This window comes from Candidatus Saccharimonadales bacterium, assembly GCA_039928925.1.
Taxonomy (GTDB): domain Bacteria; phylum Patescibacteriota; class Saccharimonadia; order Saccharimonadales; family Saccharimonadaceae; genus UBA6022.
The window spans coordinates 57,672-173,014 of the sequence record JBDSSF010000004.1; the positions used below are offsets into that span (position 1 = coordinate 57,672).

The following is a 115,343-nucleotide window of genomic DNA, read 5'->3' on the forward strand; positions in this document are numbered from 1 at the left end:
GTGAGACAAAATCATCACTACTGTCTTGCGGCAATGCTGCGCTTTTGTCCTGTATATCGTCAATTTTCAACGATGTCGGCAATGCACTGTACATTTGAATCGGGATATCAAGCGTCGATGAGTAATTATCTTTCGACACGAGTAGGCTCTTAACATACTCATCAATACCCTTTGTGTAGTCGACATATGACTGGGCATATTTGATGCCAACAATCTGGAATGTAATCAGGCGATGCTGTGGCGCTATGTATGTACCAAGTTTTTTCTGATTAGTTTGAGTATTACGGTCAGCCTGTTTTTCACCAATAGTGCGTGTATCCTGTTTGATAACAACATCACCACAGGCTGTCGTTGGATAATCATAAATAAGGCTTGGTTTTATGTAACTTGCATTGCTTTTGTTATTTTCCATGTCAGCATAGTCACTTTGAATTTTTTGAAGTAGTGCTTGCTCCGTAGAGTTACGATGGCAAACTTGATAGGTCTGGCCATTCAATTTTGTCTGTATGGACTTCAACCATGAACGCTTATCACTAGCAGTATCAGGTTCTTTGCCGATACCAACCTTTGTACCAAACATCGAAGCAGCTTCCTGGGCGGAAACGACCACCGGTATGCCCTTTAAGGTTGTTGTATTCGATGTGAGTACATAGCGACTAAGCAGATTTTGGTCCGTGAAAGCGTAATAACCATTGTGGATAGCATTGATATAATAGCCATAGGGTGTTGAATCTCCAGATTTTTGATCCGAATCGCCAAAATTTTCTTTGCCATTTTGTACAAGGCGAAGATCAGGTAGTGACGCAAGGAGAGCTGTCTTATCAACAATGTAGTAGCCGCTTGCTCCATACTTGCTCCCCGCTTTTTTTAGGTCGCTAAATTTGTTAGTAGCTGTTTTTGCATATGCATCAAATTTCTGAGCGTTAAGTGCCGTGATGACTGGCGATGAGAAATTGATCCTAACTCGCTGTTCCTCTGGAAGCGTCTTTGACGCTGTAGCATCAGGAGTAAGGGCTGAGATTTCGATCGATGCGTCATATGTGAGGCCAAGCGACTTGTATTTATCACGTAGGGTCTGATAATACTGTTGCTCGAACTCTTTTATTTCACGAATATTTTCCAGACTTGGTGGGTTTGAATAGTTTACGTCTGTAAATGGTATATTTGGAGAAACATTGACAAGATAGCGGTCATTGCCAGCCCTTTTTACAAATTCAGAAGCACTTTTTTCTGCACCAGTAAAGACGATGACTACTGTAATAAGTGCAGCAAATAGAAGACTGGCGACAATAATGGAGGTAATTAGTACTGCACGTTTGGAGCGGAGTTTTGTTTGGGCGAGCTTCAATGAATATGATGGTCGAATCATACAATAGTCCCATCCCTGAGCTCAATTACTCGATCAGCCTGACGAGCGATACTTGCGTCGTGCGTCACAACGATGATGGTCGTGCCAAGGCTATCACGAATACTACGAAACAACTCAATAATAGAATTACCATTGGCAGAATCAAGATTACCAGTAGGCTCGTCTGCCAAAATAATACGAGGGTTATTGATAAGCGCGCGTGCAATAGCAGCACGTTGAATCTGGCCACCCGAGAGTTCTTTTGGGAAATGATTAGCGCGTTCGGATAATCCAACCTGTTCTAGGAGAAGCTTTACCTTGCTGTTGATATCTTTCTTATTTTTATTCGTGAACATGGCAGGAACTGCAAGATTATCTTTTAAGCGCAAGAACGGCTGTAAGTAAAACGACTGAAAGATAAAACCTATAGCCTTCTGCCGCAGCTCACTGAGTGCGTTATCGCCAAGATTAGTTGTTTCTTTTGATTCAACTCTCACGATTCCGTGTGAAGGTTTTTCTAAGCAGCCAATTATTTGCAAAAGTGTACTTTTACCACTTCCACTAGAACCTGTAATAGCAACAAATTCGCCTTTGCCTATCGAAAAAGTGACATCCTTGAGTGCATCAACAGTATTTCTTCCAAGTTTGTATCGTTTTGAAACACCCTGAACTGAAATGATTTCTTCTAAGACTGAGCTATTGGACACACCATTATTATGACTAACTCTCTTTTGCCGTTGAGCTGCGTATATAAAAAGTGCCGAACTAGCCTCAGAAGCGTCACCACTAAACAGTGAGAGAAACTCTTCTATTTTATTGTCTTGAATATTTGTCATGCTCTTTGCGTGCTTCATAGCTAAACGTTCTTATGGCTATTATAGCAGACGGATATATAGCCTAAGTCGATATGCTGTCCGTAATACCAACTATTAACATCGTATAATTTGGGATGTCTGGAGAAAATCTTCAGACATTCTTAGTAGAAAGGGCTCGTCATGAGTCTTAAGAAAAGGTTTGCAACTGGCCTTTCGGTCACTGCACTCGTGATTAGTGGACTGTTCCTGGCACCTGCTGCCGCGAACGCCACACTCAATCCACACCAGCTCGACCAAGGAGACTTCACGGCCTCCTGCATGGCACAGTACGGACAAGCTGGTTGGGCAGCCAAGCTGAAAGGTAACACGCCCTACAACGCCTACAGCTGGAAGTGCGTCTACAACAACTCCACGAACAGCGCTTCGTGGAGAAGCGTCGATGTCAACTCCTACTGCCAGGCGCACTGGAGCGTTTACGCTGCTACGCGCAGCTCGAGCGACCCCAACTCCTGGTACTGCCAGGGCTACTAGGAATAACCCCCGGTTCTCTTCGTGAGGGCAGGGGGATTTCCATATCTAAGCCTCTCCATCTAGCTAATCTCAATAATTTTGATGTAAAAAAAGAAAGCTCGTGTTTTCTCGTAAGAAGCATGAGCCTTCCGAGTTGATTATACCAGATGCTATCTAGTGAGCAGGTTATCTATAATATGATCCACCATTTCAACCACAGTTGCGTCTAAAGGATATGGAGCCTGAACTGTCGTGAATATTCCGGTTGATAAATCAGAATAGATTAGTTGCAATCATAACGGTGAGCGTGGCTTTGGTTCACTGAAGTTCGAGGGGTAGAAGATCTTATGGAAGATCGACTACCGTGACCAAGATCTTAAGTAATAGCGTGATCCGCTCGACAAAGCGTGCGGCCGGGCACTAATGGTGGTGTTGAGGAGTATTTGGCTTCTCTGTCCTGAGTAGGACGAAAAACTGCTCACAAATATAACCTACTATGAAAAATCAACTGGAACACTATATAAAAATCATGTCTATAATGGCGTGATTTCTTTTATTTTAGTTATATCACCTAGCGCATATCAACGGTTTCGTACTCACCTATCTTCATATCACCAAGTGAATAACTACCAAAATTAGTCCTGTGGAGTTTCACAACATCATAGCCAAGGCTACCAAATGTGCGGCGAATTTGACGATTGCGACCTTCATGCATTGTCACGCGCCATCGCTTACTATCTCCCTCTATCATACGTTCAAGAGACAGCTTACTCGGTCCGTCTTCTAGTGTTACCCCATAATCACTGATCATTTGTTGGTGAAGCGCAGCAAGCGCAGGATCAATCTCGCACTCATAGACTTTTGTCTTTATGAATTTAGGATGAGTCATTTGATACGCAAAGTCACCATCGTTTGTTAACAGAATTAGACCTGAGCTTTTTCGGTCGAGGCGACCAACTGGCTTTAGAGTACGGTACTCATCAGGTAGAATATCGTAAATGGTTGGACTATCTCCCTGCTGCCGGCGAGAACATACATAGTTAATAGGTTTATTAAAGGCAATGTACTGAAATTTAGTATTTTTGCCAAGAAGTTTATGGTCCACAAAGATGTTATCGTCATCTTTAAAACGCGCACCAAGCGTTGCCATGACATCCCCTATGTGTACGTGTCCATCATCAATAAGGTTATCTGCTTCACGTCGAGAAATTCCTAATTCGAGAGCGAGGTGTTTATTAAGTCTATTTGTTGCAGGGTTATCTTGATTCATATCCCTACAAGTATAGCATTATTGCTGAGGTGGCTGAGCACCGAAAGGACTTGGGATAGTAGGTGGAGTCGGACGAGGGGTTTCCTCGAACTGTATACCTGGTAATTGAGGCGTTTGCGCTACTGCTGCTGGAGCAGCGGATACAGGCTGAGGAGAAGGCTGTTGCTGGACTGGTTGTTGCATCTGAGGTGGTGCTACTGGTGTTGGTTGACTCACTGGTGAGAAAGTTGGCGCAGGTGCTGGAGCTGCAGCAACTGGTTGTGGAGTAGGTGTAGCATTATTAAGTTCCTGTGAAATGAGGGCAGCCATATCCTGAACAGCAACGTCTGGAGTGATAGGATGGATGACTCTTTCACCAAGATTAGCAGGCCTCGCAGTTGAAAATGGAGCAGTTGGCTGAGGTAAACTATTTACGACGGGTGTTGGTTGACTCACTGGTGAGAAAGTTGGCGCAGGTGCTGGAGCTGCAGCAACTGGTTGTGGAGTTGGCGCAGGTGCAAATTGCTGTACAGGCTGAGGTGAAACTGGCGCAGGCTGTGGGGCTTGGGTAGTTGCTGGAGCAGGTGCGGGACGCATAGCAGTTGGAGCTGGCGCAGCACCAAATGCTTGAGCCGAAGGATGGCTTATTGGTGCATCACCGAGTACATCATGAACAGTACGAACAACATCCTCTATACCAACTTGGGATTTTACAAGGTATCTATCTGCACCGAGTGCTTCACCTCGTGCTCGTTGATCTTCGGAGCTAAGAGCAGTCATCATAATAACTTTGATATCTTTTGTTTCAGTTGTTGAACGAAGGATATCCAGCATATCGAAGCCGCTAATTTTCGGCATCATAACATCGCTAACAATTAATTGTGGTCGTTCTTTTATCGCCATTGCAAGTGCTGCTTCACCGTCACCGGCTGATACGATGTCATAACCCTCTGCGAGGAGTCGAACACCATATATCTCGCGCAGACTCTTGTCATCTTCTACCAGGAGTATTTTGGTCATATTATCCTCTATTGTACTAGGCACTTGTTAAAATTACTATAGCTCTTACGTTTAATTAGGTGGATTGTTCCCATTTCGTACAGGAATACTTATACCACTTGTTCTAGCGGCCTGTTGATACTGTTCAGGATGTTGCTCGATACTGTTAATTGAGATATTAGGCCTAGTGTATATAACTTGCTGCGGCTCAGGCTGTTGGACTGGTGCTGGAGCAATTTGCTGAGGGTATTGAACAGGAGGTACGGCTATTTGGACGGGCGTAACCATAGGCACTGGTTGTGGTGCGACTGGAGGTGCTACCTGTTCAGGCTCAGCGTGTACTGGAGCAGCGATAGGCTGAGCTATCGATGCTTGTCGTGCTGCTTCTGCATTCTCGGCCATCTCTCTCGCTTTTTCTGTCGCAGCTTCATCAGCTAGCCGTGCAGCCTCAACATTATCTAGACGAGGTAGTTCAAGATAGAACGTACTCCCCTTCTTATATTCGCTCTCTAGCCATATACGACCGTTCATGGCCTCTGCAAGCCGTCGACATAAATAGAGTCCTAGACCTGTACCGCCAATTTCACGAGTATCACTGTTGTCGACACGATAGAACTTTTGGAATAAATGAGAAATATCTTCTTTTGGTATACCAATTCCACTGTCGGCGACACTTACGGTAACATGTTCAGCATCGCCACTCACATCGACAATTACTTCTCCGACGAGTGTATATTTAATCGCGTTTTCTAAAAGATTAGCAATTACTTCACGAAGATGATCGTTGTCGACGTATGTATAAAATACAGGGTTAAGGCGACGCTCTGTTGTCTTAAGTCCAGCCGCTGCAAATGGTTTGTATGTAACAGTTAGCCCTTTTTCATCTGCTTTAGGGCGAAGTCCTTCAATAATGTCGCCAGTAAACGTAACAAGATCAACAACCTTCGGATTATTCGCTAGTCGTCCATCATCTGCTTTTGTGACATCCAATAAGTCCTGGAACAATCTTCCAAGGTGCTGGGCTGATTCATGGGCTTTTGTGATGAAGTCACGTGCTTTAGCATCTATTGTTGCTGTCGCAGGATTGAGAGTGAGGCCTAAATAACCTTCTATAGATGCGACTGGTGTGCGCATTTCATGGCTAGCTGTACTGATAAACTCTGCCTGCTCACGCTCTTCGGCTTTTTCTTTAGTAATATCACGAAACACAATAATAACACCCGAGCCTATTGATCCAGCAGGAGAAACGACAATAGAAACAAGTAATTTTTTATCAGAATGAGTTAACAGGGATAATTCATTTGTACTAATTTGTTGATTTGTATTAAGAGCTTGAAGGATTGGGTCATTCCCCGGATCAAGGGTTTTATCTTTACTGTCAGTAAGCCGCATGACAGACTGGTAATTTAACGCTAAAGCATCTTGCTTCCCCCACCCTATCATTCGCTGTGCTGCAGGATTAATAAGTTCAACAACTCCCTGGCTATTGAGGGCAACAACGCCATCAGCGATAGCGTTAATGACGACTTCCGAAGTGCCTGCAACTTGACTCAGTTCATTTGCAAGATCCTTATATGCTTTATCGTCTCCCGATTCTGCCTTTGCTTTTACGTGCCAGATAAAAAAACTAATAATGAGAGGTAGTTCACCAGCAAGTGCCGTCGTTATTACTCCCTCACGAGTCAGCGTATGGTCAATAAATGACATAACCATATACCCAGTTGTTGCTATAAGTAGAGGTAGGACTCCGTATATTCCGAATACACCAGCAAATATAGCAATAACCATCCACAGTGCGACGAATGGAGACACAACCCCGCCTGTACTAAAAATAAGCGTTGCAGCAGTTGCAGCTAGAATAAGATACGCAGATAAGCTTAAGGCAAAGATGTATTTGCGGGGTGCGAAAAGATACGATATAAAGCCCATACAAAATGAGGCCACTGCAAGAATGGCCGCCATATCACTAATAAGTAAAGAGGCACTTAAGGATTTGACACTTGAATCAAAAAAAGCCCAGCAATAAAGCCCAATGATAGTAAGCGCAATTAACATTATCGCTTCGCATATGCGGCGATGCCAAAATCGGTTAAGCACTATTGGCTTGATACTAACTGCCCCCCTATGAGTACGTAAAATGCTTGAGGTAAGTATGACTGATAAAACTCATTTAGGCAAGGTCTTTTGTGGTACCATAATGGGAGCATAGGAGGTGCTTATTTTATGACAGACTTTATTATTAGATTTCTCATTGCAGGTGGCGTCATGGGTGTATTCGACGCTTTTTGGCTTACTGTTGTTGCAAACAAGTTTTATAAAAGTCAGATAGGTACTCTTCTTCTTGAAAAGCCAAACATGACGGCTGCTATATTGTTCTATATTATTTATGTTGTTGGAGTTGTTGTGTTTGTTATTAGTCCTGCTCTTGAGAAAGGTTCGTGGCTTTATGCACTTACCTACGGTGCTTTATTCGGGCTAGTTGCCTATGCAACCTATGACCTTACGAATCTTTCGACAATTAAGGGCTTTACCGTCAAGTTAGTAGTTGTTGACTTACTCTGGGGTGCATTTCTCACCGCTGGAGTGTCTGTCATTACCTATGCAATTATTAGGCAGTTCTTTTCATGAGACAACAAGTAACAGTTTTTGGGGCTAACGGTAAAGTAGGTAGTTTAATTGTTGAGGAATTATTAGGTCGTGACTATAAAGTAGTCGCATTCGTCCATAATCAATCGGCGCTCAAACAATCCGATCAACTTAGTATTGTTCAGGGTGATATCTACCAAGCAATTGACGTCGAGAAAGCCCTTGATGGATCTGAGATGGTTATTAGCGCACTTGGAAGTTGGGGTACGCCAAAAAAGGACATACTTGCAACAGGCATGAGCTTTATTATTCCAGGCATGAAAAAAAGAAACATAACAAAGATTATTTCGTTAACTGGGGCCGATGCAAGAGCTAAGGGTGATAAACTGAGCCTCCTCCACCGTATTTCACATATTGGTATATCGATTATTGGCCATAAAGTTCTTTTTGACGGCGAAAAGCATATTCGTCTTCTTGAAGAAAGCAAGCTTGACTGGACTGTCGTTCGTTCGCCAATTATGTCGTCATCAGCACCTGTCACTGATATGTATAATCTAGGAGATAGGCGCCCTGCCCCATGGAAAACAATTAGTAGACAGCTTGTTGTCCTATCGATGGTTGACCTGCTAGAAAATCATACCTGGACCCGAAGGTCGCCTTTTCTTGGAGAAGATATAGATACATAACACTATCTATTTATGATCAGTCCTAAGTTACTATAGGTCTATTATTTCTTGTCAGTACGAGAGAGTTTTGAGGGCCACCATATGATCTTTCCTAGATCATACGCAACTGATGGAACGAGAAGTGACCGAACGATAATTGTGTCAAGTAGCACTCCGAATGCAACAATAAAGGCAATCTGAGCCAGGAATAGAATTGGTATGATGCCAAGTGCAGCAAAGGTAGCAGCAAGCACAACTCCTGCTGAGGTAATGACGCTACCAGTCTTACCGAGTCCACGGATGACACCACGTCTGGTTCCGATAATTTGTGATTCTTCTCGGACGCGTGTCATAAGGAAAATATTATAATCAACGCCAAGTGCTACAAGGAAAATAAATCCAAATAGCGGCACAGAAGCATCCGCTCCTGCAAACCCAAAGATATAGTTGAAAACAAGTGCCGAAACGCCAATTGCAGCAACGTAACTGATCAAGACACTCACTATGAGAAGTAGTGGTGCAACAATTGCTCGAAGTAATAGTATGAGAATGACGAGAATGACAACGAGGACTATTGGAATGATTTTGTATAGGTCATTACGAGCTGTTTCGTTTGTATCAAGTGATGTTGCGGTCGCTCCCCCCACTAATACACTTGAATCAATTGCCGGGAGTTGGGCACGAGATAGTGTAACGACTGATTCTGCCTGTGCTGAATCTGATTCAGTGGCGCTTAGAGTGACATTGATAAGTACTTTACCATCAACAATTTTTGGTAGTCCGGGGGCTGCTCCTGGCCGCTCACTTCCTCCGGTGTAGACAGTAACTTGACTCACACCTTCAAATGATTGTAGTTTACTTACAACCAGATTAACTTTATTCTGATCTGCAATCACCACCATCGGTGTACCGATTGCTGCATTAAAGTGTTTTGCAATGACTGCTTGACCATCAACTGCCTGCGATTTGGATAGAATGAGTGCCGTTTGAGGTACGCCACTCGCCCTTAACTGCAGGATACCAAGTCCAGCGACAAGTAGTACGACAAGCGATACCATCCAAGTCAGGCGAGGCTTTGATGAAATGAGCTTTCCAACGCCCCGCCATAGCTTGCCTATATCACTGTTATTCTTCGTATTTTCAATATGTTGTTCTGGCATAAACCTTGGACGTACAGGCCAAAATGATCCACGACCGAGTACGACAAGTAGCGCAGGTAAAAATGTTATTGTTGAAAGAAATGAAAGTGCTATGCCGGTTGCTGCCACTGGTCCGAGGCTTCTGTTTGAGTTTAAATCTGAAAATAATAAACAGAGTAATGCCAGTACGACGGTTGCAGCGGATGCGGCAATTGGCTCAAATGATACTTTCATCGCTCGCCATATTGCAATCCATTTTGATTCAATGTGAGCAAGGGCTTCACGGTATCGCGCTACGAGAAGTAAAGAATAATCAGTTGCTGCACCGATAACAAGGATGGATAATATACCTTGACTCTGACCATTTAGTTGAATCCAGTTCTCTTTAGCCATGAAATAAACGACTAGAATAGATGCACACAGTGCGAACATCGCGTTTAGCAGTACGATAAATGGTAGCGCAACCGATCTGTAGACAAGTAGTAAAATGAAGAACACAACGCCAAGCGCGACAAGTAGTAAAATTCCATCTATACCCCCAAATGCCTTGACAAGATCAGCGCTTAAACCTGCTGGACCAGCTACATATGCCGTTTGACCTTTAGGAGTCGTATCATTAACAGTACTTCTTAAATCAGCAACAACTTTGCTGACATTTTTAGTCTCAGCAATCGGAACAATAAACTCCACTGATAAATTATCTGATGAAGGAATTGGGCCGATTACCGTGACTGGTTGATTTGCAGTGGTTTGTTTGACACCCTTGACACCAGAAACACTTTCTATAAGAGGTTTGTAAAGCTGGAAATCTTGAGGCGAGATTTTTTGTTCTGACTCAATAACAATAATTGCGGGAATAGAAGTTGAATCTTGAAATTTACTTTGAAGCGCTTGTACTTTAGTTGACTGGGCACTTGCAGGTAAAAATGAGGATTGGTCATTAGATGAGACTGATGACAATTTGCCAAACGTAGGGCCACCTATACCAGCAACAATAAACCAGAGGATTATAATAATAATAGGCAAAGAGATGCGCAGCCAGGTATGATTTTTAATGTATTGTAATATGCTTGCTAAAGGATTGTTACCCATATTCTTTCATTATAGCAACTAAGTTATACATTTATGATAGATTTTATAATAATATCTGACCTATATTTAAGCAAAATAGTCTAAAATAGGACTAGATGAAAAAATATTCTTTGATAATCATACTAGTTATAGTAATAGCGCTAGGATTCCTGACAGTTAAATTGTTCAGTAAAGATAACAAAGTTCAGACAGTCGTGCAGACTAATGGGACATATATCGCACTGGGCGATTCTGTTGCTGCAGGCATCGGGCTTGGAGATTATACTGACTCAAGTGCGTGTGATAGGACAATACATGCATATCCAAATGCTGTCGCGACTGCACTAAACTATAAATTACAAAGTGTCGCGTGTAGCGGTGCGACGACACAAAATGGACTTATCGGTACACAGGTTGTCAATAAATTAGCTATTGAACCACAGCTAAATTCTTTACTTTCGGGGACTAAGCCTAATTTAATCTCAATGACAATAGGTGCTAACGATGCAAATTGGACCTCCTTTATACAAAAATGCTACACGGGTAACTGTGGCTCAGATGCTGATACAAATGCCGTCAATGCAGGTGTTGCAGCCGCAACTACTAATTTAATCAATGTCTTTTCTCAAATTCAGTCTACCTATCCAACAGAAACACCAAGGGTAGTTATCACGGGTTATTACAAGCTGTTCCCTGCTAGTCCAAAGGCAAACTGCACAGAGCTTGTGGGTATTGATCAGCAAGAGCTTAAATGGATTACTACCCTACAAAATACAATTGATGAATCACTCAAATCTGCAGCATCAGCATATGATTTCGTAACCTATGTGCCAATTGACTTTAGCGGTCATGAGCTCTGCACAGCAAGTCCATGGATACAAGGGCTTAGCGACAAAGCTCCATATCATCCAACACTTGACGGCCAGGCTGCCATTGCTAATCAAATTGTCACAGCGCTTAAAACGAATGGAGCCATTAAATGATCACTGTTGAAAAATTAGTCAAAAAGTACGGTAAAAATGAAAATGAATTTATTGCACTTGATACCGTTTCTTTAAAGATCAAAAGCGGGAGTACACTTGCAATCATAGGTAAGAGTGGCTCAGGCAAATCAACTCTCATGCACATCATGAGCGGGCTTGATCGTCCAACGAGTGGAAAGATAGTAATAGATGATGTTGATTTGTTTAGTATGAAATCACGTGAGATGGACAATTTCAGAACAAGCAAGATGAGTTTTATTTTTCAAGCGTTCTTCATTCAAGCAAATCAAACTGTCTATCAAAATGTAATGTTGCCTCTTCAGATTGCAAAAGTTCCTCGTGCTAAAAGAAAAGAACTCGTGATGGAAGCATTGAAGTCCGTAGAGCTAGAGACAAAGGTAGATAATTTAGCTAATAACCTCTCTGGTGGACAAAAACAACGACTTGCAATTGCAAGAGCAATTGTTAACAAGCCGCATATTCTCTTTGCTGATGAGCCTACGGGTAATTTGGATAGCGTCACCGGTGACCGTATTATGAAACTCCTCTTTGATCTGAATAAGCAAATTGGATGTACTATTATTCTCGTCACGCATGATCCCGATTTAGCCAACCAGTGTCAGGCGCAAATTCAACTTAAAGACGGAAAGATTACAGCATAATGTTTTTACTCGATATCGTACAGCGTTCGGTCCGAAGTCTCCTTAGCGCAAAGGCTCGAACACTACTGACTGCATTCGCTATGGCGGTCGGTGCTTTTGCACTCAGTCTTACACTTGCTGCGAGTAATGGTGCAACAAACTATGCGGATAATATTGTTAAAAGTAACTTTGATCCAAGTGAACTTATTGTTAGTGCAAGCAAACTGTTATTTAGCTCTACAGATACAAGTAAACCACAAGAGTATAACCAGAATTTTAGTAGCGTTCTCACGCCAGGTGGAACATCTACCCAGGTTGAGAATTTGAGTGATAGCGATATCACACGGCTAAAAGCGATTGATGGTGTAGAATCGATTCGTACGACAAATACGGTCAGCCTTCAGTACGTCACACGTGACGGACAGCGGAAATATTCCGGAACTGTTCAAGCGTACAGTAGCTATAAGTCGCCTGAACTGCTTGCTGGATCCGTTAGCGGAAGCCTAGCTAGTAAGACTGTTATTTTACCAGAAGGATTTCTTAGCTCCCTTGGATTTAGCTCAGCAAGCGATGCTGTTGGAAAGAAAATTAGACTTGGCGTACAGGAACAGGTTGACCAGTCGTCACTTATAACTTCATTTCTACAAAACGGAAGTGCAAGCACCGATGCATTAGCTCAGAATACAACAACAGAAACTGATTTCAAGATTGTTGCGGTAAGTAAAACGCCAGCAGTTCTTCTTCAGCCGAGTGCAGGCCTCTACCTGACAGCAAACGAAGATGACTTAAATACTCTTAAGGATATCTCGGTTAAAGGCACTACTAGCTACCACAAGTATCTGTCGGTCTATATTAAAGTAAAAGACGGTACGGATATTAATAAGCTCACTGCCGTCCAGGATCAAGTTAAAAAGTTAGGCTACGGTGCACAGAGTGTTCTCGACACCCAAAAGACAATTACTCAGGTAATTACGGTGCTACAAAGTATCGTGTTGGTGTTTGGGCTTATTGCCGTCGTCGCATCGGTGTTTGGAGTAGTAAATACAATGTACATAAGTGTCCTCCAACGCACGCAGGAAATTGGGCTCATGAAGGCGCTTGGTATGCATAAATACAATATTAATCAGCTGTTCCTGTTTGAGGCAGCACTCATAGGCCTTCTTGGTGGACTTATTGGATCGGCTATTGCTGTTGGTGCTGGTACGCTTTTGAATCCTTCGATATCTAAATTACTCAATACAGGCGACGTAAGGATCTTAGATTTCCATATTGACCAGATAGTCATGCTTGTTTTGGCACTTACTGTCGTTGCCATGGTTGCAGGTTTTCTACCAGCTAGAAAAGCTGCTCGCCTTGACCCAATAGACGCGCTTAGAACTGAATAGTAAGCAAGGATATATAGATTTAGATTGTTACGCTTGAAATTCATGCGGATGGAGGTTTATTATGACCTACAAGCTTGATATCGCATCAGTCACTATAATCTTCATTTCATCTTCGTCAATAAAACCATTATCAATTAAAAACTCAATATATTTTTCAATATTCTTCTTGAGGTTTTTATTTTTTGTAAGAAATATAATACATGGGTATCCCTCATGTGGCCACTCCCCGCTTTCATAATGTTCTATACATTGATTAATTTGCTTCTTGATAATGAAAAACAAGTTATTGCCAGCTAGTTCAATAAAGTATTCGTGTGGTTTTGTAATATCTGATTCGTTCCTGCGAATAAACAACTTAGGTAAAGGACGTGGGAAATGGCTGTAATTAGCCAACTCGTACTCACTAAAAATTGTGAATATGTTTGGGTATAGTGAACGTATGCGTACGGCTGTCTCAAACGCTTCAAGCGCGCTTAATACAAATTGTTCGGTCGAAGTACTATCTTTGTACCTGGAATGTAACACGCCTTCATTCAGTTCTATCTGCTCTCTAAGATATTTTATTGACTTACTCGTAAGATGATAGCGAGCGCCTTGTCCTATTAATTTATAGCTTGAATTATAACGACGTCCTAAATAGCCATTTTTATGGAGCTTTGAAAGTAATTCATAGGATGCATTTTTATAAGTAGATCGATAAGAAGCGATAAGGTCAGCAGTAACGAATCGGAATTTGTAGGTAATTTTAAGGATGGTAAGTTGGGTAGAAGTAAGTGGTTTTGGAGTTGTTGCCATTGGTAGTCTCGTAGTGATAGTAGGTTATTGGAGCTAATGAGTATGAGTGTTTCTCTCCTATACGAAGTATATATAGAAGGAGAATAAATACAAGCTTATCAATCTGTTATACTATCAATTTTACTTGGTCATCGACAACCATATAAAAAGAATTAAAATTATAATACATTACGGTTCCTTATAGATGCAAAAATAGCTCAGATACAACAGGTAAATGAGCTTTTCCACGTTTATTAATCTTTGAATTAATTCTTGGTAACCCTGATTGAATCGAATTGGAACGATATACTTGTGGAGTTTACTCGATTCGCGTTTCTTATGAGGGGTTTATCTCTGGCGTAGAACATTCGCTTTAGGAGTGAAAATAGGACTACTTATGATGGTATTCGTGTGTAAGAGCATGCCCCTTACCTCTCTTTAGCAAATAAACGTTAACTGGGAATGCAACAATAAATGCTGCCATAAGCGACACTATGCGACTTAGCCAGTAGATGGGATGCGTCAAATCTTTATCCATTGCCCCAGGAATAAGGAGCATCATCAAATTATCCATGATAGTCATCGTTAAAATCGAGAGCGTGTCGGCGGCAAAGACAAGTTGAAGTGCTTTTTTGAATGGTATATTAGCCTTAATAAGTGGCCATGTTGAAACGGTATATCCGGATAAGAACGAAAGTATCGAAGCTAGGATGATAGTACTATGAGGTGCAAAACCTAAGTGCGTACCAATTGTTACTCCTATCATTTCTCCAATCGCACATCCCAACAGACAATGCAGCGTGGCATTGGCCGCCATCATTTTTGATGACATTTGAAGATAGTGTTCGTGGTGATTGTGATGATGCGTAGAATCCACCATTATTTGCTTCTATTGTTGTTTAGTTCATATAAATTCAAGAGTTCTTCGAGTGCTTTTTCCTGGCTACTTTCTACGCCAGAAGACATAGCATCCGCAACGTGCGTTCGGAGATGGTTCTCGAGCACAAGCTTATTAAGGGACGCAAGTGATTTTTGAATCGCTAAGCTTTGCACGAGAATATCCATACAATATGCATCTTCATCGATTTTTTTCTCAAGACCTTTCATTTGGCCTTCAATAATTTTTGCTCGGTGGAGTGCTCTCTTTTTTATAGAATCAATCATATACACATTCTAATACCCCCTAGGGGTATTAGTCAAGCAAGAATTATAAACACCATCTCCTTTACATAGAGCTTATGGGAATCGAACGAGTTAACAGATAAAAAATAGAGACCTATCCATTGACAGTTATTCTTTAAAGTGTCAAAATACTACCAACCCATTCCAACAACCACAGGAGCCACAATGGGAGCCCTTCTTGCACCAGAAGTATTTGGACCGGCTGTTGTCGGCTTACTCATTGCCACGAAGATATCCTCTGGCGAAGAAACGACACTCTCGCATGTCTGGAGTATTGTGAGCGACCTTCGGAGCGAGAGTCTAGTGCCCCCCTTTTTTTTGTCCAACCAGACGAAAGAGTTATGAGAGCTGTACAAGACTCGATTCCTGCATTCGGACTAGCAGAGCGGGCACTCCCAAATGGTGGTTACTCTGACTATGTCCTGATTCGGCGCCTACAAGTCAGCTGATATCAAGCCCTAAAGATCGTGTACACCTCGCTACTATTTATCGTCATTCGGCGGAGGTAGTAGCGAGTCATTTTTGATTGTTTCAGAAATATATTGCTTACTACCATCGTATTTGAACGATTATTGCTAGTGCCGTGATGCTAAATGTAATCTATCAGAAAACTAGAAACGACATTGATACGCCGTTGCTACCGCTGCCACTACCACCACTCGAGCCACCCATGATGACATACGTCTTCGTAATCCATGGCGATGTCACTGATACTGGCTTGGTGTTGAATGAATATGAAGAGAGTGGACCGTTCGAATCGAACATCACGATACGTCCTCCGCTATTATTGTCTACGACGGATGTGGCACTGGTCGGTGCGGTCGGCGTACCACCGAGAACCTTACCGACATAATCAAGTCCCACCCAGTCTACGCCAGGATCTGGGTACGTAGTGACACCGGAATATGAAGCGGTAGTGCTCGAGCCTGCCTGCCCGAGTACATTTGTAATCTGAGTCGCTGCATCGATTCCCGAGTATACGATATAGCCTAAATGCGTTACACCCGAGAAAGTAGGGAAGCTCTCGCTACCAGTAGAGACTTTCCTCACTACGCGCATCGAAAAAGCGTTAGTACTGTCTGACGCCGAGCCGGTGTCGATGTAGCCAGCAGGCAACAAAGGTGTTGTCGAACCCGAAAAATTAACCAGCACCAAGCGGATAAGGTCACCGCTATAGTTCGTACCGAGTGTGGTCGTACCGACGGAGCCGCCGCCAGAAGAGCTCCTCAGCATGTCACACTCACCGCGGAAAAGTTAAGATGTGTAATACACCAGAGTTCACTCTCTTGATTTTCTTCCAAAAGGCGAGCGATCATAGTAGTCTCAATTGGCTCTCTCCGATTAATTACGTTATGGTTTAATTCTAGGGCTATTTCTACACCGGGTCAATGGGTGCAAATGTCAGCATCACCACAACAACAAATGGTGTTACTGGTCAGCGCCTGACAATAGAGTATATACAAGATGCATCTGGTAACAGAACGTATTGGTGTGAAATTTCTCGTGCCATTGCAGTACGATAAGTAGTTATAGTGATTTCTTAGTACCGACACATACTGCTCAAAAATGCTTCTTGGCCTCTGTAATCAGTTTCGTAAAATTGCCTTCTTTGGAGCAATTTTCAATAACGTCCCAACCTACGTGCAAATAGATTTGAGAACCCACAAAAAAAGCTCACTACCAAAGATAAATGAGCTATTTCAGATACGAACTTCATGCCAATCGATTTATGGTGATCTCACCGGGAATCGAACCCGGATTGCCAGGATGAGAACCTGGCGTCCTAACCGTTAGACGATGAGACCATTTTTACTCTGATAACTGTAGCAAAGATACGCTTCCCTGTCTAGGCGGCGGCATCTAATGCTTGGATGACAGAAAGTAGTTTTTTTGGTGTAATTTCTGCCTTAATAAGATATGCATCGGCGTTGTGTTGCATTGCTGCTCGTGACTCTTCGTCTTGATCGAAGTTTGTCATGACTATAATCTTTGTGTTTGGGATTAGGTCTGTTTCACCACCTCTAAGAATTCCAAGAATCTCATTTCCACGTCGCTCCGGAAGCATGACATCGAGTAACATTAGATCGTAGGGCTTATTACGAGCAGCTACCAGCCCATCATTACCATCAACCATCCAGTCAACGTCATAGCCGGCTTTTTTGAGGCTACGTACATACATTTCACCTATAAAGCGGTCGTCTTCAATACATAGAATTGTTTTAATGGCCATGGTTATCCCCTAAACATCGAATGATTTTTGATCCAGCCACTGCCGTGTTCGATGAGTCCTTCATTACTATTATTGTTGAGTTTAAGTTTTTCTGCAACTGTACTATAAATCGGGAGCGTAAAGCTAAAAGTTGAACCCTGCCCTTCGATACTCCTAACGCTAATGGTGCCTCCATGAGATTCGATAATTGCTTTTGTAATATAAAGACCAATACCCGTACCTGCAACCGTTTCCCTTGATCGGTGTGAACGATAGAATTTATGGAAAAGATTACTAACAACGTTACTCGGCATACCAATACCAAAATCTTCGACCGAAACTTCTACCATTCCACCATTGACCCTTGCGGTGACATTGATTTGCCCACCTTCATTACTGTATTTGAGTGCATTATCGATTAGATTACCAAGAACTTCACCGACACTCGCGGCATCTGCGGCAACCGTTGGAAGATCAATCGGTAGTTGAACGGTTAAGAAGCGATTTTGAGCCATAGCACGAAGGTTCATATCGTCTTTGATTGTGTCATAGATATTACTAATTGTATCTTCGTGGAGATGTATCTTAAGGTGACGTCTGTCGTAGCGTGAGGCATTTAAGATGTTATTAACATAGCTGCTTAAGCGATTAGCTGATACGACGAGCCTATTAAGCAGTTCGACTTGATCTGCTGCAAGTACTGGCTGCAGTTCATCGCCAAACACATCCAAATAGCCTCGTATAACCGTTATTGGACCACGAAGTTCATGTGCAGCAAAGGCGATGAAGTCTAGGTCGTCGTCTTCCGGCTGATAGACGCTTGTACGCTCGAATAGTGTTATTACTACTTCTGCTTCACTACCCTTTTGATATGAGGCGGTTATATCATAGATATGACGGTTCTCTTCACCGGGAATTTTATCTGAAACACGTTGCCAGACTTTTTCAGCGTGAACTGCATGCTCTTCACACTCGTCAAGCCAGTCTCCTAATGTGTGACCATTTTCAAATAAGAGGTCTATAATAATTGCACCATCTGGATCTGTATGAATTGGTGCTTTTGGATTTGCATAAATAACACGACGATTTTTATCAAGCATCATAAACCCAACCGAAGCGTCACTTAACGCAGTTTCGAGATTGGCATGAACAACTGCTACCTCTTTTGTACCTAGTGGCGTGATTTCTTTTCTTCCAGTCGCTAGCTCATAGATAGTTTGCAGTAGCGGTCCAAGACCATTTTTTTGGAATTCCTCTTTATTTGGATTGGGTGGAGTGGTGATTGATGGCTCTCCTGAAATTTCAGTAAGTGCATCAGATAAATGTCTCAATGGCTTCATAATATAAGCGGCTACGGATATATTAATACTGAATAAAAAGAATGCTAGTCCAGCGAGTGTTACCCAGAAAAAAGGATCTGTTGCTGAAGACGGTCGAACATACAGCAGTAGTACACCGAATAATAATGTTATGAGGACCTGCGTTGCAGTAACAAAGAAAATTGTTTTTGCATGATATTTTGGCCAAAAATCACGGACCATTGGAGGTGCACTGACTTGTTTTGTCTTCTCTACTGCCATGACACACTCCCTGTACCATTTGGAACTGCGCTGATCCATGTTTGCCCCCTGTTGAGCGGTACATCTTTACCAAGATCATCGGTAAAAGTTATCTGTGAGAGGCGGTCCTTTTTAGTCCATGTAACCTTTTGTGCAGTTCCATTTTGAAAGATGACCGCAGTTCCAGTACCTATCGTCGTAATGCTTTCACGATATCCATCTTCCATGACGAGCGACATATCAACATTCATATCTATAACGACGCTTGGCGTAATCTGGCCACCTTCTCTGTCAAGATGTGGAGCGCCAGCGAGGTTTCTATTATATCGGTTATTAACTTTATCGTAAGTATAGCTCGTATTATAAAGTGGTCCACTTATATTTATTGCTATAGACGTTGCATCTGGTTTATCTGCAGGCTTACCATCCTTACGCGTGAATCCTGTAAATTTTGACGTCGTATAGCCCTTAGATGCATTAAGTGTATCGAGTTTTGCAAAGCTCGTATAGACGTTATGAGGCGCATAACGGTCGGTAGCACGCCAGTATGAGCCACCATTAAAGAACTGATCAATGTCACGGTAATTACCATTTCTTACTTCCTCAAGTGCAGCTGCACTACCTCCAACGTGTGCAACACTGGCATTAAATGCAGCCAACCAATCTACGTAATACATGCGGACACTGCGTACAGGACCGATGATTTGCGGTTTATCTTCTTGGTGAAGAGTTAGAAATCGCGTGATGCCGCCCTCTGCGACCGCTTCAAATACAACACCTGCATCTTTTAGTCCTGACTGTGGACGAGCGTCGGGGCTATTTTCGATCATAATAGCCGTAACAGCCTGTGTGGTGGCGGCTTCAGTGTCTACCTTTATGCCTGTAAGGGGTGAATAAAATATCGGAGCTGGTTTTGGCTTGGGTGCTGTAGTAACAGATTTTATCGTTTGAGCGACAGGCTGTTTATTAAAAATAACCAGCGCAACCGTGCCCGTAATGACTATTAAAATAGCTCCTATGATGCCATATGACATCGCCCGATGAGTACGAACCCATCTAGAGAGTTTACTCAAAAAAGGTGTTTTTTTAATACCTTCGACAGGTTGGTTATCTTGGTTCATAGCTTAAGCGTTATTATAGCAGATGACGAAACTGAGTACGACACTAGACACTCGGTAATATTATACGTACTAAAGTTGAGCTTTGGTCAGTCGAGCAATGACTACATCTTTACCTAGCACGGATAGTGTTTCGTTTAGTGCTGGACTAAAAGGTGCCCAAGACACAGCAAGACGAATCAGACTAAAAAGAATACCTGGCTTTTGCCCTGTTGTTTCAAGGAGATTATTGAGGGTATCTTGAATCGATTGAGGATCAAAATCACTATCTTGTAGTGCACTTTTAGCAGACTCTAAAAGAGTAGTAAGTTCATCGTGACTAAATTTTGCAAGCTGTTTATTGTTTTCAATCATTGCCCAGTCGGGTGTTGGTTCTTCGAAAAAGTAGCTAGTTAATGTTGGTAAATCTTTCAATGTCTTAAGACGATCTTGAACAAGCCTAAGTAGTTCTGTCCGTCGATAATCGTCGACCGATCCGCTATTTGCAGGCCAGAATTCAGACACACGGCCATAGAGATCATCTATTGATAGTTGGCGTATGTGTTGCCCATTAAGCCATAGTAAACGCTGCTCGTCGAAACGCGCCCCACTTCGCTGTACGCGGCTTAGGCTAAACTTACTAATAAGTTCTTCTCGGCTGAATACTTCCTGTTCAGTTCCATCGTTCCACCCCATACTTGCAATGAAGTTTACGAGTGCTTCTGGTATGTATCCATCTTTGAGGTAATCGAGCACGTCCTTGGCACCATCTCGTTTTCCAAGTTTTTTGTTACCAGATTCTGCCATGATATGTGGCATGGTTGCGAAAATTGGCGGTATAACACCCAGTGCCTCGTATAAATTCAAGTAATTTGGTTGGCTTGAAATAAATTCTTGTCCACGAATTATGTGACTAATTTCCATTTCAGCGTCATCAACAATATGCGCAAAATTGTATGTAGGATATCCATCGGATTTAATAAGAATAAAATCATCAATAACATCAGGTCCTGTATGTAGGTCACCCATGACCTCATCGTGCCATGAATACGCTTTAGGATCAGACTTAAATCGTAATGGCATCGTACCGTCCCAAGTAGGTGGGTTTTCCGGCCGATGATGTCTGTATAAAAAGGCCTGCTTATTCATCTTAGCTTCGTCGCGAAATGCCTGCAATTCATCGGTAGTATACGGGTCGGCATAGGCTCTGCCACTATCGATGAGTTTTTGTGCCCACTGTTTATATATTTCTAAACGGTCACTTTGACGGTAGGGCCCATACTTACCTCCGATATCAGGGCCTTCGTCATAGGTGATACCAAGTGCCTTTAGGCTTGTCATCAGATGCTCGGCAGATCCTTCCACTTCCCTTTTCTTATCAGTATCTTCAAGGCGAAGAATGAACTGACCACCAGCTTGGCGCGCAACGAGCCATGCAAAAAGTGCTGTACGCACGCCGCCTACATGCAAAAAACCTGTTGGGCTGGGAGCAAAACGAGTACGAGTAATTGTCATACTGTTATTTTAACAGATTAGCAGCTACGGTGCTTGATATTGAATAGCGTAGCTGCTGAGTACGCCCCTATCGGTGTCATTGATTATAATTGATTTAACTTTTTTCCATGTTGGTGATGGTGAAAATCCAATATCATTTTTATCTTCACCAAGAATCCACACGTACGAAAATTTTTTAATGAAAGTTGAAATATCTTTAATACCTCGCTCATTTGGCATATCGTATAACCCTCTTGTGACACCGGAGTTTTTTAAACTTTCAGTGTAAAGATAGTAGATGGGGTGAGTTTTTGTCTCGTAAACCATAGATGCATAGTACGTATATGGCGATTTGATGATAATTGGTTCGATGGTGCTTACTTGAGAGTCAATCTGGGCCACCGCATCACCAACAGTACTTTTGCCACCAGTATCAAGATTACGATTTCCTTGATGGATAAAATTAAACATGCCTATGACCAAAATAATAAGCAGAAACATGCCGATACATATTTTTTTCGCAAGCTGATGTTTCTTAAAGCTGATAATTGCAAGACTGACGCCGATTAGGAGCATAGACATGAATACTCCAGCGAGAACATAGCGATATGTATAGGCTGGCCGAAATGGTGGCAGCGAGAGCAGCCCGAGTAAAATTATTGGACCTATGCTCATAATGATAACAAGTCGGTATAGTGGTTTTTTTGTCGGTATTATTTCTTTGTAAGTTCGTGTCACGAGCCATGTTGCGACACCTATCCATCCCACAATACCTATGACAAGCCAGCTTGTTATACTACTTGCTGGTCTTAGTAGCGTCATAGTAGTTATTGTTGAAGAAATAGTATCAATAGAGATTGGTTTGATCCAAAATCCATTATCTTGAATATCTTTGTAGCGTGTAATTAGGGATGGGAGCCAGGGTATATATAGTAGTACTGCCATTGCTATAGCGGACAACCACCCTTTAGGTAGTATGAACTTACCTTCCTTATTACGTAATATGTATCGCTCTGATATAACCCAAAGACCATGGCATATCCAAATCAGAGCTGTAAAGTAATTCGTCCACATACCACCCGCAACAAAAACTCCGTAAATAATCCAAAGTACCGTACGCTTTTTACGCTCAACGGTGCCCTGAAGCCGCACGAGTATGTAAGTTGCTGCTAAGCAAAATGCTAAAGCCATAGTATACATTCTAGCTGTTTCACTGTACCTTAAAAAAAGTGGTGAAAAAGTAATGAACGGTAATATGATCCACGCAGCTATTCGACCAAATGCTCTTCTGACAAGAAAAAATGCTAAGGCTATACATATTGCTGCCCATACGACGCTCATCATTCGTAATACAAAAATGGAGGAATCAAAAACCATTTGCCAAAAGTGAAGAGCAATGTAATAGAGAGGCGGATGGACGTCAAGCGATGTATAGTAGACAGCACTCGGAATATTTAAATGAGCTAAGTAAACACTGTAGCCTTCGTCAAAATACGTACTGTCACTACTCAGCATCGGAGTGATAATGATATAAAAAATTGCTATAGATAAAGCAAGAATAATAATATCAACCCAGGCTGGCAATGACCGGTCTATTCTTTTTTTGTGTCGTACTAAAGGTAACTGAGCCATAGGTCTAATTACATGCTTGTAGCGATATGACGTATTTGCTCAGTCGAAAGAGGTGCATCGCCCTTGATAGTGTAGAGTATGCCCCTATTTACCCATGTTGCGTTCGTTCCGTCTATGTAAATTGTTAGTCCACGCTCGGTATATGTAGTTGGAGCAATTCCCTTATTCTCACGAGTATAGTTGTCAAGAACAGCGCTCGAGTCCCAACTACTTTTTGATTGGCGAATCGTATAATCGCTTGAGCCACTGTTCGAGGCGAATTTCATACTGACTTCACCTTGCGTGTATGCAACAGCGCCATTCAAACTGTAGCCGTCTGGCTTATATTCAGGATAGCTCGCAGCAATGCCAGCTTGTGAACTTGCAACTCGAACTGATAGATTAGGCATATTAATATACGTGAAGTAGCCAGCTAAAAGAAGAAGAGCTAAGCTCGCAGATGCAACACTGAAAAAACGTGAACGTCGCTTTGGTTGCTGTTTGTGTGATGAGGTATCTTTTGCCCCGGTATTTTTTAAGGCGTTGGTGATAGCTTCATTTTTAATAGCCTGGGCAGGTTTTGATACTGCGACGACGTTCTTCTTAACTGCTACAGCTGAATTTACTTTGTGTTGCAGTGGATGTGTCACAGGACCAATATCAGAATGAGTAGGTTTTCGTGCAATACGTGCGCCGGCAGGATGAGGAGCAAATTTTGTGATTAAGGGGCTTTTAGTGACGATCGCAGGGTGGCGTCGTACCATGCCATCTATATTATGTGGGGAACTTTTTTTCACAGTACTTCGATTGAGTGTCTTTGATCGCTGTGTACTTGTATGGACCGTTTGAGAGGTTGTGGCATGTTTAACAGGATTAACATGATGAGTACTTACCTTACTCGCTTCAACTAAGGGCAGGCCTGTGTGAGCGTCGTACAATGTCCCGTTAATTGCTACTGTTTTTTGACTCATGTTTTTCTATTCCCCTTTGGCCCATGGTAACTCCTTGAGCTCGTTTGTTACTTATAATAGTAGGGAAAGCGAAAGGATTATGCAAGTGGTATCGTTAAAAAAACTGACAAAATTGCTATACTAGTATATAGGTATGTATCATCCACCCAGCAAACGTAAGCAGCTCGTTCGTCAAGTTGCTGTATACACCGCCATGTCGGTAACTATTATTGTCGCAGTCACTGCGCTCGTATTTATAATGCTTGGATATGATTTTAACAAAAAAGATGGACGTATTGAACAAGGTGGGCTTTTACAATTTGTTACCTCTCCTTCTGGAGCTGAAGTTACTGTCGACGGCAACATGCTCGGTAGCCAGACTCCTTCAAAGTCAACGGCGTTTACCGGTTCTCATTACGTTACGATGAGTAAAACAGGTTATAAGACATGGCAAAAGTCTATTGATGTACTACCTGGTAGTATTTTATGGCTTAACTACGCTCGTCTTATTCCAACAACTCTTACTCAAAAAACAGTAGCTGATTTCACGACCGTGTCGTCGACTGCTTCTTCCTCAGACAATAAATGGCTTGCGGTTAAAGAAGATCCTACGACTCCCGCTATTAAGCTTGTAAATATTAATAGTGATGCGACACCAGTCACTACGCTAAACCTACCTGCTACGACTTACACGCCCCCTACTACCGATAAAGGTCAATCGTTTTTTATTGAGAATTGGGATCAAGCAAGTCGATATATTATTGTTAAACACGTATATGACACGTCAAAAATTGAATGGCTTGTCGTTGACAGCCAAGATGTAACAAAAACAAAAAATATAACACTTCTCCTTGGTATTGATGCTTCTAAGGTAGTATTTAGTAAATTAAATAACCGGGTTGTGTTTGCTCAAATAGGTGCAGATGTTCGCCAAATTGATCTTGACGCTGAGACATTATCGCGGCCTCTCATTTCAAATGTTGCAGAGTTTAGCCTATCCGATTCATCAACAATTACATATGTGACTAATTATGATACTGAGAAGAAGATTCGTAGTGTGGGTTACTATCAGATTGGAGCGGATAAGCCATATATACTTAGAAACTTTAATGAAGGTGTTCTTCCACTCCACGTTGCAATCGCTAGTTATTTTAATGAAAATTATATAACTATTACCTATGGTGATTCGGTAGATATTTTTAAAGGTTCTCTTCCAAAAGTAGCAATTGAATCCTCTGATCTTAGTACTGTCGCATCATTTAAATTAGAAGGTGGTGCCCAGTGGTTAAAGATAGAGAATAGTGGTCGATTTGTGGTTATGCAGAATGGTGGTGTGTATAGTGTCTATGATCTTGAACTCAACAAGTTAACTACGACCACTGTAAAGAGTGACACTGCCATTTCAAAAGAGCTCCCTTGGCTTGATGGCTATACAGTTTGGAATGATACAAATGGAACAGTTCGCCTATATGAGTTTGATGGGTCAAACCAACAAGACATCATGTCTGTAGTCCCTGGCTTAAGCGTGACATTAAATCCAAACGGTAGTTACGTGTATGGTTTTAACAAAAATGCAGCTGGTGCGTACGAGCTGCAACGCACGAAATTAATTCTTTAGTTTTCAGTTGCACCAAGTATACGCTGGACAAATGTAGGTGAGTTACCAGGTATTGTCTGCGTTGACGGTGTGCCACTATTTGTCGGTGCTGCAGCTGCCGCACTTGGGCTTGGGCTTATTTGTTCAGCGGTTACGAGCAAGCGGTTTTGCGATGTCCCAAGTGGCGTACACGTAATAAGTGTTAGTACGGGCTTGTCAGTAGGATAGACGAGTTTAGCAACATCGGTTGGCTTGACTACTTCTGTTTTAGTAACAGTGTAAATATATCGTTTACCTTGATAGTTAACATAAATCGTGTCACCGGTACCAAGTTTTTCAAGTAAGGCAAAAATAAACTTATAGTCACCACTATCAAGAAAATCATTACTAGAATGGCCTGATAAAACCGTATTGCCTACTTGGCCCGGCTTACTGTTAGCCCCCGGTATACCAAAGTACGCTACTCCACTTTCCATTGCTTTCATTTGTGATGTGTAATCTGGTTGTGTGTCATAGATGACAGGAACATCAACATTAATTTTTGGAATGATCAATTTAGGGTCTTGGCTAACGACAACATCCGTATTTGGATCAACAATGATATTTTGAGGATCAATACTTCCAGGGCTGACATATGCTTGAACATTTGCAAAAAGAACTCGGTTATACTGTAGAAAAAGGAAAATAACCATCACAAGACTAGCCGCGGTAATAGGGATAAAATGGCGACTTTTACGTACCTTCTTTGCTGATGTCTGAACGGAATCTAGAAGCTTAGAGCGGAGCTCGTAAAGTGCTTCTTTTTTATCAAGACTCTCGGTAGCATTGGGCACTTCATCCGATTTTTGTAATGTAGCGACTACTGGCTGTGTTTGATGAACATGGTCTTCAAGAACTGTCCTAGCTTTATGTACCTGTCCAATGTAGTAGCGTTCATAATATTTTTGGTAATAGTCCTGCCATGCACTATGGTATTGTTGCCACTGGTTTTGTTCTACTTGTGGTGAATCAGCGTTTGCAAGGGTTCTATCATACGGATTTTCAGCTTCTGTCACATTGCCCGATTCCTGCTCTATTGCTGTGTGCGTAGGATCGTTCGTATAAATTGTATCAATGCGATCCCTAACGACGTTACTTGCCGCCTCTTGGCTGGCTATACGGGTACGCTCAGCAACACGGGATGCAAGATCTCGTGGTGGAACATAGGGTGTGGCAGGTCTGTTGTCATCTGGTCGCATATGTAGACTTCTCTTCTTCACTAGTATACAATACTCTATGAGTTTTCTCACGTGCCGCGGTGGTGGAATTGGTAGACACGCCGGACTCAAAATCCTGTGAGCGCAAGCTCGTGCCGGTTCAATTCCGGCTCGCGGTACCATTCTAAAGTAACGACTATTCGGTCGTTACTTTATTTATTATGCAGCTATTGCACCAGGATATGTACGCAGTCTTTCGGCTACTATTTCCATAAAGTTTCCATGAATAGCATCTAGATTTACAGAATCTTTGGTGGTTGCTGTTCCGTTTAGCTCACGTAAGATTAACCTAGCTGCTCTAAAATTGTTATTAAAATTACCCAAATCTATACCGGAAACGACGAACCCATTTTTTGGTGCTTCTTGATCAAGATTATACTTATCTGATGATTTAACCTGGATATTCGAGACGTATGTTTTACGATCATTGGGAATATATAAATAATTTATGTCAGTTTTAAGCAAAAAATCTGCACTTGTAGACGCGGGTACTGCTAATTTATTGCAATTTTGAGTACGATTTAGCAACGCGAGTGCTGTCTGCTCGTTTAAGACCCCTCTTATTTCGTTACTTCCCAAATCATCAATATCTGGCGTATCTGCAATTAAAAGTGCATCTTCGATAAGTCCCATGCTCAGACCATATACTCCGTTATTTAGTTGACGACGTGCAGCATAATCACCATGTCGACGAAATAATAGAGGACCTAAAATTGTTTGATCTAAAAACGTTAGTTGTGTCCGAGCACGAAATAAGTCCACGAGTGTCGTGCTTGGTTGATGTTGAGCTGTTTCAATCGCCTCTTCGAGTTGTTTTGTAATTTCTGGAAAAAGGTTTGTAGTAGTGGAAATGTCACTTGATTCTGTTCGTTTATAGTACGACTGTATATTACGTACGGTTGCTCCAAGTGCTAATGTTGCGAGAGTAAGAGCAGCTTCCGGATCACTATAGAGATGTTCAAAAAGCCCTCGTTCGCTAGCGCTGAGGGATGGGGTTTTAAGTGAAAAAGTTTCCACAGACATACTTAAATTATAACATATTTATCAATTTTTAACAACTTATATTATTAAGCTAAAAGACTCGTTGTAATTGCCTCAAGCTGTCTTCCTGGATGCCACATTTGATACACCGCGGCTTTTGAAGCAGTGTTCCCTCTCCAAATTGCCATCGGATTTTCCCAAGCAGTTGATGTGACCATTCCGTTGTTTGCGACAAGAAGGTGATCTTTATGAAGTACGGTAATTGTCACTGGATATGAGAGTGTAAATTTATGAATTGCTTCAACGAAGTTGCTAAGCTGCATGCTAAAAGTAAGAATTTTAGTATAGTAAACTGCTTGAAATAGTTTTTGGAGCTGCGCAAAAGATACGACTAATTGTGTGTTTGGCCGTTCGAATAATAGTTGTGAACTATTCTTAACTAAATCAACCGCGTCACGCGTTATAGTAAGTGGGCCTGTATAATCACGAATAAAATCTTCGTATGCAATTGCAGTTTCCGCATTACGACCGGCATCACCTATGAGTAATATTCCACTCGCCCATTGTCCGAGCGTGTGCATTTCTGTGGTTGCAACTCTCGCAAGGCTCCCTGAAGGGTTTGATGCACCAAAAATAGCATCAGTAATGGCAGCTGGAATGGTTTTTCTGAGTACGTCAGGAAGTAAGACACGAACTTCCCCTACTCCAGCTGCACATGCAACTGTATACGCCTCGCCAACTCCTGCGAACCCAAGCTTATTGCCACCTATTATTCCCAGGCGTCCAGCCATGGACCTTTGTTCAGGCTTTGCCCATTCGATGTCAGGATATAGAGCAGATCCAGTGGTTTGTTGTTTCCAATATGGAAAATCATTCATCATTTTTAATCCTCTTCAAATTTCCGAGCAGCGGAATCGGTTTTAGGCCTTTTAGTTCATCTAATAGTGGCGATACGGCAGGGATATTATTTATTAAATATATTGGTATATGATCTGCGAATGCTATCGCCATTTCAATAAGAACATTGGGTCCAATATAATCTGGTATATTATGCTTTTCATCATTGATAACAAGTATGGCATCTGCCCGGCGCACCTCATCAATATGCTTACGCATCGCCTGAGTTTTTGCATCAGAATTATCAGTCATATTTAAAGTGCTCAGTGGATCAAGACTGAATACTCCAGATTTTTTCATGAGGACAGCAGTCTCAGGAATAATAACTTCCCACCCAAGAGATTCTAACTCTTCTTGGACCTGACAAACATGTTCGTAGAAGCTAAAACTTGCGCATAGCGTAATAATTGATTTCCTGCTTGTTTCTCCATGCATCTATTATTAGTATACAGCTAACAAAAACGAATAGGTACGAAGAATGTTACAATTCAATTTCAATACTTACTGGACAATGGTCTGACCCCATTACGTCTGGATGAATTGCAGCACCAATTATTTTATTAGAAATCGTTGCACTTGCAAGCCAGTAATCAATTCGCCAGCCAACATTTCGCTGACGAGCACCACCCCAATGTGCCCACCATGTATACGCATCTTTTTCTTCAGGATGGAGTGTACGAAATGTATCGATAAATCCTGCGCTGATCATGTTATCCATTCCTTCACGCTCTTCGGCTGTAAAACCGGCATTTTTGAGGTTATCTTTTGGTCTTGCGATGTCGATTTCAGTATGAGCAACGTTAAGATCGCCACTAAATAGGACTGGTTTAGTTTTTTCAAGAAGCTTCACATAAGCGAGAAATCCCTTATCCCAATGATCATGTCGTAGACTCAGGCGTGTTAGATCTCGTTTGCTATTAGGTGTATAGACTGTTACGATCCAGAAATTATCGAACTCTGCAGCAATAACTCTCCCCTCTTTGTTTGGGTCACCATATGTGTCACCTTGAACGTCGTATGTTTTTACGATACTTTCCGGGAATCCATCGACCACTTGGAGCGGTTTTGTTTTACTGAAAATTGCAGTGCCAGAATAGCCTTTTTTTGCTGCGCTAAAAAAATGTTCATTATACTGGGGAAAATCAATTTCGAATTGACCGCGATCTGCCTTAGTTTCCTGGAGACAGAGTATATCTGGGTCATGCGTACTAATAAGCTCCTGCAGCGCACCCTTGTTTAGAACTGCACGTATGCCATTAACATTCCAAGAATAGAGTTTCATAAAAATAGTATAACAGGGCCTATCTGTGTCCGCCACTCTGAGGTATGAAAAATACCGACTATTTCTAATCGGTATTAATCATTTTTCTATTTGAATTATCGGTTAAGCATTGCTGAAAGTAGGCTGCGTCGGCTTGCGACGTAATAGCCAGTACTTGCTACGATGGCAGATAGGCCAATGACTGCACCAATACCGTCACCTGCGCCTGTGTGAGGTAGTTCAGGTGGAGTTACAGGAGGAACAACACACTCAGGGCTGTCTTTTGGAAGTGTTTCTTTACCTGGAACTGTACAGTTTTCAACACAGTTAGGACTGTTTGCAGGGAATGTCTCTTTACCTGGAACTGCACAGACTTCTACGTCAATTGCAATTTCGGTTTTACAGCTATTCGATGTTCGGTCACCAAGGCTAGTTTTTGCTGTTACCTGTGCAGTATATGCGCCAGGAGTAAGGTCGCCTGAAGTCATTGTAGTTGTGCTGTTAACATTTGATACTACTTTGCCAGCGCTATCTTTGATAACAAACTGGTAGCTAGTAATTTTTGCACCACCAGAAGCACTTGCAAGCGCATTAAGTGTGTAGTGGGTACGATTTGAAATCGTTGCAGTCAACTGTTTACATTCAGCAATTGGCTGGGGGCTAATTGTGAAACCTGCAGTACATGCACTACTGTTTCGATCGCCAAGACTTGTTTTCGCAGTTACTGTCGCTGTGTATGTACCGTCTTGGAGTGATCCAGTAAGTACTGGGCTACTTTGAGTCGTTGTCTTAACGACTTTACCACTCTTGTCTTTGATGACAAATGTGTAAGCGCTTACAGTAGCACCGCCGGATACGCTAGATGTCGCAGTGAGCTTGTAATCATTACGGTTACTAATTGTTGCGATGAGACTTTTACATTCTGCTAGTGGCTGAGGAGGAATTGTAAAAGATGTACTACAAGTGCTAGCAGTTCTATCCCCAAGTGTTGTTTTAACAGTTACTTTAGCTGTATATTTACCAGGTTGAGCATAAACATGGTCGGTCATATTCGCACTAGTAGTGGCAGATTTACCATCACCAAAGTCAAATACATAACCAGTAACTTTTGCACCGTTCGTAACAGTTGCAGTAGTCGTTAGGTGGACTTTGTTACGGTTAGAGATTGTTGGTGTAATGCTTACGCAAGCTGCTGTTTGAACAGGTTTTGGTTTAGGAGGTACTGGGATTGCCTTAACTGCGTTAGCACATGATTTAAGGATTGCTCCTGTGAAATTACCATCTTTATCAAAGAATACAAATGCAGATATACTGTCAGATGCAAAGCTTGTTGATGTAGCTCGTTCATAGAATGTAGTACTACCAACTTTAAATGAAGTACTACCTGGCATATTCTGGCGACCAACGCTGCGTGCGTTTGTTGCAACTACTTTACCATCAACGATAACACGACCGTCTTTAGTAGTAATTCCATCTTTAGCGGAACTAATAGCAGTAGGATTGATACCATAATGAGCATATAGCCCAGGAAGATCACCTGTTTTGTTCTGGTTATACTTTTGAGTAAACTCACTAGCTGTTAATGCACCACAGTAAATAACTGAGTTTGTATCACAGTCACGACCTTGTGCGTGTAGCTGTGTTGCACCAACTGTCGCTATAGCGGCAATTGATAATAAGATTGCTAACAATTTTTTCATGTAACTCACCTCCTCAAGTGAAAACTATACTTCATACACTAACACAAAATATTTAAAAAGTCAACACATTTTAAACTAAAATTGTCAAATAAAGTAATTTGTTTTAAACATAAGTACAATGGCTTATTACTATTGGAGTGATTTAGCTGTTTTTTATTGCACGTGACGCATCACGTTCTTGATCACGACGTTTCAGGGTTTCACGCTTGTCATAATTCTTTTTACCCTTACCTAGCGCAATAACAATTTTTATGTGTCTACTTGTTGTGATAAGTTTTGTCGGTACTATTGTCATGCCCTGTTTACGGCGGATTGCAAGATCAGTAATCTGTTTACGGTGTGCAAGCAGCTTACGGGGGCTCGTATCGATACTTCGACTGGTAGGGTCACCTTTTTTTTGTAGCATAATGCTAAAACTAGTATTATTAAGCCATAATTCGTTGTCGCGAATTGTCACAAAAGAACCTTTGAGTTGTACATGTCCATCTCGAGCAGCTCGAACCTCAGGCCCTGTAAGCGCTAGGCCGACCACAAGATCTTCGCCAAGTTCATAATCAAACCGAGCCCGACGATTGACGACGGCTCCAGGTTTAGTCACGACTTTCTTTTTTTGTGCCATAATTACACTCTATTGTAACAGATACGTTATGAGCATTTGTGGTTTGTTATACTAAGATGCATGTATAAACGTATTCTTTTAAAACTATCAGGCGAACAACTTCAAGGCGAATTCGAGGGTGGGTTTGATGCAAAACGTGCAGCTTGGATCGCAGCCGAAGTTAAAAAGGTTACAGATTCAGAGGTCGTCATTATGATCGGTGGCGGCAATTATGCACGTGGGGCGCAGCTAACTGGTGGTGGCGTTCAGCGTGTCAGCGCCGATAATATCGGCATGATGGCCACAATGATGAATGCGGTCGCACTGACAGATGTATTTAACAATGAAGGACTTCCCGCTAGTGCTGTCAGCAATATTAAAGCGGATCAGATTATTGATCAGTTTACTCATCGTCGTGCCCTCTCGCACCTTAAAAAAGGTCGTGTTGTTATAGTTGCGGGTGGTATAGGTCGCCCATATCTCACAACTGACACTGCTGCAGTTAGTTTGGCGCTCGAGTTAGAGTGCGACGTCATCTTGAAAGCCACAAAAGTTGATGGTGTCTATGACAGTGATCCTCATAAAAATCCTGCTGCACAAAAATATGAAAAGATTAGTCTACAGCAAGCAGTTGAGCAACCGGATATTCAAATAATGGATAAGGCAGCAATTGCGCTTGCCGCCGACCATAACCAATCAATTATTGTTTTTGAACTTTTAGTTGAAGATAATATCGCTAAAGTTGCTCGGGGTGAACTGGTCGGGACAACTATCAGTAGCTAGCCTTGAAGTTCATATTGTTTTAATTTTTTAGCAGCTTTTTCTGTATTATTTTGCTGGAGTTCGAGTAGCTGAGAATAGATGCCACCACTTGAAGCTAGCTGTTCAGGTGAGCCGCATTCATCAACCTTACCATTTTGAAGCGTGACGATCGTATCAACCGATTGGATTGTACTAAGACGGTGCGCAATAATGAGAGTTGTTCGTCCTTTCATTAAACGCTCTAATGCCTCTTGTACTTTTCTCTCGCTACGTGTATCAAGGCTGCTCGTTGCTTCATCAAGTATGAGTATGGGAGCATCTTTTAAAAGCGCTCTTGCAATAGCGATACGTTGTTTTTGGCCACCTGATAGTTTCAACCCACGCTCGCCAATTTCAGTACTATATTGATTCTCGAATTTACTAATAAATTCATGTGCATTTGCAGAAATTGCAGCTGCTTTAACTTCCTCGTCAGTCGCATTCGGTCGGGCATATGCAATGTTCTCGCGGATTGTTCCGCTGAATAATGCAGAGTCTTGAAATACAACTGCAATATTTCGACGAAGGCTTTCCTGGGTAACATCATTAATATTTTGATCATCAATAGTGATCGAACCACTCGTTACATCGTAAAGACGCAGAAGAAGGCTTGTTATTGTCGTTTTGCCTTGACCACTCTCTCCTACGAGTGCAATTTTACTATCTGCAGGAACATCAAAACTTAAATCTTTTAACACGGGAGACTTCGCATCATATCCAAATGTGACATTTTTAAATACAACCGCACCACGTACAACGTCTAGTTTTTTTGCATTTTCCTGATCTGTGATCTCAGGTTTTTCGTCCATGACTGTGAAATAGTCTTTGCTATTTGCAATCGCACGTTGAGTCTGGCCAACAAGGTAGCTGATACTAAATAAAGGTATACGCATTAACTGTGTATACTGAATCAATAACACCATAGTACCAATACTGTATTTACCATTTGCTGCTTCAATAAATATGAATGCATATAGTGCAAATGTCATTGACGCCAGGACGCTGCGACGAATTGCATCGTGTTTCTGCCAGTAGATGCTCTGGGGACTTGTTGTTTTGACTAATGAGTTCATTAATTTACCAAATATTTGAAGCTCATGCTTTTCTTGGGCAAAACTCTTGACCACGCGGACTTGACCGACACTTTCTGCAAATCGTCCACTGGCTACGTCGCTTTTTTGGTTGATTTCTTTTTGCCAGACAAGCCACTTTTCGCTCGTAAGTGCGGTAAGCCATATGAAAATTGGGTACATGGCGAGTAGTATAAGTGCGATTGGCCAGGAATACTGAGCGACGATAATAAGAGTAAAAACTGAGCTAAATAAGAAAAATAGGAAATTATTACTTAGTGCTTGAGTAAAGTCGCTTATTTGGTGAATGCCACGGTTCATCCGGCTTATGATCGTTCCTGTTAATTCAGTGTCAAAATAACGCTGAGGTAACCTTAACACATGTGCGTAATAACGATTGCTTAGTAGGCGCTGTTGATTAGCTGCAAGCATATCTCCCAAATAGTTACTAAAATTGCTAAACAGAGTTTGACTAATATCAGTCAAAAATATTAAACCAGCAAAGATCGCAACTTTTGTGATGTCCACATGTCCGCCTCCTGATAGCTTGCTAATCTCATCTATCGCTGCCTTTGTAAGAATCGGTACAAGTTGTGAGACGGCGGCAATTAAAATGGTAAAAACTGCGACACCGATGTAATATCGTCGCAGCTCACTAGTAAAGCGGATAATTCGCCAAATACTTTTCATTAACATCATTATAACACCCCTGAACTTATCCATAGTGCTCTGCCTACACGAGCGCATCGTGATTATCACTTTCTGCTGCTCGTTATACGGTAAATTTTCCTGTTATAGTTATGCGTATGGATTATCAAACTTGGGACCGCGATGCCCTACAAAAGACGACGTATGGCCACAGCGGATCCTCAACTGCAGTTTGGAGTACAAAGCCAAACGGCAAGCCTCTCATTATTCTTGTCCATGGCATTAGCGGCGATCATCACGGCCTAGCTGCCATTGCATACGAACTTTCCTCGCTTTATCAAATTGCTATTGTTGAGCTACCTGGGCATGGCAATAGTGACCCTATTCCACTTCCTGACGCCAAAAGTCTACAACGTTGGTTTAGCGCAACACTTAAAAGTATTACTACCACCATAGGCAATCCAGCGCTTATCTGCGCGCATTCGTTTGGCTGCTCAGCAGTTTTATCTCAAGAGATTATTGATAAATATACAATTATTTTGCTAAATCCCGTTCCAACGCCGAGTCGAACCTATGCCCGTTATGCAAAAGGTATCATGAGATCTGCCTCATTCTGGGCACACATCTATAACTGGCCTTTTTTAGTTTATCTTCGTGGACGAGCGCTTATGCAGGTTCGATCAAAAGCTGCCCGTAAAAGAGTGAGTTGGGCTGGACATGCGTCAAGAGCAAATTATACACAGACTGTTTATCAGGCTGGTCTAGTGGATATGATTTTGGACGGTTCGGCGTATCGCTACGCCTCTGATGGTAAGGTGAAATTAGTGATTTGTGGACTACACGACACAACTGCGACTCAGCGTGATCACCCAAGCTTTGCGAAAATTTTCGGCTCAACTGAAGTAACTTTTGTAAGTGGGGGTCATTTATTACCGATCGAGTCTCCAGATGTAGTCGCAAGGATAATAAAATCATCCATGCTACACTAGATTAAATGAATAAAATTCGCGTTAACATCGTGTCGGAAAGTGATATTTCGGTTCAAGGTCATGGAGTTCACACAGCTTATGATGAAATAGCTACTGCACTTGAAAAGCGTGATGACGTCACTCTTATCAGAGGTGACTTTGGTAAAAAAACGGACTGTGATATTGTCCACCTTCATACTATTGGTCCGCGTACGTGGCGAAAATTATCCCAGTCTGGTCCTAAGAAGGTTATTTCGGCTCATGTCGTTCCAGCTTCACTCGTAGGTTCGATAGTTCTTGCCAAGTATTGGTCGTTTGCTGCTTCTTGGTATATGAAATGGTTCTATAACCGTGCAGACAAAGTCCTTGCCGTGTCGGGTACGGTTGCTAAAATCCTGCACGATGATCTGAAAGTGCCACAGAAAAAAATTGAGGTATTCTATAATACAATCGACATGAAGCGCTACGTCACTACTGGCTCAGAGAAAACCGCTGCTCGTAGCCGCCTTAAACTCTCAGATGATGCATTTATAGTTCTTGGAAATGGCCAGGTTCAGCCGCGTAAACGTCTTGATATTTTTGTAAAAATGGCACAAGCATTGCCAGATGTAACATTTATATGGGTTGGTGGCATACCCTTTAAGCAGTTAGGTGCGGACTACGCGTCAATGCATCGACTCATGACAGAAGTCCCAGATAATCTGAGGGTTACGGGAGTTATTCCACATTCAGACGTTAAAGATTACTTTGCCGTTGCTGACATTTTCTGTCTGCCAGCAGAACAGGAGAATCATCCTATGTGCGTACTAGAAGCTGCAAGTAGAGGCATACCTATTATTCTGCGGGATATTCCTGAGTATGATGACACATTTGGCCATGATGCATGGCGCTGTGATGACGATCATTTCATTGAAGCTGTCGCTATGTTACGTGATAACGATGATCTATATAAGCAATGGGTTACGAAAACGCAATCTATTGCAGAACGATTTGATTCAGGCCTTGCTGCAGAGCGTCTCGTCAAACTGTATAGGCAGCTGGTATAATAGCCATATGCGCATAGGCCTTTTTACTGACACCTATAGACCATCCATAAATGGAATTGTATTTGTTATCGAATCTCTCCGTACTAATCTTGAGGCTGAGGGTCACGAAGTATTTATATTTTGTCCAGCAAGTACTGTGCGTCGTTCTCAGCATGCTGCCCTGTTTGACGATGATGACCATATTATTCGATTCCCAAGTATAAAAGGCGCATTTTTTGATGATTATGACACTAGTCTTTTCTTCCCTCCTCGTGTGTTATCACAAGCTAAATCATTAAATCTTGATGTGATTCACTTCTTTACCCCAAGTCAGGTTGGTCTTATGGGTGCCTATATCGCATTTAAAACTGATGTGCCGCTGATCGCTCAGCACTGTACGGACCTTCGCCAATATGTGGAACATTATAGAAGCGGTATGCTTCTCCCGGGTCTACTCGCGCTCGTTGCAATACTGCCTTTTGCGGTTAAAGTTGACGGCAAAGACATCCGCGAGCTTATGAAAATGTATCGTCCCCGGCGTGAACGCGTTCAATGGAATATAGACATTGTTGAGCATGTCGTTACGCTCGTCTATAGTAAATGTGATGCGGTCATTGCTCTTAGCCGAAAAAGCCAGAAACAACTTGAGGGTTGGCAGACAGAAGATAATTATAATTATGATGTGACACTAATGCCAAACGGCGTTGACCGTATTACTCCACCAACTGAAGGCGAGTTAACAAAGTTTCGTCAAGATTGGGGTATTGCAGGAACGGACGAGGTATTTGGTTTTGTAGGTAGACTTGGGTCGGAAAAAAATCTTGATATATTAATTGAATCCATAGAAAAAGTTGTTGCAGCCCGTCCAAAAGCTCGACTTATGTTCGTGGGTGATTATGAATATCGTGAGAGACTTGAGGAACTAGCCGCTGAGTCATCTTGCCCTGATCGTATCACTTTTACTGGAGCCCTTCCCCGTGAGCAACTGGGTGCTGTATACGCATCTATGAAAGTGTTTGTATTTCCTTCTCTTACAGATACTCAAGGCTGGGTACTTCATGAAGCTGCGCTTGCTGGCCTACCTATTGTTCTGCTCGACCGTGAACTATCTGAAGTAATGGTTCCTGGTGTAAGTGGCGAATATGCAGACAATAATGCTGATAGTGTAGCTGAAAAAGTGACAGATCTTTTGGCACATCCAAAAAAACGTCAAGAATACGGTGAGCAAAGTCAAAAATTAGCGCGTCGTTTTACTGAAAGACATCAAGTTAAAAAACTTATCACATTGTACGAACGCGTTACTAAAAGTCACCTTACTGACTAATTAATAATTGACGTAAAAACAACAAAATCATTAATTAGTCAAATATTACCAGTCGTTTATCTATCATCTTGACCCCTATTCTGCTACTATGGATCAGATGATCGCTGATATTACTATTTCTGAAAAAAGCTTTGGCCCTAAGATTCTTATGAGTGGGATTAAGTTTAGTATTGATGATAGTGAAAAAATTGGTGTTATTGGTCGGAATGGTGTTGGTAAATCGACGCTGTTTGGCATTCTTACTGGCGGTGATAAAGATTTTACTGGTGATGTTATCTATAAACGCGGTACCGTGATCGTATCAACCGCGCAGGAACACCACGATATGGGAAATACGACAGTTCTTCAATATGTTCTTGCTGGTCTACCCGAATATGCAGAACTTTCTCAGATTATGGAAACGTACCCAGTTACTATGGGTGATGATATGAAAATGATAGACACTTACACGACAGCATTACAACGCTTTGATGATAAAGGTTTTTATCAAATAGAGGAACAGATTGAGCGTGAGCTTGATAATTTTCAGTTACCAAATATTGCACACCAACAATTTTCGACACTATCAGGTGGTCAAAAACGATTGGTTGAGGTGATTAAAATTATGCATTCTCAGGCGCAGCTTGCGCTTGTCGACGAACCGACGAACCACATGGATTATGTCGCCAAAGATCAGTTTATTGATTGGATGAAGTCCGCTTCTGAAGCCATGCTTGTTATTACTCACGACCGTGATGTACTTCGTGAGGTTGATCGAATCGTAGAGCTAAAAGACGGTGAAAGTGTGAGTTACAAGGGTAACTATGACGCATATTTGAAGCAAAATGCTGTGTCTACAGGTAGCCAAATGAATGAATTTGAAATGATTGAAAAGCGTATCGTAAATCTAAAAGTAAAAGTTCTCGACTATCAGCGTCTTAAGGAGAAGTCACGAAATCCGGGAACGATCCAAAAGTTTAAGCGCCTCGAAGAAAATAGCCGAAAAGAACTAAATGAATTACAAGCAAAAGAAAAGCCTAGCTTTTGGATTGATAAGGAGTCCGCAGCAAATCTTCACTATAAGGTTGCTGCTCAATATGACAAATTTAAGTCTAAAAATATTCGTATGAATATGAAAGCTGATGAGTCGAGAAGCAAGCACGTTCTCGTAAGCGCAAAAAACCTTAGCCTTGGGTACGGTGACACGGCACTATTTGGTGGCGTTAATATCGATCTTCGTGAAGGCGAAGCTCTTGAGGTTCGAGGGCGTAACGGTGCTGGTAAAACGACGCTTATAAAAGCCTTACTAGGTGATAAGACACCGAAAGTTTTCTCCGGTGAAGTAACTCTTGATTCGCATGTGCGCATTGGAGTTTATGAGCAAGAAGTGCTACCGACATACTTTGATCTTCCACTAGCATTAGCAGTCGAAAAAATGTATCTTTCTCGCGACTTACCTATATCTACAACAAAAATTCGTAGTCTTCTTAGTGATTATTTATTCACGGAAGGAGATGGTCATGTTCCAGTTTCAAAACTATCTGGTGGTCAAAAAGCTCGTTTTCAATTAATTACAATGCTTGCAAATGATCCGCAGCTTTTGATACTTGATGAGCCGACAAACCACCTTGATCTTCCATCAATTGAGGAGTTGGAGACAGCACTTGGAAGATATAGTGGTGCAATTTTGTATGTGAGTCATGATGGATATTTCCGTAAACAACTTGGAGGTGATGTCGTTCAGGTTGGTACTAAATAAGAAGTTTATGGTCTAACATTCATTTTAAAATAAAACTACCTCGTTACTAACGAGGTAGTTTAAGTATATTTTAATGATAGTGTTATGCCGCTGAAACGGGTGCAATATTATGTGCTTTAATTGCAGCATCAATTTTTGGACGATCGAATCCAAGAACGATATCACCTGCAATGTCAGTAACAGGGACACCCTGAAAGTTCCCGTTAATTTTAGTCATTAATTCAGCGTAGGCTTCTTTATCTTCCTCTATATCTTTTTTGATATATGGAATACCTAGCTTGTCTAGCCACTGTGCTTCAGTGTGGCAGAAAGCGCACCAAGTAGTGCTGTAAATAGTGACCTGTGCTGTATCGCTCATGAGTACTCCTTTTCGTTGTATTTACTATACATTATACACTAAAATGTATCACTTTGATACAAATTTAAAACATTTACGTTTAAGTGCTATATACTAGAATTGTATTATGCTTATGAATCTTGTCAATGAATCAAGAGTATCTCGGAGGTTTTCGGTTGGTTTTGCGCTTCCGACTGTTTTGATTGCATCAACAATCATGATGGCCGTACTTCTGCTCTCCATTCAGGCAAATACTGCTGTCCGTGCTGAGTTAATGACCCAGTACTATAATCAGCAGGCTCGCCTCGCTTCGCAGTCTGGGGCTACGAGAGCGCAGCAGTGTATTAGCGATAATGGCTCATCCGTAACATGGACTGATGCAAAGCCGCTAACACCCGCAACTGACTGTTCAGGTAATGTTGTTGTTGGATATCCCGCGTATATCTTGACGTCACCTGGCGTGAGAACCTCTTTTAGTGTTCCCGCCCCTATCGTATCAAACGGTACTCAGCGGATTAAGGTAAATGGCATAGTAGAGCTTGTAAGGTCAAGTTCGAACGTTGCATGGAGGACGTACAGTCAGGCTCTTGTTTCGCAAGAAGGGGCAGATGTAAGTTTTAGTAATGTCGCATTCGGCTATGCAAGCACGGAAGGTTCGTACTTTGCTACAATTGGTCTTTCTGGAGATGTTAATGCACTAGGCTACAATGGCCAAGGACAACTCGGAACGGGAGATACAACTTCTAGTTCGACACCTCAACCGTTCTCGCTTCCGGGAGGGGTAAAAGCTACTCAACTAGCAACGAACTATTTGTCATTAGGAACAAATATGTTTGCTATCACTTCCGATGGTAAGGTTTACGGAGCCGGACAAAACACGAGCGGTCAGCTAGGTAATGGCACTGTTAACGCGTCAGCTGCGTTCCCGACAGTTTTTGGTCTTCCAGCGGGCGTAAAGGCAAAGTATGTCGGAGTGCTTGGCGTTGCAACATACGTAATAGGTGACGATAATAATGTTTATGCTAGTGGATCTTGTCAGTATGGTATTCTAGGTAACAACTACACAATAACTGGATGTGCAAACAAGTCCTCATATGTCAGGGTCAACCTTCCTACCCCAGTACTTAGCGATCCGAATACTTTGCCTGTTTCTATAGCTGGTTCGACTCCCCCGACAAATATGGCACTTGATAGGTTAAATGTGTATCTTCGTATGCAGGGCGGGCGTGTATATACATGGGGCATCAATGATTATGGCGAGCTTGGGAACGGGACTGTTGTCGCCTCCTCTACTCCAGTTAAGGTTGGTGTGTATGGCGACTCCGGTCAGCCCAAAGCGACTCAAGTTGCATTTGACGGTAAAACCGCATATATTCTTGATAATACTGGAGTTGTCGCAGCTATTGGTAACAATATTGACGGTGAGTTAGGCGGAGCAGGATCACATCTCATCCACCAAGCAACTGGTATGTGTTTGAATAATGCAGGTAATTCGACGGCAAATCAAAAGGCATCCTTATATACGTGTGTAACTGCTCAGTCTGAACTTGTGCAGTTCCTCTCTGATAAAACGATAGTGCTAAAGACTAATGCTACTACTTCGAGATGTTTGGCTAATGGAGGTCGGCTTACGACTGACGGCAACCCAACATATATATATGACTGTAATGGTGACGTAGCTGCAGAAACATGGGTCTTAAATGATGATGGAACGATTAAAAATGTTGGATCAGGAAAGTGTTTAAATAACCCAGGTAATGCGACTGCTCTCGATTCACCACTAAGTATAATAACCTGTAATGCAGCTTCAACATCACAGCAATGGAACTTGGATCAAAGTCCTTACTTGAGCGTTGTCCCCATTCCAAGTACCGCTGGTACTGTTAAGAGTATAGCAACCGATCAATATAGCGTATTATTTCTGACAAGTAGTGGGCAAGTATGGGGTGCTGGAATGAATGAAAGTGGGCAGCTCGGTAATGGCTTACCGTCAAGGGTGGCGAATCCTGCACTTACGCAGATGGTTCTTCCTGCAGGTCGCAAAGCTGTTAATGTTTACACGACAAAAGCAGGCGGTATTGGATCTTTGTATGCAAACACTTACGTCGTCCTTGATAACGGAGATGTATATGGATGTGGCACGAATTCTTTTGGTCAATTAGGAATTGGCATAACATCACCTAGTGAAAATATTCCAAAGAAGATGAACCTCCCTTCAGGAGTTAAGGCAAAGGTCGTTCAGTCTGGACTCGGCACGACTGTTATTCTAACAACTACAGGTAGCATTTACACAGTTGGTAATAATGCAGATGGACAACTGGGCGATGGAACAACAAATAATAGTTCAATACCCCAGGCAAACCGCTACACAAACGTTATTCCACTCGTTTTGTTCTAGTACTATTATTAGATAATGACGTGAGGTGCCATCCGCCACATGATGGACATAGATACACCGATAATTCGAGATTTAATTGCGAAAGCATTTGATACTCAGCAGCTGATTGGGCTATTTTTTCATTTGTAAAACGACGCTTAGCTTGGCACTGAGCGGTATTCGTAAAAAGTTCGTGTTTTTGAGTTTTATTCTTTCGCGGCATCGTTTACAATTCTTTCGTTCACTGTTACAGTATATAAGTACATGAGCACATCACCAAACCCTACTGGTGCAGCGCCCATACCGCCGGATAAATCGACGGTAATTTTATTGATGAGCACTATTGGTGATACGACATGGCGTATGTTTGTGCCAAGCATTGGGTTCACTATCTTGGGTGTTGTTGCCGACAAACAATTCGGTACAAAGCCTTGGCTCACAGCAGTAGGTATCATAGTTGGGGTATTTGTGGCTGGACTACTAGTTCGTCTCCAAATTAAGAAAGTACAACAAAAATAATATATGAATACATTATATACATTTGCTAGTTCAAATCTTCATATCAGCCTTTCGGCCGAACCGATATTTCACATCGGAAGTTTTGCTATTACAAATGCAATGCTTCTTGGATTCTTAGGCACTATTGTCACACTTGTGATATTTTTCTACGTCGGCTCAAAGCTTAAAAAAGGTTCAACGAATCGCTTCGTTGGACTTGTGCAGTGGGCATTTGAAGGCATGCTTAAGTCAGTTGACGATGTTATAACAGACCGCAAACTTGCAAGAACTATTGCCCCAACTGCCATAACAATCTTCTTTTTTGTCCTGATTAATTACTGGCTTGGTATTCTTCCAGGTATTGGTTCAATCACTTGGAATGGGCTGCCTCTGTTTCGTAGCTTAACAGCTGATTTGAATTTCACGTTCGCTATCGCCATCATTACGATGGTTGGTGTGCAGATTTACGCAATAAAGCACCACGGTGTTTTTGGGAATGCTGGCCGATATTTTAAAAATCCACTCAAAGATCCGATCGGTGCATTCGAAGGTGTCCTAGAATTTATTGGTGAGTTTTCACGAGGTGTCTCCCTCAGCCTACGATTATTTGGAAATGCATTTGCGGGTGAAGTTTTGCTACTCATTGTCGGTATCTTAACGAGCTACTTTGCAACTGTCACACTGCCAATATTCATGGCATTTGAGCTATTTATTGGTTTTATCCAGGCGTATGTTTTCTTTATCCTCACGTTAATATTTACTTCTCTCGCCCAAGAATCGCATGCCGGCGACCCATCATCTGACCATTCCCCTGCTGCTTCCGCCAAAAAGGCAACTCAGCTGGAATGATATAATTGAAATAATACCTAAAGGAGATTTAAATAATGAACGAATTAGCATTTGGTTTGACATACGCATTACCTGCACTTGGTGCAGCAATCGGCGTGGGCTTTATCGGTGCAGGTGCGCTTAATGCACTTGGTCGAAATCCAGAGAAACTTGGTGATATCCGTACGCTAATGATTACAGCGATCGTTTTCGCTGACTCACTCGCTATCATCGGTATCATCGTGGCAATTATTGCAAAGTTCCTCTAAATAAAAGGCGTATAAAGTATGAATATACTCACTCAATTAGCAACGACTGAAGCCGTCAAAGGGGGTATCTTCGAGGCGCTTGGCATAGACTGGAAGACGTTAATTTTTCAGATTATTGCTTTTTTGATTCTCGTATTTCTACTTGGTAGGTTTGTATATCCTGTCTTGATGAAGTCTGTTGATAAACGTCAAGCTGAGATCCAATCTGCAAGTGAAGCTGCGCTTGAGGCAGAAAAAAAAGCAACAGCAGCTGAAAAGAATATTGAAAAGCTTCTTGCAGAAGCACGTAAAGAAGCTAGTGATATTGTTACCACTGCGAAAGACGAGTCTGCTGCTTTATCAGATGCAGCTGATAAAAAAGCAAAAGCTCGTGCTGAACATATAGTTGAAGACGCACGTGAACAACTTGAAAAAGACGTTATTGCAGCGCGTAAGACACTTCATAACGATACAATTGATCTTGTGGCACTTGCAACAGAAAAAGTTATTGGTAAAACAATAACACCGGCACTTGATAAAAAGATCATTGCAGGTAGTGTTAAGGAAGTAAGCTAATCATGGCTACGCGTTTGTCCCGTCGAAAAATTGCCGAATATTACGGCAAAGAAATCCTTAAAGGAACTTCTTTAAAGCAGCTTACACAGGAGCTTTCTGCGTTTCTTATTGATACAAGACGAACGCGTGAACTTGTGCTTATTGTTCGCGATATCGAAGATGTTCTTGCACGAAGCGGTACGGTCATAGCGGATGTCACCAGTATTGAGCCACTTGATGAAACTGCAAAAAAATCAATCAGTGCATTAGTGTCTACTGTTTATAACACAACTGAGCTGCATATACGTCAACATATCGATGCAACTATCATCGGCGGTGTCCATATCCAGTTACCAAACGAAGAGTTTGATGGAACACTACGACATAAACTAACTCGCTTAAGTGCGAACAAACTGTAAGGAAGAGGAATACATGGCTGAACTATCAGTAACTGAACTAAGTAAGAACTTAAGAGATGCAATTACTAATCTTGAAGTAAATGAAGGCCTCGGACAAGTAGGTATTGTTGTTCGTGTTGGTGACGGAGTCGCTTGGGTTCATGGACTGCGGGATGCTGGTTATTCTGAGATGCTCGAAATTGATAGTGCTGATGGTACAGTCGATGCATTTGCCCTTAACCTTATGGAAGATGAAATCGGGGCTGTGCTTCTTGGCAGTGACGAGCTAGTATCAGCGGGTGCGAAGGTTCGTCTAAAAGGCACGCTTCTTCAAGTTCCTGTTGGCCCTGAACTACTTGGCCGTGTGGTTGATCCACTTGGCCGTCCTCTTGATGGTGGTGCGCCGATCAAAACCAAGCATACCGGGCTTGTTGAGCGTGAGGCGATTGGCGTGATGGGCCGTAAATCTGTGCACGAGCCACTCATGACTGGTATTGCTGCTATTGACTCTATGTTCCCTATTGGCCGTGGCCAGCGCGAGTTAATTATTGGTGATCGCCAAACTGGTAAGACTGCCCTAGTGATTGACACAATGATCAACCAAGGAAAGCAGAAAACTGGTGTCGTGAATGTATACGTTGCAATTGGGCAAAAGCTTTCGAAAGTTGCCCGCTTAGTTGACCGACTTAAAGAAGAAGGCGTTATGGATCAAACAATTATTGTTGCGACTGGTCCGGCTGACCCAGCTTCACTTCTTTATTTGGCACCTTATGCTGCAACCGCTATGGGAGAATATTTCCGCGATAACAAACAGCACGCTCTTATGATCTACGATGATCTTACGAAACATGCAGTTGCCTATCGTCAAATGTCGTTACTTCTTCGTCGCCCGCCGGGACGCGAAGCATATCCTGGTGATGTTTTCTATCTTCATTCTCGTTTACTCGAGCGATCAGCAAAACTGTCAGACGATCTCGGTGCAGGTTCTTTGACAGCTTTGCCAATCATTGAAACACAGGCTGGTGATATCTCTGCTTACATTCCAACGAATGTCATTTCAATTACTGATGGGCAGATCTTCCTTGAGACGGATTTATTTTATCAAGGTATTCGTCCAGCGATCTCTGCGGGCTTGTCTGTTTCTCGTGTTGGAGGCGCTGCCCAGACGAAGGCTGTCAAAGGAGTCAGCGGTGGCCTCAAACTTGGCCTCAGTCAGTTCCGAGAGCTTGCGAGTTTCGCCCAGTTCGGTAGTGATCTTGATGAAGCGACTAAGAAGCAGATTGATCGTGGCCAGCGTCTTACGGAGCTCCTTAAGCAGCCACAATATCAACCTGCAAGCATCTGGGAACAGGTAGTTAGCGTGTACGCAGTATCACACGGGCACTTTGATAGTGTTCCAGTCAGTAAAATAAAAGATGCACAGGCCTCATTACTTACGCGTCTTTGGACTGATCATAAAGATGTGATGCGAGTTATCAACACTGGAGATAAGTCAACTGATGAGCAGTTTACACTAATTGATACAGTTGCTAAAAAAGTAGCTAAGGGATTCGAGGGAAAGTAGTTTCATGGCTTCAACGCAAGGCTTAAAACTTCGAATTCGCTCGGTTAAAAGTACCAAGCAGATTACGAAAGCTATGCAGCTGGTTGCCGCCAGTAAGATGCGCCGTGCCCAAGAAGCAACGAAAGCATCAGCTCCCTACACTCAGGCTGCAAGTGAGATTCTCAGCTCACTTTCGAGCCATACCGCAAGTGACAACCATCCACTATATGTATCTCGTCCTGTTAAGACTCGCTTAATGATTGTCATAGCATCAGATAAAGGACTTGCAGGCGCGTACAACTCGAATGTTCTTAAGATGTACACAACTGAATTAAAAGATGATGTTAAAAATAGCATAAAGAGCGAGACGATCACTGTTGGTCGCAAGGCTTCACAATTTGCCACAAGGATCAAAGGTGCAGAGATTATCGGTGTCTACGAAGGCTTACCAGATCATCCTGATGGTAGTTCGCTACTCCCAATGTTTGCAATGGTTCAAGATAGATTTGTTTCGGGTGAAGTTGATGCCGTTGATCTAATATTTACTGAATTCGTCACAAGTTTAAATCAAAAGACAAAAATGGTGAGAATTTTACCTGCTGGATTTACTTCTGAGCCAAGTGTTGGAGCTGCTCGTGATGTTACGTATGAACCAAGCGCTAGCCGTGTACTTGACGAAGTAACTTCACGTCTTGTTAATGCTCAAATCTTCCAAGCAATTCTAGATGCGCGCGCAAGTGAGCATAGTATGCGAATGCTTGCGATGAAGAATGCTACCGATAATGCTTCTGATCTTGCCGATGATCTCACTCTCGCGATGAACAAAGCTCGTCAGGGTGCTATCACTCAGGAATTAGCCGAAATATCTGGTGGTGCGGAGGCAATGAAATGATAGATATAATGAAGCGGAATGAGAATGATACAACTATAATGACCACAAAGGAGACGATATGAGTAAAGCAGAAAATACAGGAAAAATTATCCAAGTCGTTGGTGTGGTGATTGACGTTGAATTTAAAGATTCAAAGTTACCAGCCATCTACGATGCGTTAAAGGTTGATAGTATTGTTCTTGAGGTTGCTCAGCACCTTGATGAGCATACTGTTCGTACTATTGCGATGAGTAGCACGGATGGACTAAAGCGTGGTCAAGATGTTACTGCAACGGGGGCTCCGATTAGTGTTCCAGTTGGCGCTGACACTCAAGGCCGAATGTTTAATGTTATTGGTGAGGCAATTGACGGCAAGCCAACTCCAAGTGGCAAGCGTGCATCAATCCATCGCCAGCCACCAACTCTTTCTGAGCAGGCAAATAAAACTGAGATTCTAGAAACAGGAATTAAAGTTATTGATCTTATTGCCCCACTTACTAAAGGTGGCAAGGCTGGTTTGTTCGCTGGTGCTGGTGTCGGTAAGACAGTTCTTATTCAGGAGCTCATTAATAATATCGCAAAGTATCACTCAGGTAACTCAGTTTTTGCCGGTGTTGGTGAACGCACTCGAGAAGGTAATGACCTCTACTACGAGATGGAAGAAGCCGGTGTTCTAGGCAAGACGTCACTTGTCTTTGGCCAGATGAACGAACCACCAGGAGCCCGTCTTCGTGTTGCACTTGCAGGACTTGCCATGGCAGAAGCTTTTCGTGACGAAGGTAAAGATGTATTGTTGTTTGTAGATAATATCTTCCGCTTCACACAAGCTGGCGCAGAGGTGTCTGCACTACTTGGTCGCTTGCCTTCTGCAGTTGGATATCAGCCAAACCTGCAGCAGGAGATGGGTGCTTTACAGGAGCGAATTACTAGTACGAAGAAAGGTTCGATTACGTCAGTACAGGCCGTATACGTACCTGCCGATGACTTTACCGATCCAGCACCTGCGACTACATTTGCCCATCTTGATGCAACAATTGTTATGAACCGTGCATTAACCGAAATCGGTATTTATCCAGCAGTTGACGTTCTCGATAGTAGTAGTAACAGCCTCGACCCTGAAGTTGTTGGTAGCGAACACTACACTGTTGCACGAGAAGTTCAGCGTGTTTTACAGCAATACAAGGAGCTGCAAGATATAATTGCAATTCTAGGCATGGAAGAACTCTCAGATGATCAAAAACAAATTGTAAGTCGAGCTCGTCGATTACAACGCTTCTTTGCACAGCCATTTCATGTTGCCGAGCAATTTACAGGTAATGTGGGAGTATATATTAAGCTTGAAGATACCGTACGTGATGCAAAAGATATTTTGGCTGGAAAATACGATGCTAAACCTGAAAGCTGGTTCTACATGGCTGGTGGACCTCTATCTGAAAAGAAAGATTAGTTGATTTTACAGCATAAATATGCTGTAATGATACTATGAGACAAATCGTCTCGCATCTTGATAGATAGGTGGTAAATATGTCAGGTCACAGTAACAGTGAAATCGACAAGTTGCCAGACCCTTGGGGTAAATCACCGAAGGACTGGAACTTACTGTGGGTCATCCCGTTGGTGCTCATTATCGTCGGCGGCATTGTCGGTTCATTCGTGCATTTCGACAACACTCACGGGAGTCCAACGGCATGGCCATTTCTACGACTTTTCGTCGTGCTTGGCCTCATGGGCATCGCTGCGTTTCTCATCGGTCTTGTGGTTGCCTCACTGCTTCAGAAGCGATACCACCGAGCCATGAAAGCGCTCATCGCACTCATCATTACGCTGCTTGTCCTTCTAGCCATCTACGTATTGGCATGAAGTCACAGCAGACCGTTAATGCGGCAGCACTACTGGAGTATTCTTTCTTCCGTAGTGCTGCCATGGTGGACAATAAGTGCCCCTATCTATCAAATCATCACGTTCTTCAACCCTGGTAAACACCAGGGTTTTTTGGTACTATAATAGATATGAATCTTGAGCTAATAACACTTGACGGCAAAAAAGTTGATCAAGTTGCGTATGAAGTGATCCTTCCAACTGTTGAGGGTGAAATTGCAGTTTTTCCGGGCCATCAGTCCTTGGTTGCGGTAGCTGTTCCAGGTGTAATTTCGGTTCGTTACAATAAATCTGATAAGGATAATACACTTGAATACTTTGCTATAAGCGGAGGTGTCATTGAAATCACAGGTACGTCAGTTCGTGTTCTTGTTGACGAGGCTGATCATGGTGATGACATTATTGAAGCCGAGAGTAAGGCGGCACTTGATCGTGCAATTGCCATGCGAGATAGTGCAAAAGATCAAGTAGAGCTTGAGCGAGCGCATCAGCTTGTTGATCGTCACGCAGTTCGTCTCAAAGTAGCTGGTCTTCGTCGTCGCCATCGTCCATAGTTCTTCTAGTGGTTGCAATCAGCTATAAAAATCCCTACTATTAATATAACCCGCTTTTAGCGGGTCCGCTCTTCTCATCCAATCCTATCAAAGGAGTCATCATGCACGCACTGCTTCGCACAATCGCCAAATGGTTGATGAAGTTGTATTTCAATGTTAAGGTCATCGGTCTGGAGAACATCCCGGCCTCTGGTCCTCTCATCGTGGCATCAAATCACCAGGCAGTTGTCGATTCGTACGCACTCCCTGCGTTTCTCGAACAGGATCTCATCTTTCTGTCCAAGAAAGAATATTTCGAGAAGCCAGGTATCCTGGGCGCACTACTCAGGTGGGCACTTACGGGGAGAGCCATTCCTGTTGATCGAGAAAGTGTCGTTGACGCTGTAGCCGCCTTTGGGAAGCTCGTTGAAGTGCTGAATAAAGGTGGTCGTATCGGTATACACCCCGAAGCTACCCGAGCACCACCCGGTGCAGTCTATAGGGGCAAAACTGGTGCGGTGAATATGGCGTGGAAATCCGGTGCACTCGTGCTTCCAGTGGCGATCATTGGGTCGCATCGTGCCAATAAACCTGGCCGTAGAATTCCACGCTTTCGTGCAAGGATCACGCTCATTATCGGTCAGCCAATGACCTTTGCTCCTCCGATCATCTTCGGTAAACTGAAAGCGGCCCAGAAGCTGCAGCAAGAGACACAGACGCGTCATCTCATGCAGATGATTGCAAAGCTTGCTGGTTGGCTCTATGTCGATGAAGATGCCGGTGATGCAAAAGAGGCATTGTCGAAGGGTGAGTAAGAGTGAGAGGTGGGGGCGACGATCCTGTTCGCCCTCACCTATTCACTTATATTTTAGAATTAATTACGTTTAACAAAGATTTAATCTGACAAACTTTGGCTTCCTAATTTTTCTTCCTCTAAAATTAACTGAATAAATATTCCTGACCCATATGCCTAGCTGGATACTGCTAGTTAAGCGTATTTTGTAAAACCTCACGAGCTTCGGTGGTGCTTGAACTATGCATTAGTTGTTCGCGTAGTTCTGACGCCCCATCGAATTCTCGAATATATATCTTAAAGAATCTCTTAAGAGGTTCAAACTTACGTTCACCAATTTCGCTGGAGTATTTATCATGGAGATCGAGTTGTAAATTCAAAAGTGCAACGAGTTCTTCCCTGCTATGTTGTACTGGAGTCACTTCAAACGCAAATGGATTATGAAAAATACCACGGCCAATCATGATTCCATCAATACCGTATTTTGCGACTAGTTCTTCACCATGTTGTCGGTCACGAATGTCACCATTAATAGTCAGAAGAGTCTGAGGTGCTATTTCATCACGAAGTTTTTTAATATCTGAAACAATTTCGAAATGTGCATCAACTTTGCTCATTTCTTTACGTGTTCGGAGGTGTATTGTAAGGTTTACTATATCCTGACGCAGTATATGAGCCAGCCACTCATGCCACTCATCTGTACGGCTATAGCCTAAGCGTGTTTTTACGCTGACGGGTAGTCCAGATTTTTTTGCGCTAGCAATGAGCTGACTCGCAAGTTCTGGCTGTAGTATAAGCGCACTTCCAGCACCGCCTTTAACGACAGATTTATCGGGGCATCCCATATTAATATCTATACCACTGTAGCCCTGCTTGGCAAGCCCCTTAGCCATTTGTTCAAACTGATCAGGTCGATTGCCCCATATTTGAGCAACCATGGGCTGCTCATCATCCGTAAACGCTAAACGGCTACGCGTACTGTGCGCACCTTTTTCACTACAATAACTTGCGGCGTTGGTAAATTCGGTAAAAAAGATATCGGGTCGAGCTGCTGACGCTACGACGTGACGAAATACAACATCAGTGACTGCTTCCATAGGAGCAAGGATGAAAAATGGTTTTGGAAGTGTGTGCCAGAAGTTATTCATACTATTTTTACTCCGTTAATTATACCATGAGGTCAGAAAGCTATAAGGAAATGAAAAGACCATCGGAGTAAACTCGACGATGGTCAGAAGTTATTTTTACAAGACAGCCAGGGGGAACCCGGCGACACGGTGTGCGGGGGGCACACGTTCGCGGGGTTCCTCCCCTGGTCTGCCCCTCGTGGGGTCCACACAATTCCGATATCCGCAGACTGGGGGGGGGGTAGTCTGAGAACTACGGCAGGGATTTCCCACTATCCGATAGGCTCAAAGAGCCAACCGGTGGTAAAAAGAAACTTAATCTATATTATAGTCTGTTTTACTCGTAGTGTCAAGTACTAAATCGTATATTATACATGAAATAAAAAACCCACCTGAATTTTGAGGTGAGGGGTTTTACGGCGGAGGCGACACCTGAGTATACGTAAGGACGGCATGTCCCCAGTATGTAGAGAGCGGCGGGCTCTCGTTCAGGTGTCTGCCTCCGCAGGAAGTAGTGATAATTGTTGGATCCGTCGGCGTGACGGAGATGCTCAAGAGCTTCCAAGAATCACTGATCCGATCGGTGTGAACGTGTTTTTGTTTTGTTTCTGCGGCTTGCAGGACGGACAAATGTTACGCACCTGAGACCATGCTAGCACGAGCGGTATTGTTTCGTCAATGATTTTTAAATTTTTGCAGTGTTACCACATCTCTCGCCTGACACAATAAAGATTATGTCGAGTGAGAGACGGACAGGAGTAGTACAATTGAACCTGTTTTTTCGAGGTGTTCATGACTGGGTGCCATGATCCTACGTCCGTCACCTAAGTCAGCTGATCTTACTTGCGATCCCCGAAAGGAATGACCTCACGCAGGCAAGATTTTGCTTTCCTTCGAGCTTCTGCAGAACTCGGTTACCCCTGTCAATCTTCGAAAGATTTTTGAGGTAAGCGAAGTCAGATCCGTAGTTCGACTGGCAACTTGACGTACACATGCTACTCACCCCCTTACGGGAATTTGTAGGTCTTTGCAACGGTTGCTGCAAATTAACGCGCAGGTAAAACGGTTGGTGTCGGCGCTGCGGCGATCTATCGACCACCGCAGCGCCGCTCGGGCATGCTAACACACACATTTTTTCCCAAATCTAGTTTTGGTATGTGTGTAGCGGATAAGTCCCCGGGCGGAGGCTTCGAGCCTCACTCTACTCCCTTACAGGAATTGAGTATTCAGACCATGAAGGTCACGCCGAGGTTGGGACTTTCGTCCACCCACTTTCATAGAAAGTGGAGCTTTTTATAATTACTACTCCTGTCAAAGTGCTCAACAAAATCATGTTCTGATCTTGGAGCCTATATGATTATAGGGCATTTACTAGTTATTGTCAATAAGCCACTTTTCGAACGCGAGCATGCCCTTGTAGGTAGGTTCATATATTGAAGTATCTGGGAGATCAAGCGTTGTAATATGTTTCCATACGGCTTGGATGAGTTTTGTGAACAGTTCAAGCTCTTTAAATGTGCAGGTTGCCTCGAGCGCAAGTATCTCTCCATTTTGTGTAGGCTCGATAAACTGTAAGATTCCATTATCAACTGTATAGCCGCGGAAATCTCGAGAATACTCAATGAGCAGTTTGTAAAACATAAGTTGTTGTTTGTATTTGTGGAGCTTTATTTTTTCAAAATCTGTTTTACCAGTCCAACTTCTCGAAGGTTTACCTGTTTTGTAATCCGTGACAATAATTGTTTTTTCATAAATATCAACAAGGTCGAGTGACCCAGTCAGGTGTGCATCTCCAACCATAACGTGTTGGCCCGCAAAACTAAGTTCAGTTTTTTGAGATGGTGTAAAAGAGATATATTTCTGATCAAGAAATGTCTGTAACGCATCACTACCCTTTTGTAGATAAGTCGCAAAATCTGTGGGACTTAAATATTGGGCAGTTAGATTCTTCTCAAAATCATGTAAAATATCTTCAACAGCTCGGTGATTGCCTGTTGCCAGTAAATGAGAGTGTGTATGATGAAGTGTTGCGTGGATAGCTGATCCATAGCTTGCGCTCGGGCTTTTTGCTTGCGGGAAACGCAAGATATTATTTAATAGAAACATCTCAGGTCCTCCACGAGTGACATCGAGAAAGTTATTAAGATGTGTGGCGCTTAGCTTGTAGTATTCTAAAGCCGGCAGTAGTAATTCTTTCATGGTAGCGTTCTTAACTGAAACAACGGGAAGATACCAGCGAAGTGCTGCTGCAGACTCGAGTGATCCTACATCTTGCTCCAGAGTTGGTATAACTGCCTTCCAAGTCGAACCTGCAAGAAAGCTAGCTCTTAGTGTATCCTTGCCGTTATCATCAGATGTACTGTAGCTAATTATCAGTTGCTTCTTTGCGCGTGTCATCGCAACGAAAAACAATCGAAGTCGGTCGTCAAGGTCCCCACCGGATGCCTGAATTGGTAAGTTTTCCGGATAGCTTATAAGTCTACTTCGACTTCGAACTCGCTCACCCCATGCGGTATCTATTGCGCCTATTATATATACATGGTCAAATTCTTGACCTTTTGATTTATGAGCCGTCATTAGATTGACGGCACTATCAACAATATCACTATGAGGTCTAATGCTTGTAATCATGCTTCCAAGTCCACGGTGAAGCTCAATAAATTCAATAAATGAACGAAGATCTGCCTGCTTTTGTGGTTGATATTCACGTAGTTTTGTCCGAATTGTACGCAGTGATTCAAGATATGTTAAGTATTCATCTGGATTGCTAGTTCGCTTTTCTTCGCTAAAAAAATATGCGTAGAGTGGTGACCTAAACTCATCGGTTCTTGCCGCATTATTAGGTGTACCAATAATATTATCTAGTAATTGCTCAAGCGGCATATTTGGGACATATGTTGCCTGTGTTATAAGCCATCTATGGAGTTCAAGGAAATCAGGAGTTGTTGCCATAACTTCCATCCAGCTTTGGTGGCTATTGTTTGCAGATAAACTAAGTCGCCATATATCTATAGGATCAATAGCAAACGCAGGGTGTGTCAAAAGCTCAGCTAGAAGTGCGTTCACCTTGTCATGCTGTCCTTCAAATAATAAAATTATAATTCTTGCGAGACGCTCTACTGTGATAACAACATCTAAATCAAGCACATTGTCGCGGCGTTCGTAATTAACATTAATCCCCTTTTTTGCAAAGTAAGGCAAAAGAGCAATAATTTCATGATGACGACGGGCTAAGACTGCGATTGATGATGGTGATACACCAGAATTTATTATTTCTTCAATACTACTCACAAGTTGGCCGCGTTCATCACTTACGGTTCCGAGTTCAATTAATTCCGTCTTACTTTTACTATCAGAAATATGCGCAGTTAAGGTCTTATCTAGCTTTGTATCGTAGTTCTCGAGCCTGCCGTGACCTTGCGTAATAATATCGCGGGCATGCGCTAAGATAACAGCAGTCGAACGATAATTGTCGGTAAGAGTAATTTGTTTTTGAGTTGGAAAATTCTCACCAAAATGAATAATATTACCAATCTCTGCACCCTGGAAACTGTATATGGCTTGATCATCATCGCCCACGACTAAGATATTTGGCTCGCTATCAACCGCTTCACTATTTGTTAAATTATACAGAATACGCATCTGTGCCATATTTGTATCCTGGAATTCATCTACCATGATGTACTGATGTTTTTCCTGAAGATTGAAACGCAGCTCTGGGAATACTTCCATGGCATGAACAACGCGAAGAATCATGTCATCAAAATCATATAATTCCGACTCCTGCATTCTTGCAAGATATTGATAGTATATAAAGCTGACAGAACGCAGCTTAATTTGACGATCGCGTGATTTTAATACGAACTCACCGCGCTCATTTTTCTTAAGCCATTCATTTTTCCAAGCTGTGAGTGCTTTTGTGGAATTATCATCTTGAGAGCTGTGTATAGCAAGCTCTAAACTATCAATCAGAGTTCGATTGAGCGGACTAATATTTGGTAAGTTAATTTTACTTGTAATGTTGCGAATTGGTTCAATTATTTTTTGTAATTCACTTGCTGTTGTCTTGCTAATACGTGAGTCAAATACAGAAGCAAGTAGCGGCTCAGCAGTATCTATGACTACATCGTTAGCGGCTAGCACTTCAAGGAGCTCGTCACTTGTGAGCCCGCTTTTTTTAAGTTCTGAAATAGTAGTTAGTGTATCCTGGAGATGAGTATATTCACCATTCATTTTGCTTGCTAAAGGATTATTGTACTCAAGCTCATTGAATATTCCTCGCAGTAACTCATAGCTACTTAACTCATCGGCTGCACGAAAATTAGCGCCGTGATAAAAAAACTGTGCATTTTGATTCATCACTTCAGCTCCGAAGTTATGGAACGTGTGGATTGCGACACGATAGGCATCTTTACCGATGATCTGTACGAGTCGTTGGCGCATTGCAGAAGCGCCACTATCTGTAAATGTTAAACAGAGAATATTTTCAGGTAGCACATCAGTCTTTTTGAGGATATTTGCCGCACGCATAGAAAGTAGTTCAGTTTTACCAGTGCCAGGCCCCGCTATAACCATAACAGGGCCTTCGATTGTATCGACGGCTTGTTTCTGTGCTGAGTTTAGGTGGCTATAGCGTGAGTTAAAATCCATTACATCCATTATGTCACATTCAAGGCCGGTGGTATAAAATGCGAAAACCCCGCCACCCCTTTCGGAGCGGCGAAGGTTTTCGCGGCTCTACGAGCGGGTAGCGGGGGGTGATCCCTGGCGAATTCTCGGCAGCAATCGTCCAGTCTTTGTCATATAGCCGCGGTAGCTAACGATTCGAGAGTACAATATACCCTCCTCGCCCCCTATCCGACTCATGAATCCAACTCCCAAGACGACACCTGCGAGTAGATACCACACACTGAACGCTGTCATCCCGATCCCGATCCCGGATACCAACATCCCGAAATACATCGGATGCCGAATATATCGATATGGACCAGTCGTGACAAGCTTGTGGTTTTTGTAGATACCGATACCACCTACCCAGCCGCGCCTTCCGAGCGCGACTTTTGCACACACACTTAGACATAGCCCACTAACGATGAATGCGAGACCCAAGAATCGGATCAAGACCCAGTCATCAGTTGGCTTGTTCTTGAGTGTCATCATCCCGATGATCCATAGAATCATCGATAGGATCTGAGCCATGCATACTGCAGGCGGATCACTCGTGAGCCTTCCACTGCAGAGGTCCTTTTTTGGACGAGGGCGACCAGTAGCGAGCAGCAGTACTCCATATACCAGGATATATCCTGGAAATGAGAGTAAAGCAAGTAGGTGCATGACAACTCCGTTCAGTAGAGCGAGCGTGGCATAGATTGTTTATATCATATAAGTGACATATTTACAATATTAATTGATGCATTATGTATCCTAGTGAAGAGTGGTACAATAAAAACAATATGAACGATGAAATTTTTGATGATATGGCCGTTGAAAGACTTGCTAAAGAGAAGTTTGGCTTAGACGTTGATATAGACCAGGTCATTGTTCGTCAAGTAATGGTGAGTCATACGACGATGGCAACCGTATTGTTAACTAAGAAAAAGCAATTATTCGTATATATAACGGGTCATTCTCGCCTTCTACTTAGTGATGTAAAGAAGATAGTCACCCGCATGGGTTTTCATGCGGAATTATACATTCCACCAAAAAATCGTCCAGACTACTTTGATATTATAGGAAGAGAAAAATTTCGTGATGTGTTTCCTGGTCGTGGACATGTTACTAACGAAGATATTATTTTTTATCGAACATTAGCTCCGTATAATCCCGCAATGGTTCTCATTAGTGAGGTGAAGAATGGTGAAATATATCAATACGATAGCGACAGCAAGGGCGGCTGGCGCGTTGCAGCTAAATTTGCTTATCGACGCATTAAAACAAGCTAAAAACATGAAATACCCGGGGAAGAAATGAGTTCCCCGGGTTATTCGTTCACTTCGATTCAAGGGTATATAGTCGGCGTGACGCAATAAAAACCATTGGTGAAAAGATAAGGATTGTCGCGACCATTGTTAGACGAATATCCAATACACCAACGAGCCCAACTATCCACACGAGTGGAATGTAGAGGAGCTGCGACACCGATCCTGCCAGTGATCCAACCGATGCCTGTGTTGTTGATGGTGCATGGAGCTGTATCATAGGCATCGTAATTGATCCAAGCCAACCCTGAGCAAGCCCAAGTCCAGCATAGAGCCATATCGTGATAAGAGAGAGATGAATACTCATCACGCTCAAGGCAGATAGTACTACTATGTTTGGCCACATAAATCGTTTCCATTCACACAGTCGCATGCTCCATTTTCTGGCAATAACCCCGCCAATAGCCACCATTGCAGCATTTAGTGCCCAGCCAATTGCAACGATTTTTAACGGCACGCCCGCAGTTAGCATTAGTGGTGTGAGTGCCCAAATCATTACATGAGTAATTTTTTGTCCAACCGCATGCGCTGCAATAAGCCACCGAAGCCTTTCGTCCCGCAAGCTCACCATCGTGAGATGCGTCATGTCGCGAAACGGATTACGATGAATGCTTACGAAACGCTCACCATCCTCTCGAATAATGAGTGACAATATCCCACCGAATACGTATGGTCCAGCCGAGATGAGAATCGCCGTACGAGGTGACACTGCTGCAACTGCACCACCGATGAGTACCACTATGATTTGGGCTAGTGGCTTGTAGATCGTTAGCATAGCATTCTCTGATCGCAGACGCCTACCTGTTGAATCAAACCGCTGGCAATATGCATACAGCAGCGCTCCGTCAGAACCATGACTAAATGCAAGGCTTATGCCGATGATAATCTCCGCGATTATTACATCACGAAAACTATGAGCTTGAGAATAAAATATAAACCCAAGTGCCGCACCGCTGTCCCCAAATGCGTTGCAAAACTTTCTACTGAAACGGTCTGCAATCCATCCTGTCGGTATGTTGAGTGTCAAAAGAGCGACCGTAAACAGTGCTTGACTGAGGCCGATTTGACTTTGATCCATTCCAATCGAATGGTAGAACGGTACCATTATTGATATCGATGCTAACGTATTTGTTGCAACGATTTCAACACGTAGCAGTCGAAGACTTGTAGTATAACTGGTCATCGGCATACCTTTCTCGAAAGTAATGGATTTGACATAGCTATTCCTTTCCTTGAAGATGTGAACGAGCAGCTCCGCGTATGCGAAGCCAGAAAAGCCTCCGTGTCGATGATTTTAGATGTAAAAAGTCTCCGAGGTCGGAGACTTATCTAGCGTCGAATAAAAAATGTAAGATTAAATGCGTGATAAGTCTCGGTTTTGATATGTGACATACATAAACAGACCATTAATATGGGCTGAAGGAGTACAAAACTGAAACTTAAAACTTTTCATAAAACTATAATAACATAATTATTATAAAAAACAAAACACAATATAAATAGCGACAGTAAAATAACATGGAATAATCATAATGAACGGGCGTAGGCTACATTAAGTCAAGAACAATAAGGTGCTCGATATGAGGCGTCCGAGGAAAAAAATTGTAGCCCTGATGAGCTTTAACACCATATTTTTCAGCCAGTCTCTGAACATCACGGGCCTGCGTTACAGGATTACATGATAAATAGATAATTCGTGCGGGAGCTGCTTCGAGAAGTTTTGTAATAACGTCCTCATGAAGACCGGCACGGGGTGGATCAACGATGATAGTTGCATCTGAAGTAATATGCTCAAGTGCAGTTTCGCTTGGTGCGAGAATGGCTTTTGCTTCATTCTCGCGTTCGAGTGCAGTAATATTACGTTTCATTTCACGGACAGCATGCTCATTAATTTCTACTAGCGTAACGTTATCACCGCCAATTGTAAGACCGATAGTGCCAACACCACTATATAAGTCAACAGTTGGCTTTTTTGCATCGAGCCACTGCTTCATGTCAGTAAGCGCATGTTCATAAACAGGTATGTTTATTTGAAAAAAACCTTCGACAGCGTATGTAAATGGAACACCCATGATCGTATCAGTTAATGTTGTTTCACCCCAAGCTTGTAGACGCTCCGTGATGATGCTTGCTGGGCTTTTTGGGTTTGAAAAAATAAGTTCGAATCCAGTAAGGCCAAGTGGCACTAGTTGCTCATCCGTGAATAAATTAAAAGTTTGATCTTTCACGTATAGTTGAGCGGCAACATTTCCTGAAGCATCACAACGTATTAGTAGAGTTTTTAGCATAAATGCTTGGATACCTGTCCGTTTTCGTAAAAGATTACGGATGTTCCGAGCGGCAATATTGATTGGTTCAAGTGCCAAGCTTGTGCCATCAACTGGAATTTTACCATGAGTTCCACGGCGGAAGAATGCCAGCTCAAGTTCATCCTTTTCTTTATCCCAGTAAAAACTAAATTCGATCTTATTACGGTAATTATAATCTTTACTATCGGTGTATACCGTAATTGGAACTGGGAGTACAATATCGTGAAGTTCGAATGCCTCTTCAATGAGTGCTGACTTATAATGTTGCTCGGCTTCAAGTGACATTATTTGCCATGGACTAGTCGATAGATAGCTTGTTTCATCACGAGGAGCGATACGTTCATCACTTGCGGTGATTACATCAGCAACAACGCCTTCAAGTAGATTCGATTTCTTTTTAGTAACTTGGACACTTACTTTTTCACCCGGGAGTCCGCCCCAGACAAATATTTTTTTACCGTATTCAACTTGACCAAGTGTTTGTCCACCACCAACAATTTTGTCGAGTTGAACTTCGACGATAGGAAAGATTTTTTTACTCATCCTTCTATTCTAACTGAAAGTACACGTTTGTGGTGCAGTTGGGCCACTTCCAAATACTGCCATTGTTGCAGTGCCTCTAGGACTTTTCTTAAATATCCATAGATTTTTGAATGAATTGTAATAAATCATGACATACGCAGGATCATCGTATTGAATAGTTAATGTACAGCCAATCAAACTAATATTCCATACCGATGATACGTTTGCACTATTCGAACTAGCATTGAGTGCGGCATAAGTATACTGGTTTTTCTGAGGCGCTCCACCGCAGCCTGATGCACAATGGGTATAAAATTTTATATTATTTGGTCCACTGAGGTAATCTGTGGTTACGTTTAGTATACTTGCTGCAGCTGTAAAATCGGTCATCGTAACATATGTCGAGCTTGTCCCTGGATTAAGGGCCTCCATTAAAGGATATTCACCATGTGTGGTTTTATACTGGTCAAGTTGATGTGCTATCCAACTGGCTTTTGCGACAATGGCAGCATCGGTACTTTGTTTCTGGACATTTATATATGCATAAGTCCCAATCGTGACAAGGATAGCTATTGTAGATATGACGACCAGTAGTTCTACGATTGTAAAGCCACGATTTCTTGGTAGTAATAACTTTGAAAACGGCTTATGCTTAATCATGTCACGATTGTAGCTTATTTATGATGAAAACGGTAGCCCTGCCCTTTTAAAACCTACAGAGGTTATGGTACAATGTCATAGCATCATCGAACGTTTTCACTCGGTATAATAATAGTGAAGTACGACATTATTGGGATGTCGCCAAGTGGTAAGGCACTAGTTTTTGGTACTAGCATTCGGGGGTTCGAATCCCTCCATCCCAGCCAGATGCGACAGCACGAAATGTGACCCATGTCCCTAATCGTGCTATTGCATCTGAATATAAAAATAGAATCACCGAGGTGATTCTATTTTTATGTGAATAAGCACTGCTTGCTCCAACTCGCAGATAGTCGAGAGCAATGTAGGCTTTTCAATATTTAATACTCAGATAGAGTGAGTAAGTTATCGTTCCATTACTTGACGTGTAGCTTCCTTTTCTGTATTGCCATCAAGGTATTTGACCTTTGCGATGTGCTCGTGGAGTGTTCCACAAACCATGTGACGTTTGATGATCTCGATCATGTGCTCTCCTTGTACCTGAGGTACGAATTTGTTTAGTTGTGAAGGTGCATAGGTGTTTGTTTGAGTTGTTTGCTGACTCCACCAAACTGCGCACACACCTACAAAGATAAACTTGATCTGAAGCACGAAGACGAACCCGTGGACCCTGTTTACGATGAAGACCACCGTATCTACTGCCTCCAAGACGAAGCAATACGCAAGGAACACCAAGAAGCCAAGTACCGTTTCGACGACCTCGTTCGCTTTGCTAAAGTACATAAAGAAAAAGAAGACAACAAGCATATCTACGACGCCATGAAAGAGATGAAAAAGCCAAAGATAGCCGAACTTACTCCACTCCTACAGTCGGTACTCGAAAAAGCTGGCTACACTGACTTTAGTCTTGATAAGCCTGAGATAGGCAAAGATGTTTTTGTCGGCTTCGACTGTCTCGATACAAAATCCGACCGTAGTGACTATGACAGTATAAAGACGCTCGAAAAGCTAGTGAAAAAGACCCTGGAGGACACTAACTGGCGTCTGATGAGTGATGGCATTCATTTTAGACTCGGATATCTCAATGGTCGTATCCGTGCTTATGAACGTGAAGAAGACCTCAAACAACTAGTTATCAATAACAGGAAGTTGCAACTCAAGCGAAAAGCTGACAAGCTAGACGATAATGAGGGAACAATGGAAGGCAAAAATGGTGAAAGGATAATACTATGAACAAGTCGCATATTGAAGGCATGAAAATTGATAATGAAGAGATGCTCAAAGATCCTGAAGAATTCATTGATAAATTTGGTTTCTCAATCTTTGACGAAAAGGCCCGCAGCGCTATAAATTTAGCGAGGGAGATCGAGCAAGACAGCCTAACGATGATGGAAAAAGGCTTCTTGATGACTCAACAGATTTATGATGCAGAACTTGCTACGAATGATCATCTTACGGGACTGGCAAAGTTCTTCATCTCTATCAGTGCAACAGGTATATTTGCGGCGGTAGGTCTTAACGTCGTTAATATCCAAGCGTATCTACTGTATGTTCTTGCATTACCTGTACTCGTTATGTCGACAGTAACTCTCGCGGTTCTCTTTAGGCGTCGTAATAAAGTTATTAAAAAGCGTACTGATGATTATCAAAAGGTCAGCGAAACTATGGAATTAGTCACTAATGCTTCAAAAATGCGGCTTAAGGCGATGCAATCGATCAAAAACGATGATCCTATAAAAATGCAAGAAATGTTCAAGGAGCTAGGTATTGATCTGAAGATAAATCCAGTCGACTTGAAGAAAACAAAGAACCAATAAGCATCAATATCTTTTTTGAGGTATTTTAATCAACCACTTAAAATGACCTGTATGTTAAAATGTATCTATATGCCGACAAAACAAACAGTAATTGAGTCAGTTGCTAAAGTTCTCATTATTGATAATGAGAATCGAGTGCTAACCTTAGTTCTCGGAGAGCATTTAAAATATCCAGAGAAATCTTACCGACCTGATCTTCCAGGTGGAATTGTCGACCCGGGAGAGTCTGAGCTGTCAGCTGTTATCCGTGAGGTCAAAGAAGAATGCGGTTTTGCATTAGACCCTGAAAAGGTTCAGCCTGCTTATAGCGAGACAGCTTATTACGAAAAAGAGAACAAGTCAGTAACTAAGCTGCTTTATATTGCCTATGTAGATGAACGGCGTGTAGTTAAACTTAGCTGGGAACATAGTGACTACAGATGGGTAACGTTAGAAGATCTTCAAGCAATTAATTTGCAACCATTCTTTAATAATTCTATAAAATACTCAATTCAACACAAATTGATTAGGATTCGGTAATTCTACGGACTTCTTTCCACAGGTTATCGTAGTATGCTTGTGTATAGTGGACGGAGTGAAGACCCCATGGATGATTCGGGGAGGCGATAAATAAACTATCACCATGCGATATGCGCTGTGCATCAAGCTCATCAACAGCCATAACGTCTAGCAAGTCCCAAAATGTATTTTTCCGTTGTAGACTATCGGTGTTGGCGAACTCATGCACGGTTTTAGTTTCATCGATGTGAGCGGTCGAAAACCGGGCTGAATTAATAATCAGTTCTGTTTTTGGTAAATCACTTTTTAATCTATCACTGAGTGTTCTTAACGACTTTACTGCAAGTTGGTTGTACTCATTATCACCAAATCGCATTCTATCAGGTGCTTTAATGTCTTGATCCTCAAAGTGATCATCGGCATTACTTAGTATCTGAAACGCCATATGATTGCGTGTTACGTACCTTCCCATTTTCCGAGTGACGCCCATATGAACATCAGCAAAGAAATCGAACAGTATGAAATCAGGGCGGGAATCGATCACTCTTTGAAGATTGTTGCCAGAGTATTCTTCATTTAAGGTTTGAATGAAGACTCTCTTTATCTTGTCAGTCTCAGAAATAAGAGGAGCGGGTGTTTCGTCAATAAGACTAGGTAGCGCAGTTTGGTACACCGTTTCGCCAATCTCTACGTAGTCTTTATAACCGTCCGTAAATCGACTGTTAAATACGTCCCTAGAAACACATGAACCGACAATATCTATTCTTGGTTTGTTACGCATTAGAGCTCCAGTCCCCAGGTGCCTCTAGTTCTTCGGCAATTCTTGCAAGTTCTATAATCTTGCTCTCTGAATTTATAGGATTATAAACTAATTCATGACTCATAGAGGATAATACTTTCCAGCCTACCATTGAGCGAATTAAGTCTTTGTTCACTAGACCTTCTGCTACAGAAAGGGTTGTAGCTTCGACTGCAGGTGCTACATCACCCCTCATCCTACGCACACACCAAGATGCCAAGTCATACTCCCTTGGTCCTATCGCGATTGAATCAAGGTCTATAAAAAGTAGTTGATTGTTAGCTGATACGACATTTCCACTATGCATATCACCGTGAACTAAACCGCCACTTTGTATCGCTGCGGTACTAAAACAGTGATCTGTACGGTATTTGTCTAATATCTTTTGTATATACGTTACTGCATTTTTGTTTGGTTGATCATCAAGAGACTTAAGCCTGGATTGTACATAATCTGCAACATTCATATGCCGGATACGATTATTGCGAAAAAGGCCAGCAGTCTGATAAGGAAAGCTGTTTAGTTTACGCGCAGCTTCTGCAAGCTCATCCCCCGAAACTTCACTCCAGTCTGGAATCGGCATTTTAGGATAGCGAGAAATGATATTTTCGCCAAACTCTATCGGCCTCTCATCTATTGGAGATAAAACTGCACCGTCGCGACCTATTACATTCGACATTTTGTGTGAGTATATTAAGTCACCAGGATCTTTTCTAGCTTCGATTTGCGCGACGGTTGATATTCGGGCAACGATACTTTCTGAATCGGATGCAACTACAAGATTATTATGTGTTGAAATTATCCTACTATCCAAAGGTATTACGCCTTCGGAGCTAAGAAATTTTAGCCGTTCGCTATTATTCATCGATCGGTTCGCCAAATATATTTATTAACTTTTGTCTGTTGCTGTCGGTATAGATTAAGTCGGCCACGCCTCGATTCCAGTGAGGTGCGAGAGCTTGTTTCAAATCCATGACTGTATCATCTGTGAGAGATGCGCTCTCTGTGATCTCTATCGCATCAGCGTTAAACAGCCGTATCATAAAATGATCTTTTGTTCTCTTATCTTGAGCCATCTCAGTTACCAGCTGAGCTGCCTTTTTGACGACACTCAACCGCTTGTTATGATCCCACTCCTCCTGCGTAATGGAGGTGCCATCTTCGCGACCGCGCAACATATAGAACGGGTAATCAGATAAAACAGATAGCCGTTTCGCTTTTAGCATAGCTTCGATAAAGAACATGACATCATCACCACGTCTAATACTTGGATCAAACCTAATGTCATTATCGATGATGAATTTACGGTCAACCATTTTCCATATACCCAAAGTTTTGTATAAACCAGAGTCAATCAGATCAACATTCACCGCAGTAGTATTTAGCATTGAACGAGGAACATTTCTGTCTATGCCCTCCAGCTGAAAAGCAAAGATGTCGCTAGGGTTCTCACTTGAAAAGCCATCCAGTCTTTCTAATGCTTCTGTACCTATGTAGTCATCAGAGTCGAGAAAGAGTACGTATTTACCTATGGCACGCTGCACGGCTAAATTGCGCAACTCGCCCGGGCGCGCAGTATGTTCATGCCAGATAGGCCTTAAACCGGGTATTCGATCACTATAGCTTTCTACGATCTCACGAGATTTATCAGTTGATCCATCGTCGACAAACATGACTTCTATTTCTTCTTGGGGTAGCGTCTGATTAGTTATAGAATCAAGATAGTCACCGAGCCATTTGTCGCCATTATAATTGGGAGTGATTACGCTTATCATATCTCTGAAACCTCCAGTTGCTTACGGATTTGCGTCGAGCTTATGTCAATTTTTATATTTTCTCTCGATGTTAGTAATAGCCTATTTTCGCTTGTTACTTCTTTAAACCAATCTTCGGCGATTACATTCCGCAAGACGCCTTCAGATCCGGGTCTTAAGACACATATTGCTCGATTATGTTCCAAATGGGATTGCATACTATTGATTTGATCTGTACCAACGACTAATACTAAGTTGCATGCTTTAATGCCAAGTCTATAGCTAACGGTGTCAATAACCTCTTCACTAATTGATAGTTCGGGAGGGGTGACTCCAGTAATATCATCCACATACGATTTTGATGAAGTGCCACTCTCTCGTGTGATGAATTCATCAACGCGTCGACTAAAGTTCCAGACACCTTGGGTATCATGCAACTTTTTTAATACATGGGAGTCGCTATTTGGTGCAAATATATTTCCCGCAATGTTATCGTCCTGAATCATCAGCCTCTTTTCGGCAGAACGCATGGCGTCAAGATGTCCTTCGTGAACCGGAGCATACGAGCCCACAATAATTAGCCCACTCGCATTTGAGTCTTGGTATTTGCTTGCGGTGGATAATCTTTCAATTTTCTGGTTCACATCAGATGACTCAATAAATATTTAATCAAATATAGCACATTTTTGTAGATATGTCAAACATCGGGACTGTCTGCTAACATTATGTTAGGCTATGTCTCATTTGTCTCATTTTGGGTACTAGACCCACAAGCTCAGCCAAGATGATTATACTTAAAATGACGAGAGATCGTCATTTTTTGTTTGATATCATGGGCCACTTGAGGCAAGTCTAGTTAATACAAGATCAACCAAATACTTGAAGGATTTCAAATATCATAAATATGGTTGCAAGTGGTAATGCTATCCAATAAAACATCCAAAATGAGAAATGTTTTTTAACATGTTTTACCTGTTTAGACTTTTCGTGCATTGATGAAATTATATCTATTCAAACTTAATATTAACTTATAGAAGCCTATGATTGAATTGTCCTTCATGTATTTCCACTGATCTATTACCTAAGAGTGCAGCCTATGCACTCTTGTAGGCATGGGGTTTGTGGCCTATGCTTGGATAATGAATGATACGAAGTTAATTACAGTTATTGTACCTGATAAAAAAGGTAAAGACGCAATGGAAAAAATACAAGGCATCAACGCTATTCTAGTTGAATCGGGAAAACCTGTAGTTTCGGATGCGTTGAATGCTGAAGTATTGGTAGTCGGCCCTGCTGAGCAGCAGAGTGAAGTTGAGGATGCACTACGCCAAATTAAGCAACTACCACACCTCAAGTTGTTACAAACGCTCGGGCAAGGTATTGAGCAGTGGGACGGTCTCTTGCCGAATGATCTTATAATTTCTACTGCCCGTGGTGCACACGGTGGCTCAACGGCCGAACTGGTACTGGCATCGTTACTGGCAATCATGCGGGAATTGCCGCACTATATTAAAAACCAACAATCACGTATTTGGGAAGGTCGTAGAGCACGCACTCTTCAAAATGCCAATGTGCTTGTGTATGGTTCCGGCGACCTCGGCCTTAATATTAAAAGTCGCATGTTGCCATTCGGCGCAAAAGTAACAATGGTTGGTGCGCATAATCACGAAGATGTTATCGACACTGCAAAAGCTCGTACCCTACTACCTACTACTGATGTAGTAATCCTAGCACTACCATTAACGAGGGATACGCGGCATACTGTTGATACTGATTTTCTCGCACTTTTACGCGACGGCACCATTGTTATTAATGCTGGTCGTGGTGGTTTAGTTGATCAAGCTGCACTTCTAAAAGAATTACAAGATGGTCGGCTTCAAGCTGCACTAGATGTTACGACTCCAGAACCTTTGGAGTTTGATAGTCCACTGTGGGATGCGCCAGGGCTATTAATCACACCACATGTTGGGGGCAATACAGTCGGTGCCGATGATAGGGCCTGGGAGATGGCAGTGAGCCAAATACAAGCGTACGTACGCGGTGATTTATCTTATAGTTAATCTTTGAAACTGAAAACATATTTTAACAGTAAAAATACTTATGGTTTTAAGCAAATCATTGTTATATAGTTAGTACTATGAAAAAAACATGGTTTCACACTCGTAAAGATTTTAAAGGCAAAGTAGCATTACAGGAACTAAAACGGGCTCACATTATCATCGCTTTACTCTCAATATCACTCGCATTCATTATACTTGTCATGAGTGTGTACCCAATTCAATTTGATGTACTTCTCGCAAGTATCGTGTCGGCACTCCTCATAATAACGACCGCTGTTTCTCTTTCGATTGCCTTTACTATCAAAACATAAACAAATATAACAAACTCATTTTTTGTACTTAATATAAAAAAAGTATAAACTAACATATAGTACACGTTATTTTTATATGGAGAAACATAATGATTATTGATAAAAATAACCAAAAAATAGTGCTATGGTCAATGATTCTCGCTGTCTCAATGACAACAATAGATCAGACTATTGTAGCTCTTTCGGCAGATACTATACAAACAGGGCTTGGCGTTTCACATTCTGTTATTGTCTGGAGTATTAACGCCTATATCCTAGCAACCGCAGCTTTTTTCCTTCTTGGTGGTAAGCTAGCTGACGTTTTTGGCCATAAACGAATGGTTGTTATAGGAATCGCATTATTTGCGCTGTTTTCACTATTATGTGGTCTTACGCCAAGCGGCGATATCGCTGGTCCGTGGCTCATTACTGCTCGAGCACTTCAGGGTGTAAGTACGGCACTTATGTTCCCTGCGGCTTTAGGCATCGTCCGTGCAGGATTTCCACTTGAGTCACGCGGAAAAGCATCGGCGACGTTCTTTAGTATAACTGGTGCGATGACGGCAATTGGACCCATTGTTGGTGGCTATTTAACGGACTGGACGTGGCGTTCAATCTTTTGGATTAATGTTCCGATTGCAATTGTTGCACTTGCTCTTATCGCTAAAAGAAAAATAGAAGATAAAAGTGAGCGTCATCCTATAGATTGGCAAGGTGGCGCACTCATTGCTGCCAGTATGGGCCTTAGTATTGCGGGCTTACAACAAGCTGGAACTTGGGGCTGGGACAGTGTCCTTACATGGCTTTTTATAGCTGCAGGACTGGCGTTCCTCGTCGCATTTATTCAATTTGAGAGGAAAGCTCAATATCCCCTCGTCAAGCTGCACGCATTTAAAAATCGCGGGTTTAGTTTATCGGTTCTAGCAACATTCTTTTCATCAATGGCATTTATTCCAATATTTTTCTTCATAAGTGTTTATGCGCAAATTTCTCTCGGTTTAGATGTTAGTACATCAGGTCTACTGCTCCTGGAATTTTTCATAGGATTTACCGTAGCATCTATTTACGGAGGTAAAATATTCGATAAAAAAGGAGCTCGTATCCCTTTGATTATGGGTGGCCTGTTAGGAGGTATTGGGTTTGCCTGGTGGGCATCAAAGCTTTCTATACTAACTGATGGTGGATCTTTTCTTAGTTCACCACAATTCTTTCCTACAGTTCTTGCTGGTGCTGGTATCGGCTTTATGTTTAGCGCCGCAAGCACAGATATCGCAAACAGGAGTAGTGAAAAAGCGTTTGGAGAATCAACCGCCATTTCTCAAACTGCGAAAAATTTTGGTGGTGCTCTTGGACTTGCTTTACTTGCAACGCTACTTGCAACACAACTTAATACCAACCTCGTAAACTCTTTTACTGCACTCGGTGCAAGCGCAAGTGATGCGCAATCTGTCGCTAAAGACATTAATAGCCAAGCCCAGGGAGATAAACAAAACAGTAGCAGTGAATCAAGCCTGCCTAAGGATGTGCAGGATAAATTTAATAATGCCGTTAGAGATGGCTACGCAGAATCTACAAAAACAGTATTTTATAGTATGTCTGGTGCTATGTTCATTATTCTCATTCTTGGTCTTATGTATCCTAAGCATGAAGAGATTAATATTCGCAAAGTATAATATATCTAATTGTAAAATAATAGAGTCACAAACTTGTGACTCTATTATTTTACAGAAAGAACTAAGCTCGCTTAATGAATGCGTAAGTCGCAGCGTATGTTATCGCAGATAGTATAGTTGCAATAGCTACGGTAGTATTAACAGATCCACCAGTTTTTGGTAGTTCGGCGGGTAGCTCCGGCATAACTGGTGTTATGATCGGAGTAATCGGAGTAGGATTGGATACTGGAACAATAGGAGTAGTTGGAGTAACCGGAGTAACTGGTGGAGCCGTAGGTATACATTCACTAACTGATTTTGTAATGAGGTAGCCACTTATAAACTGAGCTCCGTGACCTTTTACGTTAACATTTTTAACCTCTGGTGCATAATAGACGTCAACTTGTTTGTTCTTACATGCTTCAGGTAATGTAATACTGAGATTTACTGATGGAATGCTGTCTTTTTTTAATACAATAGATGTACTGTTGAAAACAGTTTGTGGGGTTGCTGATGGATCAGCAAAACCCTTACCATTATAACTATCAGGTGCTGTGTAAGACGAAAAGAATAATGTTGTATCTGCACAAAGTGGCTTGCTGCCAACAGTCGTTACCGAAACACTATTATTACTCTTCCAAGTTACTTTTAAATTACTGGACAGAGTACCGTCTATACATGCTACATTACTTGTAGCACCTACCGAAGGAGCCGATAGAGTTACTGCGCTTACGATTAGACCTGTGACAAAAAGACTTTTAGCATAAATATTCATACTGTATACATAACCTCTCAAGTTACTTTAACAATTTTATATTATACTACACTAATGTATAATTGTCAATACTATATTGTGGAGACTATCCCTTCATAGCAAGTAGACCTCTGATATCTTGCTCATGTAAAGAATGATGGTTTGCTATTGCGGCGAAATCACCACATTGCTATAATGAAAGAGTACTTGTTGGCAGGATAGCATTGTAGAAATGATGTGAGAGCCGATAGGTGCAGCAATTCAATGACACTTTATTAAGCGTCGAAACGGAAATCAGACATACCATGCGAGGAGCATATATATCTGTGGACCTTTCGGCGCTTTTTTCTTTAACAATTTGGTGATCACATATTATCGGATTGTAGTTTAACTTGGCAAAACAGTCGCATTGGCATGTGTCAAATCCTGGTTCGAGTCCAGTCAATCCGGCCAATCCACAAAGAATGTGGACGTTCATTCTAAAAGCAAAACCGGGACAGTAAAGTCCCGGGCGCTGGCATGTGTCTACACTTATTGTAGCACATTACTAAGCGCGCCAATAACCTAAGGAGGTAATTTTTGTGTGTCAAAAATTAATTCTAAAACGTACATAATATACAGAGGTAGCCAATGCCTTGACAACACGTATTCTTTTGTTATAATAAGATTAGATATGAGATACACCGTCCAGCAGTTCCGCGAAGACTTTCCGAGCAACGACGTGTGCTTAGATACGATCTTTCAAAACCGTTATGGTGACGTAGCTGATTGCCCTAGCTGTGGTGTTATCGACGCTAGTTTCCATCGTGTTAAGGGGCGTAAGTGTTACGCCTGTGCGCATTGTGGCTATCAGCTACACCCACTTGCAGAGACCATCTTCCATAAGTCATCTACTTCACTAACCATTTGGTTTGAAGCTATCTACATGTTCAGTGTCTCGAAGAACGGCGTTGCTGCTAAAGAGCTAGAGCGGTACTTTGGGGTTACCTACAAGACCGCACACCGCATGGCACGTCAAATCCGCTCGCTCATGAGTGAAGATGGGTCTATCGGCGGCTTTGGTACACCGGTCGAGATCGACGAGACTTACATCGGTGGTAAGCACGCCCACAAACTTCGATACAGCAAAAAGAGCGCAGTGTTCGGTGCTGTTGAGCGCGGCGGCGAAGTTCGCGCTAAGCATGTTAAGAGTACAGGTGCACGAGTATTGATACCTGAAGTACTTGGCACGGTTGCGCTTGGCACGACAATCCATAGCGATGAGTGGGCAGCGTACAACTCACTACCTAAACATGGCTACTCGCACACGACTGTTAATCACAGCACGCTAGAGTACGTGCGCGGCGATGCTTACACGAATACTATCGAGGGTTTTTGGGGACAGATGAAGCGTTCTTTGGACGGGACTTATCACTCTGTTTCACCGAAGTATCTCCAGCTTTACGTGGACGAGTTTGTTTTTCGCTATAACCTTCGGGGTGCAGTTGTTTATCCTGCTCTTTTGGAACGGGTGTGGATGCGCGTTTGATGAGTTGATGAAATAATTTCTTGCTCATTTACCACTCATAAATTTTCGCTGTTTAGTCTTCGACAGCAGAGAGAATTTAATCTTTTCTCTGTTAACTTGTTCGACATAGTCAATGCGCTGCTTCGAGGGTGCACGAAACGACATCACAGTAAGACCATCTTTATTCGTTACTGAAAAGTCACCAAATCCTATAACATCCATCCCGATTAGTACCTGACAATTTGGCAGTGTGCCAAGAGTGACTTCGAGGCCATTGAACTCTAAGTCTGTCCCCGGAAAAAGTAGGTCAACAATGTAACTGGGTGTAGTGTGTGATCCTTGTGGAGTATGTACCTCTTTAACCCCAGTTTGAGGTAATTTTAGCCTATCAACCACAACCTGAGTGATTACAGTGTTAGTTGCGCCAGTGTCCCATATTCCATCGAATTGAACCTGATCAACAGTCTGGATCGCACTTCGTACACTAACATCTGAATGTAATTCTCTAGCCCTACCATTATGAGTAGCTGTTAGCGCGCCACCCGTAGGTGGTAACAACTTGCTCACAGTGAAACGCGAGAATGGAAAGTCTGTGTATAGCTTTGATTTCCTGAATCCACGAATTGGATAAGGAAAGTTCCGATCTCATATTTAGCGGTTGACTCGGTAAGTGCCTCGATTTGAGTATTATATGCTCCAACTACGGCTTCGTCCTTGATCACAATCCATCTATTTTCGTATTCAACTAAAAGCTCACTTTGATGAGCTTTATAGTATTTGAATTCCTGATCAAGGTCATTCATACAATTATATTATATCACTTTTATCATTATTTGTGTAGTTTGCTTGCTTCTAATCGTGATTATACAAATGTTTAAGCATAATAGCAATAAGCCACTGGTAGATTACTTGATAGTAACTGGTGTGAATCTTCTATTGATATGTAGGATAGAGTACTGGCACGGGATGGGAGCCCAAAAATGCGCTGTACGTGAACCACATGATCGTCACGGCAACGGTAGCGAATACACTACAGGCTATAAGGTGCTCTCCAAGCTTTCGATCAAGTTTAGAATCCTTCGTAAGATACGAGGCTCCGACGATCAGGCCAACGAGAGGTATGAGTAGGGCGATTATTGTCAATGTTCCGTAAGACTCATGGTCTGACGCCTTGATCTTAATCTCTTTGTCTGTAGTATCTTCCTTCGTTGCCATAACACTTCTCCTGCGTTTAGATATTAAAAAAGGACAACCTATCTCTAGGTTGTCTACGCCAACAACAGATTTACATCCATTGCTTTCGAGAAAGGTTGCCCATTCTCGGATATAAATCGTACTGTTGCAAGCGTAGACACCTGTATTATAACAATTAGTGTGCTGGAATGACAGAGTGGCTACGGGAGACGGCAGGAGTACTTGTTATTAGGGGATAGTCTCCTATATTGTAATTTGATCTGTTATGAGTCAAGGCTCCTTTACGAGAATGTAACTTGCTGTTGACCGTTACGTTCAGGAGATTTCCAGTTACTTGATGTTTTAACTTTCCTTAAAACTTGAGGATAGTTGATAAGGCATCGTACAATTGCAACGATTTGTACAATATTCATAATGTACATAATGAAGTACATTATTGGAGCGTAAAAACTCATACGAAGTTTTTTTCTAAAGTCCATATGTTCGTCGGGGAGAATATTCCATAAAAGATATATAGTGATCGTGATGTATGCACCAATAACAAATGATAGGCTTGAAAGTTGGATACATAGAATGATGACATAAATAAGCGCGAGGGGTTCAAGGAGTAAGAGAAACTCACCTATAAATGCCATAGGTATACGGTACCAAGTAAGCATTTTTGTATAGTTGCCGCTGCGATCACCAAATAAATGACGATACTTAAGTATACTTTGAAGGTTACCCATTTTCCAGCGGTATCGTTGACGAAGGAGCGCCTTGAATGTCAGAACTCCTTCTGTTAATGCAAGAACATTTACACCGTAGACAATACGGTTGGCCTTGTTACCTTGCGCAACGATTTTTAGGCTAAGTGCAATATCTTCTGTCATGATATCATCGTCGTAAAAACCTACTTTTTTAAGAACACTCATACGGTAAGTTGAGGCAACTCCACCAACAATAAACTCACTATTCGTGACGGTAAAGAATTTCTTCGATCGGTAACCAACCATGTATTCAAATTTCTGCAATAGACCTAAGACTGTATTGCTATCAAGCACACGTACGTTTGCAGCGACGCCGACAACCGTCTCATCCTTAAAATACTCTACTGCGTTTTTGATGCTATCTTTATGAATAAGCGAGTCCGCATCAAGTGTCATGACAAATTCACCATGGACACCATGACGGAGTGCGTGGTTCATGGCAGCAGCTTTACCACCATTTTTTCGCTTAAACATAAGTTTTATGTTAGCTTTAGGGTGTTTCTTGATGTATGCACGTACAAGCTGTTTAGTGTTGTCTGTTGATGCATCATCGATGACGACGATTTCAAGTTTTCGGTATGAACTACCTCTTACTGAATCAAGACTACGCACAATCGACATCTGTTCGTTATGTGCTGGGATTAAAACACTGACAAGAGGTTTTTTACCAATCTTTAATTTATTGAAAAGAGACTTGTTTCGGAAACTAAGAATATCGTAATAGTTAGCGCCTACGAGATAAAGTGCGAAGTGGATAGTATTAATGACACTGATGATAATAAATATCCAGAATAAGATTATGAGTAACATATTAATTTACGCTTTCTAGGTTAAAAACAAACAATTTGCGGTACTGGTCCCAAAGACCAGAACAAGTCTGTAGAGTTAAGATTGGCTTACCTTTGTATGAGAACTGATCAACATCAGTAGGACTTACCTCTTTTGTACTGACAAGCACGTAAGTATACTGTTTTCCATCGGCTGTTGATACAATTGCTTTATCGCCAGTTTTTACATCTTGTAGCTTCGCGAATACTTCGGAGGTATTGTGTCCGTATATATATGTATTACCCGATACAGTATTTGGCTCATTACTTATAACGGCAAACTGAGCCTCTGTTTTGCTGAGTGTCCAAGATCCATCTTTTTCATTATAGTAACCAGGCTGAATATTAACAGATAATCCGGTGTTAGGTACGCTAATATGAACTGGCTCCTGTGCACTCGTTTCGTCAGTGGACTTTTTTGTGGACACTGTACTTGTCGATACTGCAGCAACCGTGCTACTCATCATGGGATCTAAGTAACTGATTATACTTCCAGAGCCTAAAAGAATGCCAGCTAGGATAAAAAGTGTTCCGATAGTGATGTTGAATTTGAGGTTCATTTCATTAAAAAAGAGGAGTCAGGTATATCCGTATCCTCTTTTATTCCCTTGATCTATAGTTGATTTCTAGGCTTTGTAATATCGTTTAGCGATAATACGTGCAATTGTTGTTAGGATGATTAACACACCAACAGTAATGCTTAAAATTGATACTGCAAGTAGAAGTGGATCACCACCCGTGTTAGGTAGTAAAGCGATTCCTCCGCCTACTGGTACTACAGCGGTTAAACCGCCAGCGCCGTTTCCGTACATATTGTTTCTCCTTATTATGTTATCCGCACACAATACAGCTATTGATATATGTCCCACCACAACCATTACTATCTATATTAAACTCATTATAGCGCATAAATGACATTTTGTAAAGTATATTATATTACGCTTATGCATATAGTTAACTTTGTGAACTGTTATTGAATTTATTTCGTTTTCTTAACTGTTTTAGCTTTTTTAGTATTTGGCTTTTTTGATGCTTTTGTTGCTGCTACTGCGGCGGCTGCTGACGCTGCAAGCGCTGCTTTGTTGCGCTGAGAAAGTATATACCACGTGCCTACTGCAAGTGCGATGAGCGCTGCAATGACGACAGGAATCAAGTTGAAGTTTTTGGTAGCTTGGACGGGCGCTGCTGCTATTTTATTATCTGTCTTTGCTGCTGTTTGTGTCTCGTTCATACTCATTGTGCCATCTTGTGCCGTTGCCTGACCGGTTGTCGATGTTGAGCCTGTTACTGGTGTCGCATTAGACTTTGTACTTGTGCTTGTTGAGGACGTCGGTGTAGAAGATGTACTTTTGCTAGGAGTGGTAGCTGTTGTTGTACCACCATTTGTTGGAGCGACAGGAGCTGTTGGATTAGAAGGTGGTGTCGTAGGAGTGTTAGACACTGTAATTGTGGATGCGATAGAGCCTGATGCGCAACTACTGCCACATGCATTACTTACACTAATATCATCAATTTCAGATGACTCAGCAACCACTAGTCTAGCAACGCCAGACCTTAAAGCGGTAAATGTGACCGTTGCAATATTTTGAGTGCCAGATACTGTGCCACTCGATGTTGCACGTGCAATTTTTAATGAACCATTTCCACAACTGCTTGGGTAAGATTGACCAAAACCACTCGCGGAGACATTTATACTTGAAGAATTGCATGACAACATAGATGCATCATAAGTAAAATCCGCTTCTACGCCTGCTACGCCGACCGAGCTCGTTTCATTAATTGATATCTTAACTTCGTTTCCAACATTAGCGCTTGCTGAAGAAACGGAAATGTTGGCTCCACCGCTTCCAACGGCAGCAAATGCGTTAGTTGGTATTAAAATGATTGCCAATACAGCGGTTGTCTGTATTATTTTGTAGAATAGTTTTTTCATAATTATTTGCCCCAATTCAGTGATACCAGTGTGGCATCTTTAATATTTATAACTCCATCACCGTTTGCGTCACCCTGAGAAAGGGTTGCACTAGTTTTGCCCCAATTCAGTGATACCAGTGTGGCATCTTTAATATTTATAACTCCATCACCGTTAACATCACCGGACTTACCAGATGGTGTAACTGGAGGTACGATGACTGGAGGTGTTACGACAACTCCTGACGGGCTAAGCCAACGCATGTTGTCGATATAACCAGTTGTAGCTGGGGCGATGTCTGCGTACACACGAGCAAATGCTGCCGTCGCGCTAGGAGTGTATAGGAAGTTTACGTCTCCCACTTGCACCATGTTCGTTGTCTTAGCATTGCCTGTTGGGCCTAGTGCTCTGATTAAGGTTGGACTAGTAATGTAATTGCCAGCTGCATCATATTCGTCAACTATGTAGTTAATACCACCAGTTGTAGATGTCACATTTGTAAAATTAGTAAGTGTGTAAGTTGTACCAGGAGTTATAGCAACACGTGGTGAGAACAAATGAGTTTGAACCGTACTAGATTTAACGGCAATACTATTTAATGGACCAGTTGGTGTTCCATCATAACTACCATGTCCAGCGAGCGAAGTAGCCTGCTTATCGTTTATGATTGTAGTTGCAGAATCAGTTGTCCATCCTGTTGATGGAGTTGTTGCGCTATACGCACCAATAGTATTATTAAAGCTGCTGTCAGCCATAATATCCATACCACTTGCAAGACCGTTATGCATGCTTGTCACGGGAATATTATTACTTTTCACAAATGCTGCGATTTTTGCTAAGTTACCAGCTTGGTATTGGTAGTCATCTTTTGCTGCACTGTATGTAGGATCGTTGTCAGCTTTGATTTCGTGAAATACAAGAACTAGCCACTGGTTATTTGCTTTAGCCTGAGTAATAGCACTTTCCACTGCAGCAACAGAGACATCACCTTGAACTTCCATGGTCGTTAATAAATAATTATTGTATGGGTAGCTACCGATAGGAGCGTAATATGGAAAAGTATTTGTACCAGCTACTGGTGTTGCGACGTCGCTTCCAAGTGTAGATGTATATGAAGGATCCTGGAATGTTCGGTGTGATTCATAATATTTTGATTCAACTGCAATGCTACGATTATCATAATCACCATAAGGGCTTGCAAAGTCAGTCGCATTGATTCCTATAGCTGCTAAATCTGCTTTACTTCCAGACATTTCTGCGTCGAGTTGAGCATCAGTAAGTTTCTTGTTGTCTGCAGCTGCTGTTAAAGGATGGGTTCGAGTGTGTGAACCGATTTCCCAACCTTGTGATTGGAGAGCAATGATTTGAGCTGCTGTCATATAACTTTTTGTTGTATCAGCTGCACATGTGTTTGGCGCAGTAGTCATACCAATACATTTTGTAATAATGTAATTAGTACCTGTGTAACCGGACTGTGCGAGTGCAGGGGCTGCTTGTGTCAGCGCACTAGTTAGGCCATCGTCAAATGTAAACGATACCTTTGCACCACTGTTCTGGGGTAATACCGCAGCTGCTGCAACTAGTGGACTTAATGAAGATGCAAGTATACTTACAACCATGATTAGTGCAAGAAGAAGACTCGATCGAGATTTGATATGTATAAATCGCATGTACAACAGTTCCTTTAAATAATAGTTAAACTTTTGTAAATAATACACTATTGTTGTGTTTTATGCAAGTATTTATTAAAACAAGTATTTTGCTCATGCTTATATTCTAGAATATATTATTAATATATATTTGATGTATAATAAAGAACATTATGAAAAGACTAAAAAAGCCAAGCATTTTCTCATCAAATATTATTTCAACCGTCAGCATTTTAGTTGGAATTGGATTAATTATTATGGGCACTTTCGGTATAGTTGAAGCAAAACGCTCATCGCACAAATCTAAGCCGCAGGCGTCACAGGTAACCTCTGCCCCTACTCTGTCGATTGCTCCAGAAGAATTTTCCTATCTTGCCGGCTCGACAGTTGAGCAAAACGATGTACGTGTGACCGACCGCCAGTTTGCAATTGTGGAACAGGATGGCACGGGCGGCCAACCTAACCCATCCGTTAACCTTTACGGTACACACCTTACGGTAAAAAATGATTTTAAGGTTTCTGCATCGATGTCTCAAATTGTTGGCGATGCCTCTTTTCGTCTCTATGGTGCTGTACCGATTATTCAAGATGAATTCCGTGTAGAAACACCTAGTATTGAGTTTAAGACAACTAAAACTGGTGTGACAATTAATATTTGGGATGGTTCAGAAAGTAGTAATCTTGCAACAAGTCCACCTACCTCCTCTACTACGTACCCACTTAGTCTTACAGATAGTTTGAATTTCGAAATTCGTAGAATAAGTGATAATTTTGAGATCGTCGCTAATGGCGCGACTTTAGCGACAATTCCAGATAGTGGAATTTTTAACAAAGGAACTGTCTGGTTTGGAGCAACTAGCCAAGGTGGCTCATACCTACTTTCAAATATACAAGCGGTAGGCCTTAATGGAGGTTCTGTTGAGCGTGTTGACACATCAACAGCCTCTGTTTCCCCCGACATTACAGGAACTACACTTCAGGCAATGGCTGCAAAAAAGCGCCCAGGCTTCTTTGTTGGTGCTGCAATGGCTCTTCCTCCATCAGTATCCGACTCACAATATAATCAAGTTGCCTTCGGAGGTAATTTTGGAATGATGACAACTGAAAATGCTTTAAAATGGCAATTTGTTCATCCACAGCCTGATGTTTATGATTTCCATGAGAGTGACGCACTAGTTCAATTAGCTAAAAAGAACGGCATGGCAGTCCACGGTCACACGCTTGTATTCGGGGAAGCTAATCCGAGTTGGGTGCAAAACCTGCCAATAAGTACTTCGAGTCAGAAGCTTGCTGTTTCTAAGGTCATGACCGATCATATTGAAACAGTTGCAGGACATTACAAAGGTCAAATGGCTTCATGGGATGTTATTAATGAACCACTTGCTGATTATGATAATTTTGATACGAGTACTAATAAAACATTGCGTGAGAATATATGGTACAAGGCACTCGGTGAGTCTTATATAACAACTGCCTTCATGACTGCGAGACAAGTTGATCCTTCTGCGAAACTTTATATTAATGAATATGGTCTAGAATCAAGTGGTGAGCGCTGGAATGTATTTTTACAATTAGTAACTAAACTAAAGAAAGCCGGCGTCCCTATTGATGGTGTTGGGTTCCAGGCTCACGTCTATGAAGCTGCTGATAAAATTAACGTCACAACCTTAAAGCTCCACATGCAACAACTTGCAAAATTAGGAATTGAATCTCGAATTTCTGAAATGGATGTATATGACGACGATGGTACCGCGGTTCAAGCGAAACAGTATCTCGATGTATTCAACGCATGTATAAATGAGCCTAGCTGTAAATCATGGACTTCATGGGGTGTCTCTGATAAATATGACATGTTCCAAGAGGATGGTGTTGTTAATTACGGACACGATTTCCTATGGGACGATAAGTTACGTCCAACTCGTGCCCTAACCCAAATTCTCACCAGTCTTAAATAGTTAGGATAGTCGGTTGATAGGTTTGTAATTATTAATATTTTATTATGTTATGATGAAAATATGAATTACAAACAACAAAGTAATCAAGGCTGTCTTATCGTTGATCTCATGTATTTGTTCGGTGAAAAACCAACAAGAGAGACGGAAGAAGAACTGTTATCTCAAGGCTTGTTTAACTTTAGAGAAAATTTTACGCTTGGATGTCTGATGGCATTTCTTAACCATTTTCCAAATAAGCGTGCAAAAATTTACTTTGATAATAAATACTACCTAGATATCTTAAAAGCAAAAATTGACCATCCGCGGCTTGAGATGGTACTAGGTAGGAATGACCAAATACTGCTCGATAAATTAAGTGAACCATATATTGTATATGTTGATAATCACATTACTGACGGTTATACTCACCTACCTCATTTTATGATGGTGACAAGTTCAGCTGAAAAAATGTTCAGTGTATTTGATCCCTGGGATGGTAAAACTATTCAGATATCAAAACAAAAACTAGTAAATGGCATCAGTCTCCTAAGAGACCACATAAAAATATGCCCATTTGTTATTACGGCCGCATAACTTTATTGTATCCGTTAACTTCGACCGACGAGTGCTAGCAGTTTTGTCTGAAGGCTTGAATCTTCAGGGACGGTAATGGCAGGTGGAAATACGCCCATTTGTCGATATGACTCTACGACAGGAGTGAATTCATCCCATAGACCCTGGACTAAATCAAATGGCAGCTCTGTTTCGAGGCCTATGAGCTTAGCGATGTCATAAATACGGAAACCTCTGAAGCTGATAATATGTTGCAAATAATCATGCGCAGTAAATTCTCCGTAGGATAGATGAACGATAGTATCTAAGTCCGTAAAGCCACGTATCTTATCAGTTGCAACTTCATTATATTTAGCGTACGTATTTCGTATGTTTGCATCTGGAATATTTCGAAGAAACTCGTATGTATCACTAACGTCTTCTTTCGTTTTACCATCAAGCACATCAACTACCCAGGCATCATCATATGTATGGTACCTCACTGCATCTGCAAGGCTTGTAGGATTTCTACTTGTACCCTTAGGCATCATAAGATCCCACTGAGAGTCAGAAATCTGTTTGATTACGTGTAGAAGTTCTTCATTTGATCGAATAAAAAGCTCTTGTATGGTCATATTGTTCCCTTTTATAACTTTATTCTAATATAATTTTAGCACGTAGTAAGTTAGTCTATTTTATGACCAGTGCAGGTCAACAGGAAGTTCAATGAAACGCTCGTATCGCTTCAGGGGTATGTCTAAACTTTTAATATCGTTATTTGTCATTTTTTCAAATGGACTAAGCGTTACTACAACTCCGCTCTTTTTAATGTGACGCTTCCATGTGCCAACAACCTTTCCATTTATAATGATAGTTGGAAGGAACATGCCGTTATTGCCTGGGACAATTTTTGATGCGTGTGCTGGATCCAGTGCAGCGCTTCTGTCCTTGTAGCCAAGCATATATTCATCAAATCCTGGAAGTAGAAACGCCGTGTCATTATCATCAGAGTCCTGATTATCAGGCTTTGATTTAGACCAGTAGTCCTTGCCATCTATCGTATGGCACTCAAGTTGGGTAATATTAGCCTTAAGACCAATTTTTGCATCGATAGCCTTCAGCCCTGACCACCACATGAAATCTTGTAGTGTGGCTGGTCCATGACTTATGAAATAACGCTTTGTAAGCTGTTGAAGGCTTTTCTCACGACTGAGTATATGTGAATCTGTGACCCATTCATCCAGAAGCGCAAACGTTTGTTGCTTACCATCCATTGGTCCAGATATAATAGTGCCTTTTTGAGCGAGGTACCACAGTATATGGTATCCTCGCCCGTTTTCCGTATTTATACCGTTATCTTGAAGGATATCCATAATTCTTAGTCTCGATAATACATTGCCACCACGAAGTGACAAAGTAAGTACCATAGTTGCACTACTAAGTACGGCCATGTCCAGACCAAGCTGGGCTTGTCTCGATACAGCAGCACGTAAAAGACGATCTGCAGATAGATTGACCATCCATAGGGCATCTTTGCTTGGTACAAAATGAAGTGTACCTCGCTGTGGCCATGTTCGAGCGATCTCTCGATTTTTAATCGCAGCTATAACATCACTTTGCACAAGGCCTGTTCTGAGGCCAATTGCCCAAAGTGTTCCATGATAATCTTGTGCCTGCATGGCGCCCATGTATTGAACTACCTCAGCAGCACTAATATTAGTAGATGGTGTATCTATGTATTGGCTCGTAAGTCGATAAGCTGTAATATCACGCTGGTTCATTAATCCGCTAGTGCCGCCTCGAGTTTGCTGATCTCTATCTTTGTCATTTTTAACATTGCTTGCATGACTCTTTGAGATTTTTCTGGATCAGGGTTACTCATTAGTTCACCGAGTGCAGTTGGGACAACCTGCCATGAAACACCAAACTTATCTTTTAACCAGCCACACTGCCCTGGCTCACCACCGTCACTAGACAAAGCGCTCCAGTAGTGGTTAACCTCGTCTTGACCTTCGCAGCTAATAAATAGTGAAATACCGTCTTCAAACTTAAAGTGTTCACCGCCATCCATGGCCATAAATTCTTGATCATTTAATGTGAACGAAGCATGAAGTAATTGATTACTTCCTGGCATGACCATTTGTGAGTGAATATGAGAATTTTTAAACAGAGACGTGTAGAATTCAACCGCATCTCTACCATTACTTTTAAATGTTAAAAATGTCGTGATTTTTTGCATGAATTACCCCTTATTTACATGTACTTACTATTGTATCACTGCACTGGCTTGCACATACTATCCATAACCTTTATGCTATGAGGTATGGATGAAATTAAAGCACTACTAACCTCACGTGGCTTTAGCGGAGATATCGATGACTCTGCCGCTGCCTTAGAACTTTACTCACATGACGCATCGATGTTTGAAATTAAACCACAGTTGGTTATTGCTCCAAAAACTGCTGGAGACGTCGCAACTGCAGTCAGGCTAGTCGCAGATAAAAAGAAGGAAATGCCTACCCTCTCGCTGACGGCTCGTAGTGGCGGTACGGACATGAGTGGTGCAGCCATTAATGACTCTATTATTATCGACTTCAACCGCTACCTTACGGAAGTTATTTCTGTTAATGACAATATCGCGGTTACTCAGCCAGGTGCTTTTTATCGTGACTTCGACAAAAAAACCGGCGTATATGAACTTCCAAGCTACCCGGCGAGCCGTGAACTATGTACGGTTGGCGGGATTATCAACAACAACAGTGGCGGAGAGCGATCACTCCAGTATGGCAAGACGGAACGATACGTTCCTGAGCTGAAGTTTGTATTTGCGGATGGTATTGAGCGAATCGTAAAGCCACTTAATCGTGATGAACTAAACGCGAAGATGGGACAAGATGATTTCGAAGGCCGAGTCTACAAAGATCTTTATGAGCTTATCGAGAGAAACTATGACCAAATCAAAGCAGCTAAACCAAATGTAAGTAAAAATTCGACGGGCTACCGTTTGTGGGATGTTTGGGACCGAGAAACAGGCGTATTCGATCTAACACAGGCAATTGTCGGCGCTCAAGGAACATTGGGTCTAGTAACAGAGGGTACGTTTAAGTTAGTAAAGCGAGCAACTCACTCAGGCCTTCTTGTGTTGTTTATGCATGACCTCAACCAACTTGGTGAACTTATCCCAACTGTACTCAAGTCAAATCCTGTGACATTTGAAAGTTTTGATGATGCTACACTTTGGCTAAGTATAAAGTTCATGCCAAGTTTCCTCAAGCTGCTTGGCCCAGTTCGATTTATTCATCTCCTTATTACTCTAATTCCTGATGGTCTCCAGCTACTACGGGGCATCCCGAAGCTTGTCCTAATGGTTGAATTTAACGGAGAAACTGAAGATGAGGTCCGTGCAAAGATTAAAAAACTCCACAAAGAACTTGGTGGTCAAAAAGCACGTTACGAAATCAATGGGTTTGAAGAAGATCCAACAGAAGGTGCTAGTGAGAAATTTTGGATAATGCGTCGATATAGTTTCCAGTTACTGCGCAGTAAAGTGAAAGATAAACATACTGCACCGTTTATTGATGATTTAATTGTTAATCCTGAATATTTGTCAGAGTTCTTGCCACAACTTCGTGTCATCATTAAGAAGTATAAATTGATGGCAACAATTGCTGGACATATGGGTGATGGTAATTTCCACATTATTCCTTTAATGAAACTTGAAGATCCAAAAGACCGTGAGAAGATTCTACCCGCAATGAAAGAAGTTAACGAGCTAATCTTGAAGTATAAAGGCAGTTTAAGCGGCGAGCATAACGACGGACTAGTTCGTGGCCCATGGTTAGAACAGATGTATGGCAAAGACATGGTTGATTTATTTCGTGAGGCAAAGCGTATATTTGATCCAGATGCGATCTTTAATCCTCATAAAAAAGCCAATTCTGATTGGGACTACAGCTACTCGCACATTCGCGAACACTTCTAAGGTTAACATCGAATTAAAAAACCCGCACAATTACGTGCGGGTTTTTTAATAATAAAATAACGCCTAATGGCGCGTGTGAACGAGGATGTGTATCAGACGAGAAACACACCATGCTGCGAGTTGCAGGCTGAGCCGGAAGATGACGGGACGTCCTAGATGCATGACTTTTGTAAGTCAAGATTGTTGGCCTAACGTCGTCATTTTTTCTTCACAGACTCAGCCTGCAACCGCAGTATCATGCCTCGGAGGGACGAATGGTTGGAGGTTGGTTCAGAGCTCTGCGCCGCCGAGACTGAAGGTCTGGTCGCGCTCGACTTCGATGCTGCAGTTGGTCGAACCCCGACATGCCGGGGTCATCGCGTGGACATGGGTGATCATGACGCCATCCTTCCATGCTGAATCTCGCGTGAGATTCAAACCGTGATCAATGGCTGCCTGCCATCAACCCTGCTCCTCATTCAACGAGAGGACACAGTAACAAAATCAAATAATTATGGTGCTGTTACTGTGTCCTCTAGGGTGTGTTTCTCATCTGTTAATGTGATTCAGGATTTTGCAATCAACTGAATATAAAAGTTACTATACTCCCCCCTTCGTCTAGTTGCAAGTCAATTCTCAGAATTTATTCGTATGCTAATCACATAAACGAAAGGAATTAAAAAATATGAACAGTATGACGCGAGGTATAAAAAACGCGTTTCGTAATCCTCTGCGCACATTCGCAGTCGTCATTATACTTGCAATAGGAATTGGATTATCGTTATCAATGTTGGTTGCCCAGCAAGCAATCGGAGACCGCATAACACAATTGTCAGCCAATCTTGGATCGAGTATTACAGTAAACCCAGCTGGTGCAAGAGGCTTTGAAGGTGGGGGTGAAACTCTGACAAGTGCGAGTATTGCAAAGATTAAAGCAGTTGACCATGTATCATCTGTCTCCAGCTCCCTGTCGCTCCGTTTAAGGAATAGCTCTGATACTGCCTCAGCACAAGGACCAGGTGGCTCCACCCAGACAAACACAGGAACGACAAGTTTAAATTCAGCTATTGATGCTGGGACTCTTGGTCGTCGTAACAGTGGTACCGATACAGAAACAGGCACAGTACAACGTGCATTTAGCCTACCTGTTACTGCCGTTGGGGTGAGTGCAGGTGTGGATGAATCTGGCAATGCACTAACACTTACAAGTGGCCGTAATATAACAGAGGCCGACAGTGGCGCAAATGTCGCCGTTGTGGGATCTGGGCTTGCAACCAAAAACAGTTTAAATGTTGGGTCTACCTTCACTGCATATGATAAAACGTTCACAGTGATAGGAATTTTTAATGCGAGCAACACATTTACGAATGGGCAAATGTATATTCCGCTATTAACAGCACAGACCCTAAGTGCTCAGACGGATCAGTATAGCTCAATTATCGCAAAAGTCGACTCATTAGAAAATGTCGATGCAACAGTCGCGAGTCTCAAGTCGGTACTTGGTGCAACGGCAGATGTCACGAGTAGTCAGCAAAATGCACAAACTGCTATCGACAGTCTAACTAGCGTACGAAACGTATCTCTAATTGGATTCTTCGCATCGCTAATTGCTGCAGGTGTGATCATATTTCTTATTATGTTAGTTGTTGTTCGTGAAAGACGTCGTGAGATTGGTGTCTTAAAAGCTATTGGAGCTGGTAACGGTAGTATACTCCGACAGTTTATGGTTGAGGCGCTGGTACTTATCGTACTCGGATCTGCTGTTGGTGTTGGTGTGGCGTATACAGCAAGTGGGCCAATCGCACAGTCACTCGTATCATCGAATACCTCAAATACCTCAACAAGCCAGACTAACACGACAGGTCGTCGCGGTTTCGGTGGTGCAGGTTTAGGCAATGTACAAAATAGTCAGGATCTTGTTGGTAAGGTGGCCACTTCAATCGGGCTTCCGGTGCTGCTAGAAGGCCTTGGTGCTGCCCTGCTCATTGCAATCATAGGTAGCGCAATTCCAGCTTGGATGACAGCAAAAGTTCGTCCAGCAGAAGTAATGAGAGGAGAGTAGTATGTTAAAAGTTGCTAATTTAGAGAAGACATTTAAAAGTGGTGATCACACAATCAGTCCAGTAAAAGATGTCACCTTTTCGCTAAAACAAGGAACATTCGCTGCCATTGTCGGTAGGAGCGGAAGTGGTAAGAGCACCCTTCTTTCACTGCTAGGAGCGCTTGACCGTCCAACAGGCGGATCAATAGAAATAGACGAGGGACGGAATATTGCTAAACTTTCGGACCGCCAATTAACTGAGTATCGTCGCAATGGTATCGGGTTTGTATTTCAGCAATATAATCTCATTCCCAACTTAACCGCAATTGAAAATGTTATGTTGCCAATGGAATTTGCTAGTCTTCCTAGGGTGCAGAGGCTCACTCGTGCAAAAGAATTACTTGAGCAGGTTGGGCTTGATGAGGATCGCCAAACTCGTCGATCTAATCGTTTGAGTGGAGGGGAGCAGCAGCGCGTAGCGATTGCTCGTGCACTTGCTAATAAGCCAAAGATGATTTTAGCGGATGAGCCAACAGGTAATTTGGACACGCACAACGGCGAATTGATCTTTGAATTATTACATGATCTTTCGAGAAGTCAAAAAACAACAATTATTGTAGTCACGCATGATCTACAAATCGCTGGAAAAACAGACGTCACGTTACAGCTTGCTGATGGCATCCTGACCAGTAAAAACAGAAAATAAAAACGTACACACTATATGTAAAGTCCCGCTTTGTGGCGGGATTTTACATGTCGATAATTGTAATGTTTTCGGTACCAAGTACATCAAAAATACGCTTATTAGTTTGGGACGTCGTTCGCGCAAATACTCGCATTGATTCGATAGCGTCGCGTAATTCGTTATCATTTATAACATTCATGTGTCTACTATCGTATACTTGATCAATAGAAGATATGATACCTAGATTTTTAGCATCATGGTAAGCTGTTTGAACATGATCTCCAGTGATAAGGATAACATTACCATTCTTTACTTGAGTCTGCGTAATTACGTGTTTAGCGTTTTTCGCACGTTCACGCTTGATTGCTATAAAGCCGCTAAGTATAAATCGAGTTTTATTTGGTAACTCATCTATTTTTTTAATAGGAGCAAATAGTGTCGTATGGGCAACGCCAACTACCGTATAACCGTCGGCTGCAAGTGCATGCAAGATGGCTTCGGCTTTCTCTCGTTCATTTTCTGTTAAATCAGACCTATGAAGAACCTGCTCGGGTGCACCTTTTACATATAAATCAAACAATGTTCCATGATGCCATACGTTCCCGCTTAATAAATGGACTTTATCAAATCTAACCTCGTTGACTGCAGGCTGGCGTCTAAATGATCTGTTTTGAATTTTTATATATTCTGCGAATGCCCTGTCAATGTAATGAGATGTGTTTATAGCAGAGCCTATAATAGCTTCCATCATATCTTCCTGACTAGATGTGCTATGCCACACCTTCGTCACATGTGCTTCAACGCTCTTTGATGAACTTGTCGCATTAATTATAACAGTCTTCATACTGCGCGTAGACAAGAGCGTCCTAGCACGCTTTAGAGACGTACGAAGCGTACCGTGCTCGTCCTTAGCTGAGATAGATTTAAGCATTAGTGATATTATAGCAAAAAATAACCTCACCGTAGATATACTCCAGTGAGGTTACTGTACTTGCTAGTTATTTTAAGCAATTCTAATGAGTTCTAAGCGTTGGGTTTTACCCGCTCGTCCCCATTCGACTGTATCTTTGATTTGCTTACCTAGAAGGCTTTGACCTAGAGGGCTTTTATCTGATATCCGCCCATCGCTTGGGTTCGCTTCAAAGCTATCAACGATTGTATATCGTAGAAGCCGGCCTTTACTATCAATCATATCAACAACTGAGCCTATAGCAACGAATAGCCTATCTCGTTTTCGAGGTAATAGTCGTGCTGTCTTAAGCGTCTGCTGCTTATCATAGAGTTCTGCTTCACTAGCTTGGAGCGATGCTAGTTTTTGGATACGTGCGAATCGCTCTTCGTGCGAATCTGATTTATCAAGTTCTCGTAATTCTGAACGGTTTTTTTCAATATCATGGCTGAGACGAGCGATCTGTTTTTTTAGTTCTTTAAAGCCTTTTTTGCTCAAATAAACAATAGTTGCTGTGTTCATAGAATGTCTCCTTTTACGTTTTGTCTTTTATCAATTCGGATTTTTTCCTCTTTGATATTTTAATTATGCCAAAGATATCTGAATCAAACCTGAGAATTCAAATATAGTTATGATTTTCCTTCAACTGACTTTGAAGGCGCACTTGATGTCTGAAGTATAATTGTAAATATTGTCGTATCGTTGACTGCGCTGGTTGCTGTAAGCTCTCCATCGTTTAACTCAACAATTTTTTTTGCAACAGATAATCCTAGACCATACCCATTTTTTGATGCATTTGTGCGAGAGCTATCACCACGGTAGAAGCGATCAAAAATATGCGGTAATTGCTCCTCAGGGATGCCACTACCCTCATTAGATACCTCGATGCGCACCTTACCTGATCGACGAGTTACGGTAACTGATACCATCGATGTATCCGGGCTATACTTGATAGCATTATCAATGAGAATCATGGCAAGCTCTTCGACGCTTCCAAGTGTCACCATGGTATATATCGGCGATTCAAACTCTTTAAAGTGAATACGTTTTCCTTGTGGGTCAAATGTCTTGATAACGTTAGTGACTGCTCTGTTAACCTCTACTTTTTCCCTCTCAACGTTTGAATAGTCAAGCTTAGACAGCTGCAGCAGCGTATGTGATAAGCGAGTTAATTTGTTAACCTCTTCGAGATTACTCTCGAGTAGTTCATGCATCTCGTCTTTTGTTAAGTGTGTATCTCTCAGTGCAACTTCAATCTCTGTTTTCATAGCCGCAAGTGGCGTTCGTAACTCGTGACTAGCATCACTGGTAAAGCGAGACTGGGCTTCATGAGCTTCTTCTATAGGACGTATAGTTCGTCTCGCAAGGTAGAAGCTACCCACACCACCGATTCCTAAAACGAGGAAGTTGATATATACAAGCCCGATGACTAAATTTCCTTCACCTTCATGTAGTTGATCCGAACGAAGATCGGGAAATCCGTAATTTCTAGGTAATCGAAGACTTGTTTCGATTTGGCTTAATCTTGCATTTATCTCACTTGAAGCGATCTGATAAATAGCAACACTAAACAGCAGACTCAGGGTCATAAGAATAAGAAGATACCAGCCTGTTAACTTTAGTGTTGCACTTTGAAACATAATTACCCCTCTATTTTGTAGCCAAAACCTCTGACAGTGTGAAGTAGCGGAGTTTTAAATGGAACATCTATTTTATTGCGAAGGTATTTTATATACACTTCTACTGTGTTTGGCAAAATATCCGCGTCGTAGTCCCATACATGACTAATAATTGTTTCTTTTGAAAGTGGTCGACCCTGATTTCTAAGCATGTACTCGAGCAGACCGAACTCTTTGTTGGTCAGTTGAATTGTTTTATTTTCTCGTGTGACACTAAAGTTCACAGTATCAAGTGATAAATTACCAGCTGTCAAGATATTCGGCTGTTGTTCACTTGGCCGCCGTAATAGCGCTCGGACCCTCGCTAGGAGTTCCTCGAGCGCAAATGGCTTGACAAGGTAATCGTCCGCACCACTGTCAAGCCCATCTGTACGATCCGACACACCCCCGAGTGCAGTTAGCAAAATAACTGGTGTGTGAATTTTTGCTTCACGCATAGCCTTTACTATTGCAATACCGTCATATTCTCCTGGGAGCATACGGTCGACAATCGCCACATCGTAGGGTTCAGTTGTCGCCATAGCATACCCGTCATCACCATCGAAAGATACGTCAACTGCGTAACTTTCCTGTTCAAGAGCTTTTTTAAGAGCTCGTGCAATTTTATGTTCGTCTTCGATAATTAATATTCTCATGTATTAATAATATGTCTTTAAACTGAGAAAATACTGTATCTTAGGCGATTGCCGTATGGACTGGAGCGTATTTATCGCTCCAAAGCTGCATATCAACAAGAATAGGCATTAAATCTCTCCCCTTTTTTGTGAGGGCGTATTCACAGCGGGTATTATTTGTCGAAAGGCGTTTAATAATGTCCGCTTCCTCAAGGGTGATTAATCTCGCAGATAGAGTACGCGGATTTATGCCGCCCACTAGATCCTGTAATTGACAAAATCGTACTGACTTTTCATTTACAAAGTAGCGTAGCAACTGAGGTGTCCATTTGTCACCTAGAATATGCGTTGCTGCTGCGACGCAGCCAATAGTTTTTATTTCGCTCATACTAACACTATACATTGTCTAGCAAATATTGTCAAAGACGTCAAGGGGTATATTTCTTAAAATCAATTATTGTTTTTACGAATATGCTTCATGCCATATTCCCAGCTTGCATCTGTTTTCTTGTGAGGATTAAATATGTAGTGTGGATCGAATATTTCTTTTACAGTTTTAAAGTGATTGTACATATCAACACCAAACATAGCTTCCAGCCACGGTCCGCGTATCATGCCATCATTATGCTCGCCGGCCATAGTCCCCCCATATTTGAGAACAACTGGAATTAGCTCACGCATGATAGGTTCTAGTTTTGCATGCTCTTTTTGGCTTACAATATCTATTAGTGGAATAATATGAAAGTTACCATCCCCAAAGTGTCCGGCAATTGTTGCAGGTAGTTTATATCTCCTCATTATAGCTCGTGCTTCGGGTAGGAAATTGTGAATATGTCGTGGTTGAACAGTCATATCATCAATAAATGGTGCTGCGAACTTTCCATGTACTCGATTTCGAAGTAGGCTTAAGCTAGCACGACGAATATTCCAAAAAAGAGCACTGTTTGCATCGTCATGTTCAACTGTTGTTTTTAATCGAAATTTACTTAAATCTTTTCTAAGCTCAGTGATACGACTGTCGATCTTCGGTATTGATTTATCCTCAAACTCAACCATTAGAACCATACTAGGAATATGACCCCGAAAACGTGCGGCTTGACCGAGCAGTATAGCTTGTTGCTTTAGGTACTCTTTTGTACCTAGTTGTTGGCGAAATGTACTGAAGTACTTTATACCTAGGTCAAACGTAACATCATCAAAACCTTCAAAAGTTACGGGTTTGTGTCGAAGCACAGTTTGAATAACTTCTTCAAGTTGTGATTGCTTCTCGATATAAATAATAAGGAGGCCATTATGCAGTGCTTTGCGGTGTGTCTGGATAACGATGTCTGTTACAACGCCTAGTGTACCCTGGCTACCAGTAATAAGTTGTGTCATATCAAATATACCTGTTTCGCGGTCCCAGACGCTCCATAGGTTGTACCCCATTGAATTTTTATTTACTTTTGGTCTGGCATTACGTATATCATCATAATTATTTTCAATGAGTGTAAATAGGCGCTTATATAACTTTCCCTCAAAATCTTGTTTTTTCATTTTTATTGCTAACTCGCGCTTATTTAAAGGCTTCACGGTGTACTGCTTACCGTCAGCAAAAACTACTTTTAACTCTCTAACTGACTTATCAGCATTTCCATACTGCAGTGATCTCTCACCTCCGCTGTTATTGCCTACCATGCCACCGAGTGTGCACCATGCGCGAGATGCAGGTACGCAGCCGATCAAATGCGTTGTCCCAAGCAAAGTATCTATATCACGCATATGAACACCGGGTTCAGCATGGAGCAAATCTCCAGTATATGGGTGTATCGTGTTAAAGTATTTTGTCATATCAAGAATAAGTGATCCGCTAATAGCACCGCCAGACATATCCGTTCCAGCACCCCTCGCTGTAATACTAAGTGAGGGGTAATCTAATTTATTCTTTGCAACAAAAGACACGACTTGTTCGATATCATTACTATGTTTAGGCTCAAGTACAGCTGTAGGAATTAACTCATATATACTGGCATCGTGGCTGTACGCTGTCAGAGTCTTTTTGTCAGTTTTAATATCGCCATCAAAAACCGCCTGTATTTGTTCCGCCACATCTTTCATACTCTCTACTATACGTTAAGCATGAGAGGTTTGTCGATAATTTATGCGCGCTTTTTACGTCGAAATATAGATGCAATTGATATACGCTTCGAGTATTCAAGTGTGCCATAGCGGAATAAGCGAATTGCAAGCGAGAGAACGACGGTTGCACTAAGCGCAAGAATAGTAATGCCAAGCAGTGCCTCAGGAATTGAAAGGTTACCGACGGCATTTCGTAGCATAAGTGGAATTGGTGCAGTCAGTGGGAAGAAACTTAAAAATTTAACAAGTAACGTATCTGGAGCTGACACAAAAAGCGTTACCGCATAGAGTGGCCCAAATATAAGTGTCATCACCATACCGAAGAATCCACCAGCCTCTTTTGCAGTTGGTGTTGCCGCACCAATTGCCACGAGTAGTCCTGTAAACAGGAGGAAACTAAGTGCAAATATTGCTGCACCGATCGCGATACGCACAGGGTCGAGAGGAATATTTGACAGGTCAATATTTGGAAGATCAAGCTGATTTCGAAATAGCAAATAAACAACCACAATAGGAATCATGATGACGACAATTTGAATGGCAGCAAGAACAATTAATGAAAGTATTTTACCAATAATAAGCGCCCTTGCCTTAATTGTGGTCAGTATCATTTCAATAACACGGTTCTCTTTCTCTTCAGTCGTGCTCGTGAGCATTTGATTACCAAACATGACAATTAGAATATAGAATAAAACAAGGAATATTCCCGGCGCAATAATCTGTTTGAAGCCATCATATTTTACGCCATCTTTGTATGTTGTTGAATTGAAACCAACCTTATTTTGTAAGATAGCAATCGTTTGAGTGTCTACTTTATTTGTTACTGCCTGTTGTAACAATGCAGAAGCAACGCCCTGGTATCGACTATTATCAAATAGTCCTACATCTTTTGCATATACTTCTACCTGGTTCTTTGTAAGATCGCTAGGATAGTAGAAATAAGCATCGAGTTTACCAGAAGTCACTCGATCAATACCTGCTTGTTTCGAAGTAACGGTGGTTGCACCGATCTGCTTAAGGATATTACTTGATAAAACATGCGAATCGTCAGTGATTGCAATGCTAAAGGTTTGATTTTTAGTATCTGATGCCGCTTGATCCGTTGTTTTGTTTGAGAAAAATATAATCGCAAACACTGCACCAATAATGACAGGAAATGCAAGTGCCATAATCCAGAAACTTTTCTTTCTAAGTGTCCTCACTACTTCAAATTGAAATACAGTACCTAAATTATGCATTATGCGCCTCCTCTGAATCATTTTCATCACCATATACTTCTATAAAAATATCATCAAGCGATTTACCGCCAAATTTTTTCTTAACAGCAGCAACTGTGCCGTACGCACTTGCTTTGCCGTCTTTTAGTAAGATGATTCGATCACAGAGACGTTCGACTTCCTCCATTTGGTGTGTAACGAATACGACTGTCGCACCAGCTTTTTGATGTTCTTCAATAATTGTCATTAAGAGCCGACGATTAATCGGGTCGAAGCCCTTTGTTGGTTCATCGAGAATAAGTAATTCAGGATTATTCATAATAGTAATGCCAAGTTGTATTTTTTGTTGCTGGCCACCCGATAATTTGTCTAAGCGCGTTGTTGCTTTATCGAGAAGCCCTACTCGCTCGAGGTATGACATAGACCATTCACGAGCATCTGTACGTGACATTCCTTTAAGCTGACCAAAATAAATCATGACACTAATAGCGTTCTCTTTTTTGTAGAGACCTCGCTCTTCTGGCAAGTATCCGAGTCGACTTCCACCTGCGTGTGGTTCAAATTGCTCCCCGTTTATCAATAGTTCACCCGCGGCAGGTTCATATAGTCCAAGAAGTGCGCGAATTGTGGTTGTCTTCCCAGATCCATTACTCCCCAGGAAGCCGAAGATCTCACCTCTATTTACAGTAAATGACAGATCATCAATGACGGTTTTACTACCAAAATCCATTCGAAAGTGGTTGATACTAATAATTGGTACAGGCTCTGGTTTGGCTGTTGGCATATAACACTCCAGTTAGTTTCTACCTCCATTATAACATGGCTAATATATTGATAATGCGAACATTAAATTTTGACCTATCAATAAATATATGTTAAAATAAAATAGTAACATCTGCCATATCGGATAGGTGGTCGCAGCAACCGCTGTGATAAATGGCCGACGTCGCGGCTGACAACGATTACACGCACAATGAAAGGTGCATGTAGCATGATCGAATTGGGTACCAAGTGCGAGATAGTCATCTTGCCAAATTCCCACTTTCCTGACTATCTTCCGCTAATGAGGAGTGTGACATTCAGAACTCCTCTTGAAATCGAGTTGTTCAACGCACTCCCGCAAGGATTTCGTGCAACTCGCGGAAACATGATCGTGATCGATGTCCATGAAGCTTCTCTTTCGAGTGACGGTGGAGAACTTTCCTTCAAAGGAATAGTGGAGTTATATTGTAACAAGCATGAAAGTGAGAATCACTTGTACGCGGTTCAAGGGATGGTGTATCGCACTGGTGGCTGGAATGGGCGTGCAACGTTCAAGCCCATTACGATTATTCCCCAGCGGTAAGCCCGCACGACGGAACCCCCTCTCGCCACTAGGCGATGAGGGGTTTTCTATTTAACGATAATTAATGAATGATAGCGAAAAATCAAAATCCTTTGACCGTAATAGGGACATAGCATTTTGAAGATCATCTTTACTCGTGCCAGTTACTCGAACCATATCGCCTTGGATTTGAGTTTTAAGCTTTGGAAGATTTGTTCGTATCTCACTTGTGATAAGTTTTGCATTATCTTGACTAAGACCCTGTTTAAATGGGACTTCCCATGTTGATTTAAGATTGCTATCAACTGGTGTTTTTGTAAGATCGAGTACTTTCGCACTTTGATCTCGACTTGCAAGTTTTTTGCGGATAATGTCAAGCACCGCATCAAGTTGCCATTGCCCTGCTCCGATAATTTTAAATCCTGTCTTGTCACCAAGCCACTCTATAGAAGCTGGTGTTCCTTTAAAATCGTATCGTGTCCCGATTTCTCGTTCTGTTTGTGAAAAAACGTTATTTAATTCGGCTTTATCAAAATCCGATACAATATCAAATGAAAAACTTGGCATATATCTAGTATATCACCTCTTATGATAAGCTGAATAATATGAAACAACTGCTTCATCAATTCGACCACGTTGTTAGTGGCTACATCGCAACATTACCGACCTGGCTCAAGACCCCTTTTCTTCTAATGTCATTTATCGGTCAGCCGATTGTAACAATTTCAATTGGTTTAATCATTGCTGCATTTGCAATTTTTCGATTCAATCAAAGACTATTAATTGCGAGTATAGTTGCGCTATCAACGATGGGGATAAATACGATTATTAAATATACATTTGAGCGTGATCGTCCTGCTACAGAATATGTTTCACATATGGTTATAAAAAGTTATAGTTTTCCAAGTGGACATACGGCAGGATCGACTGTGATCTTTGGTTTATTGGCGTATCTGGCGTTCCAGTTGTTACCGCAACCACTCAACGTCATTGTCTCTGCGCTTTTAGCGTTACTTATTATTGGAATTGGAGTGTCTCGCGTTTACTTAGGTGCTCATTTCCCCAGTGATGTTATATTCGGCTGGATACTCGGGCTTGTTGGTCTTAGTATTATTATCTATATTGTAGCGCCAACAATATGAATATAGTCCTTGTTTACAATCCAAAATCTGGGACGAGCTTAAGTGCCAAAGAGCTACGTATAAAGTGTGAGAGTAACGGTATTAAAATTATTAAGCTAATTCCGCTTAGCCATAAGATAGAGCATCAGCTTAAGCCGTATATAGAAGCTGGTCTAACAATCGCTGCCATCGGTGGAGATGGCACTATAAGCAGTATTGCAGGTATAGTTGCGGGTACGAAAGCGACATTCGCCCCTCTTCCTGGTGGAACGCTCAATCACTTCACAAAAGATCTCGGTATACCACGAGAGATCGATAAAGCGCTTGCCCGTTTAGCACATGCAAAATTGTCGGTAGTTGATGTTGGATCGGTGAATAATAAGGTATTCATTAATAATGTAAGCTTTGGAATCTACCCTGCATCACTAAAAGTACGAGAGGAATATGAATCCAGGATTGGGAAATGGCCAGCTGCAATCGTCGGTACTATATCAGCATTCATAAGATTTCACAGATACAATATTGTACTAGACGGTCGTAGGATCAAAACTCCATTTGTATTTGTCGGTAATAATCTCTATGACATGACAGATATGGGCGTTACAACACGAAAGAGTCTTGTGAGTGGTGAGCTAGGTGTTGTTGTTGTGCGAGCTGCATCGCGCATTCATGTCGTAATGATAGGTATTCGCGTTATTTTAGGTACCGCACATCTCCTTAAAGAATTTGAAGTCTTCACGACCAAAACCATGACAATTGAGGCAAAGCGAAAGTCAATACACGTATCTCACGATGGAGAAGTGAGTAAAATGCATCTTCCTCTTACATTTGAAATTCGTTCGAAATCGCTACGAATCTTAAAATAATACGGTATACTACTGATAAATGTTTAAAAAATATTCAGGAAAGTTATACTGTTTTTCCCCACCAGTTATGCTGGCTACACTGATATTGGAGCTTAGTTTAGCGCTATATACGGTTTGGCGATATAAGTTAACGACGATCAGTCGGCTCGTTGTATGTATTCTTATTTCACTTGCCATTTTTCAAGGTGCAGAATATATGCTTTGCGGTGGTCTTGGCTTAACGGGAGTTGAGTGGGCTCGTTTAGGCTACATGGCGATTACACTCCTCCCGCCACTTGGTCTTCATCTATGTATTGTACTTGCTAAGAAGAAGGCAGCCTTATTAGTTGCAGCGGCGTACGTAACAGCGGCTGCATTCATATACTATTTTGTATTCGTCACTCATTCGATGGCAGGTCAAGTATGCCGAGCTAACTATGCTGTGTTTGATCTTCATGAAACAGCTTCCTGGGTATACGGACTATACTACTATGGCTGGTTGCTTGTCAGTGCCGCACTTGCATATGGCTGGTCTGATGGACATGCACATAAAAAAGAGCTTCGGGCCTTAGTTCTAGGCTACGCTGTCTTTATTATACCGACAACATTTTTTAATATTATCGATCCAACAACCATCGGCGGTATCCCATCGATTATGTGTGGCTTTGCTGTGCTATTGGCTATTATATTGGTTGCACGCATACTTCCGCTTACGACACCAAGACGACCTGGCTCAAATGGGCAATCATCCGTGGTATAATGCAAGGAAAGTGAGGAATATACTTATGAAAGTACAGATTGAAATAGATACAAGAACATTTGTTCGTTTTTGGCTAGTTGTTATTGGTTTTGCGCTTGCACTATTGGCAATATATAGTGCGTTATCTGCACTCATTATTATCGGAGCAGCTTTTTTTCTAGCGATGGCACTTAACGGGCCAGTTAGCCGTGTTGCGCGGATTTTGCCTGGCAGGAGTCGAGTTGGCGCAACGGCCATTGCCTACATTATCGTTGTTCTTTTAATTGGTGTGTTTGTTTTCCTCGTTGTACCACCTATCGTCGAACAGACAGCAAAATTCATCGAGACAGTCCCTGGTCTTGTTAATGACGCGACTTCTAAATGGCAAGGTTTGAGTCACTTTATAGCTGACCACAATCTTCAGCCTCAGCTTGACGGCGCATTAAATAGTCTTAAGAATAATGCCTCCGGTTGGGCTGCAAACGCAGGCTCAACACTTATCAATGGGCTTGGCTCAGTGCTATCCGTTATCGCAGCAACATTCTTGACACTCGTCTTGTCATTTTTGATGCTCATCGAGGGCCCGGTTTGGCTGAAACGCATCTGGGGTGTATATACTGATCAAGATCGCATGGAAGCACACCGTTCTCTTGCAAAGCGTATGTACAACGTTGTAACCGGTTACGTTACTGGTCAACTGACTGTCTCGGGTATCGATGCAACACTCGCAGGAATCGTAGTGTTTATTCTTTCACTTGTTTTCCACCTTCCGCTTAACTTAGCACTTCCGTCTGCTGCTATAGCCTTTGTATTATCACTGATTCCAATGTTTGGTGCCACAATTGGTGGTATTATCATTAGCCTATTATTGCTGTTCAACAATGTCACGGCAGGTATCATATTTGCTGTATACTTTATTATTTATCAACAGATTGAGAATAACTTCATATCACCTGTTATTCAATCGAAGCGAGTGGAGCTCTCAGCATTAGCGGTCCTAGTTGCGATAACGATCGGACTATACGTTTTTGGTATCGCTGGTGGTCTTATCTCAATTCCAATTGCCGGATGCATCAAAGTTCTCGTTGAAGATTACTTAGAGCGTGCAAAACACAAACGTAAAAAAAGTGAGAGACCGTTAGAAAAACTTGTGAAAAAATTACAAGGAAAAGATAAAGAGACTATTGTTCAAGAAGAAATTTAAAGATATTCCCAGATTGGGCCATGAGAGGTATCGCGGATAGCGATACCTCTTTTTGCAAGTTCGTCCCTAATACGATCAGACTCTTGCCAGTTTTTTGTATCTCTAGCCCGCTGTCTCTCTAAGATAAGTTGCTTCTGGGTATCTGTAATGTCAGGTGTTGTTGCAATTAATTGTAGGCCAAGAACAAGATCAATAGTTTCAAGTAGTTGCACGAGAGGCTGTCTATGAATATCGGAAATATTTGCTGATGTTAGTCTTGTAAATGCTTCGTCAATGATACGAAGTCCTTCCGGAGTATCTAAGTCTCGTGATAGAGCCTCTATGATAGCCTGTGGTGTTGCGTATAGTGAGACCGCATTGTCATCGGATCTCTTATCCCCATCATCGCGTAGTGTATCATGCGTCTGGTGACGGAGTGCACTGACTGTACGCCAGTTTTTTAATCGATTTGCTGCTGCTTCAACATTATCAAAACTAAAGTTAGTTTGATGACGATAATGTGATTGGAGCACAAGAAGACGGAAAGCGAGTGGATCAATACCTTTTGCAGTTAAATCAGCCAAGGTGTAAAAATTATTAAGACTTTTGCTCATCTTTTTTCCGTCGACAAGTACATGCTCGTTATGAACAAACATACTCGCATATATTGAATTATTTTTCCCTGCAGTACTCTGAGCAATCTCATTTTCATGGTGAGGGAATGCAAGATCTATACCGCCTGTATGAATATCAAATGGTTGCCCAAGGCCTTGAAGACTCATAACTGAGCATTCAATGTGCCAGCCAGGTCGTCCAGCGAGATCATGTCCATTTAATTCAAACGCCCAACTTGGCTCTCCGGGCTTCTTCGTTTTCCAAAGTGCAAAATCATGTACTGAATCTTTATCATATTCATCATTTTGAATACGCTCATTTGAGGTATTAGACTCAGTAAGGTGTACTAACTGACCATAAGTTTTGCCAGATTTTTTGTATGCTTCTATAGAAAAATAAACACCATCGTCAGCGATATATGCAAAACCTAATTCTAGTAGTTCTGTAATAAGCAGCTTCATACCATCGATCGTTGCAACATCAGTCGCTTTTATAAATGTTAGAGCGTTAGTATCACTACCTGTTAATACCATATCTTGTAAAAATGTATCACCGTAGTGAGTTGTTAGTTTCTTTAATGCATCCATAGGTTCAAGATCTGGATATGTCTTTGCGCTTCTACTGATCGTCTTATCATCAACATCAGTGAAATTCATGACGTGCTTAACATTATATCCGTTTGCTGCAACAACACGACGGAGAGTATCGGCAGCAATAAATGCGCTGAGATTACCGATATGGACGTGATCATAAACAGTCGGACCACAGCTATATATGGTAACAAGCTCGGCGTTGATTGGAGCAAACGGCTCTAGCGTTTTAGTAAGCGTATTATGGAGTTGTAGTGTCATAGTCGCGAAGCGCCTTATCGGTTGCTGTTACTAATTCAGATATGATTGTATCGTAGTCTTCGTACGCGCGAAAGCCACTTGCATACTTGTGTCCACCACCGCCAAAGAAACCTGCGACCTGCTCTGCAATTGGAATATTTGCACGTAACTTGCCGGTGACTTTACCATCAGGATAAGTTTTGATAGCGACACCTATTTCAACACCTTCTACTAGGCGCATTTCATCAAGCACAAGAACACTGGGATTATATTGATCACTATATTTTTGAATGTCTTCCCATGGTATATGTACAACAGCAAGTTTTCCGTTTAATAGGTATTCAATGCGACTAATTAATTCACCTTTGTAGGATAGAATCTCAGCTGATTTTTTCATAAACTCACGACGCCTACCCTCAATGGTAGAGCTTGAAGCGCCAAGTGCAGTTAATTTACCAGCCACTGCATATGTTTCAGGAGATACATTTTGCGTCGTGAGACCAAGACTGTCTGACAACATTGCAATGAGCATGTTTTCAGCTGCCTGTTGGTTAATTGTCCAGCCAGATTCGGTGGCAAGTCCATAAAGCATTTGTCCTGTCGCAACAGCATCACTCGCAAGCATTGTATGATCGAAACTCAATGTCGATTTAGTTGTGTGATGGTCTATTACAAGAACAGGATGTGATTCGAGGTAGCTACGGACTCCTGGAGCTTCTAGTACTTTAGTAATGAGTACGTCAGCACTCGTATCGACGATAATTGCTATATCGGCATTTGTATCGAAATCACCGACTACTCTATCCCAGCCATTAATGTAGTGAAGATATTTAGGAATCTCAACAGGACAGTATAAGATTATATCTTTTCCGAGATCACCAAGTATTTCTTCGAGTGCGAGACTACTCCCAAGGCTGTCGCCATCAGGATTTTCTGCCTGGATAACAATAATTTTTTTTGCAGTATCTATAAGAGTTTTGGCTTCAGTAAACATTCCTTTTAGTATAACGTACTCCTAGAATATTGACAAATACCATATAAAAGTGTTAAAGTATGTTTAATCTGTCATCATACCGATGACAGTGTTTCATTCGTTAGAGCTGTTATAGTCCGCGAATGATGATTACAGACAGGAGAAAAACATGCCATCCCAGCAGTCGATTTTCGAACAAATGAGAGAGGAAGCTGAAGCGGCTATCTACATGACCGATGAGTCTCGTCAATTGCTACTCAAATGCATTGACGACGGACATCTGGCCATCAAGAAAGCAGTGAGTGACAGGGATTTTCGTACGAAAATTCCGTTCGACGTTGCGCTTGTTACCAATGCTGCCATGCAAGTTGCACGTGCACTCGATGTCGTTGCGGAAACGCGGCGAAGTGCAACTATCGCTGGTCAGGCATGGGTCGAGGCGTATGTAGAGCGTCATCAAACCAGCTGATACCTCCTTTAGCGCTGCGGCGCCTAAGGGCTGCGATTCGGGAAGTACATCTCCTGTCTCGCAGACCAAGTGCTTGAATAAAGTTCAAACATTTAGTCTGCGAATAAATATACTTATCTTGGAGCTATAATGCTCGACGGCCTTCAAGTGCATGACTCAATGTAATCTGGTCAGCGTATTCTAGGTCAACTCCGACTGGTATGCCACGCGCGAGACGCGTCATCTTAACGGTAATATCATTATCTTTGATGTAGCGCTGCAGGAAAAGTGCCGTTGATTCGCCTTCAACGCTAGCATTCGTTGCAATGATAATCTCTTCAACGTTATCATCAACAAGCCGCTTTAGCAGTTCGGGTATATGTAATTTTTCAGGCCCTACACCGTCTATCGGTGAAATAGCCCCTCCAAGCACATGGTATGTTCCATGGAACTGGTTTGTTCGCTCAAGTGCAACTATATCAAGCGGCTCCTCAACGACAGCAATGAGCTGCTTATTTCGATCAGGATCACTGTACAGTGTCGAAACTGACTCGTCGTTATTTATTAGTGCAAATGTGACCGGACATTCTTTTACGCCACTATGAAGGATTTGTATAGAGTGAGCAATTTTTTCTACTGCATGGCTATCTGCACGAAGCAAATAATAGGCATAGCGCTCTGCAGTTCGAGCGCCAACACCAGGAAGACGCCCTAACTCTTCGATCACATGCGTTAGTGCCGATGGAAGTAACTGTCGACTCAAAATATCCTACAGTCCTAGGTTGCCAAGTCCACCCATGAGTGGCTTCATTTTTTCAGCAGCAACTTCCTGTGCTTTTGCAAGGCCGTCACGGATCGCAATTTCTAGCCAGTGTTCAAGTTCCTCGATATCGTTGAGGTCAACTGATGCAGCATCAATCTTAATACTTTGAACTTTTAATTCACCATTAACTTGGACAACGACTGCTCCATCGCCGGCTTCTACTTCAATAATTTGCTTCTTTAGATCTTTTTGTGCTTTACGCAACTCGTTCAACATCTTCATTTGGTCAAATGCCATAATCGGTCTCCTCCGTCTGTTTACTGCATGCTATTATACGTTATTCCAGGCCATTTTTGTAGAGGTAAAAACGATTTGAATCCGTTGACTGTCGGTCTGTGATGATTTGATCAGGTTCTTGGGATAATGGAGCAAGAAAACGCACATCCTTACTGACAAGCACGGCAGTATTATTACTCGGGAACGATTGCTCAACAATAAACTTACTATTATACTTTGCGAGTACATCGTAAAATGGTTTTTCATCACCACTTACTACAAGTGTAATAGATTTGTATTTTGGTGACTGGTTATTTACAAGTTGAATATCTTGAGAAAAGTTTCGAGCTATCATCGGATCGTAATGGTATCCATACATATATCGCTCGGCACCACTAATGGTCATACTCGCAATCAAGATTGTAAGTGGAATTAAACCGACTATACGAGCGTACGGGTTTCTTGGAAATAGTTGGTACCAGTAAATTATCAATGTACGAACACCCATGGCAAGCAGAAGTGCCATTGGGACAAACAGTATATTTGCATATTTTGGACTAAGGATAACAACAGGGATAATAAATAGGAACCATATACCAATAATGTAGCTTCTGGCTGTATATTTTACGGTAAAGAGTCGGAAGATGCCTAGTAGAATTAATGCCATCGATCCCATGCCGTAAACAGGTGCTATGACGACACCTGAATGCGGTGTTGTGAAATCAAAATATTGACGAAGGAGAGACGTGAGGTTGTCTGCTAATGATGGCCATGCTGACGGTATGCCAAGAAGCAAAAGTGATGTTGACGGGTCTTTAAGCAGTGCATAGCCAAGAGGCGCAAAGATGATAACGCTCAGTGTCGCAGCGATAGCAACTTGTGTTGGTGGAAGTCGTCTAATAAGGTAACGGAGGTGTGGGTGGAGTGCAGCGGCAACGGCTAATGCAACGATCATGTAGATACTTAAAGGAGTATAAAGACTTAGTGCAACAAGAACGAAAAGCAATATTTTCCAGAGGATAGGAAAGCGTGCGCGTCGGGAAAGCATTGTAGCCGCAAGCAGTATCCAAACTGCATAAAATATAAACATAATACCTGGCGTGCCGCTTTGAGCTATGAAGAGAAACTGACCTGTAGTAATGATAAGGCCGATCGTAATAATTGCTACATTTTGCCTAAACCACAGAATAAATAGTGGCAAGAGGCCAAATATAGATAAAAACCCAATGATGAGTGATGGAATCTTAATACTCAGTAGGGTGACACCAAAAGTGGAGAATATTGCTTTTTGCAGCAGACTATAGGGTAGGTTTACAATCATACTTGGATCAAAATGGTCATAAGAGACGAGGCTTGATCTAACCGCAATACTCATTTCCGATGTTGTGATTCCACCTGGTGCGTATAGGCCAGCTAAAATAAGAAGTATTCCCAAAACAGCGCCGACTAGCATGTACCCTAGTATATAGCGCCAACGATATAGTAAAAATTCGGTGACTTGCCTTGTCATAAATTACTTACGATTATAGCACGTTACTCACTGCGCTTGTCGAGTGACATAAACCTTAGTCGTTCTGGGTGGAAGTAAAGTTCAACCTTGCCAGTTGGCCCGTTACGGTGTTTAGCGATAATCAGATCGGTTATGTTCTCACGCTCAGTTTCCGGATTATAGTATGCTTCGCGGTAGATAAACATAACAATATCGGCGTCCTGTTCAATAGATCCAGATTCGCGTAGGTCTGAAAGCTGTGGGATTTGTGGGCTGCGAGACTCAACTGAACGTGACAACTGCGACAAACCAATGACTGGAACATTTAACTCACGAGCTATAAGTTTAAGCCCACGACTGATCTCACTCACTTCTTGCACACGGTTTCCATTATTGTTGCCACTTCCCTGCATGAGCTGCAAGTAGTCTACAATAATAAGTCCAAGCGGCTGTTCATGGGCAGCGCGACGAGCTTTCGTTCTCATCTCTAGTACGCTCACTCCAGGTGTGTCGTCTATAAAAATTGGCGCCTCAGCCATTTCGCCCATCGCTTCAGATAGTTTCGAAAAGTCATCATCAGATAAGTTACCTGTTCTAATGTTCCATGCATCAACTCCAGAGGCATCTGCGAGCATACGGTCGACAAGCTGCTCTTTACTCATCTCAAGGCTGAAGAATAAGACTGGTTGTTTTGCAACAGTTGCGATGTTATATGCAAGGTTAGTGACAAGCGTTGTCTTACCCATGGCAGGTCGGGCAGCAAGAATGATAAGATCTGATCGTTGGAGGCCTGCTGTCATATTGTCGAGATCACGCCAGCCTGTGCGCACGCCTCTAAGTGCACCTTTGTTGCGGTGTAATTCTTCCATACGGTCAAAGCTTTCAGTAAGAATACTTTCGATACTAACAAGATCTTGTTTTAGCGTCTGATCACTAACGGCGAATAACTCAGCCTCAGCTTTTCCAAGTAATTCCTGTGCAGTATTATCTTCATCGTAGCCAAGTTCTGAAATTTCAGCGCTAGCTTTAATAAGCCTCCGACGGACAGCTTTAAGTGAGACCATTTCAGCGTACGCTTCAGCATGAGCAGCCGTAGGGACATAGTTTGTTAGCTCTGTTAGATACGCTGAGCCGCCGACAAGTTCTAACTCATCTTTCTTTTTTAGTTCATCAGTAAGAGTTAAAAGGTCGACGGGACGATGGTGCTCGTATAGACGCATCATGCCACCAAATATAGTTCCGTGACGCTTATCGTAAAAGTCTTTGGGTGTAACATGCTCAGAGATATCGGCGAGTGTTTCCTCGTCAATTAGAACAGCACCGAGTAAACTCATCTCGGCATCAACATTTTGTGGAGGAACTTTCCCCGCAACAACTTCCTTAGCTGGCATCGCTCTCTACTACTACCTCTTCTCCTCCACCCATAATAGCAGCAACGGCAGCAGCTTGGCTATCTTTTGGTGGAGCAGCGGCTGAGTTCGTCTCTATGGTGATATTATTCATCCCTATTGTTTCGAGTGATGTCATGAGGTTTATGCGGTGTTTTGTATCATCTAACTTTGTTTTATAAAATTTACTTTTTGTATAGATTGTTAGCGTCTGCCCATCATATTCGTAGTCACATTTACTAAGAACACTATAGACCGCCACGAAATGCGTACGAGTCTCATTGATGAGTGATTGCCAATCAAAATCTACTGGTAGCTTGACGTTTTTAGTACTCTTAAACTCAGCCATATCTTTAGCGGCATTAATAATGAGAGTGACATGTGACTCACCATCGACCATCACTTCTTGAGGCTTTTTTGTTGAATGAGATGGAGCAGCTGTTTGCATAGAGCTAACAGGCTCCATCTCAGGCTTTTTTCTCGTTGCCTGCTTAGCAAGTTCAATTAAGGGAGCACTGACAGTAGGACTTGGTGCGGAAAGTGCTACGGTTTTTGGCTTTGGGACGGCATGGGCGGCTAGTATAGTGAGTAGTTTGATACGTGGTTGAGATGACGAGTTGACGGTAAGTAAATCATCGAGTAGAGCTATATATTGTGGCTTTTGAACAATAAGTTTTCGTACGGTTCGAATCAATTGTGTTCCTAAGGTTCGAGGTTCGATACCTGCCTGTTCACTATCATCAAGCGCACTAACGATTTGACCAAGATCTTTGTTATCGTAGGCATTCAACAGATTTTGAACAGTTGCTTCCGGAGCAAGTCCAAGAATATGCTGAACAAGTTCACCTGTAATGCCATCGCTACCGTCAGCCAGGCTACTTAATTGGTCGAGTAAGCTGATACTGTCACGAAAGCTGCCATCACCATGTGCGACGATGAGTTCTAGCGCTGCATCGCTAATTTTCATCTTTTCTTCTGTAGCAATATGCTTTAGGTGTTCAGTTGCATCATGCGCGGTGATGGCATGAAGCCCAAATCGTTGAGTACGGCTAACGATTGTTACTGGCAATTTGTCAATATCTGTCGTTGCAAGTATAAACACGACATGCTCTGGTGGCTCCTCGAGAGTTTTTAGCAGAGCGTTAAAAGCTGCTTTTGAAAGCATGTGGACTTCATCGATAATGTAGATTTTTTTATTTGCAGAAACTGGTGCTATTTGCACCTTGTCTCGAAGGTCACGGACGTCTTCAATACTATTGTTGCTTGCAGCATCAATTTCGATAATATCTAAATGGGTATGTTCTTCATCATAGGGCAGTCCATTGATTTCGTGAGCGAGGATACGTGCAATAGACGTTTTACCAATTCCTCTTGGACCAGTGAGTAGATATGCATGAGATATCCTTCCCTGCTTTAGTGAACGAGAAAGAATATCCGTGACGTGTTTTTGACCAACAACTTCATCAAGTGTTTTAGAGCGATACTTGCGATATAGCGCCTTAGACATGTTTATTTCCCTTGCTCATACTTGCAATTATACACGCGATGGTGTGCTTAGATTGCCGTGATTTTTACGTTTTTTGTTTTCACCTCATGTGAATAATATGAATATAGCGCTTTAGCTTTCATTTGTCGATAATCTTGCTCCTACGTCTACAAATCTTGATTTATAAAGGTAGGAACTAAACTGTCCATCCAGGCATGTCTCGCCAAGATAGACGCCAACTCTTAGTACGACTATAAACTAAGGAATCTTCACTTGATGATGAGTATTGAATTACTATCCTTAAGGTGCATACATGTTGAATGACGCCGCATCTTCAGATGGAATTGTAATTGACACTATAAAAAAGTTACAGAGTTAATTAAAGCGCGGCTTCGACAGCAGCCCAAGTCGCATCTGGGTTGTCTTGAGGGACAATAATAGTTACTTGTCCACCGATACTAATGTGGAAGTACGTGACGCTAGCAAGAAGAATTCGGTATTCCTTGCCGTTAGCTTCAACGTAGTAAGCACCATCATGTTGAACAAGGGTTCCAATAATCTGCTTGCGTTCGACTGGGCCAATTTGTTTATAGACAAATCCACCGTCCTCAACGATAGTTAGCTTCATAATGTCGCCTTCGACTAGCTTAGATTTGCTGGCGTAGTTAGCAGGGACCGGATAATTCTTTCCATCAGGTCCAAGCATAATTTGGCCGTCAAAAACACCTTCGACAACTTTACCGCTAACATCTTCCTGACTGGAGCGTGGTGTGATAGTTGTGCCATCATCACCAATAATACTAATAAGCAGTTCTTTTGCTGCTGCAAGGTTGGTTTCGGCTTCTTGAATGAGTGACTTAAGTCGTTTGACTTGTTTTTCGGGTAAATCAGACATGGTAACTCGCAATTTCCTTTTGTCTATTTTTGTAGTGATATTACCTCTATATATACCAGTCACATTGTTGTTTGTCAATTATTGAACTCTTTTTCCACACGATTTCCAGTAGTAGCGACAAAAGCGTTGTTAATTTTGTACTTGCAACTAAAATACCGCCCTGATATAGAGCGGTAAATAGGAAGCAACTAACTGTGGTCACATAGTATTCAGGTTAAAATTAGCTAAGTTCGACAGTTGCGCCAGCTTCTTCAAGAGCTTTTTTAGCAGCTTCTGCGTCGTCTTTGCTAACTTTTTCTTTGATTGCTGATGGAACACCGTCAACAAGTGCTTTTGCTTCACCAAGACCAAGGCCAGTCAATTCTTTGACAGCTTTGATAACGGCAACTTTAGATGCACCAGCATCTTTAAGTGTTACGGTGAATTCAGACTTTTCGTCTTCTGCGTCTGCAGATGCAGCAGCAGGACCGGCAACAGCAACAGCTGCAGCAGCTGGCTCAATACCGTATTCGTCTTTTAGGATATTTTTAAGGTCGTTAACCTCAAGTACAGTAAGCTTTGTTAGCTCTTCTGCGATTTTTTTAATGTCAGCCATGATAGCTCCTTATTATACAAAATGTAATTATTAGTTGGTTGCTTTGGCACTCACACCATCAAGGAGGGCGTGAAGATTACCAGACAATGCGTTTGTAATATCGTGAACTGGTGAAAGAAGTTGAGCCACCACTTCTGCGATAAGTTGATCTTTACTAGGTAGCCCAGCAAGTGATTTAACTTCATCAGCAGAAAGAGTTGCGCCAACGCCTGAAAATGCACCAACAAACTGTAGTGCTGGATGTGTTTTTGCAAACGCATCCAATACTTGTGCTGGAGCAACTTCATCGTCGCTGCTAATTGCGTAGAGTAACTGACCTGTTAATGCTGAAGTGTCAGTGTTTTTGTATACATCGTTAGATGCTAACGCAACACGGACAAGTCGGTTTTTAACAACTTTAATTGTTACACCACATGCGCGAGCCGCACGGCGAAGTTCTTGAATTTCAGTTACGCTGAGGCCTTGATACTGTGCGAACACAGTCATCTTAGCACTCTGTAAACTGTCGCTTATCTCAGCAACCAAAGTTTTCTTTTTATCGCGAGTAATTGCCATAAAAGTCCTTTCTTTGATTGATATACTATGTAACCACGTTGTTAATGTACTAAAATTCGAGAATTAAAAAAGTCTTTGATTCTCGCACTACCAAAGACTTGTCGCAAAATGTTTGTTTACATCCTCGGTAGCTTTATTAAGTGATTTCTCGCTGCTACTGTCTTTGGTAATGTCTAACACGAATTATATCAAAAAAGTCGTCAAAATGTCAACAGTGGCCATTATCCATGTCTCAGTGTCATCAAGAATTACTTAGATAAGCTATTCAAGTACCTATTCATCTGATAAGTATTGAATATTATATAAAAAAATGCTATAATATATTTAATATGACTGGACATGATAGACAGCCATTTAACGACAAAATTCCGACGTTTCCTACTCACCCTTTATACGGTGATATTATTGGGGATATTCTAGAGATAGACGAGCTTCGCGCAAACGCATATCAACAAGCAAATACGCTCCGCGTTAATGTAGACAAGCTCCTTACGGCAACTCAAATAGCCAAACTTCAACATGAAATTATATCCGAGCTGAGCACAATGGATACCATTCAAGGCCGATTTGCATGTATGTTAGATCCTCGATTTGTTTCATATATCAATTCGGTAGACCTAGGACGTGTTGCATACGATAAGCCACTTAGCGAGTTTCAAAAGTTTGAAGCTGAATGTGGTGATCTGATTAATACTCTTGATAGTGTTGATAGTCCGGTTGCACGATTCACAAGTAGCGATCCTAAATGCAATTTATCCTGTAGAACAAGCCTTGAACTCGATAGTAAAGGTAATCGGGTCGCTGTTGTTACTCGCAATCGACGGCTAGCTGAAGTGTATGATCCAGTATATGATCGGACTCTTAAAATTCGTAAGAGAATGACATTTTTACTCACAACTCCCGAACAGTATGGAAGGATTGTTGTTGAGCAACATGACCCTATGCAAAGAGTCGTGTATGAGCTTGATAACGAATTACTGCAAATAGGGCTCCACGAACCTAGTCCAACTATCATACCGATCAGCACTGTATATATTGGGTATGTCGACCATATGGATAAACCGAAGTAAGCCTTCCTTTACGATACGACATCTAATCGGTACACTGGGAGGATGATAGCTTTAGTTGTTGCGTATTCACACGGTCGCGTCATAGGTAAGTCGCAGGATATACCGTGGCATATGCCAGCGGATTTGAAACATTTTAAGCAACTTACAATTCACAAAACTGTCGTCATGGGTCGCACGACTGCTGATTCTATTTTAAATCGTCTAGGCCATGGACTTTCTGACCGACTAAATATCGTTGTCACTCGTGATGAGTCTTATGCACCGGATGGTATGAGTGTTGCACATACGCTAAACGAGGCGCTCAGTACTGATACTAACTCTGAAATAATGATCATTGGAGGTGCGCAAATATACGCCCAGACTATTGAACAGGCAGATAGACTTTATGTAACTCAAATTGATGCAGAAATTGAAGGAGATACGTTATTCCCTCTCATTAACCTTGATGAGTGGCAGGAAACGAATCGTGAATCGCATCCAAAAGATGAACATAACCCGTACAACTATGATTTTGTGATTTTTGACCGGATTTCGTAATGTACAGCTCAGTCGTACCTGCAGTTCTCTCGAAATATGGTCTAAATTATAAGACTATTAAAAATGTCCAAAAAGGCTACCGAAATGAATCATATCCAATTATTTTGAATGATGAGAAAACTATAAACCTTATCTTCTATAAACGAGAGCCAAATATCATTGACCGTATGACACGTGCAGACAAAATTTCAGGGTATTTATCAAATAAAGGATTTCCAGTTCGAGCGCGTTATAGCCCAAAAACCTTACAACTCAAGTCTCGTCAGATGGTAACATATGCAGCGCTTTATAATTATCTTCCTGGAGCTACGATACCTTGGGAGGGATATACAAAAAAGCATATTAAGCTACTCGGGCTTGCTATGAGCGATATGCATGCCGTGCTTGAGAGTATGTCAGTAAGTTGGCCTGAAGATCACACTATTGTCGCGGAACTTCTTGAGATTTTGACACGTATGGAAACGTACTTTAATGATGCAAGTGTTACAAGAGCACTTGAGGAAAAATTACACGTCTCAATACAAAATGACTATCTAACAAAATTACGAACCTTAATATTATTAATGAAGGATAGTCCTGATCAGCGGCCACTTCATATGGATATGGTACGCGGCAATGTTCTTTTTTCTGAGAATGCTCAAGGTGGTTATTGGAAGATTGATGAGATCAGCCTAGCCGGTGTCATTGATTTTGAAAAAGCGTCATACGGTCATCCCATTTTTGATATTGCACGTACCTTAGCGTTTCTATTTGTTGACTGTCCAGTTAAAAGTGAACTTAAAATTCGACGCTATTTTTTATCATCTGGGTATACAAAACGCGGTAAATCAGCGTTCAACTATAAAGCCATGTTTAGTGGAATTTCTCATGGGCAAATTCTAGATGGTCTTATTGGTTTTTTTCTACTACACGATTTTTATAAGTTTTTAAGACATACACCTTACGAATCACTTGAATCGAATGAGCATTACATGCGGACACGTAATATACTCATTCGCGACACTATGGTACGATATAGTAAAGCACAATGAATGGGGAATTTCATGGGAGATTGGAAAAAACGGCTCATTTCGCAGAGTGATTTAATGACGCTCTCCGAACAATTAAAAGCAAAAGACAAAAAAATTGTCTTTACTGCTGGCTCATGGGATCTTATCCATGCAGGACAATGCCGCTACTTGGAAAAAGCACGTGAGCTCGGCGATATTCTTGTTGTCGGTGTGAGTAGCAACCATGCGATTAGTAAGGTCAAAGGTCCGAATAAGCCGATACTCGACGAAAAAATTCGTGCCGAAATGCTAACGTATCTTCGCTTTGTTGACTTTGTCACTATTCTTCCTGAGCCAAGCTGTCAGCCATCACTCGGACTACTCCGTCCTGACGTTTTTGTTACTGTGAAAGAAGATTGGACCGAAAACTACAAGCAGTCACGCGAATATAAGACTGTCGATAAATACGGCGGCGAGGTTGTCGTTGTTGATCGTCAATCTACGAGTATTTCTACGACTCAGATCTTGCAGCGTGCAATTGGTGGTCACCTCAGCGATATTCTAAAAGACTTCATGCAGTACCGTAAAGAACCTCTTAAAGAGAAGTAGATGACCGAACTCAACGATAAAGACAAACAGATAATGTACCGTGATGCACGTGTCACTGGGACATATGACGAAATTTGGCAGTCAGTCGGCAAATGTGTATTTTGTGATTTAAATGAAAAGTACATTTTTTACGAAGAAAATGGTGTCGTTATGACGGTCGCCCTTTTTGCATATATTGATGGACATTTTATGATCATCCCACGTCGACATATTCGATCCGTAAAAGACCTGACGCCAAGTGAATGGGAGACGATGCGAAAGTTTATGTATATTGCTAAAAAGATGATCCGGGAAGTTCATGGGATCAAGGGTATGCAGATTGTTCAAAAAGATGGTGCAACTGCACAGAGTACAGTTGAACATATTCATTTCCACTGCATACCGTTTGATCAGCCAGATCTTAATACATGGCACTATCGACAGCTTGAGAATACGCCAATTGAAAATGCGGAGGCATATCAGTCTCAGCACGATAAAATTGCAAAACTAAGTAAACGGTTCGCTGACAAATATCAAGATGAAGAATAAATACGAAATTGTAAAAAAGGAGATACACCAGCTTGATGCAATTTTTATTGCTGCACCTCGCTTTATGTCGGTGGCTCGATTTAGTCAGTTGGTGAAGCGATATTTACCAAAAGGCAATATTATTCTTGGAATATCTCTAGAAAGATATGTGGTTGGATTTGAAAATCAACCACAATTTGAAATGCTCAGACGGTCTGATATACAGACCATAGTAGACAAAGTCGCATACTCAAACTCAACACATAAAATTTTTATATTGCATTATGCTCAGAGCGAACTAAGTGATATTTTAGAGCACTCACATGTAAAGAGAGTACTGCTTATAAATGGCTCTTGGAAGTACGCATTTCATAATTCAGATGCATATAAGATCCTTAAAGACCAAGATATTAACTTTAAATTTATTTCACCTTTCAGCGATGAACAAGAAGCACGTGCATATGAGAATGAACATACACCTATCATAGCACTGCCCGATCCAGGCCTGCAGCTTACAGAATCTGAAATGGTTGCCTGCGCTGATTCAGTGGCAACTCAGTCTTTTGATAATAGCTTTCAAACTGGGGTTTCGCTCGGTCGACGAAAAAACGATAAGTATGAATTTGTAACAACTGCGTTTAATAAAGTCATACCTTATCAAACGTATGCCCTTCATCATGGTAATAGTCGTGAAAAAAATCTTTCTCAGCCACACGATTTAAATCATTACGATACAATCCACGCTGAGATGCAGCTTCTAACTATTGCACTTGCAGATCAGATTGATATTAGTGAAACGACTCTCTTCCTCAATCTTCTTCCCTGCCCAAATTGTGCACGTACGCTTAGTGAAACATCCATAACTGAATTTGTATATCGCCATGACCACTCTGATGGCTATGCTGTATATTTGCTGCGTGAAAGTGGTAAGGTTGTTCGACGTATCGTAGATAATGGGCATACGCTATAATGAGTAGTATGGCACATCCCGAGTATCAATACCTTGAACTGCTTGCGAAGATTCTTAAAGATGGTAAATCTAAACCATCACGCGGGATACATCCGCTAAAAACTATTTTTGGCTATCAGCTTCATTTTGATATGCGGCATGGTTTCCCATTATTGACAACAAAAAAAATGCCGTTTAAAATCCTTACCCATGAATTATTGTGGTTTGTATCGGGTGAATCAAATATCAAATATTTGCAGGATAATAAAATCCACTATTGGGATGATTTTGCTGATAAGGATTTAAACCTGGGACCAGTGTATGGAGTTCAGTGGCGCCACTGGAAAGATCCTCGGGGTGGTGAGATTGATCAGCTTGCA

At 41.9% G+C, this 115,343-nt stretch carries 118 protein-coding genes, 4 tRNA genes and 1 other annotated feature (2 of these 123 cut by a window edge); of the genes, 54 read left to right on the forward strand and 68 right to left on the reverse strand.

Annotation, left to right across the window (positions count from 1 at the left end; genetic code table 11):
- From ABIS22_04360 to ABIS22_04380, 5 genes are all read right to left on the reverse strand, one after another.
- Window positions 1-1,369 carry the 5' portion of an FtsX-like permease family protein gene (locus tag ABIS22_04360; GenBank protein MEO7741118.1) on the reverse strand. The gene continues 590 nt to the left of window position 1, outside the view, so 1,369 of the gene's 1,959 nt are visible here — the first part of the coding sequence; it begins with the start codon at window positions 1,367-1,369; the stop codon falls past the left edge of the window.
- Window positions 1,366-2,202, reverse strand: coding sequence for an ABC transporter ATP-binding protein (locus tag ABIS22_04365; GenBank protein MEO7741119.1), 837 nt, complete (start codon window positions 2,200-2,202; stop codon window positions 1,366-1,368). Before ABIS22_04365 ends, ABIS22_04360 begins: the two co-directional genes overlap by 4 nt.
- A 1,042-nt stretch (window positions 2,203-3,244) precedes the next feature.
- Complete coding sequence (locus ABIS22_04370; protein MEO7741120.1) at window positions 3,245-3,943, reverse strand: pseudouridine synthase; 699 nt, start codon at window positions 3,941-3,943, stop codon at window positions 3,245-3,247.
- An 18-nt stretch (window positions 3,944-3,961) separates the two neighbouring features.
- Window positions 3,962-4,942, reverse strand: a complete 981-nt coding sequence (locus ABIS22_04375) for a response regulator (GenBank protein ID MEO7741121.1) — start codon at window positions 4,940-4,942, stop codon at window positions 3,962-3,964.
- A gap of 51 nt (window positions 4,943-4,993) precedes the next feature.
- Window positions 4,994-6,976 (reverse strand): ATP-binding protein, encoded by a 1,983-nt coding sequence (locus tag ABIS22_04380; GenBank protein ID MEO7741122.1) that lies wholly within the window; start codon window positions 6,974-6,976, stop codon window positions 4,994-4,996.
- Window positions 6,977-7,144: 168 nt separating this feature from the next.
- On the opposite strand from ABIS22_04380, the gene ABIS22_04385 reads away from it, so the two are divergent.
- On the forward strand, window positions 7,145-7,549 hold the full coding sequence (locus ABIS22_04385) for a DUF2177 family protein (GenBank protein ID MEO7741123.1): 405 nt from the start codon (window positions 7,145-7,147) through the stop codon (window positions 7,547-7,549).
- Window positions 7,546-8,193: an NAD(P)H-binding protein gene (locus ABIS22_04390; GenBank protein ID MEO7741124.1), complete on the forward strand. Its 648-nt coding sequence runs from the start codon at window positions 7,546-7,548 to the stop codon at window positions 8,191-8,193. Before ABIS22_04385 ends, ABIS22_04390 begins: the two co-directional genes overlap by 4 nt.
- A gap of 41 nt (window positions 8,194-8,234) precedes the next feature.
- On the opposite strand, the gene ABIS22_04395 is transcribed toward ABIS22_04390, so the two are convergent.
- Complete coding sequence (locus tag ABIS22_04395) at window positions 8,235-10,403, reverse strand: MMPL family transporter (protein ID MEO7741125.1); 2,169 nt, start codon at window positions 10,401-10,403, stop codon at window positions 8,235-8,237.
- Between the two features lie 95 nt (window positions 10,404-10,498).
- Between ABIS22_04395 and ABIS22_04400 the strand changes: the two genes are divergently transcribed.
- Genes ABIS22_04400 through ABIS22_04410 form a run of 3 tightly spaced genes read left to right on the forward strand, consistent with a single transcriptional unit; the run spans window position 10,499 to window position 13,391 of the window.
- Entirely contained in the window at window positions 10,499-11,365 is an 867-nt protein-coding gene (locus tag ABIS22_04400; protein ID MEO7741126.1) for an SGNH/GDSL hydrolase family protein, read from the forward strand.
- Window positions 11,362-12,027 (forward strand): ABC transporter ATP-binding protein, encoded by a 666-nt coding sequence (locus ABIS22_04405; protein MEO7741127.1) that lies wholly within the window; start codon window positions 11,362-11,364, stop codon window positions 12,025-12,027. The genes ABIS22_04400 and ABIS22_04405 overlap by 4 nt, the downstream gene beginning before the upstream one ends.
- Entirely contained in the window at window positions 12,027-13,391 is a 1,365-nt protein-coding gene (locus ABIS22_04410) for an ABC transporter permease (protein MEO7741128.1), read from the forward strand. The genes ABIS22_04405 and ABIS22_04410 overlap by 1 nt, the downstream gene beginning before the upstream one ends.
- A 66-nt stretch (window positions 13,392-13,457) precedes the next feature.
- On the opposite strand, the gene ABIS22_04415 is transcribed toward ABIS22_04410, so the two are convergent.
- From ABIS22_04415 to ABIS22_04425, 3 genes are all read right to left on the reverse strand, one after another.
- A complete protein-coding gene (locus ABIS22_04415) occupies window positions 13,458-14,186 on the reverse strand; it encodes a hypothetical protein (GenBank protein ID MEO7741129.1) in 729 nt (242 codons plus the stop codon).
- A gap of 370 nt (window positions 14,187-14,556) precedes the next feature.
- Complete coding sequence (locus tag ABIS22_04420) at window positions 14,557-15,045, reverse strand: DUF4396 domain-containing protein (protein MEO7741130.1); 489 nt, start codon at window positions 15,043-15,045, stop codon at window positions 14,557-14,559.
- Complete coding sequence (locus ABIS22_04425; protein MEO7741131.1) at window positions 15,045-15,329, reverse strand: metal-sensitive transcriptional regulator; 285 nt, start codon at window positions 15,327-15,329, stop codon at window positions 15,045-15,047. The genes ABIS22_04420 and ABIS22_04425 overlap by 1 nt, the downstream gene beginning before the upstream one ends.
- 183 nt (window positions 15,330-15,512) lie before the next feature.
- Between ABIS22_04425 and ABIS22_04430 the strand changes: the two genes are divergently transcribed.
- Window positions 15,513-15,692 carry a hypothetical protein gene (locus ABIS22_04430; protein MEO7741132.1) on the forward strand — a complete coding sequence of 60 codons (180 nt, stop codon included), beginning with the start codon at window positions 15,513-15,515 and terminating at the stop codon, window positions 15,690-15,692.
- Window positions 15,693-15,950: 258 nt separating this feature from the next.
- Here ABIS22_04430 and ABIS22_04435 read toward each other — a convergent pair whose 3' ends face one another.
- Window positions 15,951-16,580 (reverse strand): hypothetical protein, encoded by a 630-nt coding sequence (locus ABIS22_04435; GenBank protein MEO7741133.1) that lies wholly within the window; start codon window positions 16,578-16,580, stop codon window positions 15,951-15,953.
- A 155-nt stretch (window positions 16,581-16,735) separates the two neighbouring features.
- Here ABIS22_04435 and ABIS22_04440 point away from each other — a divergent pair, with 155 nt between their 5' ends.
- On the forward strand, window positions 16,736-16,870 hold the full coding sequence (locus ABIS22_04440; protein MEO7741134.1) for a hypothetical protein: 135 nt from the start codon (window positions 16,736-16,738) through the stop codon (window positions 16,868-16,870).
- 207 nt (window positions 16,871-17,077) lie between these two features.
- On the opposite strand, the gene ABIS22_04445 is transcribed toward ABIS22_04440, so the two are convergent.
- The 7 genes from ABIS22_04445 to ABIS22_04475 form a co-directional block, all read right to left on the reverse strand.
- Window positions 17,078-17,152: transfer RNA gene (locus ABIS22_04445), tRNA-Glu, on the reverse strand.
- A gap of 41 nt (window positions 17,153-17,193) precedes the next feature.
- Entirely contained in the window at window positions 17,194-17,577 is a 384-nt protein-coding gene (locus ABIS22_04450) for a response regulator (GenBank protein MEO7741135.1), read from the reverse strand.
- Window positions 17,578-17,579: 2 nt separating this feature from the next.
- A complete protein-coding gene (locus ABIS22_04455) occupies window positions 17,580-19,136 on the reverse strand; it encodes a HAMP domain-containing sensor histidine kinase (protein MEO7741136.1) in 1,557 nt (518 codons plus the stop codon).
- Window positions 19,127-20,236, reverse strand: coding sequence for a DUF3048 domain-containing protein (locus ABIS22_04460; protein MEO7741137.1), 1,110 nt, complete (start codon window positions 20,234-20,236; stop codon window positions 19,127-19,129). The genes ABIS22_04455 and ABIS22_04460 overlap by 10 nt, the downstream gene beginning before the upstream one ends.
- A 69-nt stretch (window positions 20,237-20,305) precedes the next feature.
- Window positions 20,306-21,727, reverse strand: coding sequence for a glutamate--tRNA ligase (gltX, locus tag ABIS22_04465; protein MEO7741138.1), 1,422 nt, complete (start codon window positions 21,725-21,727; stop codon window positions 20,306-20,308).
- Window positions 21,728-21,751: 24 nt separating this feature from the next.
- The gene (locus tag ABIS22_04470; protein MEO7741139.1) at window positions 21,752-23,338 is read right to left on the reverse strand and encodes a glycosyltransferase family 39 protein; all 1,587 of its coding nucleotides are present in this window, start codon (window positions 23,336-23,338) and stop codon (window positions 21,752-21,754) included.
- Window positions 23,339-23,346: 8 nt separating this feature from the next.
- Complete coding sequence (locus ABIS22_04475) at window positions 23,347-24,288, reverse strand: DUF4367 domain-containing protein (protein ID MEO7741140.1); 942 nt, start codon at window positions 24,286-24,288, stop codon at window positions 23,347-23,349.
- Between the two features lie 133 nt (window positions 24,289-24,421).
- Between ABIS22_04475 and ABIS22_04480 the strand changes: the two genes are divergently transcribed.
- Window positions 24,422-25,885 (forward strand): PEGA domain-containing protein, encoded by a 1,464-nt coding sequence (locus ABIS22_04480; GenBank protein ID MEO7741141.1) that lies wholly within the window; start codon window positions 24,422-24,424, stop codon window positions 25,883-25,885.
- Here ABIS22_04480 and ABIS22_04485 read toward each other — a convergent pair.
- Complete coding sequence (locus ABIS22_04485) at window positions 25,882-27,102, reverse strand: sortase (protein ID MEO7741142.1); 1,221 nt, start codon at window positions 27,100-27,102, stop codon at window positions 25,882-25,884. The genes ABIS22_04480 and ABIS22_04485 overlap by 4 nt on opposite strands.
- A gap of 53 nt (window positions 27,103-27,155) precedes the next feature.
- On the opposite strand from ABIS22_04485, the gene ABIS22_04490 reads away from it, so the two are divergent.
- A tRNA-Leu gene (locus ABIS22_04490) sits at window positions 27,156-27,242 on the forward strand.
- Window positions 27,243-27,279: 37 nt separating this feature from the next.
- Here ABIS22_04490 and ABIS22_04495 read toward each other — a convergent pair.
- From ABIS22_04495 to smpB, 6 genes are all read right to left on the reverse strand, one after another.
- Window positions 27,280-28,143, reverse strand: coding sequence for a hypothetical protein (locus tag ABIS22_04495; GenBank protein MEO7741143.1), 864 nt, complete (start codon window positions 28,141-28,143; stop codon window positions 27,280-27,282).
- Between the two features lie 44 nt (window positions 28,144-28,187).
- A complete protein-coding gene (locus tag ABIS22_04500) occupies window positions 28,188-28,982 on the reverse strand; it encodes a hypothetical protein (GenBank protein ID MEO7741144.1) in 795 nt (264 codons plus the stop codon).
- Entirely contained in the window at window positions 28,972-29,433 is a 462-nt protein-coding gene (locus ABIS22_04505) for a hypothetical protein (protein MEO7741145.1), read from the reverse strand. Before ABIS22_04505 ends, ABIS22_04500 begins: the two co-directional genes overlap by 11 nt.
- 46 nt (window positions 29,434-29,479) lie before the next feature.
- A complete protein-coding gene (locus ABIS22_04510) occupies window positions 29,480-30,280 on the reverse strand; it encodes an exodeoxyribonuclease III (protein MEO7741146.1) in 801 nt (266 codons plus the stop codon).
- Window positions 30,281-30,375: 95 nt separating this feature from the next.
- Window positions 30,376-31,959: a PKD domain-containing protein gene (locus ABIS22_04515; GenBank protein MEO7741147.1), complete on the reverse strand. Its 1,584-nt coding sequence runs from the start codon at window positions 31,957-31,959 to the stop codon at window positions 30,376-30,378.
- Between the two features lie 142 nt (window positions 31,960-32,101).
- Window positions 32,102-32,578 (reverse strand): SsrA-binding protein SmpB, encoded by a 477-nt coding sequence (smpB, locus tag ABIS22_04520; GenBank protein ID MEO7741148.1) that lies wholly within the window; start codon window positions 32,576-32,578, stop codon window positions 32,102-32,104.
- Between the two features lie 60 nt (window positions 32,579-32,638).
- Between smpB and pyrH the strand changes: the two genes are divergently transcribed.
- Window positions 32,639-33,340 (forward strand): UMP kinase, encoded by a 702-nt coding sequence (gene pyrH / locus ABIS22_04525; GenBank protein ID MEO7741149.1) that lies wholly within the window; start codon window positions 32,639-32,641, stop codon window positions 33,338-33,340.
- Here the strand turns inward: pyrH and ABIS22_04530 are convergent.
- Window positions 33,337-35,118, reverse strand: a complete 1,782-nt coding sequence (locus ABIS22_04530; protein MEO7741150.1) for an ABC transporter ATP-binding protein — start codon at window positions 35,116-35,118, stop codon at window positions 33,337-33,339. The two genes, pyrH and ABIS22_04530, sit on opposite strands and share 4 nt — an antisense overlap.
- Window positions 35,119-35,234: 116 nt before the next feature.
- On the opposite strand from ABIS22_04530, the gene ABIS22_04535 reads away from it, so the two are divergent.
- From ABIS22_04535 to ABIS22_04550, 4 genes are all read left to right on the forward strand, one after another.
- Entirely contained in the window at window positions 35,235-36,065 is an 831-nt protein-coding gene (locus ABIS22_04535) for an alpha/beta hydrolase (GenBank protein MEO7741151.1), read from the forward strand.
- Window positions 36,066-36,070: 5 nt separating this feature from the next.
- On the forward strand, window positions 36,071-37,090 hold the full coding sequence (locus ABIS22_04540) for a glycosyltransferase family 4 protein (protein ID MEO7741152.1): 1,020 nt from the start codon (window positions 36,071-36,073) through the stop codon (window positions 37,088-37,090).
- A gap of 7 nt (window positions 37,091-37,097) precedes the next feature.
- The gene (locus ABIS22_04545) at window positions 37,098-38,393 is read left to right on the forward strand and encodes a glycosyltransferase (GenBank protein MEO7741153.1); all 1,296 of its coding nucleotides are present in this window, start codon (window positions 37,098-37,100) and stop codon (window positions 38,391-38,393) included.
- An 88-nt stretch (window positions 38,394-38,481) separates the two neighbouring features.
- Window positions 38,482-40,131 carry an ABC-F family ATP-binding cassette domain-containing protein gene (locus ABIS22_04550; protein MEO7741154.1) on the forward strand — a complete coding sequence of 550 codons (1,650 nt, stop codon included), beginning with the start codon at window positions 38,482-38,484 and terminating at the stop codon, window positions 40,129-40,131.
- 82 nt (window positions 40,132-40,213) lie between these two features.
- Here the strand turns inward: ABIS22_04550 and ABIS22_04555 are convergent, their stop codons facing one another.
- On the reverse strand, window positions 40,214-40,489 hold the full coding sequence (locus ABIS22_04555) for a glutaredoxin domain-containing protein (GenBank protein ID MEO7741155.1): 276 nt from the start codon (window positions 40,487-40,489) through the stop codon (window positions 40,214-40,216).
- 106 nt (window positions 40,490-40,595) lie between these two features.
- Between ABIS22_04555 and ABIS22_04560 the strand changes: the two genes are divergently transcribed.
- From ABIS22_04560 to ABIS22_04615, 12 genes are all read left to right on the forward strand, one after another.
- On the forward strand, window positions 40,596-42,866 hold the full coding sequence (locus ABIS22_04560) for a ricin-type beta-trefoil lectin domain protein (GenBank protein ID MEO7741156.1): 2,271 nt from the start codon (window positions 40,596-40,598) through the stop codon (window positions 42,864-42,866).
- Window positions 42,867-43,109: 243 nt separating this feature from the next.
- Window positions 43,110-43,364 (forward strand): AtpZ/AtpI family protein, encoded by a 255-nt coding sequence (locus ABIS22_04565; GenBank protein MEO7741157.1) that lies wholly within the window; start codon window positions 43,110-43,112, stop codon window positions 43,362-43,364.
- Window positions 43,365-43,367: 3 nt separating this feature from the next.
- On the forward strand, window positions 43,368-44,192 hold the full coding sequence (atpB, locus tag ABIS22_04570; protein MEO7741158.1) for a F0F1 ATP synthase subunit A: 825 nt from the start codon (window positions 43,368-43,370) through the stop codon (window positions 44,190-44,192).
- 35 nt (window positions 44,193-44,227) lie between these two features.
- Window positions 44,228-44,440, forward strand: coding sequence for an ATP synthase F0 subunit C (locus ABIS22_04575; protein ID MEO7741159.1), 213 nt, complete (start codon window positions 44,228-44,230; stop codon window positions 44,438-44,440).
- An 18-nt stretch (window positions 44,441-44,458) separates the two neighbouring features.
- Entirely contained in the window at window positions 44,459-44,995 is a 537-nt protein-coding gene (gene atpF, locus ABIS22_04580; GenBank protein ID MEO7741160.1) for a F0F1 ATP synthase subunit B, read from the forward strand.
- A gap of 2 nt (window positions 44,996-44,997) precedes the next feature.
- Entirely contained in the window at window positions 44,998-45,393 is a 396-nt protein-coding gene (locus ABIS22_04585; GenBank protein MEO7741161.1) for a F0F1 ATP synthase subunit delta, read from the forward strand.
- A gap of 13 nt (window positions 45,394-45,406) precedes the next feature.
- Window positions 45,407-46,936, forward strand: a complete 1,530-nt coding sequence (gene atpA, locus ABIS22_04590) for a F0F1 ATP synthase subunit alpha (GenBank protein MEO7741162.1) — start codon at window positions 45,407-45,409, stop codon at window positions 46,934-46,936.
- Window positions 46,937-46,940: 4 nt separating this feature from the next.
- A complete protein-coding gene (gene atpG, locus ABIS22_04595) occupies window positions 46,941-47,807 on the forward strand; it encodes an ATP synthase F1 subunit gamma (protein MEO7741163.1) in 867 nt (288 codons plus the stop codon).
- Window positions 47,808-47,865: 58 nt separating this feature from the next.
- Entirely contained in the window at window positions 47,866-49,233 is a 1,368-nt protein-coding gene (gene atpD, locus ABIS22_04600) for a F0F1 ATP synthase subunit beta (GenBank protein ID MEO7741164.1), read from the forward strand.
- Window positions 49,234-49,310: 77 nt separating this feature from the next.
- Complete coding sequence (locus ABIS22_04605; protein ID MEO7741165.1) at window positions 49,311-49,646, forward strand: hypothetical protein; 336 nt, start codon at window positions 49,311-49,313, stop codon at window positions 49,644-49,646.
- A gap of 149 nt (window positions 49,647-49,795) precedes the next feature.
- On the forward strand, window positions 49,796-50,218 hold the full coding sequence (gene atpC / locus ABIS22_04610; GenBank protein MEO7741166.1) for an ATP synthase F1 subunit epsilon: 423 nt from the start codon (window positions 49,796-49,798) through the stop codon (window positions 50,216-50,218).
- Between the two features lie 101 nt (window positions 50,219-50,319).
- A complete protein-coding gene (locus ABIS22_04615) occupies window positions 50,320-51,012 on the forward strand; it encodes a lysophospholipid acyltransferase family protein (GenBank protein MEO7741167.1) in 693 nt (230 codons plus the stop codon).
- Between the two features lie 169 nt (window positions 51,013-51,181).
- Here ABIS22_04615 and ABIS22_04620 read toward each other — a convergent pair whose 3' ends face one another.
- The 3 genes from ABIS22_04620 to ABIS22_04630 all read right to left on the reverse strand — a co-directional run bounded on the left by ABIS22_04620 (window position 51,182) and on the right by ABIS22_04630 (window position 57,451).
- Window positions 51,182-52,138 carry a tRNA-dihydrouridine synthase gene (locus tag ABIS22_04620; GenBank protein MEO7741168.1) on the reverse strand — a complete coding sequence of 319 codons (957 nt, stop codon included), beginning with the start codon at window positions 52,136-52,138 and terminating at the stop codon, window positions 51,182-51,184.
- Between the two features lie 1,350 nt (window positions 52,139-53,488).
- Window positions 53,489-56,767 (reverse strand): ATP-dependent DNA helicase, encoded by a 3,279-nt coding sequence (locus tag ABIS22_04625; protein MEO7741169.1) that lies wholly within the window; start codon window positions 56,765-56,767, stop codon window positions 53,489-53,491.
- 87 nt (window positions 56,768-56,854) lie between these two features.
- Window positions 56,855-57,451: an isoprenylcysteine carboxylmethyltransferase family protein gene (locus ABIS22_04630; protein MEO7741170.1), complete on the reverse strand. Its 597-nt coding sequence runs from the start codon at window positions 57,449-57,451 to the stop codon at window positions 56,855-56,857.
- Between the two features lie 119 nt (window positions 57,452-57,570).
- Between ABIS22_04630 and ABIS22_04635 the strand changes: the two genes are divergently transcribed.
- Complete coding sequence (locus tag ABIS22_04635) at window positions 57,571-58,059, forward strand: hypothetical protein (GenBank protein ID MEO7741171.1); 489 nt, start codon at window positions 57,571-57,573, stop codon at window positions 58,057-58,059.
- Between the two features lie 46 nt (window positions 58,060-58,105).
- On the opposite strand, the gene ABIS22_04640 is transcribed toward ABIS22_04635, so the two are convergent.
- The 3 genes from ABIS22_04640 to ABIS22_04650 all read right to left on the reverse strand — a co-directional run bounded on the left by ABIS22_04640 (window position 58,106) and on the right by ABIS22_04650 (window position 61,586).
- Window positions 58,106-59,278: an MFS transporter gene (locus ABIS22_04640; protein MEO7741172.1), complete on the reverse strand. Its 1,173-nt coding sequence runs from the start codon at window positions 59,276-59,278 to the stop codon at window positions 58,106-58,108.
- A 364-nt stretch (window positions 59,279-59,642) separates the two neighbouring features.
- Window positions 59,643-60,947, reverse strand: coding sequence for a TRAM domain-containing protein (locus ABIS22_04645; protein MEO7741173.1), 1,305 nt, complete (start codon window positions 60,945-60,947; stop codon window positions 59,643-59,645).
- Between the two features lie 9 nt (window positions 60,948-60,956).
- Window positions 60,957-61,586, reverse strand: coding sequence for a type II secretion system protein (locus ABIS22_04650; protein ID MEO7741174.1), 630 nt, complete (start codon window positions 61,584-61,586; stop codon window positions 60,957-60,959).
- Window positions 61,587-61,717: 131 nt separating this feature from the next.
- On the opposite strand from ABIS22_04650, the gene ABIS22_04655 reads away from it, so the two are divergent.
- The 4 genes from ABIS22_04655 to ABIS22_04670 all read left to right on the forward strand — a co-directional run bounded on the left by ABIS22_04655 (window position 61,718) and on the right by ABIS22_04670 (window position 63,901).
- A tRNA-Gln gene (locus ABIS22_04655) sits at window positions 61,718-61,792 on the forward strand.
- A gap of 358 nt (window positions 61,793-62,150) precedes the next feature.
- Complete coding sequence (locus ABIS22_04660; GenBank protein MEO7741175.1) at window positions 62,151-62,798, forward strand: hypothetical protein; 648 nt, start codon at window positions 62,151-62,153, stop codon at window positions 62,796-62,798.
- Window positions 62,795-63,382, forward strand: coding sequence for a hypothetical protein (locus ABIS22_04665; protein MEO7741176.1), 588 nt, complete (start codon window positions 62,795-62,797; stop codon window positions 63,380-63,382). Before ABIS22_04660 ends, ABIS22_04665 begins: the two co-directional genes overlap by 4 nt.
- A gap of 69 nt (window positions 63,383-63,451) precedes the next feature.
- Window positions 63,452-63,901: an NUDIX domain-containing protein gene (locus ABIS22_04670; GenBank protein MEO7741177.1), complete on the forward strand. Its 450-nt coding sequence runs from the start codon at window positions 63,452-63,454 to the stop codon at window positions 63,899-63,901.
- On the opposite strand, the gene ABIS22_04675 is transcribed toward ABIS22_04670, so the two are convergent.
- The 5 genes from ABIS22_04675 to ABIS22_04695 all read right to left on the reverse strand — a co-directional run bounded on the left by ABIS22_04675 (window position 63,888) and on the right by ABIS22_04695 (window position 67,426).
- Window positions 63,888-64,661 carry a DUF6270 domain-containing protein gene (locus ABIS22_04675; GenBank protein MEO7741178.1) on the reverse strand — a complete coding sequence of 258 codons (774 nt, stop codon included), beginning with the start codon at window positions 64,659-64,661 and terminating at the stop codon, window positions 63,888-63,890. The two genes, ABIS22_04670 and ABIS22_04675, sit on opposite strands and share 14 nt — an antisense overlap.
- Window positions 64,654-65,544: an aminoglycoside phosphotransferase family protein gene (locus ABIS22_04680; protein ID MEO7741179.1), complete on the reverse strand. Its 891-nt coding sequence runs from the start codon at window positions 65,542-65,544 to the stop codon at window positions 64,654-64,656. The genes ABIS22_04675 and ABIS22_04680 overlap by 8 nt, the downstream gene beginning before the upstream one ends.
- Complete coding sequence (locus tag ABIS22_04685; protein ID MEO7741180.1) at window positions 65,537-66,454, reverse strand: glycosyltransferase family A protein; 918 nt, start codon at window positions 66,452-66,454, stop codon at window positions 65,537-65,539. Before ABIS22_04685 ends, ABIS22_04680 begins: the two co-directional genes overlap by 8 nt.
- Window positions 66,451-67,077 (reverse strand): hypothetical protein, encoded by a 627-nt coding sequence (locus ABIS22_04690; protein MEO7741181.1) that lies wholly within the window; start codon window positions 67,075-67,077, stop codon window positions 66,451-66,453. The genes ABIS22_04685 and ABIS22_04690 overlap by 4 nt, the downstream gene beginning before the upstream one ends.
- Window positions 67,078-67,300: 223 nt before the next feature.
- On the reverse strand, window positions 67,301-67,426 hold the full coding sequence (locus tag ABIS22_04695; protein MEO7741182.1) for a hypothetical protein: 126 nt from the start codon (window positions 67,424-67,426) through the stop codon (window positions 67,301-67,303).
- A 146-nt stretch (window positions 67,427-67,572) separates the two neighbouring features.
- Here ABIS22_04695 and ABIS22_04700 point away from each other — a divergent pair, with 146 nt between their 5' ends.
- The 3 genes from ABIS22_04700 (at window position 67,573) to ABIS22_04710 (ending at window position 70,456) form a co-directional block, all read left to right on the forward strand.
- Window positions 67,573-68,493 carry an NAD(P)-dependent oxidoreductase gene (locus tag ABIS22_04700; protein ID MEO7741183.1) on the forward strand — a complete coding sequence of 307 codons (921 nt, stop codon included), beginning with the start codon at window positions 67,573-67,575 and terminating at the stop codon, window positions 68,491-68,493.
- Between the two features lie 77 nt (window positions 68,494-68,570).
- Window positions 68,571-68,804, forward strand: a complete 234-nt coding sequence (locus tag ABIS22_04705; GenBank protein ID MEO7741184.1) for a hypothetical protein — start codon at window positions 68,571-68,573, stop codon at window positions 68,802-68,804.
- Window positions 68,805-68,893: 89 nt separating this feature from the next.
- Entirely contained in the window at window positions 68,894-70,456 is a 1,563-nt protein-coding gene (locus tag ABIS22_04710) for an MFS transporter (protein ID MEO7741185.1), read from the forward strand.
- 61 nt (window positions 70,457-70,517) lie between these two features.
- Here the strand turns inward: ABIS22_04710 and ABIS22_04715 are convergent, their stop codons facing one another.
- A complete protein-coding gene (locus tag ABIS22_04715; GenBank protein ID MEO7741186.1) occupies window positions 70,518-71,210 on the reverse strand; it encodes a hypothetical protein in 693 nt (230 codons plus the stop codon).
- Between the two features lie 355 nt (window positions 71,211-71,565).
- Here ABIS22_04715 and ABIS22_04720 point away from each other — a divergent pair.
- Both ABIS22_04720 and ABIS22_04725 read left to right on the forward strand, forming a co-directional pair.
- A tRNA-Pro gene (locus ABIS22_04720) sits at window positions 71,566-71,642 on the forward strand.
- A 220-nt stretch (window positions 71,643-71,862) separates the two neighbouring features.
- Window positions 71,863-72,717, forward strand: a complete 855-nt coding sequence (locus ABIS22_04725) for an IS1595 family transposase (protein MEO7741187.1) — start codon at window positions 71,863-71,865, stop codon at window positions 72,715-72,717.
- A 24-nt stretch (window positions 72,718-72,741) separates the two neighbouring features.
- Here ABIS22_04725 and ABIS22_04730 read toward each other — a convergent pair whose 3' ends face one another.
- From ABIS22_04730 to ABIS22_04765, 8 genes are all read right to left on the reverse strand, one after another.
- Window positions 72,742-73,263, reverse strand: a complete 522-nt coding sequence (locus ABIS22_04730) for a retroviral-like aspartic protease family protein (protein ID MEO7741188.1) — start codon at window positions 73,261-73,263, stop codon at window positions 72,742-72,744.
- The gene (locus tag ABIS22_04735; GenBank protein ID MEO7741189.1) at window positions 73,260-73,499 is read right to left on the reverse strand and encodes a DUF5678 domain-containing protein; all 240 of its coding nucleotides are present in this window, start codon (window positions 73,497-73,499) and stop codon (window positions 73,260-73,262) included. The genes ABIS22_04730 and ABIS22_04735 overlap by 4 nt, the downstream gene beginning before the upstream one ends.
- Before the next feature lie 130 nt (window positions 73,500-73,629).
- Entirely contained in the window at window positions 73,630-73,911 is a 282-nt protein-coding gene (locus ABIS22_04740) for a hypothetical protein (protein ID MEO7741190.1), read from the reverse strand.
- 260 nt (window positions 73,912-74,171) lie between these two features.
- The gene (locus tag ABIS22_04745; GenBank protein ID MEO7741191.1) at window positions 74,172-75,449 is read right to left on the reverse strand and encodes a glycosyltransferase; all 1,278 of its coding nucleotides are present in this window, start codon (window positions 75,447-75,449) and stop codon (window positions 74,172-74,174) included.
- A gap of 1 nt (window position 75,450) precedes the next feature.
- Window positions 75,451-76,026 carry a sortase gene (locus tag ABIS22_04750; GenBank protein MEO7741192.1) on the reverse strand — a complete coding sequence of 192 codons (576 nt, stop codon included), beginning with the start codon at window positions 76,024-76,026 and terminating at the stop codon, window positions 75,451-75,453.
- A gap of 66 nt (window positions 76,027-76,092) precedes the next feature.
- Entirely contained in the window at window positions 76,093-76,278 is a 186-nt protein-coding gene (locus ABIS22_04755; GenBank protein ID MEO7741193.1) for a hypothetical protein, read from the reverse strand.
- Window positions 76,279-76,445: 167 nt separating this feature from the next.
- Window positions 76,446-77,399 carry a cohesin domain-containing protein gene (locus ABIS22_04760; GenBank protein ID MEO7741194.1) on the reverse strand — a complete coding sequence of 318 codons (954 nt, stop codon included), beginning with the start codon at window positions 77,397-77,399 and terminating at the stop codon, window positions 76,446-76,448.
- Window positions 77,400-77,401: 2 nt separating this feature from the next.
- Complete coding sequence (locus tag ABIS22_04765) at window positions 77,402-79,048, reverse strand: polysaccharide deacetylase family protein (protein MEO7741195.1); 1,647 nt, start codon at window positions 79,046-79,048, stop codon at window positions 77,402-77,404.
- A gap of 152 nt (window positions 79,049-79,200) precedes the next feature.
- Here ABIS22_04765 and ABIS22_04770 point away from each other — a divergent pair, with 152 nt between their 5' ends.
- Together ABIS22_04770 and ABIS22_04775 are read left to right on the forward strand one after the other, a co-directional pair.
- Window positions 79,201-80,982: an endo-1,4-beta-xylanase gene (locus tag ABIS22_04770; protein MEO7741196.1), complete on the forward strand. Its 1,782-nt coding sequence runs from the start codon at window positions 79,201-79,203 to the stop codon at window positions 80,980-80,982.
- A 60-nt stretch (window positions 80,983-81,042) separates the two neighbouring features.
- Window positions 81,043-81,555 carry a hypothetical protein gene (locus ABIS22_04775; GenBank protein MEO7741197.1) on the forward strand — a complete coding sequence of 171 codons (513 nt, stop codon included), beginning with the start codon at window positions 81,043-81,045 and terminating at the stop codon, window positions 81,553-81,555.
- 14 nt (window positions 81,556-81,569) lie between these two features.
- Here the strand turns inward: ABIS22_04775 and ABIS22_04780 are convergent, their stop codons facing one another.
- The 3 genes from ABIS22_04780 to ABIS22_04790 are packed head-to-tail and all read right to left on the reverse strand — an operon-like array spanning window position 81,570 to window position 83,752.
- On the reverse strand, window positions 81,570-82,148 hold the full coding sequence (locus tag ABIS22_04780) for a hypothetical protein (protein MEO7741198.1): 579 nt from the start codon (window positions 82,146-82,148) through the stop codon (window positions 81,570-81,572).
- 60 nt (window positions 82,149-82,208) lie between these two features.
- Complete coding sequence (locus tag ABIS22_04785; GenBank protein ID MEO7741199.1) at window positions 82,209-83,294, reverse strand: winged helix DNA-binding domain-containing protein; 1,086 nt, start codon at window positions 83,292-83,294, stop codon at window positions 82,209-82,211.
- On the reverse strand, window positions 83,294-83,752 hold the full coding sequence (locus ABIS22_04790) for a VOC family protein (GenBank protein MEO7741200.1): 459 nt from the start codon (window positions 83,750-83,752) through the stop codon (window positions 83,294-83,296). The genes ABIS22_04785 and ABIS22_04790 overlap by 1 nt, the downstream gene beginning before the upstream one ends.
- 84 nt (window positions 83,753-83,836) lie before the next feature.
- Here ABIS22_04790 and ABIS22_04795 point away from each other — a divergent pair, with 84 nt between their 5' ends.
- The 3 genes from ABIS22_04795 (at window position 83,837) to ABIS22_04805 (ending at window position 88,221) form a co-directional block, all read left to right on the forward strand.
- Window positions 83,837-85,495, forward strand: coding sequence for an FAD-binding oxidoreductase (locus ABIS22_04795; GenBank protein MEO7741201.1), 1,659 nt, complete (start codon window positions 83,837-83,839; stop codon window positions 85,493-85,495).
- 664 nt (window positions 85,496-86,159) lie between these two features.
- The gene (locus ABIS22_04800; GenBank protein ID MEO7741202.1) at window positions 86,160-87,536 is read left to right on the forward strand and encodes an ABC transporter permease; all 1,377 of its coding nucleotides are present in this window, start codon (window positions 86,160-86,162) and stop codon (window positions 87,534-87,536) included.
- Between the two features lies 1 nt (window position 87,537).
- Window positions 87,538-88,221: an ABC transporter ATP-binding protein gene (locus tag ABIS22_04805; GenBank protein MEO7741203.1), complete on the forward strand. Its 684-nt coding sequence runs from the start codon at window positions 87,538-87,540 to the stop codon at window positions 88,219-88,221.
- 43 nt (window positions 88,222-88,264) lie between these two features.
- Here the strand turns inward: ABIS22_04805 and ABIS22_04810 are convergent, their stop codons facing one another.
- The 8 genes from ABIS22_04810 to ABIS22_04845 all read right to left on the reverse strand — a co-directional run bounded on the left by ABIS22_04810 (window position 88,265) and on the right by ABIS22_04845 (window position 95,561).
- A complete protein-coding gene (locus ABIS22_04810; protein ID MEO7741204.1) occupies window positions 88,265-89,131 on the reverse strand; it encodes a hypothetical protein in 867 nt (288 codons plus the stop codon).
- A 72-nt stretch (window positions 89,132-89,203) separates the two neighbouring features.
- Window positions 89,204-89,671 (reverse strand): GreA/GreB family elongation factor, encoded by a 468-nt coding sequence (locus tag ABIS22_04815; GenBank protein ID MEO7741205.1) that lies wholly within the window; start codon window positions 89,669-89,671, stop codon window positions 89,204-89,206.
- 107 nt (window positions 89,672-89,778) lie between these two features.
- Window positions 89,779-90,789, reverse strand: coding sequence for an ATP-binding protein (locus ABIS22_04820; GenBank protein MEO7741206.1), 1,011 nt, complete (start codon window positions 90,787-90,789; stop codon window positions 89,779-89,781).
- 2 nt (window positions 90,790-90,791) lie between these two features.
- Window positions 90,792-91,463 carry a response regulator transcription factor gene (locus ABIS22_04825; GenBank protein MEO7741207.1) on the reverse strand — a complete coding sequence of 224 codons (672 nt, stop codon included), beginning with the start codon at window positions 91,461-91,463 and terminating at the stop codon, window positions 90,792-90,794.
- A 40-nt stretch (window positions 91,464-91,503) separates the two neighbouring features.
- A complete protein-coding gene (locus ABIS22_04830; protein MEO7741208.1) occupies window positions 91,504-91,830 on the reverse strand; it encodes a helix-turn-helix domain-containing protein in 327 nt (108 codons plus the stop codon).
- Window positions 91,831-91,892: 62 nt separating this feature from the next.
- The gene (locus ABIS22_04835) at window positions 91,893-93,539 is read right to left on the reverse strand and encodes an FAD-binding oxidoreductase (protein MEO7741209.1); all 1,647 of its coding nucleotides are present in this window, start codon (window positions 93,537-93,539) and stop codon (window positions 91,893-91,895) included.
- Window positions 93,540-93,580: 41 nt separating this feature from the next.
- The gene (locus tag ABIS22_04840) at window positions 93,581-94,798 is read right to left on the reverse strand and encodes an ABC transporter permease (GenBank protein MEO7741210.1); all 1,218 of its coding nucleotides are present in this window, start codon (window positions 94,796-94,798) and stop codon (window positions 93,581-93,583) included.
- Window positions 94,791-95,561, reverse strand: a complete 771-nt coding sequence (locus tag ABIS22_04845) for an ATP-binding cassette domain-containing protein (protein MEO7741211.1) — start codon at window positions 95,559-95,561, stop codon at window positions 94,791-94,793. The genes ABIS22_04840 and ABIS22_04845 overlap by 8 nt, the downstream gene beginning before the upstream one ends.
- A gap of 207 nt (window positions 95,562-95,768) precedes the next feature.
- On the opposite strand from ABIS22_04845, the gene ABIS22_04850 reads away from it, so the two are divergent.
- Complete coding sequence (locus ABIS22_04850; protein MEO7741212.1) at window positions 95,769-96,122, forward strand: hypothetical protein; 354 nt, start codon at window positions 95,769-95,771, stop codon at window positions 96,120-96,122.
- Between the two features lie 51 nt (window positions 96,123-96,173).
- Here the strand turns inward: ABIS22_04850 and ABIS22_04855 are convergent, their stop codons facing one another.
- The gene (locus ABIS22_04855) at window positions 96,174-96,668 is read right to left on the reverse strand and encodes a YajQ family cyclic di-GMP-binding protein (GenBank protein ID MEO7741213.1); all 495 of its coding nucleotides are present in this window, start codon (window positions 96,666-96,668) and stop codon (window positions 96,174-96,176) included.
- Window positions 96,669-96,706: 38 nt separating this feature from the next.
- Here ABIS22_04855 and ABIS22_04860 point away from each other — a divergent pair, with 38 nt between their 5' ends.
- The 4 genes from ABIS22_04860 to ABIS22_04875 are packed head-to-tail and all read left to right on the forward strand — an operon-like array spanning window position 96,707 to window position 100,010.
- On the forward strand, window positions 96,707-97,243 hold the full coding sequence (locus ABIS22_04860) for a phosphatase PAP2 family protein (GenBank protein MEO7741214.1): 537 nt from the start codon (window positions 96,707-96,709) through the stop codon (window positions 97,241-97,243).
- Entirely contained in the window at window positions 97,240-98,088 is an 849-nt protein-coding gene (locus tag ABIS22_04865) for a diacylglycerol kinase family protein (protein MEO7741215.1), read from the forward strand. Before ABIS22_04860 ends, ABIS22_04865 begins: the two co-directional genes overlap by 4 nt.
- 19 nt (window positions 98,089-98,107) lie before the next feature.
- A complete protein-coding gene (locus tag ABIS22_04870; protein MEO7741216.1) occupies window positions 98,108-98,827 on the forward strand; it encodes a hypothetical protein in 720 nt (239 codons plus the stop codon).
- 25 nt (window positions 98,828-98,852) lie between these two features.
- Window positions 98,853-100,010, forward strand: coding sequence for an AI-2E family transporter (locus ABIS22_04875; protein ID MEO7741217.1), 1,158 nt, complete (start codon window positions 98,853-98,855; stop codon window positions 100,008-100,010).
- On the opposite strand, the gene cysS is transcribed toward ABIS22_04875, so the two are convergent.
- Complete coding sequence (cysS, locus tag ABIS22_04880; protein ID MEO7741218.1) at window positions 100,007-101,455, reverse strand: cysteine--tRNA ligase; 1,449 nt, start codon at window positions 101,453-101,455, stop codon at window positions 100,007-100,009. The genes ABIS22_04875 and cysS overlap by 4 nt on opposite strands.
- A complete protein-coding gene (locus ABIS22_04885) occupies window positions 101,436-102,428 on the reverse strand; it encodes a DHH family phosphoesterase (GenBank protein MEO7741219.1) in 993 nt (330 codons plus the stop codon). Before ABIS22_04885 ends, cysS begins: the two co-directional genes overlap by 20 nt.
- A 148-nt stretch (window positions 102,429-102,576) precedes the next feature.
- On the opposite strand from ABIS22_04885, the gene ABIS22_04890 reads away from it, so the two are divergent.
- Window positions 102,577-102,876 carry a hypothetical protein gene (locus ABIS22_04890; protein MEO7741220.1) on the forward strand — a complete coding sequence of 100 codons (300 nt, stop codon included), beginning with the start codon at window positions 102,577-102,579 and terminating at the stop codon, window positions 102,874-102,876.
- A 124-nt stretch (window positions 102,877-103,000) separates the two neighbouring features.
- On the opposite strand, the gene recR is transcribed toward ABIS22_04890, so the two are convergent.
- The 8 genes from recR to rplJ all read right to left on the reverse strand — a co-directional run bounded on the left by recR (window position 103,001) and on the right by rplJ (window position 110,302).
- Entirely contained in the window at window positions 103,001-103,618 is a 618-nt protein-coding gene (gene recR / locus ABIS22_04895; protein ID MEO7741221.1) for a recombination mediator RecR, read from the reverse strand.
- Window positions 103,619-103,624: 6 nt separating this feature from the next.
- The gene (locus ABIS22_04900) at window positions 103,625-103,915 is read right to left on the reverse strand and encodes a YbaB/EbfC family nucleoid-associated protein (GenBank protein MEO7741222.1); all 291 of its coding nucleotides are present in this window, start codon (window positions 103,913-103,915) and stop codon (window positions 103,625-103,627) included.
- Window positions 103,916-103,955: 40 nt separating this feature from the next.
- Window positions 103,956-105,404 carry a hypothetical protein gene (locus ABIS22_04905; protein ID MEO7741223.1) on the reverse strand — a complete coding sequence of 483 codons (1,449 nt, stop codon included), beginning with the start codon at window positions 105,402-105,404 and terminating at the stop codon, window positions 103,956-103,958.
- Between the two features lie 23 nt (window positions 105,405-105,427).
- Window positions 105,428-106,774 carry a replicative DNA helicase gene (gene dnaB / locus ABIS22_04910; protein MEO7741224.1) on the reverse strand — a complete coding sequence of 449 codons (1,347 nt, stop codon included), beginning with the start codon at window positions 106,772-106,774 and terminating at the stop codon, window positions 105,428-105,430.
- Window positions 106,764-108,278 (reverse strand): DNA polymerase III subunit gamma/tau, encoded by a 1,515-nt coding sequence (gene dnaX / locus ABIS22_04915; GenBank protein ID MEO7741225.1) that lies wholly within the window; start codon window positions 108,276-108,278, stop codon window positions 106,764-106,766. The genes dnaB and dnaX overlap by 11 nt, the downstream gene beginning before the upstream one ends.
- Before the next feature lie 358 nt (window positions 108,279-108,636).
- Window positions 108,637-109,152, reverse strand: a complete 516-nt coding sequence (locus ABIS22_04920; GenBank protein ID MEO7741226.1) for a hypothetical protein — start codon at window positions 109,150-109,152, stop codon at window positions 108,637-108,639.
- Between the two features lie 220 nt (window positions 109,153-109,372).
- Window positions 109,373-109,747 carry a 50S ribosomal protein L7/L12 gene (rplL, locus tag ABIS22_04925; protein MEO7741227.1) on the reverse strand — a complete coding sequence of 125 codons (375 nt, stop codon included), beginning with the start codon at window positions 109,745-109,747 and terminating at the stop codon, window positions 109,373-109,375.
- A 30-nt stretch (window positions 109,748-109,777) separates the two neighbouring features.
- Window positions 109,778-110,302 (reverse strand): 50S ribosomal protein L10, encoded by a 525-nt coding sequence (rplJ, locus tag ABIS22_04930; GenBank protein MEO7741228.1) that lies wholly within the window; start codon window positions 110,300-110,302, stop codon window positions 109,778-109,780.
- Window positions 110,303-110,358: 56 nt separating this feature from the next.
- Window positions 110,359-110,487: a sequence feature (ribosomal protein L10 leader region), on the reverse strand.
- Window positions 110,488-110,631: 144 nt separating this feature from the next.
- On the opposite strand from rplJ, the gene ABIS22_04935 reads away from it, so the two are divergent.
- The 7 genes in view from ABIS22_04935 to ABIS22_04965 are tightly spaced (at most 42 nt apart) and all read left to right on the forward strand, a layout consistent with a single transcriptional unit that may run on beyond the window.
- Complete coding sequence (locus ABIS22_04935; protein MEO7741229.1) at window positions 110,632-111,372, forward strand: hypothetical protein; 741 nt, start codon at window positions 110,632-110,634, stop codon at window positions 111,370-111,372.
- Window positions 111,373-111,414: 42 nt separating this feature from the next.
- Window positions 111,415-111,909: a dihydrofolate reductase gene (locus ABIS22_04940; GenBank protein ID MEO7741230.1), complete on the forward strand. Its 495-nt coding sequence runs from the start codon at window positions 111,415-111,417 to the stop codon at window positions 111,907-111,909.
- A complete protein-coding gene (locus ABIS22_04945; GenBank protein ID MEO7741231.1) occupies window positions 111,909-112,940 on the forward strand; it encodes a phosphotransferase in 1,032 nt (343 codons plus the stop codon). Before ABIS22_04940 ends, ABIS22_04945 begins: the two co-directional genes overlap by 1 nt.
- A 12-nt stretch (window positions 112,941-112,952) precedes the next feature.
- Entirely contained in the window at window positions 112,953-113,507 is a 555-nt protein-coding gene (locus ABIS22_04950; GenBank protein MEO7741232.1) for an adenylyltransferase/cytidyltransferase family protein, read from the forward strand.
- Window positions 113,508-114,035 (forward strand): HIT domain-containing protein, encoded by a 528-nt coding sequence (locus ABIS22_04955; GenBank protein ID MEO7741233.1) that lies wholly within the window; start codon window positions 113,508-113,510, stop codon window positions 114,033-114,035.
- Window positions 114,025-114,984 carry a hypothetical protein gene (locus tag ABIS22_04960; GenBank protein ID MEO7741234.1) on the forward strand — a complete coding sequence of 320 codons (960 nt, stop codon included), beginning with the start codon at window positions 114,025-114,027 and terminating at the stop codon, window positions 114,982-114,984. The genes ABIS22_04955 and ABIS22_04960 overlap by 11 nt, the downstream gene beginning before the upstream one ends.
- Before the next feature lie 8 nt (window positions 114,985-114,992).
- Window positions 114,993-115,343 carry the 5' portion of a thymidylate synthase gene (locus ABIS22_04965; protein ID MEO7741235.1) on the forward strand. 459 nt of this gene lie beyond the right edge of the window, so the window shows 351 of its 810 coding nt (coding positions 1-351); it begins with the start codon at window positions 114,993-114,995; the stop codon falls past the right edge of the window.

Bases quoted from the DNA above. Each gene is read 5' to 3' on its own strand.
- ABIS22_04395 (MEO7741125.1), bottom strand. From the start codon at position 10,403: ATGGGTAACAATCCTTTAGCAAGCATATTACAATACATTAAAAATCAT.
- ABIS22_04950 (MEO7741232.1), top strand. From the start codon at position 112,953: ATGGGAGATTGGAAAAAACGGCTCATTTCGCAGAGTGATTTAATGACG.
- ABIS22_04400 (MEO7741126.1), top strand. From the start codon at position 10,499: ATGAAAAAATATTCTTTGATAATCATACTAGTTATAGTAATAGCGCTA.
- ABIS22_04865 (MEO7741215.1), top strand. From the start codon at position 97,240: ATGAATATAGTCCTTGTTTACAATCCAAAATCTGGGACGAGCTTAAGT.
- ABIS22_04505 (MEO7741145.1), bottom strand. From the start codon at position 29,433: ATGCATGGAGAAACAAGCAGGAAATCAATTATTACGCTATGCGCAAGT.
- ABIS22_04450 (MEO7741135.1), bottom strand. From the start codon at position 17,577: ATGGCCATTAAAACAATTCTATGTATTGAAGACGACCGCTTTATAGGT.
- ABIS22_04905 (MEO7741223.1), bottom strand. From the start codon at position 105,404: ATGACAAGGCAAGTCACCGAATTTTTACTATATCGTTGGCGCTATATA.
- ABIS22_04935 (MEO7741229.1), top strand. From the start codon at position 110,632: ATGACTGGACATGATAGACAGCCATTTAACGACAAAATTCCGACGTTT.
- ABIS22_04605 (MEO7741165.1), top strand. From the start codon at position 49,311: ATGTCAGGTCACAGTAACAGTGAAATCGACAAGTTGCCAGACCCTTGG.
- ABIS22_04795 (MEO7741201.1), top strand. From the start codon at position 83,837: ATGGATGAAATTAAAGCACTACTAACCTCACGTGGCTTTAGCGGAGAT.
- cysS (MEO7741218.1), bottom strand. From the start codon at position 101,455: ATGACACTACAACTCCATAATACGCTTACTAAAACGCTAGAGCCGTTT.
- ABIS22_04830 (MEO7741208.1), bottom strand. From the start codon at position 91,830: ATGAGCGAAATAAAAACTATTGGCTGCGTCGCAGCAGCAACGCATATT.
- ABIS22_04945 (MEO7741231.1), top strand. From the start codon at position 111,909: ATGTACAGCTCAGTCGTACCTGCAGTTCTCTCGAAATATGGTCTAAAT.
- ABIS22_04750 (MEO7741192.1), bottom strand. From the start codon at position 76,026: ATGAACCTCAAATTCAACATCACTATCGGAACACTTTTTATCCTAGCT.
- rplJ (MEO7741228.1), bottom strand. From the start codon at position 110,302: ATGGCAATTACTCGCGATAAAAAGAAAACTTTGGTTGCTGAGATAAGC.
- ABIS22_04665 (MEO7741176.1), top strand. From the start codon at position 62,795: ATGAACAAGTCGCATATTGAAGGCATGAAAATTGATAATGAAGAGATG.
- ABIS22_04530 (MEO7741150.1), bottom strand. From the start codon at position 35,118: ATGAAAAGTATTTGGCGAATTATCCGCTTTACTAGTGAGCTGCGACGA.
- ABIS22_04380 (MEO7741122.1), bottom strand. From the start codon at position 6,976: ATGTTAATTGCGCTTACTATCATTGGGCTTTATTGCTGGGCTTTTTTT.
- ABIS22_04430 (MEO7741132.1), top strand. From the start codon at position 15,513: ATGGGAGCCCTTCTTGCACCAGAAGTATTTGGACCGGCTGTTGTCGGC.
- ABIS22_04410 (MEO7741128.1), top strand. From the start codon at position 12,027: ATGTTTTTACTCGATATCGTACAGCGTTCGGTCCGAAGTCTCCTTAGC.
- ABIS22_04860 (MEO7741214.1), top strand. From the start codon at position 96,707: ATGAAACAACTGCTTCATCAATTCGACCACGTTGTTAGTGGCTACATC.
- ABIS22_04780 (MEO7741198.1), bottom strand. From the start codon at position 82,148: ATGACCATACAAGAGCTTTTTATTCGATCAAATGAAGAACTTCTACAC.
- ABIS22_04435 (MEO7741133.1), bottom strand. From the start codon at position 16,580: ATGCTGAGGAGCTCTTCTGGCGGCGGCTCCGTCGGTACGACCACACTC.
- ABIS22_04555 (MEO7741155.1), bottom strand. From the start codon at position 40,489: ATGAGCGATACAGCACAGGTCACTATTTACAGCACTACTTGGTGCGCT.
- ABIS22_04875 (MEO7741217.1), top strand. From the start codon at position 98,853: ATGAAAGTACAGATTGAAATAGATACAAGAACATTTGTTCGTTTTTGG.
- ABIS22_04960 (MEO7741234.1), top strand. From the start codon at position 114,025: ATGAAGAATAAATACGAAATTGTAAAAAAGGAGATACACCAGCTTGAT.
- ABIS22_04940 (MEO7741230.1), top strand. From the start codon at position 111,415: ATGATAGCTTTAGTTGTTGCGTATTCACACGGTCGCGTCATAGGTAAG.
- ABIS22_04470 (MEO7741139.1), bottom strand. From the start codon at position 23,338: ATGGCTCAGTTACCTTTAGTACGACACAAAAAAAGAATAGACCGGTCA.
- ABIS22_04680 (MEO7741179.1), bottom strand. From the start codon at position 65,544: ATGAATAATAGCGAACGGCTAAAATTTCTTAGCTCCGAAGGCGTAATA.
- ABIS22_04630 (MEO7741170.1), bottom strand. From the start codon at position 57,451: ATGCACCTACTTGCTTTACTCTCATTTCCAGGATATATCCTGGTATAT.
- ABIS22_04440 (MEO7741134.1), top strand. From the start codon at position 16,736: ATGGGTGCAAATGTCAGCATCACCACAACAACAAATGGTGTTACTGGT.
- ABIS22_04700 (MEO7741183.1), top strand. From the start codon at position 67,573: ATGAATGATACGAAGTTAATTACAGTTATTGTACCTGATAAAAAAGGT.
- atpA (MEO7741162.1), top strand. From the start codon at position 45,407: ATGGCTGAACTATCAGTAACTGAACTAAGTAAGAACTTAAGAGATGCA.
- ABIS22_04845 (MEO7741211.1), bottom strand. From the start codon at position 95,561: ATGCCAACAGCCAAACCAGAGCCTGTACCAATTATTAGTATCAACCAC.
- ABIS22_04775 (MEO7741197.1), top strand. From the start codon at position 81,043: ATGAATTACAAACAACAAAGTAATCAAGGCTGTCTTATCGTTGATCTC.
- ABIS22_04835 (MEO7741209.1), bottom strand. From the start codon at position 93,539: ATGAAAGATGTGGCGGAACAAATACAGGCGGTTTTTGATGGCGATATT.
- ABIS22_04545 (MEO7741153.1), top strand. From the start codon at position 37,098: ATGCGCATAGGCCTTTTTACTGACACCTATAGACCATCCATAAATGGA.
- ABIS22_04765 (MEO7741195.1), bottom strand. From the start codon at position 79,048: ATGCGATTTATACATATCAAATCTCGATCGAGTCTTCTTCTTGCACTA.
- ABIS22_04635 (MEO7741171.1), top strand. From the start codon at position 57,571: ATGAACGATGAAATTTTTGATGATATGGCCGTTGAAAGACTTGCTAAA.
- ABIS22_04480 (MEO7741141.1), top strand. From the start codon at position 24,422: ATGTATCATCCACCCAGCAAACGTAAGCAGCTCGTTCGTCAAGTTGCT.
- atpB (MEO7741158.1), top strand. From the start codon at position 43,368: ATGAATACATTATATACATTTGCTAGTTCAAATCTTCATATCAGCCTT.
- ABIS22_04685 (MEO7741180.1), bottom strand. From the start codon at position 66,454: ATGATAAGCGTAATCACTCCCAATTATAATGGCGACAAATGGCTCGGT.
- ABIS22_04615 (MEO7741167.1), top strand. From the start codon at position 50,320: ATGCACGCACTGCTTCGCACAATCGCCAAATGGTTGATGAAGTTGTAT.
- ABIS22_04710 (MEO7741185.1), top strand. From the start codon at position 68,894: ATGATTATTGATAAAAATAACCAAAAAATAGTGCTATGGTCAATGATT.
- ABIS22_04390 (MEO7741124.1), top strand. From the start codon at position 7,546: ATGAGACAACAAGTAACAGTTTTTGGGGCTAACGGTAAAGTAGGTAGT.
- ABIS22_04365 (MEO7741119.1), bottom strand. From the start codon at position 2,202: ATGAAGCACGCAAAGAGCATGACAAATATTCAAGACAATAAAATAGAA.
- ABIS22_04735 (MEO7741189.1), bottom strand. From the start codon at position 73,499: ATGAATGACCTTGATCAGGAATTCAAATACTATAAAGCTCATCAAAGT.
- ABIS22_04460 (MEO7741137.1), bottom strand. From the start codon at position 20,236: ATGAACCAAGATAACCAACCTGTCGAAGGTATTAAAAAAACACCTTTT.
- ABIS22_04485 (MEO7741142.1), bottom strand. From the start codon at position 27,102: ATGCGACCAGATGACAACAGACCTGCCACACCCTATGTTCCACCACGA.
- ABIS22_04840 (MEO7741210.1), bottom strand. From the start codon at position 94,798: ATGCATAATTTAGGTACTGTATTTCAATTTGAAGTAGTGAGGACACTT.
- ABIS22_04375 (MEO7741121.1), bottom strand. From the start codon at position 4,942: ATGACCAAAATACTCCTGGTAGAAGATGACAAGAGTCTGCGCGAGATA.
- ABIS22_04885 (MEO7741219.1), bottom strand. From the start codon at position 102,428: ATGTTTACTGAAGCCAAAACTCTTATAGATACTGCAAAAAAAATTATT.
- ABIS22_04705 (MEO7741184.1), top strand. From the start codon at position 68,571: ATGAAAAAAACATGGTTTCACACTCGTAAAGATTTTAAAGGCAAAGTA.
- dnaX (MEO7741225.1), bottom strand. From the start codon at position 108,278: ATGTCTAAGGCGCTATATCGCAAGTATCGCTCTAAAACACTTGATGAA.
- atpD (MEO7741164.1), top strand. From the start codon at position 47,866: ATGAGTAAAGCAGAAAATACAGGAAAAATTATCCAAGTCGTTGGTGTG.
- ABIS22_04495 (MEO7741143.1), bottom strand. From the start codon at position 28,143: ATGTCTGTGGAAACTTTTTCACTTAAAACCCCATCCCTCAGCGCTAGC.
- ABIS22_04540 (MEO7741152.1), top strand. From the start codon at position 36,071: ATGAATAAAATTCGCGTTAACATCGTGTCGGAAAGTGATATTTCGGTT.
- ABIS22_04620 (MEO7741168.1), bottom strand. From the start codon at position 52,138: ATGAATAACTTCTGGCACACACTTCCAAAACCATTTTTCATCCTTGCT.
- ABIS22_04740 (MEO7741190.1), bottom strand. From the start codon at position 73,911: ATGGCAACGAAGGAAGATACTACAGACAAAGAGATTAAGATCAAGGCG.
- ABIS22_04770 (MEO7741196.1), top strand. From the start codon at position 79,201: ATGAAAAGACTAAAAAAGCCAAGCATTTTCTCATCAAATATTATTTCA.
- ABIS22_04890 (MEO7741220.1), top strand. From the start codon at position 102,577: ATGCCATCCCAGCAGTCGATTTTCGAACAAATGAGAGAGGAAGCTGAA.
- smpB (MEO7741148.1), bottom strand. From the start codon at position 32,578: ATGGCACAAAAAAAGAAAGTCGTGACTAAACCTGGAGCCGTCGTCAAT.
- ABIS22_04955 (MEO7741233.1), top strand. From the start codon at position 113,508: ATGACCGAACTCAACGATAAAGACAAACAGATAATGTACCGTGATGCA.
- ABIS22_04420 (MEO7741130.1), bottom strand. From the start codon at position 15,045: ATGGTGGATTCTACGCATCATCACAATCACCACGAACACTATCTTCAA.
- ABIS22_04575 (MEO7741159.1), top strand. From the start codon at position 44,228: ATGAACGAATTAGCATTTGGTTTGACATACGCATTACCTGCACTTGGT.
- ABIS22_04790 (MEO7741200.1), bottom strand. From the start codon at position 83,752: ATGCAAAAAATCACGACATTTTTAACATTTAAAAGTAATGGTAGAGAT.
- ABIS22_04675 (MEO7741178.1), bottom strand. From the start codon at position 64,661: ATGCGTAACAAACCAAGAATAGATATTGTCGGTTCATGTGTTTCTAGG.
- ABIS22_04725 (MEO7741187.1), top strand. From the start codon at position 71,863: ATGAGATACACCGTCCAGCAGTTCCGCGAAGACTTTCCGAGCAACGAC.
- ABIS22_04415 (MEO7741129.1), bottom strand. From the start codon at position 14,186: ATGGCAACAACTCCAAAACCACTTACTTCTACCCAACTTACCATCCTT.
- ABIS22_04855 (MEO7741213.1), bottom strand. From the start codon at position 96,668: ATGCCAAGTTTTTCATTTGATATTGTATCGGATTTTGATAAAGCCGAA.
- ABIS22_04805 (MEO7741203.1), top strand. From the start codon at position 87,538: ATGTTAAAAGTTGCTAATTTAGAGAAGACATTTAAAAGTGGTGATCAC.
- ABIS22_04650 (MEO7741174.1), bottom strand. From the start codon at position 61,586: ATGATTAAGCATAAGCCGTTTTCAAAGTTATTACTACCAAGAAATCGT.
- atpC (MEO7741166.1), top strand. From the start codon at position 49,796: ATGAATCTTGAGCTAATAACACTTGACGGCAAAAAAGTTGATCAAGTT.
- ABIS22_04815 (MEO7741205.1), bottom strand. From the start codon at position 89,671: ATGAACACAGCAACTATTGTTTATTTGAGCAAAAAAGGCTTTAAAGAA.
- ABIS22_04920 (MEO7741226.1), bottom strand. From the start codon at position 109,152: ATGTCTGATTTACCCGAAAAACAAGTCAAACGACTTAAGTCACTCATT.
- pyrH (MEO7741149.1), top strand. From the start codon at position 32,639: ATGTATAAACGTATTCTTTTAAAACTATCAGGCGAACAACTTCAAGGC.
- ABIS22_04760 (MEO7741194.1), bottom strand. From the start codon at position 77,399: ATGAAAAAACTATTCTACAAAATAATACAGACAACCGCTGTATTGGCA.
- ABIS22_04645 (MEO7741173.1), bottom strand. From the start codon at position 60,947: ATGAGTAAAAAAATCTTTCCTATCGTCGAAGTTCAACTCGACAAAATT.
- ABIS22_04870 (MEO7741216.1), top strand. From the start codon at position 98,108: ATGTTTAAAAAATATTCAGGAAAGTTATACTGTTTTTCCCCACCAGTT.
- ABIS22_04405 (MEO7741127.1), top strand. From the start codon at position 11,362: ATGATCACTGTTGAAAAATTAGTCAAAAAGTACGGTAAAAATGAAAAT.
- ABIS22_04820 (MEO7741206.1), bottom strand. From the start codon at position 90,789: ATGTTTCAAAGTGCAACACTAAAGTTAACAGGCTGGTATCTTCTTATT.
- ABIS22_04785 (MEO7741199.1), bottom strand. From the start codon at position 83,294: ATGAACCAGCGTGATATTACAGCTTATCGACTTACGAGCCAATACATA.
- atpG (MEO7741163.1), top strand. From the start codon at position 46,941: ATGGCTTCAACGCAAGGCTTAAAACTTCGAATTCGCTCGGTTAAAAGT.
- dnaB (MEO7741224.1), bottom strand. From the start codon at position 106,774: ATGCCAGCTAAGGAAGTTGTTGCGGGGAAAGTTCCTCCACAAAATGTT.
- ABIS22_04850 (MEO7741212.1), top strand. From the start codon at position 95,769: ATGATCGAATTGGGTACCAAGTGCGAGATAGTCATCTTGCCAAATTCC.
- ABIS22_04900 (MEO7741222.1), bottom strand. From the start codon at position 103,915: ATGGCATTTGACCAAATGAAGATGTTGAACGAGTTGCGTAAAGCACAA.
- atpF (MEO7741160.1), top strand. From the start codon at position 44,459: ATGAATATACTCACTCAATTAGCAACGACTGAAGCCGTCAAAGGGGGT.
- ABIS22_04425 (MEO7741131.1), bottom strand. From the start codon at position 15,329: ATGATTGATTCTATAAAAAAGAGAGCACTCCACCGAGCAAAAATTATT.
- ABIS22_04585 (MEO7741161.1), top strand. From the start codon at position 44,998: ATGGCTACGCGTTTGTCCCGTCGAAAAATTGCCGAATATTACGGCAAA.
- ABIS22_04825 (MEO7741207.1), bottom strand. From the start codon at position 91,463: ATGAGAATATTAATTATCGAAGACGAACATAAAATTGCACGAGCTCTT.
- ABIS22_04810 (MEO7741204.1), bottom strand. From the start codon at position 89,131: ATGCTTAAATCTATCTCAGCTAAGGACGAGCACGGTACGCTTCGTACG.
- ABIS22_04625 (MEO7741169.1), bottom strand. From the start codon at position 56,767: ATGGATTTTAACTCACGCTATAGCCACCTAAACTCAGCACAGAAACAA.
- ABIS22_04385 (MEO7741123.1), top strand. From the start codon at position 7,145: ATGACAGACTTTATTATTAGATTTCTCATTGCAGGTGGCGTCATGGGT.
- ABIS22_04455 (MEO7741136.1), bottom strand. From the start codon at position 19,136: ATGGCAGTAGAGAAGACAAAACAAGTCAGTGCACCTCCAATGGTCCGT.
- ABIS22_04560 (MEO7741156.1), top strand. From the start codon at position 40,596: ATGCTTATGAATCTTGTCAATGAATCAAGAGTATCTCGGAGGTTTTCG.
- gltX (MEO7741138.1), bottom strand. From the start codon at position 21,727: ATGACAATTACTCGTACTCGTTTTGCTCCCAGCCCAACAGGTTTTTTG.
- ABIS22_04550 (MEO7741154.1), top strand. From the start codon at position 38,482: ATGGATCAGATGATCGCTGATATTACTATTTCTGAAAAAAGCTTTGGC.
- ABIS22_04715 (MEO7741186.1), bottom strand. From the start codon at position 71,210: ATGAATATTTATGCTAAAAGTCTTTTTGTCACAGGTCTAATCGTAAGC.
- rplL (MEO7741227.1), bottom strand. From the start codon at position 109,747: ATGGCTGACATTAAAAAAATCGCAGAAGAGCTAACAAAGCTTACTGTA.
- ABIS22_04515 (MEO7741147.1), bottom strand. From the start codon at position 31,959: ATGAAAAAATTGTTAGCAATCTTATTATCAATTGCCGCTATAGCGACA.
- ABIS22_04640 (MEO7741172.1), bottom strand. From the start codon at position 59,278: ATGACCAGTTATACTACAAGTCTTCGACTGCTACGTGTTGAAATCGTT.
- ABIS22_04565 (MEO7741157.1), top strand. From the start codon at position 43,110: ATGAGCACATCACCAAACCCTACTGGTGCAGCGCCCATACCGCCGGAT.
- ABIS22_04475 (MEO7741140.1), bottom strand. From the start codon at position 24,288: ATGAGTCAAAAAACAGTAGCAATTAACGGGACATTGTACGACGCTCAC.
- ABIS22_04800 (MEO7741202.1), top strand. From the start codon at position 86,160: ATGAACAGTATGACGCGAGGTATAAAAAACGCGTTTCGTAATCCTCTG.
- ABIS22_04535 (MEO7741151.1), top strand. From the start codon at position 35,235: ATGGATTATCAAACTTGGGACCGCGATGCCCTACAAAAGACGACGTAT.
- ABIS22_04755 (MEO7741193.1), bottom strand. From the start codon at position 76,278: ATGTACGGAAACGGCGCTGGCGGTTTAACCGCTGTAGTACCAGTAGGC.
- ABIS22_04745 (MEO7741191.1), bottom strand. From the start codon at position 75,449: ATGTTACTCATAATCTTATTCTGGATATTTATTATCATCAGTGTCATT.
- ABIS22_04370 (MEO7741120.1), bottom strand. From the start codon at position 3,943: ATGAATCAAGATAACCCTGCAACAAATAGACTTAATAAACACCTCGCT.
- ABIS22_04500 (MEO7741144.1), bottom strand. From the start codon at position 28,982: ATGATGAATGATTTTCCATATTGGAAACAACAAACCACTGGATCTGCT.
- ABIS22_04695 (MEO7741182.1), bottom strand. From the start codon at position 67,426: ATGCACGAAAAGTCTAAACAGGTAAAACATGTTAAAAAACATTTCTCA.
- ABIS22_04670 (MEO7741177.1), top strand. From the start codon at position 63,452: ATGCCGACAAAACAAACAGTAATTGAGTCAGTTGCTAAAGTTCTCATT.
- ABIS22_04510 (MEO7741146.1), bottom strand. From the start codon at position 30,280: ATGAAACTCTATTCTTGGAATGTTAATGGCATACGTGCAGTTCTAAAC.